This window comes from Pseudoalteromonas sp. A757 (assembly GCF_004103285.1).
Taxonomy (GTDB): domain Bacteria; phylum Pseudomonadota; class Gammaproteobacteria; order Enterobacterales; family Alteromonadaceae; genus Pseudoalteromonas; species Pseudoalteromonas galatheae.
Genome location: NZ_QNQN01000070.1, coordinates 1 through 115,343, shown reverse-complemented (window position 1 = coordinate 115,343; position 115,343 = coordinate 1). Strand labels below are relative to the sequence as shown.

At 42.7% G+C, this 115,343-nt stretch carries 104 protein-coding genes and 3 pseudogenes (1 of these 107 running past the window's edge); 49 read left to right on the top strand and 58 right to left on the bottom strand.

The annotated features are described in order from the left end of the window. From istA to DRB05_RS23015, 10 genes and pseudogenes are all read left to right on the top strand, one after another. Window positions 1-239, top strand: the 3' end of a protein-coding gene (gene istA / locus DRB05_RS13495) for an IS21 family transposase (protein WP_128727422.1). Its footprint begins 1,300 nt before the window's first position; 239 of the gene's 1,539 nt are visible here — the last part of the coding sequence; the start codon falls outside the window, past its left edge; the stop codon is at window positions 237-239. Next, complete coding sequence (locus tag DRB05_RS13490; RefSeq protein ID WP_128727421.1) at window positions 239-991, top strand: ATP-binding protein; 753 nt, start codon at window positions 239-241, stop codon at window positions 989-991. Before istA ends, DRB05_RS13490 begins: the two co-directional genes overlap by 1 nt. Further along, a complete protein-coding gene (locus DRB05_RS13485) occupies window positions 985-1,506 on the top strand; it encodes a hypothetical protein (RefSeq protein WP_128727420.1) in 522 nt (173 codons plus the stop codon). The genes DRB05_RS13490 and DRB05_RS13485 overlap by 7 nt, the downstream gene beginning before the upstream one ends. Further along, on the top strand, window positions 1,490-2,320 hold the full coding sequence (locus tag DRB05_RS13480; RefSeq protein ID WP_128727419.1) for a toprim domain-containing protein: 831 nt from the start codon (window positions 1,490-1,492) through the stop codon (window positions 2,318-2,320). The genes DRB05_RS13485 and DRB05_RS13480 overlap by 17 nt, the downstream gene beginning before the upstream one ends. Next, a complete protein-coding gene (locus DRB05_RS13475) occupies window positions 2,299-3,270 on the top strand; it encodes a tyrosine-type recombinase/integrase (RefSeq protein WP_128727418.1) in 972 nt (323 codons plus the stop codon). Before DRB05_RS13480 ends, DRB05_RS13475 begins: the two co-directional genes overlap by 22 nt. A 224-nt stretch (window positions 3,271-3,494) precedes the next feature. Then, window positions 3,495-4,295: a hypothetical protein gene (locus DRB05_RS13470; protein WP_128727417.1), complete on the top strand. Its 801-nt coding sequence runs from the start codon at window positions 3,495-3,497 to the stop codon at window positions 4,293-4,295. Between the two features lie 107 nt (window positions 4,296-4,402). After that, window positions 4,403-5,137: an RHS repeat-associated core domain-containing protein gene (locus tag DRB05_RS13465; protein WP_128727416.1), complete on the top strand. Its 735-nt coding sequence runs from the start codon at window positions 4,403-4,405 to the stop codon at window positions 5,135-5,137. Further along, entirely contained in the window at window positions 5,127-5,372 is a 246-nt protein-coding gene (locus DRB05_RS13460) for a hypothetical protein (protein WP_128727415.1), read from the top strand. Before DRB05_RS13465 ends, DRB05_RS13460 begins: the two co-directional genes overlap by 11 nt. Beyond that, window positions 5,372-5,746 carry a hypothetical protein gene (locus tag DRB05_RS13455; protein ID WP_128727414.1) on the top strand — a complete coding sequence of 125 codons (375 nt, stop codon included), beginning with the start codon at window positions 5,372-5,374 and terminating at the stop codon, window positions 5,744-5,746. The genes DRB05_RS13460 and DRB05_RS13455 overlap by 1 nt, the downstream gene beginning before the upstream one ends. 183 nt (window positions 5,747-5,929) lie before the next feature. Continuing rightward, window positions 5,930-6,086, top strand: a pseudogene (locus DRB05_RS23015) (transposase); the annotation flags it as partial. A 63-nt stretch (window positions 6,087-6,149) separates the two neighbouring features. Here the strand turns inward: DRB05_RS23015 and DRB05_RS23010 are convergent. After that, window positions 6,150-6,227 (bottom strand): annotated as a pseudogene (locus tag DRB05_RS23010) (DUF479 domain-containing protein); the annotation flags it as partial. Window positions 6,228-6,238: 11 nt separating this feature from the next. Then, complete coding sequence (locus DRB05_RS13440; RefSeq protein WP_128727413.1) at window positions 6,239-6,595, bottom strand: helix-turn-helix domain-containing protein; 357 nt, start codon at window positions 6,593-6,595, stop codon at window positions 6,239-6,241. A gap of 144 nt (window positions 6,596-6,739) precedes the next feature. Here DRB05_RS13440 and DRB05_RS13435 point away from each other — a divergent pair, with 144 nt between their 5' ends. Genes DRB05_RS13435 through DRB05_RS13425 form a run of 3 tightly spaced genes read left to right on the top strand, consistent with a single transcriptional unit; the run spans window position 6,740 to window position 8,090 of the window. Next, window positions 6,740-7,336 (top strand): NAD(P)H-dependent oxidoreductase, encoded by a 597-nt coding sequence (locus tag DRB05_RS13435; RefSeq protein WP_128727412.1) that lies wholly within the window; start codon window positions 6,740-6,742, stop codon window positions 7,334-7,336. A 9-nt stretch (window positions 7,337-7,345) separates the two neighbouring features. After that, entirely contained in the window at window positions 7,346-7,888 is a 543-nt protein-coding gene (locus DRB05_RS13430; protein ID WP_128727411.1) for a peroxiredoxin-like family protein, read from the top strand. 7 nt (window positions 7,889-7,895) lie between these two features. Beyond that, window positions 7,896-8,090 (top strand): hypothetical protein, encoded by a 195-nt coding sequence (locus DRB05_RS13425; RefSeq protein ID WP_240036247.1) that lies wholly within the window; start codon window positions 7,896-7,898, stop codon window positions 8,088-8,090. Window positions 8,091-8,191: 101 nt separating this feature from the next. Here the strand turns inward: DRB05_RS13425 and DRB05_RS13420 are convergent, their stop codons facing one another. The 8 genes from DRB05_RS13420 to DRB05_RS13385 all read right to left on the bottom strand — a co-directional run bounded on the left by DRB05_RS13420 (window position 8,192) and on the right by DRB05_RS13385 (window position 14,358). Then, window positions 8,192-10,162, bottom strand: coding sequence for a TonB-dependent receptor (locus tag DRB05_RS13420; protein WP_128727410.1), 1,971 nt, complete (start codon window positions 10,160-10,162; stop codon window positions 8,192-8,194). 276 nt (window positions 10,163-10,438) lie between these two features. After that, window positions 10,439-10,795, bottom strand: coding sequence for a hypothetical protein (locus DRB05_RS13415; protein ID WP_128727409.1), 357 nt, complete (start codon window positions 10,793-10,795; stop codon window positions 10,439-10,441). Window positions 10,796-11,030: 235 nt separating this feature from the next. After that, a complete protein-coding gene (locus tag DRB05_RS13410) occupies window positions 11,031-11,786 on the bottom strand; it encodes a hypothetical protein (protein ID WP_128727408.1) in 756 nt (251 codons plus the stop codon). A gap of 161 nt (window positions 11,787-11,947) precedes the next feature. Further along, the gene (locus DRB05_RS13405) at window positions 11,948-12,721 is read right to left on the bottom strand and encodes a M48 family metallopeptidase (protein ID WP_128727407.1); all 774 of its coding nucleotides are present in this window, start codon (window positions 12,719-12,721) and stop codon (window positions 11,948-11,950) included. Continuing rightward, a complete protein-coding gene (locus tag DRB05_RS13400; protein WP_128727406.1) occupies window positions 12,684-13,070 on the bottom strand; it encodes a TM2 domain-containing protein in 387 nt (128 codons plus the stop codon). Before DRB05_RS13400 ends, DRB05_RS13405 begins: the two co-directional genes overlap by 38 nt. A 19-nt stretch (window positions 13,071-13,089) precedes the next feature. Further along, window positions 13,090-13,314 carry a membrane protein insertion efficiency factor YidD gene (yidD, locus tag DRB05_RS13395; protein WP_128727405.1) on the bottom strand — a complete coding sequence of 75 codons (225 nt, stop codon included), beginning with the start codon at window positions 13,312-13,314 and terminating at the stop codon, window positions 13,090-13,092. Beyond that, window positions 13,307-13,531 carry a DUF4177 domain-containing protein gene (locus DRB05_RS13390; RefSeq protein ID WP_010369821.1) on the bottom strand — a complete coding sequence of 75 codons (225 nt, stop codon included), beginning with the start codon at window positions 13,529-13,531 and terminating at the stop codon, window positions 13,307-13,309. The genes yidD and DRB05_RS13390 overlap by 8 nt, the downstream gene beginning before the upstream one ends. A gap of 110 nt (window positions 13,532-13,641) precedes the next feature. Next, window positions 13,642-14,358 (bottom strand): aspartate/glutamate racemase family protein, encoded by a 717-nt coding sequence (locus tag DRB05_RS13385; protein WP_128727549.1) that lies wholly within the window; start codon window positions 14,356-14,358, stop codon window positions 13,642-13,644. A 359-nt stretch (window positions 14,359-14,717) separates the two neighbouring features. On the opposite strand from DRB05_RS13385, the gene DRB05_RS13380 reads away from it, so the two are divergent. Next, window positions 14,718-15,152 carry a hypothetical protein gene (locus DRB05_RS13380; RefSeq protein WP_128727404.1) on the top strand — a complete coding sequence of 145 codons (435 nt, stop codon included), beginning with the start codon at window positions 14,718-14,720 and terminating at the stop codon, window positions 15,150-15,152. Between the two features lie 70 nt (window positions 15,153-15,222). Here the strand turns inward: DRB05_RS13380 and DRB05_RS13375 are convergent, their stop codons facing one another. The 8 genes from DRB05_RS13375 to DRB05_RS13340 all read right to left on the bottom strand — a co-directional run bounded on the left by DRB05_RS13375 (window position 15,223) and on the right by DRB05_RS13340 (window position 24,611). Beyond that, entirely contained in the window at window positions 15,223-16,362 is a 1,140-nt protein-coding gene (locus DRB05_RS13375; protein ID WP_128727403.1) for a PepSY-associated TM helix domain-containing protein, read from the bottom strand. 148 nt (window positions 16,363-16,510) lie between these two features. Continuing rightward, window positions 16,511-18,616 (bottom strand): TonB-dependent siderophore receptor, encoded by a 2,106-nt coding sequence (locus tag DRB05_RS13370; protein ID WP_128727402.1) that lies wholly within the window; start codon window positions 18,614-18,616, stop codon window positions 16,511-16,513. Between the two features lie 64 nt (window positions 18,617-18,680). Beyond that, on the bottom strand, window positions 18,681-19,523 hold the full coding sequence (locus DRB05_RS13365) for a helix-turn-helix transcriptional regulator (RefSeq protein WP_128727401.1): 843 nt from the start codon (window positions 19,521-19,523) through the stop codon (window positions 18,681-18,683). Between the two features lie 94 nt (window positions 19,524-19,617). Continuing rightward, window positions 19,618-21,483, bottom strand: a complete 1,866-nt coding sequence (locus DRB05_RS13360) for a S8 family serine peptidase (protein ID WP_128727400.1) — start codon at window positions 21,481-21,483, stop codon at window positions 19,618-19,620. 529 nt (window positions 21,484-22,012) lie between these two features. Beyond that, window positions 22,013-22,438 (bottom strand): hypothetical protein, encoded by a 426-nt coding sequence (locus DRB05_RS13355; protein WP_239966494.1) that lies wholly within the window; start codon window positions 22,436-22,438, stop codon window positions 22,013-22,015. A gap of 29 nt (window positions 22,439-22,467) precedes the next feature. Then, the gene (locus DRB05_RS13350) at window positions 22,468-23,253 is read right to left on the bottom strand and encodes a DNA-binding domain-containing protein (RefSeq protein WP_128727399.1); all 786 of its coding nucleotides are present in this window, start codon (window positions 23,251-23,253) and stop codon (window positions 22,468-22,470) included. Beyond that, window positions 23,246-24,076: a DUF692 domain-containing protein gene (locus DRB05_RS13345; RefSeq protein WP_128727398.1), complete on the bottom strand. Its 831-nt coding sequence runs from the start codon at window positions 24,074-24,076 to the stop codon at window positions 23,246-23,248. The genes DRB05_RS13350 and DRB05_RS13345 overlap by 8 nt, the downstream gene beginning before the upstream one ends. A gap of 85 nt (window positions 24,077-24,161) precedes the next feature. Then, window positions 24,162-24,611, bottom strand: coding sequence for a hypothetical protein (locus DRB05_RS13340; RefSeq protein WP_128727397.1), 450 nt, complete (start codon window positions 24,609-24,611; stop codon window positions 24,162-24,164). A 159-nt stretch (window positions 24,612-24,770) separates the two neighbouring features. Here DRB05_RS13340 and DRB05_RS23005 point away from each other — a divergent pair. Continuing rightward, window positions 24,771-24,986 (top strand): annotated as a pseudogene (locus tag DRB05_RS23005) (hypothetical protein). Between the two features lie 21 nt (window positions 24,987-25,007). Here DRB05_RS23005 and DRB05_RS13330 read toward each other — a convergent pair. Beyond that, window positions 25,008-26,000 (bottom strand): helix-turn-helix domain-containing protein, encoded by a 993-nt coding sequence (locus DRB05_RS13330; protein ID WP_128727396.1) that lies wholly within the window; start codon window positions 25,998-26,000, stop codon window positions 25,008-25,010. Beyond that, complete coding sequence (locus tag DRB05_RS13325) at window positions 26,000-26,908, bottom strand: GGDEF domain-containing protein (RefSeq protein ID WP_128727395.1); 909 nt, start codon at window positions 26,906-26,908, stop codon at window positions 26,000-26,002. Before DRB05_RS13325 ends, DRB05_RS13330 begins: the two co-directional genes overlap by 1 nt. A 350-nt stretch (window positions 26,909-27,258) precedes the next feature. Between DRB05_RS13325 and DRB05_RS13320 the strand changes: the two genes are divergently transcribed. The 3 genes from DRB05_RS13320 (at window position 27,259) to DRB05_RS13310 (ending at window position 32,348) form a co-directional block, all read left to right on the top strand. Next, a complete protein-coding gene (locus DRB05_RS13320) occupies window positions 27,259-30,048 on the top strand; it encodes a TonB-dependent receptor (RefSeq protein ID WP_128727394.1) in 2,790 nt (929 codons plus the stop codon). 133 nt (window positions 30,049-30,181) lie between these two features. Further along, on the top strand, window positions 30,182-31,441 hold the full coding sequence (locus tag DRB05_RS13315; RefSeq protein WP_128727393.1) for a metallophosphoesterase: 1,260 nt from the start codon (window positions 30,182-30,184) through the stop codon (window positions 31,439-31,441). Between the two features lie 181 nt (window positions 31,442-31,622). After that, window positions 31,623-32,348: a hypothetical protein gene (locus tag DRB05_RS13310; RefSeq protein ID WP_128727392.1), complete on the top strand. Its 726-nt coding sequence runs from the start codon at window positions 31,623-31,625 to the stop codon at window positions 32,346-32,348. A gap of 147 nt (window positions 32,349-32,495) precedes the next feature. Here DRB05_RS13310 and DRB05_RS13305 read toward each other — a convergent pair whose 3' ends face one another. The 7 genes from DRB05_RS13305 to DRB05_RS13280 all read right to left on the bottom strand — a co-directional run bounded on the left by DRB05_RS13305 (window position 32,496) and on the right by DRB05_RS13280 (window position 40,445). Beyond that, window positions 32,496-32,927 (bottom strand): hypothetical protein, encoded by a 432-nt coding sequence (locus DRB05_RS13305; protein WP_240036246.1) that lies wholly within the window; start codon window positions 32,925-32,927, stop codon window positions 32,496-32,498. A 16-nt stretch (window positions 32,928-32,943) separates the two neighbouring features. Then, entirely contained in the window at window positions 32,944-33,096 is a 153-nt protein-coding gene (locus tag DRB05_RS23000; RefSeq protein ID WP_240036245.1) for a hypothetical protein, read from the bottom strand. 33 nt (window positions 33,097-33,129) lie between these two features. Beyond that, window positions 33,130-34,095, bottom strand: a complete 966-nt coding sequence (locus DRB05_RS13300) for a hypothetical protein (protein WP_128727391.1) — start codon at window positions 34,093-34,095, stop codon at window positions 33,130-33,132. A gap of 10 nt (window positions 34,096-34,105) precedes the next feature. Then, window positions 34,106-35,050: a hypothetical protein gene (locus DRB05_RS13295; RefSeq protein ID WP_128727390.1), complete on the bottom strand. Its 945-nt coding sequence runs from the start codon at window positions 35,048-35,050 to the stop codon at window positions 34,106-34,108. A gap of 13 nt (window positions 35,051-35,063) precedes the next feature. Further along, window positions 35,064-38,969, bottom strand: a complete 3,906-nt coding sequence (locus DRB05_RS13290; protein WP_128727389.1) for a hypothetical protein — start codon at window positions 38,967-38,969, stop codon at window positions 35,064-35,066. Continuing rightward, window positions 38,966-39,991 (bottom strand): DUF4150 domain-containing protein, encoded by a 1,026-nt coding sequence (locus DRB05_RS13285; protein WP_128727388.1) that lies wholly within the window; start codon window positions 39,989-39,991, stop codon window positions 38,966-38,968. Before DRB05_RS13285 ends, DRB05_RS13290 begins: the two co-directional genes overlap by 4 nt. 241 nt (window positions 39,992-40,232) lie before the next feature. After that, window positions 40,233-40,445, bottom strand: coding sequence for a heavy-metal-associated domain-containing protein (locus tag DRB05_RS13280; protein WP_128727547.1), 213 nt, complete (start codon window positions 40,443-40,445; stop codon window positions 40,233-40,235). Between the two features lie 174 nt (window positions 40,446-40,619). On the opposite strand from DRB05_RS13280, the gene DRB05_RS13275 reads away from it, so the two are divergent. Beyond that, window positions 40,620-42,998, top strand: a complete 2,379-nt coding sequence (locus DRB05_RS13275; RefSeq protein ID WP_128727387.1) for a heavy metal translocating P-type ATPase — start codon at window positions 40,620-40,622, stop codon at window positions 42,996-42,998. A gap of 5 nt (window positions 42,999-43,003) precedes the next feature. Then, window positions 43,004-43,414 carry a Cu(I)-responsive transcriptional regulator gene (gene cueR / locus DRB05_RS13270; protein ID WP_010369762.1) on the top strand — a complete coding sequence of 137 codons (411 nt, stop codon included), beginning with the start codon at window positions 43,004-43,006 and terminating at the stop codon, window positions 43,412-43,414. A gap of 78 nt (window positions 43,415-43,492) precedes the next feature. Here the strand turns inward: cueR and DRB05_RS13265 are convergent, their stop codons facing one another. From DRB05_RS13265 to DRB05_RS13255, 3 genes are read right to left on the bottom strand one after another with little or no spacing between them, the layout of a single operon-like run. Beyond that, window positions 43,493-44,788, bottom strand: coding sequence for a pyridoxal phosphate-dependent aminotransferase (locus tag DRB05_RS13265; protein ID WP_128727386.1), 1,296 nt, complete (start codon window positions 44,786-44,788; stop codon window positions 43,493-43,495). A gap of 49 nt (window positions 44,789-44,837) precedes the next feature. After that, window positions 44,838-46,046, bottom strand: coding sequence for a cysteine desulfurase family protein (locus DRB05_RS13260; protein WP_128727385.1), 1,209 nt, complete (start codon window positions 46,044-46,046; stop codon window positions 44,838-44,840). Window positions 46,047-46,104: 58 nt separating this feature from the next. Then, on the bottom strand, window positions 46,105-46,965 hold the full coding sequence (locus tag DRB05_RS13255; RefSeq protein WP_128727384.1) for a hypothetical protein: 861 nt from the start codon (window positions 46,963-46,965) through the stop codon (window positions 46,105-46,107). Between the two features lie 543 nt (window positions 46,966-47,508). On the opposite strand from DRB05_RS13255, the gene DRB05_RS13250 reads away from it, so the two are divergent. From DRB05_RS13250 to DRB05_RS13235, 4 genes are all read left to right on the top strand, one after another. Next, window positions 47,509-48,378 carry a hypothetical protein gene (locus DRB05_RS13250; RefSeq protein WP_128727383.1) on the top strand — a complete coding sequence of 290 codons (870 nt, stop codon included), beginning with the start codon at window positions 47,509-47,511 and terminating at the stop codon, window positions 48,376-48,378. Window positions 48,379-48,717: 339 nt separating this feature from the next. Next, a complete protein-coding gene (locus tag DRB05_RS13245) occupies window positions 48,718-50,592 on the top strand; it encodes an FAD-dependent oxidoreductase (RefSeq protein ID WP_128727382.1) in 1,875 nt (624 codons plus the stop codon). Further along, window positions 50,579-52,342: a thiamine pyrophosphate-binding protein gene (locus tag DRB05_RS13240; RefSeq protein WP_128727381.1), complete on the top strand. Its 1,764-nt coding sequence runs from the start codon at window positions 50,579-50,581 to the stop codon at window positions 52,340-52,342. Before DRB05_RS13245 ends, DRB05_RS13240 begins: the two co-directional genes overlap by 14 nt. Further along, window positions 52,335-54,110, top strand: a complete 1,776-nt coding sequence (locus DRB05_RS13235; protein ID WP_128727380.1) for an FAD-dependent oxidoreductase — start codon at window positions 52,335-52,337, stop codon at window positions 54,108-54,110. Before DRB05_RS13240 ends, DRB05_RS13235 begins: the two co-directional genes overlap by 8 nt. 779 nt (window positions 54,111-54,889) lie before the next feature. Here the strand turns inward: DRB05_RS13235 and DRB05_RS13225 are convergent. From DRB05_RS13225 to DRB05_RS13215, 3 genes are all read right to left on the bottom strand, one after another. Beyond that, a complete protein-coding gene (locus DRB05_RS13225; RefSeq protein WP_193554572.1) occupies window positions 54,890-55,903 on the bottom strand; it encodes a DUF5924 family protein in 1,014 nt (337 codons plus the stop codon). A 71-nt stretch (window positions 55,904-55,974) separates the two neighbouring features. Beyond that, complete coding sequence (locus tag DRB05_RS13220; protein ID WP_128727379.1) at window positions 55,975-56,556, bottom strand: FMN-binding negative transcriptional regulator; 582 nt, start codon at window positions 56,554-56,556, stop codon at window positions 55,975-55,977. Next, entirely contained in the window at window positions 56,553-57,128 is a 576-nt protein-coding gene (locus DRB05_RS13215; protein ID WP_128727378.1) for a GNAT family protein, read from the bottom strand. The genes DRB05_RS13220 and DRB05_RS13215 overlap by 4 nt, the downstream gene beginning before the upstream one ends. 96 nt (window positions 57,129-57,224) lie before the next feature. Here DRB05_RS13215 and DRB05_RS13210 point away from each other — a divergent pair, with 96 nt between their 5' ends. The 4 genes from DRB05_RS13210 to DRB05_RS13195 all read left to right on the top strand — a co-directional run bounded on the left by DRB05_RS13210 (window position 57,225) and on the right by DRB05_RS13195 (window position 61,822). Beyond that, window positions 57,225-58,682 carry a PLP-dependent aminotransferase family protein gene (locus DRB05_RS13210; protein ID WP_128727377.1) on the top strand — a complete coding sequence of 486 codons (1,458 nt, stop codon included), beginning with the start codon at window positions 57,225-57,227 and terminating at the stop codon, window positions 58,680-58,682. Beyond that, window positions 58,675-58,992 carry a hypothetical protein gene (locus DRB05_RS13205; protein ID WP_128727376.1) on the top strand — a complete coding sequence of 106 codons (318 nt, stop codon included), beginning with the start codon at window positions 58,675-58,677 and terminating at the stop codon, window positions 58,990-58,992. Before DRB05_RS13210 ends, DRB05_RS13205 begins: the two co-directional genes overlap by 8 nt. 17 nt (window positions 58,993-59,009) lie before the next feature. Then, window positions 59,010-59,414, top strand: a complete 405-nt coding sequence (locus DRB05_RS13200; RefSeq protein WP_128727375.1) for a lysozyme inhibitor LprI family protein — start codon at window positions 59,010-59,012, stop codon at window positions 59,412-59,414. Window positions 59,415-59,695: 281 nt separating this feature from the next. Next, window positions 59,696-61,822, top strand: a complete 2,127-nt coding sequence (locus tag DRB05_RS13195) for a multicopper oxidase domain-containing protein (protein WP_128727374.1) — start codon at window positions 59,696-59,698, stop codon at window positions 61,820-61,822. Between the two features lie 282 nt (window positions 61,823-62,104). On the opposite strand, the gene DRB05_RS13190 is transcribed toward DRB05_RS13195, so the two are convergent. Continuing rightward, window positions 62,105-63,094: a hypothetical protein gene (locus DRB05_RS13190; RefSeq protein WP_128727373.1), complete on the bottom strand. Its 990-nt coding sequence runs from the start codon at window positions 63,092-63,094 to the stop codon at window positions 62,105-62,107. Between the two features lie 83 nt (window positions 63,095-63,177). Next, window positions 63,178-63,636, bottom strand: a complete 459-nt coding sequence (locus DRB05_RS13185; RefSeq protein ID WP_128727372.1) for a DUF6326 family protein — start codon at window positions 63,634-63,636, stop codon at window positions 63,178-63,180. 206 nt (window positions 63,637-63,842) lie between these two features. Here DRB05_RS13185 and DRB05_RS13180 point away from each other — a divergent pair, with 206 nt between their 5' ends. Beyond that, window positions 63,843-65,036: a helix-turn-helix transcriptional regulator gene (locus DRB05_RS13180; protein ID WP_128727371.1), complete on the top strand. Its 1,194-nt coding sequence runs from the start codon at window positions 63,843-63,845 to the stop codon at window positions 65,034-65,036. 8 nt (window positions 65,037-65,044) lie between these two features. Here the strand turns inward: DRB05_RS13180 and DRB05_RS13175 are convergent, their stop codons facing one another. From DRB05_RS13175 to DRB05_RS13160, 4 genes are all read right to left on the bottom strand, one after another. Beyond that, window positions 65,045-65,728: a DUF4386 family protein gene (locus tag DRB05_RS13175; protein WP_128727370.1), complete on the bottom strand. Its 684-nt coding sequence runs from the start codon at window positions 65,726-65,728 to the stop codon at window positions 65,045-65,047. A 156-nt stretch (window positions 65,729-65,884) separates the two neighbouring features. After that, window positions 65,885-66,112, bottom strand: coding sequence for a hypothetical protein (locus DRB05_RS22995; RefSeq protein ID WP_239966243.1), 228 nt, complete (start codon window positions 66,110-66,112; stop codon window positions 65,885-65,887). Continuing rightward, window positions 66,087-68,372, bottom strand: coding sequence for an InlB B-repeat-containing protein (locus tag DRB05_RS13165; RefSeq protein ID WP_128727369.1), 2,286 nt, complete (start codon window positions 68,370-68,372; stop codon window positions 66,087-66,089). The genes DRB05_RS22995 and DRB05_RS13165 overlap by 26 nt, the downstream gene beginning before the upstream one ends. 155 nt (window positions 68,373-68,527) lie before the next feature. Beyond that, window positions 68,528-69,415: a LysR family transcriptional regulator gene (locus DRB05_RS13160; RefSeq protein ID WP_128727368.1), complete on the bottom strand. Its 888-nt coding sequence runs from the start codon at window positions 69,413-69,415 to the stop codon at window positions 68,528-68,530. 133 nt (window positions 69,416-69,548) lie between these two features. Here DRB05_RS13160 and DRB05_RS13155 point away from each other — a divergent pair, with 133 nt between their 5' ends. From DRB05_RS13155 to DRB05_RS13145, 3 genes are all read left to right on the top strand, one after another. Then, window positions 69,549-70,682: an MFS transporter gene (locus DRB05_RS13155; protein ID WP_209319226.1), complete on the top strand. Its 1,134-nt coding sequence runs from the start codon at window positions 69,549-69,551 to the stop codon at window positions 70,680-70,682. An 83-nt stretch (window positions 70,683-70,765) separates the two neighbouring features. After that, window positions 70,766-71,302, top strand: a complete 537-nt coding sequence (locus tag DRB05_RS13150) for a GNAT family N-acetyltransferase (protein ID WP_128727366.1) — start codon at window positions 70,766-70,768, stop codon at window positions 71,300-71,302. 72 nt (window positions 71,303-71,374) lie between these two features. Further along, window positions 71,375-71,839 carry a GNAT family N-acetyltransferase gene (locus DRB05_RS13145; protein WP_128727365.1) on the top strand — a complete coding sequence of 155 codons (465 nt, stop codon included), beginning with the start codon at window positions 71,375-71,377 and terminating at the stop codon, window positions 71,837-71,839. Between the two features lie 298 nt (window positions 71,840-72,137). Here the strand turns inward: DRB05_RS13145 and DRB05_RS13140 are convergent, their stop codons facing one another. Then, window positions 72,138-72,863: a hypothetical protein gene (locus tag DRB05_RS13140; protein WP_128727364.1), complete on the bottom strand. Its 726-nt coding sequence runs from the start codon at window positions 72,861-72,863 to the stop codon at window positions 72,138-72,140. A gap of 190 nt (window positions 72,864-73,053) precedes the next feature. Between DRB05_RS13140 and DRB05_RS13135 the strand changes: the two genes are divergently transcribed. Then, complete coding sequence (locus DRB05_RS13135) at window positions 73,054-74,097, top strand: IS110 family transposase (RefSeq protein ID WP_128727363.1); 1,044 nt, start codon at window positions 73,054-73,056, stop codon at window positions 74,095-74,097. Window positions 74,098-74,583: 486 nt separating this feature from the next. Here the strand turns inward: DRB05_RS13135 and DRB05_RS13130 are convergent, their stop codons facing one another. The 5 genes from DRB05_RS13130 to DRB05_RS13110 form a co-directional block, all read right to left on the bottom strand. After that, window positions 74,584-75,549 carry a DUF4062 domain-containing protein gene (locus tag DRB05_RS13130; RefSeq protein ID WP_128727362.1) on the bottom strand — a complete coding sequence of 322 codons (966 nt, stop codon included), beginning with the start codon at window positions 75,547-75,549 and terminating at the stop codon, window positions 74,584-74,586. A gap of 743 nt (window positions 75,550-76,292) precedes the next feature. Next, window positions 76,293-76,745, bottom strand: coding sequence for a hypothetical protein (locus DRB05_RS13125; protein ID WP_128727361.1), 453 nt, complete (start codon window positions 76,743-76,745; stop codon window positions 76,293-76,295). A gap of 389 nt (window positions 76,746-77,134) precedes the next feature. Next, window positions 77,135-77,764: a LysE family translocator gene (locus tag DRB05_RS13120; protein WP_128727360.1), complete on the bottom strand. Its 630-nt coding sequence runs from the start codon at window positions 77,762-77,764 to the stop codon at window positions 77,135-77,137. A 15-nt stretch (window positions 77,765-77,779) separates the two neighbouring features. After that, complete coding sequence (locus tag DRB05_RS13115; protein ID WP_128727359.1) at window positions 77,780-78,097, bottom strand: antibiotic biosynthesis monooxygenase; 318 nt, start codon at window positions 78,095-78,097, stop codon at window positions 77,780-77,782. Beyond that, window positions 78,085-78,435, bottom strand: coding sequence for an NIPSNAP family protein (locus tag DRB05_RS13110; protein WP_128727358.1), 351 nt, complete (start codon window positions 78,433-78,435; stop codon window positions 78,085-78,087). The genes DRB05_RS13115 and DRB05_RS13110 overlap by 13 nt, the downstream gene beginning before the upstream one ends. Window positions 78,436-78,523: 88 nt before the next feature. Here DRB05_RS13110 and DRB05_RS13105 point away from each other — a divergent pair, with 88 nt between their 5' ends. Then, the gene (locus DRB05_RS13105) at window positions 78,524-79,198 is read left to right on the top strand and encodes a helix-turn-helix domain-containing protein (RefSeq protein WP_128727357.1); all 675 of its coding nucleotides are present in this window, start codon (window positions 78,524-78,526) and stop codon (window positions 79,196-79,198) included. Window positions 79,199-79,480: 282 nt separating this feature from the next. On the opposite strand, the gene DRB05_RS13100 is transcribed toward DRB05_RS13105, so the two are convergent. Beyond that, window positions 79,481-79,966: a hypothetical protein gene (locus DRB05_RS13100; protein WP_205125734.1), complete on the bottom strand. Its 486-nt coding sequence runs from the start codon at window positions 79,964-79,966 to the stop codon at window positions 79,481-79,483. A 348-nt stretch (window positions 79,967-80,314) separates the two neighbouring features. Here DRB05_RS13100 and DRB05_RS13095 point away from each other — a divergent pair, with 348 nt between their 5' ends. Then, a complete protein-coding gene (locus DRB05_RS13095) occupies window positions 80,315-80,824 on the top strand; it encodes a GrpB family protein (protein ID WP_128727355.1) in 510 nt (169 codons plus the stop codon). 178 nt (window positions 80,825-81,002) lie between these two features. Here the strand turns inward: DRB05_RS13095 and DRB05_RS13090 are convergent, their stop codons facing one another. Next, on the bottom strand, window positions 81,003-83,609 hold the full coding sequence (locus DRB05_RS13090; protein WP_128727354.1) for an ExeM/NucH family extracellular endonuclease: 2,607 nt from the start codon (window positions 83,607-83,609) through the stop codon (window positions 81,003-81,005). Window positions 83,610-83,902: 293 nt separating this feature from the next. Between DRB05_RS13090 and DRB05_RS13085 the strand changes: the two genes are divergently transcribed. Then, window positions 83,903-84,640 carry a transporter substrate-binding domain-containing protein gene (locus tag DRB05_RS13085; protein ID WP_128727353.1) on the top strand — a complete coding sequence of 246 codons (738 nt, stop codon included), beginning with the start codon at window positions 83,903-83,905 and terminating at the stop codon, window positions 84,638-84,640. 114 nt (window positions 84,641-84,754) lie between these two features. Here the strand turns inward: DRB05_RS13085 and DRB05_RS13080 are convergent, their stop codons facing one another. Further along, a complete protein-coding gene (locus DRB05_RS13080; protein WP_128727352.1) occupies window positions 84,755-91,897 on the bottom strand; it encodes an Ig-like domain-containing protein in 7,143 nt (2,380 codons plus the stop codon). Window positions 91,898-92,402: 505 nt separating this feature from the next. Here DRB05_RS13080 and DRB05_RS13075 point away from each other — a divergent pair. From DRB05_RS13075 to DRB05_RS13045, 7 genes are all read left to right on the top strand, one after another. After that, a complete protein-coding gene (locus tag DRB05_RS13075; RefSeq protein ID WP_128727351.1) occupies window positions 92,403-94,403 on the top strand; it encodes an alpha-amylase family protein in 2,001 nt (666 codons plus the stop codon). A 707-nt stretch (window positions 94,404-95,110) separates the two neighbouring features. Continuing rightward, window positions 95,111-95,896, top strand: coding sequence for a hypothetical protein (locus tag DRB05_RS13070; protein WP_128727350.1), 786 nt, complete (start codon window positions 95,111-95,113; stop codon window positions 95,894-95,896). Window positions 95,897-96,145: 249 nt separating this feature from the next. Beyond that, on the top strand, window positions 96,146-96,700 hold the full coding sequence (locus tag DRB05_RS13065) for a type 1 glutamine amidotransferase domain-containing protein (RefSeq protein ID WP_128727349.1): 555 nt from the start codon (window positions 96,146-96,148) through the stop codon (window positions 96,698-96,700). A 62-nt stretch (window positions 96,701-96,762) separates the two neighbouring features. Then, window positions 96,763-97,227, top strand: a complete 465-nt coding sequence (locus DRB05_RS13060) for a pyridoxamine 5'-phosphate oxidase family protein (protein ID WP_128727348.1) — start codon at window positions 96,763-96,765, stop codon at window positions 97,225-97,227. Window positions 97,228-97,443: 216 nt separating this feature from the next. Next, entirely contained in the window at window positions 97,444-98,301 is an 858-nt protein-coding gene (locus DRB05_RS13055) for a mechanosensitive ion channel domain-containing protein (protein WP_128727347.1), read from the top strand. Window positions 98,302-98,310: 9 nt separating this feature from the next. Continuing rightward, complete coding sequence (locus DRB05_RS13050; protein ID WP_128727346.1) at window positions 98,311-99,132, top strand: CBS domain-containing protein; 822 nt, start codon at window positions 98,311-98,313, stop codon at window positions 99,130-99,132. Between the two features lie 3 nt (window positions 99,133-99,135). Next, window positions 99,136-100,470: a magnesium transporter gene (locus tag DRB05_RS13045; protein WP_128727345.1), complete on the top strand. Its 1,335-nt coding sequence runs from the start codon at window positions 99,136-99,138 to the stop codon at window positions 100,468-100,470. Window positions 100,471-100,527: 57 nt separating this feature from the next. On the opposite strand, the gene DRB05_RS13040 is transcribed toward DRB05_RS13045, so the two are convergent. The 4 genes from DRB05_RS13040 to DRB05_RS13025 form a co-directional block, all read right to left on the bottom strand. After that, a complete protein-coding gene (locus DRB05_RS13040; RefSeq protein WP_010369631.1) occupies window positions 100,528-100,740 on the bottom strand; it encodes a cold-shock protein in 213 nt (70 codons plus the stop codon). A gap of 416 nt (window positions 100,741-101,156) precedes the next feature. Next, window positions 101,157-101,738 (bottom strand): hypothetical protein, encoded by a 582-nt coding sequence (locus DRB05_RS13035; protein WP_128727344.1) that lies wholly within the window; start codon window positions 101,736-101,738, stop codon window positions 101,157-101,159. Window positions 101,739-101,847: 109 nt separating this feature from the next. Further along, entirely contained in the window at window positions 101,848-102,177 is a 330-nt protein-coding gene (locus DRB05_RS13030) for a hypothetical protein (RefSeq protein ID WP_128727343.1), read from the bottom strand. Window positions 102,178-102,298: 121 nt separating this feature from the next. Further along, window positions 102,299-103,096, bottom strand: a complete 798-nt coding sequence (locus DRB05_RS13025; protein ID WP_128727342.1) for a transporter substrate-binding domain-containing protein — start codon at window positions 103,094-103,096, stop codon at window positions 102,299-102,301. Between the two features lie 230 nt (window positions 103,097-103,326). Here DRB05_RS13025 and DRB05_RS13020 point away from each other — a divergent pair, with 230 nt between their 5' ends. Then, on the top strand, window positions 103,327-103,536 hold the full coding sequence (locus DRB05_RS13020) for a hypothetical protein (RefSeq protein ID WP_128727341.1): 210 nt from the start codon (window positions 103,327-103,329) through the stop codon (window positions 103,534-103,536). Between the two features lie 56 nt (window positions 103,537-103,592). Here DRB05_RS13020 and DRB05_RS13015 read toward each other — a convergent pair whose 3' ends face one another. From DRB05_RS13015 to DRB05_RS12995, 5 genes are all read right to left on the bottom strand, one after another. After that, entirely contained in the window at window positions 103,593-105,761 is a 2,169-nt protein-coding gene (locus tag DRB05_RS13015) for a S9 family peptidase (protein WP_128727340.1), read from the bottom strand. Window positions 105,762-105,878: 117 nt separating this feature from the next. Continuing rightward, complete coding sequence (locus DRB05_RS13010; RefSeq protein WP_128727339.1) at window positions 105,879-107,831, bottom strand: methyl-accepting chemotaxis protein; 1,953 nt, start codon at window positions 107,829-107,831, stop codon at window positions 105,879-105,881. A 183-nt stretch (window positions 107,832-108,014) separates the two neighbouring features. Next, window positions 108,015-109,343, bottom strand: coding sequence for a sigma-54 dependent transcriptional regulator (locus tag DRB05_RS13005; protein WP_128727338.1), 1,329 nt, complete (start codon window positions 109,341-109,343; stop codon window positions 108,015-108,017). Beyond that, on the bottom strand, window positions 109,340-109,876 hold the full coding sequence (locus tag DRB05_RS13000; RefSeq protein WP_128727337.1) for a hypothetical protein: 537 nt from the start codon (window positions 109,874-109,876) through the stop codon (window positions 109,340-109,342). Before DRB05_RS13000 ends, DRB05_RS13005 begins: the two co-directional genes overlap by 4 nt. Further along, the gene (locus DRB05_RS12995; protein WP_128727336.1) at window positions 109,873-111,243 is read right to left on the bottom strand and encodes a HAMP domain-containing sensor histidine kinase; all 1,371 of its coding nucleotides are present in this window, start codon (window positions 111,241-111,243) and stop codon (window positions 109,873-109,875) included. The genes DRB05_RS13000 and DRB05_RS12995 overlap by 4 nt, the downstream gene beginning before the upstream one ends. Window positions 111,244-111,612: 369 nt before the next feature. Between DRB05_RS12995 and DRB05_RS12990 the strand changes: the two genes are divergently transcribed. The 5 genes from DRB05_RS12990 (at window position 111,613) to DRB05_RS12970 (ending at window position 112,944) form a co-directional block, all read left to right on the top strand. Then, complete coding sequence (locus tag DRB05_RS12990; protein ID WP_128727335.1) at window positions 111,613-111,834, top strand: EF-hand domain-containing protein; 222 nt, start codon at window positions 111,613-111,615, stop codon at window positions 111,832-111,834. A 43-nt stretch (window positions 111,835-111,877) separates the two neighbouring features. Further along, window positions 111,878-112,099, top strand: a complete 222-nt coding sequence (locus tag DRB05_RS12985) for an EF-hand domain-containing protein (protein WP_128727334.1) — start codon at window positions 111,878-111,880, stop codon at window positions 112,097-112,099. Between the two features lie 64 nt (window positions 112,100-112,163). Beyond that, window positions 112,164-112,385, top strand: a complete 222-nt coding sequence (locus DRB05_RS12980) for an EF-hand domain-containing protein (protein ID WP_128727333.1) — start codon at window positions 112,164-112,166, stop codon at window positions 112,383-112,385. A 57-nt stretch (window positions 112,386-112,442) separates the two neighbouring features. Beyond that, a complete protein-coding gene (locus DRB05_RS12975; protein WP_128727332.1) occupies window positions 112,443-112,664 on the top strand; it encodes an EF-hand domain-containing protein in 222 nt (73 codons plus the stop codon). Between the two features lie 58 nt (window positions 112,665-112,722). Continuing rightward, window positions 112,723-112,944, top strand: coding sequence for an EF-hand domain-containing protein (locus tag DRB05_RS12970; protein ID WP_128727331.1), 222 nt, complete (start codon window positions 112,723-112,725; stop codon window positions 112,942-112,944). 685 nt (window positions 112,945-113,629) lie between these two features. Here the strand turns inward: DRB05_RS12970 and DRB05_RS12965 are convergent. Further along, the gene (locus DRB05_RS12965) at window positions 113,630-114,985 is read right to left on the bottom strand and encodes a hypothetical protein (RefSeq protein ID WP_128727330.1); all 1,356 of its coding nucleotides are present in this window, start codon (window positions 114,983-114,985) and stop codon (window positions 113,630-113,632) included. Window positions 114,986-115,343: the final 358 nt, after the last annotated feature.

Here is a 115,343-nt window from a genome sequence, read left to right as displayed (position 1 = left end):
GGGACATCGTCGCAAACAAAGCATGTAAGTCTGTTCAATCCTTAGCACGTAAATATGCCGCAGAAGAAATGGAATGTGCGGCCCGTTATTGCATCACTTACGATAAATGCTCTCCCACATCTTTGCGGCACACATTAGCATCTCGTCTCTATGAGGATGACGATTCAGGTATTCCACTCGTTGGTATGCATAAAAATGTGCATGGTGCGCAGCATTATCAAAGCATGGGGAGGCATTAATGGATATTCAACAAGTGATTCAAAAATTTGTAGATCTCAAATGGCTGGGTGCAGCACAGATGATTGAGGGGCTTCAAATACAAGAGCCTATTTCTACAGCAGATGTTTTAAATGTTCTAAATGATATCGCAGTCACTCAGGAAAATTATTTCGCCGTAAATCGACAGCTAAGGCTTAAAAAAGCGGCCAAACTACGTTGGCCTGATGCTCAGGTTGAGGACTATGACTATCGCTGTGAAACCAAGGAAGTTCAATACCTTATTGGAAAGGCATGCGAAACAAATTGGGTCAAGGAGCACTCCCATCAGGTGATTACTGGAAGTTCAGGTACTGGTAAAACGACGCTAGCATGCGGTATTGCCAATAAGCTCATAATGCAGGGCTATAGCGTTAAAATGTGGCGTTACAATGATCTGGTATTTGAACTTGCGTTGCATGAAAAGGAAGGCACGTACCCGCAGATGTTGAGAAAAATTTGTAAGTTTAATGTCCTAGTGATTGATGATTGGGCCTTGTTCCCACTTACGAATAAGCAGCGGCAAATGCTATATGAGGTAATTGAGCGTCGCGAGCAGGTTGGCTCACTAATCATTACCAGTCAATATGATTTTGATAAATGGCATCAAGCAATTGGTGAACAGACGATTGCCGATGCCGTGTTAGATCGTATCACCGCAATGTCTGACAACATCGCTCTTCTTGGAGATCCCAAACGTAAATCCCACCGCGCTAAAGGAGGTAAATCATGTTAAATGTAACTTACCCTCAATGTTATGGCTATGCAGGTTCGTCTGTAAGCCACTCTGTTGTTTCGCAGCCTAATGCGTTGATTGATATTAACCATCAGCTTCTGATTACAGGAGCTTTAAACAGTTCAAAGTCAGTTGCACTGCGTTGTGAAACCCCGTTAGATGCATTGGAGCTGGATAGCCATGGCTATCATAACGGATATTTTGAGTTTAATAATGAAGTGTCTGAAGCTAGCCTTGTTTTACTTAAGGCATTGGGCCTAAACGTTATTGCCTATTTTATTGGAGAAGAAGGCTCTCGCTTTGATTTGCAAAAAATGACCACCTATGCAGCTAAGCATAAAGTAATACTGTGTGAAGTTCGCTTACCGTTTCATCCGGCAAATTTTGCTATTTGGGATGAATGGCAATGGCGGGTATTCGAGTCCAAGCTATCGACGGCACTTGCGACAGTTCTTCGCTCGCCTTGCAAAAGTTACTTAATCGCTGGAGGTAAAAATTATGCAACAATCCACTAAGAACGATTGGTTAACATACAGCCCTTCTACACTTATTAGCCATGACAGTGAACTGTATTATGCAGATAAGCTCTTAACCTTTTACCAAAAGGCGCTATATGGAACACCCAGAGCACTCCAGTTCGTAACTCAAGACTTAGGATTTAGCGATGAAAGTTTACTTGCCAAGTTCTCTGTTGGCTTTTGTGACCGCAAGTTTCCAATAGAATTACCCTCAACTGATACGCTGGAAGGTGAAATGGCACGAGGATTCTATGAACGGCTAGGTATCATCAATGGATTGACAGGTCATGAAGCTTTTCGAGGCATGATATTCGTACCGCTGTTTGACCACAATGGAGAGCTAATTGGTGGTTATGGTCAGCGCATTGAAAAATACCCGCTATCACAGCGAGGCGACACGTTATGGAGTTTAGCGCATGGTGTTAATGGTTACTTCTTTAATCAGCAAATACTAGGGTCATATAACCAAATTGTGCTTTGTGAGTCACCGTTTGATGTACTGAGCTTTAATCTTGGTGGTGTTATTAACGCAATCAGTTTACTTGATTTCACTTATTTTGATGACGAGCATTTATGCCAGTTGCTGGAGCATGATGTGCGAGAAGTGACATTGGCATTTTCGCGCACACCACGAGGTGACCGTTATGTTGCGCATGTGCGCAGAAAGTTGCTGGAAGTAGATATCAAAGTCAAGAAACTGGAAATGGTGGTGGGCGAGAGTGTGAATAGTTTATGGGCACAGTCACAGCGCTTTGGGTTTGTGCTCAGTGAGTTAAATGGTCATCAACGATGCCACAAAAATTATCACTAATTGCAGCCCTGCAACAATACATAGAGCAGTGCCAACTTGATGAGCTGTCGCCTCGGACAATTGAAGGCAAGAAGTCGAATCTTCAATTGTTTGTGAAGTGGTATATCGTCAATGTTGGCCTGTTTGTTTCTGATTTGAGTGTGGAGGGTATTAAGCAGTTTATGAAATACCTCCACATCTATCATGACCCACAATCTAATAAATTGATTGGAAAAGCGACAAGACGAAATAAAGTCACAGCGGTCCGTATGTTTTGTCTATTTCTCTATCGCAATGAACTGATAGAAGTAAACCTTGCAGAAAAGGTGCAAACGCCTAAGGCAGGTAAAAACATCACACAAGCAGTCTTACAGCCTGATGAAGTTGCTGCCATTGCCACCCAAACCGCATATCGAGGTGAAAAAGGTGTTCGTGATGCTGCGATGTTAGCGGTGTTTTACTCGTGTGGCCTAAGACGAGGTGATGTTACTAACATTAAGCTCAATGGTATAAGTGTGGAGGCCAAGTTGTTGTTTATTCCTAATGGTAAAGGCGATAAAGACCGAGTTGTGCCCATAGCACAGGAGGCGCTTGATTTAGTGCTTCACTATAAAAAAGAATTTCGCCCAAAGCTGGTTAACTTTGAGTCAGGTGATTATTTGTTTTTGGACGATAAGGGCAAACAGTTGCGTGGTCATCAAGTCACCCGCTTGGTGAACCGATATAAACATCGAGCAGGCGTTTCAAAAAAAGGAGCCAGTAATCTTTATCGCCACACTACAGCGACAACTTTATTAGATAACGGTGCTGACTTGCTGACTGTTAAAAGCATACTGGGACATGCAAGTTTAAGTACAACGGAAGTTTATACCCACATAGCCGTTCGGAAAATGAGTGATGATTATCAGAAGTATCACCCTGCGGTTCAGAATCCGAATTTATATATCCCGTTTAATCATCCAAAAAGCTAACCTGTACTTCAAATTCAACGCATCTTCCGTTAAGTTTTTGCACTCACAAAGTAATAGCTTAACTACAGGGAAACAGTGTATTGAAGATTTTTCAGAATCAGAGTTTAAAAAATGAATTGCATAGTGCAGCTATAAATTCAGTGTGGTTTTCGCACCAAGATGCTTTCTTAGAAAGATCAAAACCTGACGAACCTCACCATGTGGCTGCTTTTATTATTAGAGGAATGAACGTTTTAGCTAAGCATTGGTCTGAGTCGCTCTCTAAAAGAGGGATAGAGCTAAATCTTACTAGCGTTTTTTGCCACGGTTTTCCAAGAGTATCGTTTGAACAAAATGGAAAGCAAAGTTCTGTCGAACTAGCGGACTTATTGGTGGTGAGAAGGCATTTCAACAGAGGCAAGTTAGAAAAAGAAACGGCTTGTCTAATTCAATCTAAAATGTCAGATGATTCAACGAACCGAGTTAGTCGTGATGATCCTCAGTTCTACTTGTTTAAAAATTGGCCTCAATTTAGTTTTAAACAGAAAGATTATGATACTAGACAACGTTCAATTGGTAATGTTCATGGACAAAGTTTATATAGCTTAATATTGAAGCAACAAGCGTATCCAGAACAAATTTTTGGATGGCCCGATACCTGCTGTTGGTCGATAGTCGAAGACCTTAAGCTCAACATGGAATCGGACGCTTCATTCGCTAGGTTTCTAGAAAAACTTGTTGCTTTTGAAACGGGCCGAGAGTTTTACTCTGACCCCAAAGTAGGTTGTGAATGGTCGCAATTGATCCAACAGTTACTTGAGGTGACCTTCAATAAAAAGCTCACGGCTGGACCTTACAAGGCTCCTAAGAGAGGTAACGGTTTTGATAGCATTAATTTTTTATCAAGTAGTTTACCTATTACACCATCGAGTGACGAGATAGACAATTTGCCACCAAATGTTGATGAGCAAGAGTTCGAAGAAAATAATCCACAGCGTGGCGCGAATACGATCATAATTGAAACCAATCAACTAGAGCGGTATTAACAACTAGATAATATTTTTACTACTCTTGCTATCCAAGCAGTTAGCTTATTGTTCTTATTAACTATCTTTGACTTCTGAGGTTATAGTCGTATTGGCTCTCCGTTCATATGAACGGTCGGGTGTACGATTATAACCTTGGTCGGTTTATGTCGGTAGACCCGGTGATACAAGCGCCTGGTAACAGTCAAAGCTTAAACCCATATAGCTACCTGATGAACAACCCGTTAGCGGGTACAGATCCAACGGGTTATGTAGGTTGCGAAGAAGGTGCCGATGAGTGTCAAGTGCGAGAAGAACGAGTTACTAAGCCAGGTAGTCGAATTCAGCGAAAGCAGGTATCGCAAATTACTCAGACTACAAGCAATTCAAACGGTGGCACGACAACGATAACCGCAAACTATAATCGTAGTGGTAAGTTGTCTGGGGTGACGGTCGAGACCGGGGATAATCGTACCAGTGGAGGATTGAGTAGCGACCAACTTAGTCAAATATACTCCGATACAGCCTCAACCATTGGTAATGGAGCCGCAGCAGCGGTCGGTAATTTGATTCCAGATATGGTCAATGGCATTGCTGACTGGACTGAGCGTTTTCTTCATCAAGATTCAGGTTCGCTAGGCAGGATAGACAAATGGGTAGATGTAGATAATGATATTGCCCAAGGCATTGCTAACGACTTTAGGAAAGTAGGTTCAGTTTTACTTGCAAATACCCCTCTACGTGCTAGTTCCTCTGCTTCAATGCGGTTACCTTCTGGTGGGCTATCTGGGAACATGGTTGCCCAACCCAAGTTATTATGGGGGCGAAATGCAGAACAAATAGCAGCTACTATTGACTGCTGAAGGTTATCAAGTCGCATTAAGGCAATCGACAAGGGGCTCTGGTAACGCAGCAATCATTAAAGTAGACGGACATAAGCAAGTTACACAAATCCAAGTTCATGCAGGTGGTGGCAGACATGGTGGCGCTTATTACAAAATATCGACCAGTACCAAAGGTAAAGTCTGGGTTGTTAACCCTGCAACATTTCGTGCCGACCTTAACCAAAAAGGCACAATAGTAAGTGGAGTTAATTAATGGTTAGCGAACAATTTGAATGGGCATTATTAGCATTAGCTCAACCTGCAAAAGTTCAACTTGGGTTGTTTCCTGATTTTGCTAACGCGGCAGATGAGCTAGCGTTAAGCTGGGAAGAAGCCCTAGAGGATACTGATTTGGATGAGCTTTCTGATAACGCAAGAAGCGCCATCAAAGAACTTGATGACTATATGTTATCTATTAGCGGTCAAGAGAATGCAGAGTTGTGGACCAATGAATCGGTATCAAGCAGTGTTCAATGGGCGAAGATGAGAAAAATGGCTAACAGTGTAATTAAAGAGTTTGGCTGGATAAAATCCTCTCCTCATAATCCATCATGGGCAATTTATGTTCATGATGACGAACCCACTTAACTGAGCCTAAAACAATGCTCAGGATCCCATCATCACAGCTTATATAGCTAATAATACGGCAGCAGCTTTGCAAGAAGCTCTTTAAGGTAAGTCAAGAAAAAATGATGGACACCCACCTCAACTTGCATGTTGGGGTGGCTTGTCTAAGGTTTTAGTTCTTTAAATTCTAAGTTCAAGGAGTGAATGGTGGGATTAGTGGGGAAGCGGCAAATCAGTTTGTCAGATACATCCTATTATTATTGTGTTTCGCGCTGTGTTCGCCGTGCTTTTGTGTGGTGAATACAAATTTACGGGTAAGCCATATGAGCATCGCCGAGGCTGGGTAGAAGAACTGCTGCTGTTTTTTAGCTCAGGTAAAAACTTTGAAAGACACCCACTGCTGTCCACGCTATGTCTTTGTTCTGCCAAAGTCGCCAAGCAGACTTCCAAAATGAGAATCTGCATTAGGCTGTGCTAAGTACAGGTATGCTAGATATTTCAAAGTGGTTACCGTTAAATTTGATGGGATTCTGACCAAATCCTAAGTTTATCTAAAATACTCAATGCGGTTTTGCCGAAATCGGTTAATTCATAAGTTACAGCAACTGGTCGGTCACTTATCACTTTTCTAAGTACCATTCCTTCACTTTCAAGTTCCTTTAGGCGTTGGTCGACCATTTTTTTGCTGGCACCGCCAAGCATACGAGTTAAGTCATTGAACCTTACTGGCTCATCTTTAAGGTGATAAATAATGGAACCTTTCCACTTTCCGCCAATTAAACGCATACCTTTTTCAATAGCGCAGGGTTCAGTGCATGCATTTAACACTTTTTTTCTACCTTTACTGTCTGTTTTTACGATACTTTCCATCAATCCTCCTAAAAAAACAACTAGGTTACTAAAAGTATACTAATTGCCAACTTAAATTAGGTAACTAAAATATACCACATATAGATTGAGTAGGAGAGTGTCTCTCTTACTTATTTTTGCTGAAATTTAGTTTGGAGTTGTTTTATGAGCACTACTGATCTTAAGAACGTATTAATTATTAATGGCCATCAATATTACCCATTCTCCGAAGGTAAGCTAAATGCAGCCTTAATTGATAAGGTAATAACTATGCTTGAAGATAAAGGTTATAACACGCGCGTAGTGACAATGAGTGATGGGTACGATGTGGAAGAACAATTAGCGCTTCATCAATGGGCAGACATTGTATTTTTGCAAACACCAATTAATTGGATGGGCGTGCCTTGGTCGTTTAAAAAGTATATGGATGAAGTATACACAGCAGGCATGGGGGGAGCTCTATGTGTTGGCGACGGTCGCACAGAAGCAGCACCAAAGAAAAACTATGGTATGGGTGGCACGTTGACCAACACCAAATATATGATGTCTCTCACCTTTAATGCGCCGGAAGAAGCCTTTAATGAACCAGATGAATTCTTCGACGGCAAGTCAGTCGACGATTTAATGTTCCCTATGCACATGAATTTCAAGTTCTTTGGTATGAAGCCAATGGAAACATTTGCGTGCTTTGATGTGATGAAAAATTCAGATGTTGAAAACGACTTCAAACGTTTTGAAGCGCACATTAACAAGCATTTTTAAGGAGCAGTCATGAGCGTTGAATATACTACTAAGTTGCACGCGGGAGCTGATTTTCCTGTAATTGAAGCAAAGCTATTAAATGGTGATATTAAAAAGTTGTCTACGCCTGAAAATGGTTTGGACTGGAAAATGGTTGTGGTTTACAGGGGGCAGCACTGCCCACTTTGTACACGCTACTTAAACCAATTAGAAAGTGTAAAAGACCTACTTGCTGAAACTGGCGTAGACTTGATTGCCGTTTCTGGCGATAGCAAAGAACAACTGGACAGTCATATGCAAAGACTTGATGCGACGTTTCCTATCGCCTACGGTCTTACTGTTGAACAAATGGAAGAGCTTGGGTTGTATATATCAGATCCAAGATCACCTGAAGAAACTGATCATCCATTTGCTGAGCCGGGGCTATTTGTAGTCAATAGTGAAGGAAAAGTTCACGTAGCAGACATTTCAAACAACCCGTTTATAAGACCTGAACTTCAGTCACTGCTCAGTGGCTTAGATTGGATACGCAATCCTGCTAACAACTACCCTATTCGTGGTATGCATAAATAGGGGGGCTATGAAAAACGCTGTATTGCCGAGTGTTATTTCAGCCCTTTTGCTTGGCAATGCGGTGGAAGAAGACGCAATAGCCGAATCTGCTCATATCGTATCTCCAAACCAATATGAATTTATGCTAGAGAACCGAGAAGTTACCGTGCGTAAGGCGACACTTAAACTGTTTACGTCAAAAAAGGTGGCAAGGCGACAATAACAACGAGTGAAAAAGACACCCATTTTTAAACTGTAACGATACAGTGGGTGTCTTTATATGCCAATATGAAACTGTATCGTTTCAGCAAAGCTCAGAAATAATTAATGACCAAACTTAATGCGGATCCCTGCATTGATCGTAAATCCGTCGTTACGAGACCAAATATCAGTTGTCCATCGTCCACTCGGAGCCTGTTGAGTTAGCAATATTGGCTCTTCTTTAGTTTGCCGAACATTGAGCAAGTTCTCAGCATTTAAGAAGTAACTTACGTTACCAAGAGTGATTTGACCAAGTAAGCCTAAGTGCCAGTATGCGTCGCTTCTATCACGGTAAGGGTTATTTTCGAGATGCTGTGTACCAGTATAATAAGCTTCAAAGCCTAGTAGGTGACTGCCATGCTGCTCCCACATAATTACCGCACCAGCAGAATGTGTTGGTGTTAGGGTTAATGGAGTTCGGCCAGTGCCTAATCCGCTCAGTTTTGTTGCGTCAGTATATAAGTAGCTTCCAGTTATTTTGATGTCATGCCAGCGGTATCGCAAAAGCAATTCTGCGCCACGAATTTCGGTCTGGCCTGAGTTATTCACTAATCGAACGTGGTTATTTGTATTCGGGCTTTGGGCTTCGATGACCTCAAGTTCAGTGACATTGTCGACATCCGAGGCAAACAGGGTGACACTTGTTTCAATGTCATCAAATACATAGCTGAGATCAATAGATGCTGTAGTCGCCAGTTCCTCCTCTAAGTTACTGAAAGGCTCAAGGCGAGATAGGCCACTGTCTTCAATATCTTCAATAAAAGGTGTCGGCGCAAAGAAGCCTTGACCGTAGGAGCCGCGAATTGTCCAGCTGTTTGGATTGTACAAAATGGATGCGCGTGGACTAAACTGAGTGCCGTATTCACTGTGCCAATCGGTTCTGGCGCTTAATGATATTGAAACGTCTTTTTCTGTGTCATAGTCTATCTGTGAAAATAACCCAGGTACTTGATAGTTATAGTTAAACTCTGAAAAGTCATCAGACTCAAAGCGGTCAGACTGATAAGCTACTCCAACAAGCCAAGCAATAGCTTCACGATAACCCGATACACTAGATTCAAATAAGTAACTTTCATGGTTATCTGTTTCTTGAGTCATCCCATAAACATGGTCATGCTCCTGATGCATCGCTGAACCACGAACACTGAGGTTTATTTCTTCACTAAGTGGTTGGTCGAAAATAAAACCGCTATCTAACCTTAATGAGTCTTGGTGTTGAGGAAATGATTCGCCAGTAGGTAATGTATCCGTTTGTTGCGTACCACCTTCACGATTTTCTTTCATCGCACCAAACGTCCAATAGAGGTTGGCACCGTCTTCATCTTCCCAATAAAAACGTGGGCGAACGGTCGCGCGCTCATAGCCTGCTATATCAAGCCAGCCATCCTCATCTAAATCTTGCTGAGCTTGATGATGAAGTCCCAGAGTAATTGACGCACGAGTACTTGAGTTCAGTGGGGTTGCAAAATAGGAGGTAATATCTTGACCACTTTTTGATGTTGCATTGAGTAGCACTTCACCTTCAAATTCATCCCCTGGTGTACGAGAGATAAGATTAATCACCCCGCCTAAGGCTGATCCACCATACAAAGAAGAAGCTGATCCTTTGATAATTTCAACATTGGCTAAGTCGGTTGGAGGGATTTGAAGCAACCCAATTGACGCAGTTTGTCCACCATATAATGGCAAACCATCACTAAGTAGCTGGGTATAGCGACCATACAGGCTTTGCAATCTTATGTTGGCACTGCCTAAAGCAGGAGAGGTATTTTGTACTCGTACACCGCCAGTTTCAGCAACTAGCATAGAAATATTTCCGGGCCGCATTAAGGCTTTTTCTTGGATTTCTTCATTATTGATAATTTCAGTTCTAGTTGCCGATTCGTTCACGATCCGACCAAGTCGTGACGCGGTTACTTGAATTCTCTCTATTTTATTCTGGTTATGTTCGTCATGATGTTGGTGTTCTCCTGCATAAGATACAGACGGGCCAAGTAAGATAGCCAGCGCCACCTTTGAATATTGATTAAGCATGTTTTACCTCAGGTAATGCAAAACACTGCGAAGTTTTTTATTAGTTTAATACCAGCTCAAATTGAGGAGAAAACCTGACGCGAGCTACGTTAAAGGCTTATTATTTAGAACGACTAAATAATATTTTCGCCTTGCCCACATGGGTGTAGATACCTTGGCGATAGCAGGGTGCGGTAGCTGTGTTATCGACAAGATTTTTTCGCCTCAAAATAAACCGCTTAATTAAGTCAATTGGTATAACTTTCGCAGCATATAAATTAAATTTTTAGTAAGAATTTAGTTTGGCTGTAGCCTAAGCGGTAAAATAGGAGGCCGATAGAATGAGGTCGCAATACTATGAATATCTGGAGTCGGAGTCGATCGTACAGGACCACCAAAACGAATGAGTTCTGAGGAAATAGGGTTTATAGGAATGTATGCAAAGGTTGCACAGGTGTTTTCTGGGCAAATGCAATCGTTTTCGCAGCAATCTGTGTCACAACAATCATCTGCACCTTGCTGGTATTCGTTTTGAGATTCAAATGTGATTGATTGCGTGATAATAATGTCATCATCAGGTACAAAAAAGGGAGATGCTAATGCTTGCCCAACAAAGGCAACCAAGATTGTCATCATAATAAGTAGTTTTGACATTCCCTTACACATAATAATCTCAACTCGAAACTGCTGCACATTGTAGGGAATAATTTTATATAAGTGAAGCGTATCGGAGACGATAAATGAGCGCTGATTATAAAAGCCTGTGGCGTAGCGATACTAAAAAGTTAAGAAAGGCTGTTTATTATCCAATATGAACTCAGGTTTTGGGTCAAGGTGGAGTTATTCCACCTTTTTTGAAATACGTATAGCGACTTAAAAATTATGTAAATTAGAAAGTAAATTTCAGATCTCTAATAACTCTTGATTGGATACCTCTAATCAAGCTATTTTCTTTAAGTTCACCGTTAAAATGACCTGTTCTAACTCTCTGAATTTCCATGTCAAATTCACATGGTTTTGAAGTTGTAATCTGTTCTAGATCTATGAGGCCAGCGCTTTTTGCATTGAATGTATTGTTGGTCGAGTTTCCAAACTGTGTTGAGAAAGAGCCAGTCACTAACCCGCCCGTATTATTTGAACATGCATAGTTAACGATAAGGGATGCGTCACTAGCTGAGTCTATTCCATCAATATGAATTTCAATATTTTCATCATATCGAAAAGTTTTCTTTGCTTCGGGGGTAAGTACCAAAAAGCCCAAAGGAAGCTCAACAGACGCTGAAGCATTTGCTTCTTTCTTGCGATCTAACTGGATCGTATATAGGCTGTTACCAGTTACAACTGAGGATCTGCCCTCGTAATCAATATCTAGAATGTCAGTATCTTTAGTCAATTGGATTGTCTGACCATTTACGATCGCTCTTAGTGTATCGCCTTCGCTTAAGTTTACATTAGAGCCGAACGAGTCCCCGACGTTTAGCTCAGCCACAATTCGGGCTCTCTCTCCATTTGAAGTTATTGATATATCGGCACTAATTGCATTTGTTTTCAGCAGATCAGATTCTGTCTCAGATGTACAAGCCGTAAGCAATGTGCTGATACTGGCTGCGGTTATAAGTAACAGAGAAGATTTGGTTGATTTCATTTTTTACCCGTGATTCATTTAAAGGCAGATTTTCCAACTTAGAAACAGCGATGGCAAGTTAAAAAATGTAATAGGGTTGTACGGTAAAAGGAAATAATCACTGTTGTTTGCAGGGGGATTTAACAATTTTTTGGTATCTCAGTGCTATTTTCGTTTACGGGTCACGGGGTTTGTTTGAGCTGCTCGATGCGTTGCTCAAAGCTTGGGTGTGTGCTTAACCAACTATGCTGTTCGTCGCTTTCTTTTGCGAGTTTTTCGAATATAGAGATCATCGCATTACTATTACCATACAGCGCAATTAGCTTTTCTTGTGCGTACAAATCAGCCTCGAGCTCAGCTTGTTGAGAGTAATTTTGGTTGATACCTAACATTGCGCCTTGCATCATAAGATCTGATAGCGCAGAGATGTCACCCAATACGACACTCAAACTGACAAATACGATAGACGAGCTTACAAGTGATTCCATTACGTGATTATGCTCCACATGACCAATCTCGTGGAGTAACACAGCACTAAGCTCTTGCTGAGTTGTTGCCAGTTCGACCATGTTGTCTGTGATCACAATGGTACCATTGGCCAGAGCCATGGCGTTGGCTTTATCTTTCCACTGCCTAAGTTCAAGTTTAAACTCACGTTCACTCGATGCATTGGCGCCAAGCAATGAGACAAATAGGGCTCGGGTCTCTTGCTGTTTGATTTCACTTAATTTTGATTCAGAGAATTCCGAATTATCCAGCTCGTTTAGGCTACCTTCGTCGATGACTTGGTAGATTGGTTTGGGCAATGAGGCTGAGATTTCTTCAGCGAAGTAAGGCACACCTTTGGTATAAAACTGATAACCACTAAATAAAACGACCACAACCGTGGCCGCTATAATCCAAAGCCAATGAGTTTGCTTAGACTGTTTGATTCTGCTGTGTATCTTTGAGCTCATCTAGTACTTCTCGCATCACATCGATGTTGTATTTTCTCACTATTTTTTGGCTATTAAATAACTGAGGTAGCTCAATTAAACACACTAAAATTAGTAGTATCCAGCCATAAAAGAGAATAAACACAAGCCCTAATAGCATTAAAGTGAGGTTAATTGCACCTCGTGCTGTTTTTCCTAGATAAAAGTGATGTAAACCTGCGGCAAAAAAGTAATTGAGTACCGCGTAGGTATCAGGATCTTTTACTAGCTGTTCTTCCAGTTGGTAGTACTGCTTGCGCGCTTCAGGACTTAGCTGAGCAACTTGGTCTCTCAACGCCTCTTCTTGTTCTCTTAATGCTATTTCGTCCATGCAAACTCCTAGGATTAGGTTACGGTAGGGGATCTGACTTTACTTCAATACAATCTGGGTCATTGCAGCGCCTAATCCGACAAAAGCCGATACGCACGCCTTTAAAGAAGCCGTACTTTTCGATTGCTTGATAAGTATATTCAGAACATGACGGCGTAAAGTTACAACTTATATTGAAGTGGGTTTTTGCTCCACCATTCGCTTGATAGCGGCGAATGGCAGACAGAGCAAAGTGTTTAAGCACGCTTACGGCCCAGTGTTAAAATCACGGCTTCGCGGCTCCAAAATAACATAAAACGTTTGTTTTCGATAACTTGGAAAACAAGTTGCCAGCCATCTTGCGCTTCCATATTTAAAGTTGCTTCAAGCTTTTTTAACGGTAATCCACTTGAGCCAAGTAACAGTGTGCCGCAGCCACCTTCAACTACATGGATAACTTTATATTCGTCGTATTGGGTCATAATACATCCCTGATTTAATTAGAATAAGTGAGATTTAATTCTATAGTAGCCAAGTAATCGCGACAATAGCGATTTCGTTGTTATTTTTTTAATTACAACAAAGTTTGATATTACTCATGAATAAAGCAAGATGTTGCCCCAAGTGACCACTCTACAACGGCTTCAGCATGAAGTTTAGTCGTGTCATAAAGAGGGATTTGAGTATGCCCTTGCTGAACGAGCAAACCTATTTCTGTGCAGCCTAAAATAATCCCTTCAGCCCCTTGTTGATAGAGTGCGTCGATGATGTCTAGATAAGTTTGCCTTGAGCTTGCGTTGACTTCACCGCGACATAATTCGTCATAAATGATGTTGTGAACTAAAGCTTGTTGGTCCCCATCAGGTGTTATGACCTCAATGCCGTGAAGGTCTTGTAATCGTGCTTTATAAAAGTCTTGCTGCATCGTAAATCTCGTACCTAACAGCGCGATGCGTTTTACGCCGTCATCTTTAAGTCGCTTCGCGGTTGCGTCGGCAATATGCAGTACAGGCAATCCTGACGCTGCGCTAATTTCACCTGAAATTTTATGCATAGTATTGGTACAGATCACAATGGCATCAGAGCCTGCAAGCTTCAACGAAGTAGCCGCACCTGCCAAAATGGTGGTCATTTTCTGCCAATCACCAGCTGCTTGAAGCTTGGCAATTTCGGCAAAGTCGACGCTATACAAGCAAAGCTTGGCACTGTGTAGCCCGCCAAGCTCTGCTTTAACGGTTTGGTTGATAAGCTGGTAGTAGCTTTGTGTTGACTCCCAACTCATACCGCCAATTAGCCCAAGTTGTTTCATCATATTGACTCCCCTATTAGCCGTAAGACTAATATAGCGCATCTGATATTAATAGAATTACCGCTATAATTAATTTAATGGGTGAAAGAGCGTATCAGGTTCGTTAGAAGTTTTTCACTTAGAAGGGCTGAATAGTAAAGTGTTTGGCTTGACTATAGAAATGAAAGTACCTTGAGAGCTCAGAATGCGAGAGCGGAACGAAGAAAGTTATTTCCTGCTTCAAAGAGCACGTATTATTAATATAACTTGCCCATTTGCAAACTTGCTCAGACAAAGTGAAATTGTCACATTGTTAAAGTTGACAAAGTCATATTGGGTTATTAATGTTTCCTTTTTGAAAACAAAAAGGGAAAGTAAGAATGTTGGTTAAACTTTTCGCTACATTGGTGGCAAGCATAACGCTTCTATGTTCGGCTTCTGCAAACGCAGAAATTGCAGTGGGTGGCGGTTATCAATATGGTGGCGTACTTGGGCTAAAACTCTCGAAAACAACGGGTGACCATGTCATGTTTGCCTCAATAGGTTTAGTTGGAGGTGCCTTGGGTTATCAATACGTGCTTACTGCAGACCGTAAACACACGATAGGTTTAGTGTTAGGAAGTGAGGCAATAACAAGTGAAAAAGGCTTTGCTGCACTAACGTATAACTATTTTACTCAGGGGGCAGATAAACCAGGTTGGACTTGGGGTGGCAGCGCGGGTGTTAGGCGAGAGGATGAAGGCGGATCTTTTGCAAATATCGGCGACACTGATACAAAAGCGTTGGTTGGTCTTCATTTAGGCTATCGCTTCTAAGAAGATAAAGGGAGCTTTATATTGCTCCCTGTTACTTCAAGTTCGGTTGTGACTCCTGACGGCAAATGTGTTAACTCATTAGAGGTGTTACCTTCCGGTTTTTCTTACTCTTGTGTCTTTTGCGCTTTCTTTGCCACCATAAATATAGCCCGGTAAAACCAAGTAATACGGGGGCGAGTCCCATAATGCACCAAATTATTTTACTGGTAAGCCCTGCAAAGTGGCCAAAGTGGAGTTTTCTAAAACTGTCAATTACCCTGTCTAAAGTAGACGCCGTTCGAATATCGTAGGCAAAGGTTTGTTTACCAGATTGCGCATCAAAGCTAACCGTTGCTGCATAGTTACTAATGAACGGGTTGGCATCGGCCACGCTGCCAAAAATGGTAATGTTGGTTTGCTCTGGCTCAAATGGAAATAGCCAGTAGGTCGGTTTAAGTCCGTCAACCGCACGATGGCTTTGGGCCATCATGGCATCAAAATCTAATGCGTGGTTAAACATTGTGTGAGTGACAATATGGTGCTCATCTTCTTGATGCTCAAAAGCCTCGTGGTAATACTCCACTGCATTAAAGTAAACGCCAGTAATGCCAAGCGCGAGTAATACCGGCGCACTCCAAATACCAATTACCTTATGCAGGTCGCTCATAATGACGAGTCGAGGAGCTTGTCGTCTAAAGCTAAAGAATCGCCGCCAAAAGCGCCGATATATCACTAAGCCGGACACACCAAGCAAAGTAAAAAGTATGGCAACAACTAAACCGATAACGACACCCATGTGTGGAAAGGTTTTGCTCACATCATCAAGTAGTAAGGTGTAATGTAGGTGGAGAATAAAATCAGTAAAGTCGCTGTGAATACCCACAGGCTCGCTTAGCATTTTGCCTGCGTACGGATCTAGATACGTTTTAAACCACGTGTCTGTGCCATGCTTTAATAAATAGACTCGATCAGCTTCGTAGCCGTCATCGAATATTTCCCAGCTACCAATTTCATAATTTGGGTGGGTGTCTGCGACATAGTTAACGAGCGCCTTCATGGGCTGACGTTGGACGTCTTGATCCTGGTAAGTCAATGTCGCTTGTGTTGGAAGTAATAGGCTATCTATCTCGAATTTAAACACCAACATGCTACCCGTGACTGACATAACGGCGAGCGGTAGTATCGCGATTAATGCCATTGCACTGTGCCATTTAAATAGTGTTTTACGCATTGTTTTCCTTTGATTTAAAGCTAAATAAGAATGAACAAAGAGATGAATTAACAGGGACACCCACCTTAATGCTTGCAGGCGCATTAAGGTGGGTGTCCGTTTAAATCTTTCAGTCTATGTCCTTCCGTAAACTCTCCTATATGAGTGACTAAAAGCGGTAGTGAAGACCAACATCGGCTTTACGCTCAGCACCCATCCAGCAATTGCTTTCGTCATAGCATGCACCAACGTATCGCTTGTCACTGAGGTTACTAACGCTAAAGGTGATCCTGGCTTGCTCGCTGAGTTCATAATCAAAGGCGATGTCGAATAAGGTATAGGATGGCACGGTATCTGAGTTGTATTTGCCAACATAACTCTCGCCAACATACCGAGTACCAACACTCACTTTTAGTGCGTCTAGCAGGCTTGGATAATAGTTTATCCAAAGCGAAGCGGTGTTATCTGCAACCCACACCAAGCGTTTACCTACCAAATCTTGGTCTAATTCATTTTTAGTGACTTTCTGGTCTAGATGCGTGGCATTGAACTGCACATCAACCTGTTCGTTAAAGGTGTGAGAAGCCTCGAGCTCAATACCTTTTGACTGGATTTCACCAGCTTGGGTTTTCGTGACAAAGTCTTTGCTGTTAATTATTTCGTTCTGCTTAGTGAGATCAAATACCGCAAATGTTAGCTGCGTATCGCGAGATTGATATTTAACGCCAAGTTCCCATTGTTCTGCTTCAGTTGGCTTGAAGGCTTGTTGAGTTGCGCTATCTTCTCCTGCAATTGGCTCAAATGACTGACTATAGCTTACGTAAGGTCGCCAACCAGAATCCAGCTGATAAAGTGCGGCAATTCTTCCGGTGAGTTGGGTGTCATCAATAGTTGATTCCGTTTGCCACTCGGTGCCTGCGTAGTTTTTGTCAGCAATAACATCACTGGTGAAACTGTCGTATCTAAGACCAGCCAATAGAGTTAGCGCTGATATTGTCACTTCGTCTTGGACGTAAAGCGCGCGGTTACTTTGTTCAATATCGTGCGCTTCGGTATAAAAGTTAAGTGGTAAAGCGCTTATATCAAACGCTGCATAATTGGGCGCTGCTAGATTAATACTTGGTGTGCCTGTCCCGAGTGTATCCCAGTATCCAACGGTTGAGCTTAAGGTTTTGTATTCAAAACCCAAGAGCAAGTGGTGTGATGAATTGCCAACGGTAAAGTGAGTAGACAATTGGTTGTCTAAAACATAGCCATGTTGCGTTTCATCGGTTTTATATGCTGCACGGGCAAGTATGGTATCGCTATCTGCTATTAAATTTTGGTTGTAGGTATTTTGCTGCAGGCCTTCTGCATCGGTGTAACGCCAGTTGGCAAACAAAGACCAATTGTCAGACAAACTGTGTTCCAGCTTTAGCCCTGCCATTAGCGTTGTCCTATCAAAATTAGCCCAATTGATATCGCCTGCAAATGCATCGGCATCTAGATAACCGTAACTTGCACGCGTGAGCGTACCAACACTATGTAAGGGAGTAGAAGGTATGGCTTTGGGATCGTCTTGGTAATAAAGCTGTGCAGTTAACGCCGTATCATGGTTCGGTTGCCAGCGCAGTGAGGGTGCAAATACAGTGCGTTCTTCTTCCGTTGTTTTTTGCTGGCCATCACTTGTTCTTGATAGCGCAATGGCACGATAGCTCAATTCATCAGAGATAACACCGCCATGGTCAACGCCGATTTCTTTGAGCGCTCTGCTACCTACTCTCAGACGAACCTGTGTTTGCTCAGTGCCGTTAGCAAGCTTTGCGATTTGGTTCACCATGCCACCTGGCGGTGCTGAGCCATAAAGCACTGATGCTGGGCCTTTTAGCACCTCAATGGTTTCGGTGGCAAAGGCATCAACTTGAGGGTATAAATTCCAAAGGTTATTGGATTGCAGTTCTAGGCCATCGTAATAATTTCGATAAGATTCAAAACCGCGAATAGTGTATTGGTCAAAAATGGTGACTGTACTGCGGCTTTCTGGTGTGATACCTGAAACATAGCGTAACGCAGCATTGACCGAGTCAGCTTGACGTAGCTGCAGGGTATCTTGATCTATATGAGAAATAGAAAAGGGCGCGTTGATTGGTGCTAAAGACGACTTTGTTCCGGTACTTTTATATTGGCTACCTTGAACTTCTATCCTTTCTAACTCATCTTTTTGGCCTTCATTGGCGCTGGTGGTTTGAGAAAGCAGTGAGAGGCACACTGCAGCATAGAGCGTGTTAATTTTCATTGTTCTACTACTATGGATAATGAGAGTGATTCTTATTATATATATTTGCACGGTTCAGTTTTGTCTAAGAGTGCACTCGTTGTGAAATTTGCTTGGGTGAAAGAGAAAATAATTGCTTAAAACGACGGCTGAAGTGCGCCTGATTTTTAAATCCGCTATCAATAGCGATTTGATTTAATGATGCAGAGCTATTAAGTAACTCAAAATAAGCATGAGTGAGCCTAGTGCGGATAAGATATTCACTGGCACTCAGATCAGACGCGGCAAATAGTTTGTGAATATAACGTTTTGACCAGCCTGAATGGTCACATAGCATGTCGATACAAAATGCTTCATCATTTGCATGTGTAGAGATGAGCTGTTTTAACTCCGCTAGCGGCGACCTTGGTAATTGGGTCGGCTGGCAAGCACTTAGATGCAATACAATTTCATCTTCTAGCCATTTTGCCGCTGTTAAATTTAACGTTGTGGCGGTTAAGGCGCTTTTGAATAATGTTGCTAGGCCAAAGGGAATGGTCAGCGCTTGACCATGCTGAAGTCGTTTGCCGGTTCGAGAGGCTAGCCAATTGATTGGAAAGTTGAAGCTAACAGCGAGGTATTGTGTAGGAAGGTGAAACACATGTTTTTGATTTGCTTCAAGATAGATTAGCTGCGTTAGATCAGCACGCTGTAAAGACTGTTCAGTCAACCACCAACCACTTCCTTCAGTGATAAGGATCAAACTACCATAGTTTTCAGGCATCATCGCCGCAGTTTGCGCAGAGCGATGGTAAATAATACCATCGAGTTTTACTTGCGAGATGCTACTACAGGTGAGTGGTACTTCGTTGTGTAGCTCACCGTCAGATACATGGTCATAAAACCCTTGATGTAATAATTGGCTGTAAAGATCTAATACAATACTCATTAAAAACAAAAATGGCGGCTCAAACGAGCCACCACTGTACTTGTTTTTTCAATAAACCCCAAACGAAATGAGATTTATTTGTAACTAATTTAGTTTAGTGGCTCGCAACAAGTGTTACGCCAGAGAAGCTAGAGTAGCCACGCAATTTGATGTAATAGGTTGCGCCTTGGCCTGAACTTAAACTACAAGACTCGTTATTACCATTTAAGAACGGACGACAGTCATAGGTTGATGTTGTAGGCGCTGCACCTTTACGAACATACAAATCTGCATCGCCAGAGCCGCCAGAACTTGCTACTGTTAATGTTACATTGGCCGGGACGTCAATGGTGTATAGCAACTCTTGGCCAGATGAACCAGCCAAACCACTTACTGGAATGCCATTTTCTAAGCAGTTGCTACCACAGCCGCCAGGATCTGATGAATAAGTGCCTGTGAGCGTTGCATTTGCATACGCAGAGTAACCATTTAGCATCACGTACCAATCACCAGCAGTCGGATTAGTGAAATCGCATGATTCATTGTTACCGTTTTTATAAGGGCGGCAAGCGTAACTATTCAGCGTTGGTTGTGTGCCTTGCTGTACATACAGGTCGGCATCACCAGTACCACCAGCAAGTGAGAAGTTCAGTGCGCTTGCGCCTGCTGGAACAACCAACTTATAGAAGGTTTGCTGACCAGATGCACCAGATGTACTGACGCCTTGGCCGTTAACTAACTCTGTGATTGGATCAGGATCTGGGTCCGGATCCGTACCACCTGCGAGCGTGTATAGTAGTTCATTAGGCGAACCGCTTTGTGGATTAGAGACTTTACCTTTTGATGAGCGTTGGCTCAGCAAGCTATCAATTTGTGATGGGCTTAGACTTGGGTTTTCATCCAAATATAGCGCAACAGCACCCGCAACGTGCGGCGCGGCCATCGAAGTACCACTGATGGTATTGGTTGATGTATCTGAGTTATACCAAGCTGAAGTAATACTTGAACCCGGCGCATAAATATCTAGACAGTTCCCATAGTTTGAGAAGCTTGAGCGGGCATCGCTGCTGGTGGTTGAACCCACAGTGATTGCATCAGCTGCACGTGCAGGTGAGTAATTACAGGCATTGCTATTGTCATTACCCGCCGCAACAACAAAGCTAACGCCTGAGGCAACTGCGTTATTTACTGCGTCATCAACCGCTTGAGAAACACCACCACCCAAACTCATGTTAGCAACGGATGGGCCTGATGCATTGTTTTTAACCCAATCGATACCAGAGATAACGCCTGAATATGAACCCGAGCCGTTACAACCCAATACTCTTACGCCAACGATATTGACGTTTTTCGCTACCCCATATTCACCGCCACCGATTGTGCCAGCAACATGGGTACCATGACCGTTACAGTCTGTTGCATCATTGTCATTATCAACAAAATCATAACCATGTGATGCACGGTTACCAAATTCATTGTGGCTAATGCGAACACCTGTATCGATAACATAGGCCGTTACGCCAGTACCATCAAAATCATAATGGTAGTTTGAGTTTAGTGGTAGATTACGTTGATCTACGCGATCTAAACCCCAAGTTGGATTAGCTTGGTCGCCGCTTGCTGTGATAGCGGGGGTCACTGTAACCATTTGGTCTTGTTCGATATAGTCAATATTAGGGTTATTAAGAAGCCCTTTTAGTTGTTTTGCAGATGCATTAATGACCACACCATTTAGTACACCACCAAATTCTTTTGTAATGCTTACGTTATGTTTGTTTTCTAACGCTTTTGCCTGCTTATTAGCGAAGGCCGCAATTGCTTTGCTGTTTTGAACGTTAAGGACTGAAGGGGTGCTAAATACAACGATGTATTGATCTTTAATTGCTTTGTTTGATTCTACGTTAAGTATTTTAGCGGCTTGTGCGTTGACTGAAGTCAAACCCGCTAATACTGCAAAACTAATAGCACTTAATTTACGCATTTTGTTGTTCCTTGCATGTTGTTTTGTTTAATTGTGTTTACCAATCTCAAGGTTATGAACTTATCTAGCTGCTGTAGACGCGTTATTCACCAAAGTTCAACGCTTGGTTGCGTTTGTTTTAAGTTAATGAACAACACCAGCTAAATGAAAATTGCACATAATTTCGACTGGTTACACTAGGATAGAAGTAAAGCTTAAAAAATAAACAAAAAATACAAAAAAAATTTACAATACATTTCTTAGTGCATAAATTAGCTTCTAAATTGAATGAGATATTTATTTATTTCTTTGCATATTATCAATAAATACAGGTGGTTAGTTTCTATTTTGGAAAGAAGGTAAGACTGCGAAAAAGGTGAAATAAATAGGTATGAAAAATTCAAACAAGCATGATGAATATGAATTTTGTTAATTTATCTTTACATTTTAGGTTGTGGTGTGGCTCCCCTATGAAGAGGTGGTTCGAGCAAATATAGAGCTAGATAAGCTCCCCCTCTAGAAAAGGTATTAGGGCGAGTAGAGCGCGGCGCTAGTCTAAATCGCTCAACAGTATTTTGATTTCTCCTCTCACTTCGTCGATGTTTTGGACTAACAATGTTACTGATTGAGGCTCTGTCTGAATTGATTGCCAGTTTTCACTCCATGTCATACTCAGCGTGGATGCTTCTAGTTTTATAGCGTCATTAGTCAGGTAGCTAAAGTCATTGAGCAAACCGACTTTAATCCACCCTTTGCGCGGATTACCATTGATCATGTCTTTATCGTAATGAGAAAGATAAATCAGCTGCTCGAGCTCGGCGAGCTCTTTCAGCATTTCGAAGCAAGCGGTACGGATATTATTGTTTCGCTCAGTCTCTTCTAAGCGCCAGATATTGTAAGAAAAGCCAACCAAGGCGAAAGCCATGCTCACTATTAAACTTAACTGATACAGCTTTAACTTTTCTTTGATCTTCATTTTCTGCGCCGATTTGTTGAATATCTTGGTTATATGGCAACTTTAAAGCCACTAAACCATCCCAAGTTAAGCCCTTTTTGTAGCAACTGCATCACCATAGCCGTGCCTTGTGCTAGATCATCACTTTGCTCGGCCGCGTATTCACAGACAAAGCTAAAAGGCAGCGCATTGTTCATGCTTTGTAGACAAGCAAATTCTGCTTCCGTTAACGAGTGATACCCAGTGCGCATATCGCGCTCTCTGGCGAGTATCCAGTAGTTTGGCTTTATCGACACTTCAGGAACTGGTGTACTGTTCTTTAACGCTTGCCAGCTGTCGACCGCATTATGTGTAAATCCCAATAAGTGAACGCTGGGGTGCAGGGTAAACTGCAAGTTTGGAAATTGTGCAGCTGCAATTTTTTGTAGGTGCACCAGTCCCAATTGAGGCGCATCTTCTGCGTCAAAAGCACTGAGTAATGTACGCTCAAATTGTGCAATTTCAGTGAGAATAGGGTAGCGTTTAAATGGCTCAAATTGACTTAAATATTCAGGAAGCGCATCGCCAAACTGGCGCAATGAAGTCGAACGCGAAGGAAAGTGCTCTAGATAGCCCGAAAACATCTCATCAAACAGTGCATCACCTAAATAAAAGCCAAGCATTTCATGATCTTGTTCTAGCACTTTTTTTAATCTGATGTGGTAAGCGTTAGTGTATATTTGCGCACGTTGCGCGACATTTAGGCCGTTTTGATATTCAATTTCAGCCATTAACTGGCTGTCATCGCCTTTTAGCATCGCAATAAAGGCGTGTTGCAGCGCGACGAGATCAGCCATATGTTCTCCAACTGCTAGGGGCTATTCCTTTGGCCAAGTTCAGCTCTTGTAACAATCCAGCGAGTTCAGGAAAATTATCATCACGCTCAATCATGGTGTTAATGGGGGATCTATTTTGGGTGTATTGTCGATATAAACTCCACACCTCTTCACAAATGGGTTGGTCATGAGTATCAACAATATGCGTCCCAAAATCACTATGGCCAGCCAAGTGGATTTGAGCAACCGCTTGTGTTGGTATGGCGTTTAGGTAAGTCATTGGGTCAAATTGATGATTGCGCGAGCTTACATATACATTGTTTATGTCGAGCAATAACTGACATCCGGTACGCTGGTGCAATTCGCTCAAAAACGCCCACTCTGTCAGCTCAGATTGTTTGTAGTTTAAATAACTTGAGACATTCTCGAAGATCATTGGACGCTCAAGGTAGTCTTGTACTTGATTGATTCTTGCGGTGAGATGTATCAGCGCTTCTTCGGTGTAGGGAAGTGGCAATAAATCATGGCTATTAAATTCGCCTAAGCTGCTAAAGCAGAGGTGATCTGACACCCATTCGGGTTCAACCCGTGCGATGGTGCGTTTAAGTTGGGCAAGGTAATTCATATCTAGGGGCGAAGTACTGCCTATCGACATCGATACCCCGTGCATCACAATGGGGTATTGCTCTTTAATCTGCGAGAGGTAATACCAAGGCTTGCCGCCGTCGACAAAGTAATTTTCAGAGATAATCTCAAACCAGTCCACTTGTGGTCGGGTATCGATAATAGAGTCAAAATAACACGTGCGTAGGCCAAGACCAAAGCCCAAAAAGGGTACTGACATAATTGCGCTCTTTTAATGCATAGTGCGCGTTTATCTATCGCAACCAGAATCTTGATAGATAAACACGCGCCGAGGTTAACGCTTATTAGCTTTTCACTTTGCCGCCAATATCAGCACAAGCTTTTGCTGGCATGCTGACAAATCCAGTCCCTTTGCAAGAAGCGTGTCCCGCACAAGCATTACTTGCGGTTTTACAATCGTTATGGCCTCCGCAAACGTTGACATCGTGACAGTGCACAAGGTCGGCCTTTGCGACACTGCCAACCCAGGCGTCTTTTTGATTGCCACCGACATCACTACATGCTTTACTCGGCATCGCAACAAAGCCGGTGCCTTTGCAAGAAGCTTGTCCTGAGCAGGCATTACTCGCTGTTTTACAATCATTATGCCCACCACAAACATTGACATCATAACAATGCACTAAATCTGTTTCAGCTGTCGCAGCTTGTGCACTCGTGGAATTATTCTCTGTACTATTACAACCCACTAAACCCGCAACCATCATCGCCATTGCAGCGCCCGTTAATGCTTTCATGTTTTTAATCCTCTTTGTTATCAATTAACGTGCTTAGCTTCGGCCAAGGGGCTGCTTATCTTTCAAGTTTGTTTTTGCAGCAGTTTGATTGCCATTTATACAAGGCAGAGCCAGCGTAGCATAGTTGTTCTATGTAAGTCTGGCGATAACACAGTAGAAATGGCAATCAAGCGCTGCCCTTCGGGTTCAACTGAGTGTGCTTCGTTCTTTGTTGCTCAACTTTAGCTTAGCCCACTATGCGGCAAGTCGAGCGCCGCGATCAAAACTCACTCAGGAGAACAAAAATCAAACAGCAAAGGTAAGCAGCCCCTGGGATTATCGAAACGCAGTCACGTTATAAAAGACCTAGTAACCGCAAGATCCATTTCAGTGTAGAAGAAAAAATGGGGGATAAAGTTAAACTTTACGAAAATAAGAAGGCGTTAATCCCGTCCAGCGCTTAAAGGCACGGCGAAAATTAGTGATGTCGCTAAACTGTAAAGCGGTTGCAATTTGTTCATTGGAATAGCCTTGCTCAGTCACATAAAACATGGCTTGTTGACGATGCAGTCTGTCTTTTTCGTTAATAAAAGTAGTCTGATGCAGCTTGAGTTTGCGTTTAAAAGTTGCAGCGCTCATGCCCATCATTTCGGCGATTTGCTCACTATGATATTTAGGATATTTTAATTGCAAGCGGTGCAGCTGGGCGAGAAACCCACGCTGTGGTGAGGGTAAGGCCTTTAACTGCCGAGCCACTAAATAAGGAAAAGTGCCAATTTGTTGCTGAGCTAAAGCTTGGTTACTCATTACAACGGCAAAATCACTGTGATCAAAGCTGTAAGTTAGATGTATATGGCTTAAGTATTGCGCGACTTGTTTTGGTTTTGTATACGGAAACTGCAATGTCAAGGTGGTTTCTGGGCTGCGCCACTTAAGGTAGCCACAACAAAGGCTTGCCATGGTTTCGCATAAAAATCGCGTGACCGCAGGCTTACCTTCTGCAATGGCGGGTGAAAACAGTAAATGGCAGCTTGTTTCTGTCTGGAGTTTTCTAACGTGGTAAAAAGGCAGTATATCCAAACCTTTAAGCAGAAGTACTTTGAGTAATTGCTGTATGTTGTGGCAATTAAATAGCAGCTCGGCATGGTGACTGATTAGCGTATTAAGTAGGTATTGGCCGTAAATAAAACTGACTTCCTGACAGCTCGCCTGACTGATAAGGTTGCTTACTATTGTTTCAAACTGCTCATAACTAATGAAGGTTGGGTTAGCGTGCAGATCGGTATAAAACAACTTACTGCCTTTCAAAATAATGTCTGCATGTACACCGCGCTGAGAAGCCAGCTCCACTAAGGGGAGTGCAAAATAGCGACTCGCAAGTTGTTTTGTTTGGCACTCAAAATAGGACATTAAGCCGCAGCTACCTTGGTCTGATTCAGCTCGTTCACAAGCGCTGCTATCAGAGGTTCAAATTCACAGTGTTTGTCATCAACTTCGATACAGCTCCATCTCACAGCACTATATTGCGGCTGGTTTTCACCGTCATCATAGTTGGCATGGCGGGCGATAAATTCTGCCGCACGGTTGGCAAAAGCTTGGGCTTGAACATGATTGGTTTGTGGGTGAACGACCACAAATTTATCCGCTGCAAAACGACACAGCAGATCACTCTCACGCATGCTCAAAGAGAGCATATCGGCTATATCGCGCAGTAACTGATTACTTTTTTGCATACCATGCTGGCGAGAATAAGCGGCAAAATTACAAATGTCGAATAGCGTTAAGCAAAATGGGCTAGTGTCATTGGCAAGGCGAGATTGTTCGTGGCGAACTTGATTTTGCATATACTCTACGCTGTAGAGGCCGGTGACAAAGTCGGTCATGCTGTGGTCACGATAAAAACGCTCTTTTTTCATTAGGGTTTGATTGAATATGCTTTGTTCTTTGTACCAGTAATAGGCTGAAATACTCATCAGTACCATGCCAAAGCAAGCAGGGATCGCTTCAAAACTGGTTAAATAATGGGGCGTGAACACCACCATCTCATCTAAAAAATCCCACAACATAGAAACATACATGGCACTCAACCCTGCAAACAGTAGGTTAGTGACGAGCCCTTTTGGTCGAGTGAGCAAGGTCACCGCAATCCAAATCAGTGTCATCAGCGTGAGGCCGCCTTCACCAAGGCTATCGAGCCAATTGACGTCCGACAGCGGTCGCAGTACTGAGGTATAGGCCGTGATGGTAATGGCAACTAGTGTGAGTAGCACTAGTAGCAACCACCGCGATTGATGAAGTAAAAAAGGCTGAAGTTTCATGTTTATTGTCTAGTCAAAATGTAGAGCGATATAGTAAAAATTTGCGCTTGGTGCTTATAGGGTCAATTTAGCTCAGTAAAGGCGATGTTTTTATGACAAAAACCGCAACATTTTTGCATAACAGCAGCTAGCAAACCGATTGATATACATAGCTCAGGTTAAGCACCGTTGACAAAACCCTAAAGGCTTGGGGGTCATATCGGCTCAAATTCACACGTTCGGCCGTCATAAACGCCCTGTTATAGGCTGCAGCGCACTCAAGTGAAATAAAAGCGTCACGTTTTCGCATTAGGGTAGCCGCGACGTTTTAGCGGGGCGCTAAAATTCTACTCAACCTGTGCGAGCAAATAATGAAAAAAAACCTACCGACAAGCTTTACGCTTTCTGCTGTTGCTATGATCTGCGCTGGACTGACGTTAAGCTCAGCTGCAAATGCTAACACCCTAACAGGGCAAGTTAGCTCCGTATCGCAAAAGAGCCACTTTCAAGGGGCAAAAGTGGTGATCAAAGAATTAGACCGAACCCTTATCTCTGAGCGAGACGGGCGCTTTACCGCAACCAATCTCCCTGCGGGTAATTATACGCTTGAGATAAGTTATCTTGGGGCTGAAACAGTGACTAAAAGCATCACGATTACTGATAACCAAGTCACTAATGTTCAAGTACAGCTTGGTTCTCAATCGGGCCAAATGGACGATATTATTGTTGTGGGGCAAAGAGCCGGACAAGCAGGAGCACTAAACCGACAAAAAAATGCTCTCTCACTTAAGTCGATCGTCAGCGCGGATTCCATCGGTCAATTGCCGGATCAAAACGCAGCAGAAGCACTGCAACGGCTGCCTGGACTTTCCATTCAACGAGATCAAGGTGAAGGCCGTTTTGTGGCAATCCGTGGGATCGACCCAAATCTCAATAACGTGACCATCAATGGAGCCAACGTGCCTTCTCCTGAAGCGGGCGTGCGCTCAGTGGCGATGGATGTCATCCCAAGTGAGTTAGTGCAAAGCCTAGAGGTGAGCAAAACGGTCACACCAGATATGGATGCATCGGCGGTGGGTGGTAGCATCGAAGTAAAAAGCCTCAGTGCTTTTGACCGAGAAGGGCAGAGCTACAGTGTAACGTTACAAGCTTCACACAATGAGCAGGTGAGCGAAACTAGCCCAAAAGCGTCGTTTAGTTTCACCGATGTTTATGCCGCAGGCAAAGAGTTGGAAGTTGGGCTTGCAACGGCGGTATCTTGGTTTGAGCGTGAGTTTGGTTCTCATAATATGGAAACTGACGGCGGCTGGATGGAACTAGAAATGGACGATGTGAGCTCAGGAGAAGAAGTGGGCTTCTTTGGTGCTGAGGAAATGGAGCAGCGCCACTATCGTATTACGCGAGAGCGTTTAGGGGCGGCACTGAATCTTGATGTGCATCACAAAGGGTTTAACAAATACTACTTACGCACGCTCTACAGCAAGTTTTCTGACGATGAATTTCGTCAACGCAATGAGTACAAGTTTGACAAAGGCGATGTATTTGCCGATGAGCTAAGCCAAAATGCGGCCTATTTCTCAGGTGCAGAAATGGATAGAGATACCAAAGACAGATATGAAGAGCAAAGCATTTTATCTGTGGTTTTGGGCGGCGAAAACTTAGTGCAGGATTGGTTTATTGAATACAGCATTGGCTACTCGAAATCAGATGAAAGCGAGCCAAATCGCTTGGATACCTCATTTGCTGGAGAAGACTTTGCGCTAGGGTATGTACTGGATGGTAAGACTCCTACGCTTGCAGCGGATGAAGCTTCCCAGCAGCTTAGCAATTTTGAAATCGATGAAATTGTCTGGGAGAACAACCTAAGTGAAGATGAAAATACCAGCTTTAGACTGGATTTAACTAAAGACTTCACTTTACTTGGTCACAATGCGCAAATTAAATTTGGTGGTAAATATGCCGACCGTGAAAAGTTTAACCGCGTTGATGCCAAGCTATATGACGGCGGCTTTGATGACCTAACGGCGAAAGACTTTGCCGCCTATGAGCCTGAGTATGAGCTTGGGGCCTTTGGTCCGGGTTTAAGTCGCGGCCAGATCCGCGACTACTTCTACGGTAATCGCAGTGCCCTTGAGCTAAACTCGCTTGAAACTGACATTGAAACACAAGGTCGCTCATATACCAGTGAAGAAACCGTCACCGCACTCTATGCCATGTTGACGGTCGACATTGATAAACTCAATGTTATTGCAGGTTTTAGATACGAAGACACAGATTATGCAACAAGTGGTAATCGTGTTGAACTCATTAATGATGAAGTGAATGACGTTGAACGCGTCGAGATCAATCAATGGCAAGTTGAAGATAGCTACGACCATTTATTACCAAACTTAACATTACGCTATGAAATCAGCGATAAGCTGATCACCCGTTTTGCCTATACACAAACTCTTGCGCGTCCAAGCTTTGAAGATGCAGCAGCATTTCAAATCATAGAAACAGAGACCACAGAAGATGACGGCGAAATTGAAATTGAGCGTAAAGCCGAAGTCGGAAACCCAGACTTAGACCCATACAAGTCAACAAACTATGACGTTTCGGTAGAATATTACCCCGGTGCGATTGGCGTGTTATCTGCGGGTGTTTTTCACAAAAACATCGATAATTTTATTACCAAAGCCGAGGTGCAAGATAACGGTCAGTGGCAAGGCTATAAAGAAGTTATTCAAAGCGTTAATGGCGGCGCGGCTAAACTGACAGGGGTGGAGCTTGCGTACACGAAGAACTTTCAAAACGGTTTGATGTTCTCAGCTAATGGTACATTTATTGACGCAGATGACAATCTACCAAACCAATCCGACACCGTGGGCAATCTGATGTTTGGTTATGAAAATAGCCAAATAAGCGCAAGGTTAAGTGCGTCATACAAGAGCAAAAGCTTTTTGTTTGAAGAGAACAAGCAGCGCGTTTTCCAAGACGACCACCTACAACTCGATTTAAGTATGAAGTACTTTTATACCGAGCAAACTCAGCTTTATTTCAACGCGATCAATTTAACCGACGAGCCGATGAGTATTTATCAAGGCGATACTCGTTACAACTACCAATACGAAACCTATGGCCGTTCATTTGAGCTTGGAGTAACGGTAACGTCTTTCTAAGAGAGAAGTAGAGGTGGGTGTCCTTGTAAAAGCACCCATCGTATCGAGCTTTGGTATTAACAGAAGGGTATTAGCAGGACACCCATCTTATTTATATGCAGGAGGATGCAGTGGTAACATTGTGTCAGTAACAATGAAAATAACATCAGTAGCTTTACTATTCGCGCTCAGTAGCGCAGCGCAAGCCGCGGAAAATATTAACTTTCTGGCCTTTGGTGATGGCGGCTATCACCCAGATTATCCAAAAACAAAGCACATTAAATCACCTAAAAATAAGGCTGAGTTTATTGCTGCTGAAAAGGCGGATTGGTTAGAAGAACATCGCCCGCTCGAAGAGTTCAACCATGCGCCTATCTATGTCTATCCGGGAACCGAAACCGCAACGGAGGAAACCGGTGCGTTGGTGGTTGGACAGGCAATGGCCTCTTTGTGTGAGAAAAAACCATGCGACTTTGCTATTCAGCTTGGTGATAATATCTATCCTGATGGTGCGGCGGCTAACGATGGCAAAGACGACCAAAAGCGTATGGATGACTTGATTCTAGGGCCGCTAAAGCCGCTACTTATTCAAAACCCAGAGTTGGTTGTGTATTCAGCGTTAGGCAACCACGATTGGAAGACGTCTCGTCGCGGCGTGAAATTACAGACCGAATGGATGGCTAAGCAAGCTAATTTTCATATGGATGGCAAAGGTTATTACAGCTATACCTTTGGTGAAAAAGGCAATGACGTAGAATTTTTTGTACTCGATACCAATATGTTGCTCTCTGGTCAGCATTATTATGAAATTCCACTAAAACCGGACGGTAGTGAACAGGGATTGGCAAGTGCACTGGCAAGTGGTCAAGCCGAAGTTGAAGACATTGAAAAGCACGAGCAACCTGTCAATGGGGAAGATCACAGACAATTAGCCTGGCTTGCAAATGGACTTAAAAGCTCAACCGCAAAATGGAAGATTGTATATGGACACCATGTAATTTGGTCGATTGGTGGCACTAAATATGACGAAGCACATGTATTACGCCGCTTGATCTTACCCGAACTATGTGAGTACGCAGATGCATATATTGCAGGCCATGAGCATGATCTGGAACTGTTAACGGACGACTGCTCGCGTGTACTTCCCGGAAACACAAAGCCTAAGTTACCACTTATTATCAGTGGCGCCGCATCAAAAATGCGCGGTACGCATACACCGCTTGCTAACTATCAAGAAAAGCGTTACCCAGAGTACGACCTAGTCTGGAATAAAGCTTTTACTTGGGGCTTTGCACATATCGAACTAGACAACCAAAAAGACATGCTCAATGTGTCGTTTTACTCAACACCAAACGATTTAAGCGGTCAGCTGGTGCCAGAGCAAAGCTTTAGTTTTGCTCACCGCAGTGAGTGAGGAAGATATACCTGATTTTAGATAATAAGTGTAAATATTAGTGTGTTTTAACTTAATAACTGCTCATTGAGCCTATTGGTTACATGAGTAGTTACCTGTCATTTATAACAGTTATATGGACATCCCGTTTTAGGTACATTGTTGTCATCAACTTCATAAATAGCCAACTAAAGGATAAGTAATGAAATTAGCAACAATCGTAGGCTTTACTGCACTTTCAATGTCATATAATGCTCTGGCTTGCACGCCCTCAGGCTCATGGAGCTTTAATGGGCCTCGGCTTGCCCAAGCAGAAAAGAATTATGAGTACACGGTTAAGGTTCCTGCCGCAGATTTTTTTCAACGCGAAAAAATTGAAATTTATGTGAACAAGCAACTTCATGCAACCGAAAAGACCATTCCTATTAAGCAAACTCGTGACTTTACGCTGAACTTCCCATATGAGGGACGTAGCACAATTGAAGTCTACAAAGTTTCTGATTTTAACTGTGGTTCAATCAACGTAGACGTCAGACCTAACGTTAAACAGAATGTAAAAATCAAGAAAACTAAGCTGGGATCAGAAACTTACCCCAACGGTGTATCTGTAACTCGTTGGCGGTTTGATGCGTCTAAGCTGGGGGCGTATGGATACCAGCCAGGGACTGTAGAAATGAAATGGTTTACCCCTGTGCAGACTTTCAGAGATGGTCGCACCGAGGTGACGTATCGATATGCAGGTTCAGGGCCTAAACTAGATTTCACTGCTGAAAAGCTAAGAGATAACGAAAGTAACTGGGTGAGGCTTGAGTTCGTGTATAAAGAAAATAATGAACGTATCGCAGAAACTCTAGTTAGTTCATACTATGTTGAAAGTGATGTTTGGTGTGATCCTCATGGTGTTGAATTCTGTCAGATAACACCGTAGTAAGCGAGTTTTATCGTAGCTATTCTTAAATGAGTGCAAAAAAGTCGGCAAATCAGATTTTCTGAAGGCGCTCAGGCTCAATGTAGTAAGCCACCGATTTTAGTGGTGGCTTATTTTCCGCAGTTGTTTTAATTACGCTAATTGGTGTTACTGCACTTTTTTGTTTTTAGGCTCATATAACATAAAGAATAGTCGGCCCATTAAAAAGATATTTATCAAAGCGATAGAAAGAGCGATTCTATCGTCCTCATCGCCTCTAAAGTTGGACAGCAATTCAACGAGGATTAACAGACAAAACAATGTACTAATCAAGTTTATGCCCCAACCAGCGAATTTAGTGGTTTTGACAAGTTGCGTGTAATGGCTAAGTCTACCCATTATTGAGTGATATCCGAAAGTTATGCCTATCGCCATCATCATTAACCCCATTGCCGCCGGATCTCCTCTTCGATTTACGCTATACGCTTCAATGCACAATAACCCTACCGCAGTGATGATAGACAAAATGACAACAGTTCTAATTAAAAACTCAGCAACGGGATTTGGTTCTTTTTTGCTTGAAACTTGAGATCTTGTCATCGTAACTTGCTGTCCGTTACGTGTCACTTTCTGTGCATGTTGCTGTTGATAGACTTGGCCCATACTTGGGAGGCTGGTTTTGTACGTGAGCATCACTGAGTGCGCGAACAGGTGCCCCTTCGTCTAGAATGTGATCAACGCACTTATTAACTAATTTTTTTATTGTCACAAAAACTCCTTGTTATAGCGATTAATTCGCGTATTACCAAAATACTTTATCTAGTGGACGGTTATTTTTTAGGTCATAAAAAGGCGCTTGTTTTACTAAATCTTCACCTAATATTTGAATATGGTCTTGATGGTCAAGATAGGGGCTTTCTATCGTTTCTTGCCAGCCTTTGTAAAATGAACTTGGTATGGGCTGAGTGGTATCCATAAAACGGTGGATTTCACTCCACAGCTGTACGCTGCTATCCATATCCTTTGGCTCCCAATCGGTTGAATAAAGTGTCTGGCGCTTAAGTGTTTTTGGGTATCGCAGCGGGGCTAAAAACGCCAAGTTATGCTTCACACCTTTACCCGAGGAGACCTTTACAATATACAGTTCAACTTCATCAAGTGTTAACGAGAAACTCCCTTCGTTATTGCCAATGGGAAAAGTGACAAGACCGGTATTTCGAAAGAAGTCGACCCGTAGCACTTCAGAAGTATAGTGCTTAATTCTATGAACTCGATAAAAAACGAAGCTTGCAAACACCACTAACCCAATCATAAGATAAAGAATATGAGGCTCAGACTCTTTTAGGTATACGGGGAGACAAACAAGCGCAAATATTGAGGCCATATAAGCAAAAACGATATTCGCAAGTTTCCCTGCTCGCGCAAAGTCAGCTCCGCCTAATGCGATACGTTGGTTCGATGAGAGCACGTTATTATCTTGCAAGACAAAGTCTGCTTTACTATTTACAGCCACTTTTTGCATGCCTTTACTAATGTTAAAGTCTCGTGGTATCGAGTCCTCTATTTTTAGCAGCGGTGTTTCTTCTATTGGCCGATCATGCACTACCTTATCTACCGGAGCCGGAGGAGTTAACGTTTGCGTCTCCTTTTTGCCCTCAGTTTCCATAACCTTACTTACAATTTTTTGAAAACCTAAAGCGAGTAACGCCACCACTTTTTTCCGGATGCGGTTATGGGGAGGGCTGACTTCCTTGTGGTGTGCTTTCATCGTTTTACTGCTACCAAAATACTTTATCTAGTGGACGGTTATTTTTTAGGTCATAAAAAGGCGCTTGTTTTACTAAATCTTCACCTAATATTTGAATATGGTCTTGGTGGTCAAGGTAGGGACTTTCTATCGTTTCTTGCCAACCTTTATAAAACGAACTTGGTATGGGTTGAGTGGTATCCATAAAACGGTGGATTTCACTCCATAGCTGCACACTGCTGTCCATATCCTTTGGCTCCCAATCGGTTGAATAAAGTGTCTGGTGCTTGAGTGTTTTTGGGTATCGTAGTGGGGCTAAAAACGCCAAGTTATGCCTCACACCTTTACCCGAGGACACCTTTACAATATAAAGTTCAACTTCATCAAGTGTTAACGAGAAACTCCCTTCGTTATTGCCAGTGGGAAAAGTGACAAGGCCGGTATTTCGAAAGAAGTCGACCCGTAGCACTTCAGAAGTATAGTGTTTAACACGGTAAACATAGACAAACAGGGACAAAGCAAATGCCAGTAATCCTGTGGTGAGCCATAAATAAAAACTATCACCACTACCGAAATAAAAAATAATTGAAAGTAGCGCGATGATGGATGCCATATAGGCAAATACAATGTTTGCTAATTTACCAGCTCGTGAAAAATCGACACCACCAAGCGCTACTCGCTTATCAGAAGAAAAGAGGTTATTTTGTTGGACTGGTTGAGTCTGAGTAGATACCGCAGGACTCACCTTCAACATCCCTTTACTAATGTTAAAGTCTCGTGGTGTCGAGTCCTCTATTTTTAGCAGGGGTGTTTCTTCTATTGGCCGATCATGCACTACCTTATCTACAGGTGCCGAAGGAGTTAACGTTTGCGTCTCCTTTTTACCCTCAGTTTCCATCACCTTTTCAACAATTTTTTTTACCAAAATTGCTATAAAAGCAAGAACTGATTGATTGGATTTTAACTTGTCTCTCATGGGTAGCCTTCAGTTAATTTAGGAGTCGCTGCAACACGCCAGCAGGGCTCATGCCATAATCTTCGATTTCGACGTTAATGACTTGCTCAGCCCAAAAGTCTGGCTTTTCTATCTTTCCTTCTTCGTCTCTTTCTGACGCAGGTAACCTTAACTCTTGAGATGAACCTGAGTATATTGTTGCTCCTTTGCCTCTAGGATATTTTCGACAACGCATTCTGATTTGAATTTTAGAATGATTGAATTTATCAAAATAGGGATAAAGAGCACTTTCTTCAAATTCAATAATGAAACCCGTTAAACTAGGATTAACGATGATATTGGTATTTTGCCAAAAGTAATCCAATGCTGTTTGAGCTTGTCCCGTGGGTGCAACAGCAATTAACGAGCTCCAAGGTTTTCCAGCTAATAGTGGGCGAATGTCTAGCTGAATGTCTAAGTAACCAAGTTCTGATTCTGGAATATGACCTGGAATTTGCACATTAAACTTTGCAACTTGGAACTTGCCTTTGGAGGTTACCTTGTCATATATCCGAGAGGGAGTGTGTAATTGTACAACAGATACGTCACTAAATATTTTTGGAGAAAATAACTGATCATAGAGACTATGAAGTGCATATTCGGGGTTTGTTTTCCAGCAGTAATAGGGGTTGTCACCAAACCAATCACGCTCGCCACCACCATATGCGTCACTGCCCCAAGGGCACGCTTTAATCCAAGCTTCTAGTGGTTCATCGCGTAATAGATAATAAATACCATATCCAAGTAATACTAGAATGAGTCCTACATAGCCCAGTTTACTCATGGGGTTTAAAATAACGCCTCTGGTGATCGTGGCAAGTATGGTGGGCGCGGTTTCAACCGCCAGCGCGACGAAGCCTGCAGTTGCAATACTAAGGCCAGCAGCGCCACCAGAATCGCCGCGCTTAAACGCGTAATAGGCATCAAAGCCTGACAATCCGGCACTGTATGCAGATGCTAGGAGGTTTAATCTAGCTGTCCATGTAATGATGTTTGCTTTTTTCGCAAACTCAGGGCCAAACTTACGAACGGCACCGAGATTTCCTTTAGCCATTTTGTACTGTTGAAATTCCTGATATTGGCGCAGGCTAGGTAACCCAGCTTTCATCTCTGTGACCATAGAGAGAGCTGAGAAATGAATAGCCGCTAAGTCGAATATTGCGCCAGTAATATCAGCAAACTTTCTTTGTGAGAATTCGAAATTCAAAAAGGCTTGTCGAAAGTTAGCGACTTCAAAGATATATACAATACCGAGTATACCCGCCATTCCTCCCTTTAATGACTGCCCAGATACAGACTCCGTAACAGCCGCATTTTGCCATTTTTGTAAGTTTGCGAGCCTATCAGACAACTTCTTAAGTGTTGCATGTTGATTATCTAACTCTGTTGCATACTGTTTTGCCTCTTCTACAGCCGTATCATATATTGCTTGGGCTGTTGATTCTGCTGACTTGGCTGAGACATCAGCACCAGTAATTTTTATCAAGTATGCGATGGTTTTGTTTTTGCTTTCTATCGTTGTGATGGTTTCCGCTTGATTGAGAGACTGGGTTAGAAACTCAAGTCGTTTGTTTAAATTAAGTACGTCTTCTAACGATAGTTTGAGCTTAGAGCCTTTATATCCAACGTCTATTTTGCGTTTATTACTGCCGCGAATAATTTGGTTGAGTTCTTTAATTTGCTTTTCTGCAGCCAATTTTCGAGACTGAGGATCAAGTGGCATATACCCTTCAGGAAAATTCCCGTTGAGGTAATCTTGTACTCTCATTTCCACTTCAACTAGGTACCCAGGTGCTGAGATATCGACCAAGCGCATCAAAGGTTGCAACACGTCCGCTTTTGCATCAATGAGCTTTGCGAACGGATACTTCTTCCAAGCACTGTTTACCTTCACAAAAGAGCTAACCTGTTTTCTAGAACGACTGACGGCAACTTTTGCTTTAGCAAATTTAGCCTCTAACTCTCGTAGACGCGCACGTTCCTGTTCTAATTGTTGATCAAGCTGCGCTCTGCTCATTCCATATTCTTGCTCTGTTAAGTTTTCAAGTACACTCTTCTTATACTCATATTCAGCATGCTTTTCTTGTAACTCTTTAAATGCTTTTGCTTTTTCTCTTTCAGCGTTGATAAGGGCTTGTTCTGACTGCGTTATCTCATGTTGTGTTGCATCCATTGCCTCACGAGTTTGGGCCTTTTGTTCCCCAAGCGTCCCCGGATGTGTAGAGAGGTTATAAGCGGCCTCTGGAATTTCGAATAAACTGCCTGCTAAACCCATAATCACTTGGGAGAGGCGGCGCCCCATTTGCTCACTCTCTTCTTGTGGCAAAACGGCTTCTTGATCATGGATCTTTTGTATTTTGGCGCTAGTTAAAGGCAATGCAAAGCGATCATATTCCGCCTTTTCGTAGTCATGTAGTTTGTCGCCTGTGGGCTTTGGAAACAAAAATTGGGTGATTTGCTTAGCTGGTTTTGCTGGGTGTTGACCCAGACATTGCAGGATAAAGTCTTGCCCCTGATAGCCTGAACTTAACTCATGCCAAAACTCTTTGTCTGTATTAAGGTGTGCAAGCGGTGCGGCTGGGTTAGGCTTTAACGCGAGAAATACATCGGTGACCAAGTCGTATGCTTCAAAGAACCTCAGATCTGATTGGTAGGCATAGTCTTTGAAGCATTCAGTAAAACCTGCACTAAGAGATTCTTGGTTTAAGAACTCGACTAGTTCGTCAGAGATTTCTGCAATGCGGCGAGCAAGTTTTTGGAAGGCCTTTTCTTCCAAAAACTTAAAGAATTTATCTTCCTCTAAATGAGAAGTGCGCCAGTCTTTTAATTTATTGGCAAAGTCGACTGCGTCTTCATCTGACTCTACAAGCTTCTCTCCACTGCTTTGAATTTCAATGTCTTTATCTAAAATCGAATCGGCTTGATGGTAAAAAACCTGCACCATAAAGCTGGCGAGCTCATATTTAGCTTGTTGTTGCAGATCAATTTCACCGGTTGCACTATCTAACCCTGATAACTTATTGAGTAAGTGCTGAATATCCGTGGTGAGATCTTGAATTTGTGAAATGAAATATCGAGCCACATGGATCCCGTCAAAAATCGGCACTTGGGCGATTTTATCGCGCTCTGGAAGGTGCAGTTTTTGATGAAGTGTCGGGGTGTTAACTACTTTGCCTTGGTCGTTATAGCCTGTGGCAAACTGCCCTAAGTTATCCAGTTTAGTCATGCGCTGTGCTCTGAGCGCTGCTGCATCTCCTGGGGCGGGGCAATGTCTTTCTTCGTCAGCGAGTGGCGTGCCGGTATTTAAACGCGGATCCTGCTCATTAAAACCGCCAAACAACAAGATCTGCTCCCATGACCACTGCACTTCAGACCATGCGATTTCTACGCTTACTTCGTTGCCATTTAGTTTATGCGGGACGAGAATGCTGCTGGTTGGCTTACAGGTTGCTGCACGTGTGCCTTGCGGTCGTGAGTTAGGCTTATTGGCCGACTTTTTCCAACTTAAAAAACCTTTTTGCCAATACAAATTCACATCTGAGAATAGCGCCGGGGCATCAAAGTCTTCAGGCTCGATAACTTGTAGTTCACGCCATAAATAGCCATCGACATAAATATAGATAAATCCGCTGGTTGCTGGAGAGGCTGATTGTAGTTGCTGCTCTGGCGTGTCGTATAAAAATGGATAAATGTGCACCAGCTCAATGTCGGCATCGCTGCTTTGTTGGTCTACTGTGTTTGAAGTGTAAAGGGGGACCTTATAATAGCCTTCTTTCGTGCCATCAACCGAGGTGTCTTTGAGCATCAAAGAGACCACTTCTTTGTCGCTTGCATAGCCCTCAAAAACAAGTTCTCTAAAATTATTGTTAGCATTGGTTTTGGTTGGTAAAGTGTGGCTCATCCTATCTTCACCTCTTCATCGCTAGGTTTGCTACTGCCCGACACTTTTATATTGATCTTATTCGTACCATCTTGGCTTAGTGGCTCTGCGCCAAGCACTACATCAAGGCCTGCAGGAGTGGCACCACCGGGCTGGTTCAATGGTGCGGGGGGCGTGTTTTTATTATTAGATACCATTAAATCTCCCTGCCTAACCGCCGGTTTTCCCTCGATGTAAACATCAAAGCTGCCTTGCAGAAACTCCGCTTTTTTACCCAATGTTCGACTAGCGATACCTTTTTTATTACCGGGTTGGTCTCCCGTACTTTTTGAAAAGTTAGACTTGATATTGGCCGCACCGTTACCTTGAATTTTTACTGAACTGGCAACGCTTGCGGCGTCTGATGAGCGGGCGATGTTGCCATAAGGAATAGGCACAACCACTTTGCCTATCTTAGTCAAACAAACGTCTACTGTGCTTAACACACCGCCGCTGCCGCTATGCACAGCGGTTCTACCGTTAATGAGAACGTTCGCGTTTGACACGATAGACGCTTGTCTGGCTTCGGCTTCAAAATCTCTGGCAACATCGCTCTCTGTTCCTACTTGCCAACCCAGCTTAAGGGTTACCAAATCTAAGAATGCTTGTGGGTCACTAATTGGCAGATTAACATCCATTCCCGTTATTGGCTCAATATGCGGTAGAACAGCCGTTTGGTTTTGTTCATCCCATTGTGGTGGGTCGATGATGTAGTCAGGAATAAACGCATTGACCATTTGGCCTAAGGTAAAATCGCCGTATTTGGCTCTTTCGATTTCTTCTAAAAAAGCTTGCTCTCCTGCAGCACGGTCGGGAAATATGGCAATATGATAGGCTTGTCCAAGCGCTTGATTTCGCTTTGCACTAATATTCAATGGCAGTAAGGCTGGATTGTTGTGTCGCCAAGAAGCTGAACCTGAGGTTCGTAATTTGGCAGTTTGCGCGTCGACATTGTATTGCACGCTCTGGGCTTCGTTGCCTGCACCGGCGCCGATAAAGCTCATTGTGTTGTCCTTAAATTATTCCTTTAGTCGCAGTTTTATTGATTTTACCTAATACAAACGGCGTAATTTTTCCGCATTGTCTGCGCTTTGTCAAAGTGGGCATTATTGTGAGCGTTTATTAACGTGAGCTGTATAAAACAATTGCGAGTGGCAATGAAGGAGGAAGTGAGCGGATAAACCACCTTACCAATGCAAAGTGGTTTGGGTCGACTTGGATTGATAACTTCTGGGAGATAGTCAGCTAGGCAAAGCTTTCGTTGATGAGTTCTGCGCTATAGCCAGCATTGCCAATAATAGCGATAATCTCGTCTTCTCCTTTGGTGCTTGAAATTTCAACGATTTTATCATCTAGGCGGACATCTACTTGCGCTTGGCTATCAGCTGCTTGCATTGCTTCTGTGATTGCTTTTACACAGTGACCACAGACCATTTTTTCTACTCTTAGTCTCAACATCATTATTTCCTTTGTGGATTAAAGAGTTTGCACTGTGAAGCTTCCCTTGATGGTAAGGTCAACTAATATTTAACAACAAGCTTCTGTTAGATGAATGAACAATTTTGTTTGACCTTACCATGAGGGTAAGGGTTAGTGTCCAAAATGAGAATGAACGCGTTTGCGGAGATAGAAATGGACAAGGTAATAAAATTTAATGTATCGGGCATGACATGCGCCTCGTGCGTTGGCCGAGTTGAGAAAGCCCTAGAGAAAGTGTCTGGTGTTGTCAGTGCCAGTGTTAACCTAGCTTTGGAAGCGGTGTCTGTTGAAGGCAGTGCGGATGTATCGGCGTTGGTGAGTGCGGTAAAAGATGCAGGCTACAAGGTTAATACCAGTGAAGTGCAATATCAAGTTAAAGGCATGACTTGCGCGTCTTGTGTGAGCCGAGTGGAAAAGGCAGCGCAAGCATTACCGCAGGTAATTAAAGCCGAGGTCAATTTAGCGACTGAAAAGCTAACCTTAACTTTAGTGGCAGAGTTACCGTTCGCTGAAATAGAAGCCAAGCTTAACGACGCCGGTTACACTGTGGTACAGCCACAAGCAGCCCCTGATGAGTTAAACGAACAAGTTGCAGCAACTCCCTTTTATCGCGCTGACTGGTTCCCGGCAGTGGCGTCACTGACGCTCACCTTACCTATGGTGTTACCCATGTTTGCCATGCTGTTTAACCAAAACTGGATGCTCCCGGCATGGATGCAATGGGCACTGGCAACACCTGTTCAGTTTTATTTTGGTGCGCGTTTTTATCGTGCCGGATGGGGAGCAATAAAAGCGGGGACGGGGAATATGGATTTGCTGGTGGCCATCGGCACCAGTGCAGCGTATGGCCTGTCGCTGTATTTGTGGTGGACATTCAGCGGTGAGCATGGCGCTCCGCATTTATACTTCGAAAGCAGCAGTGCCGTGCTGAGTTTGGTGCTGTTGGGCAAGTATCTTGAACACCGAGCCAAGCGACGTACAACCAGCGCTCTTAAAGCGCTTGAAAGCTTAAGGCCAACATCGGCTATGGTCTGGCGTGATAACAATTGGCAAGAAGTCCCAGCTGCGGCAGTAAAAAGTGGCGAACGACTATTGATCAAACCTGGTGAGCGTATACCGGTTGACGGCGTTGTAGTTGAAGGTCACTCACAGGTAGATGAAGCGCTTATCAGCGGTGAAAGCGTGCCTGTTTATAAAGCACAAACAGACAAAGTGACTGGTGGTTCGGTGAATCTTGATGGCGTGCTTGAAGTGGATGCAACCAGTGTTGGTGCGGAATCAACTTTGGCAAAAATTATTCGTTTGGTAGAACAAGCACAAGGCGCGAAAGCACCTGTGCAAGCGTTGGTGGATAAAGTGAGTGCGGTATTTGTACCTGCGGTATTGGTGATTGCGCTCATTACATTTTTTGCATGGGGGTTCAGCACAGGAGATTGGCCAACGGGTATTCTTAATGCGGTGGCGGTTCTTGTTATTGCTTGCCCGTGTGCGCTTGGTTTAGCAACACCTGCCGCGATTATGGCAGGTACTGGCACTGCCGCGCGCTATGGGATCTTAGTAAAAGATGCTGGTGCATTGGAGCAAGCAACGGCCATCGATATGGTAATTTTTGATAAAACGGGCACGCTTACGGTGGGCAAACCAGAGCTTAGCAATATGCACACTTTTACGTATCATCAAGACGATGTGTTACAGCTGGCGGCATCGTTACAGCAATACAGCGAACACCCGCTTGCCAAGGCTGTGGTCAATAAAGCACAAGAAAAGCAATTGTCATTACTCCCTGTAAGCGACTTTAAAGTGGTAGCGGGTAGAGGCGTTAAAGCACAATACCAAGATAAAACAGTCTATTTGGGGAGCGGTTTTTGGATGCAAGAGTTAGGCTTAACTTTGCCTGCGTTACCAGAAGAAATACCGGGCGCTTCTTTATCTTGGTTAGTGAGCCAAAATAGTGAACTGAGCTGCGAGTTTTTGGCGTTATTCTACTTTACTGACGAGCTTAAAGCTCATGCTTATACCGCGGTCAAACAGCTTAAGCAGCAAGGGATCAAAGTTGCAATGTTGACTGGAGACAGCCAAAGTAGTGCACAGTACAATGCTAAATTGCTGGAACTGGACGATTATAAAGCGCAAGTTCTGCCAGAGCACAAAGCTGAGTATATTGCTAATGCCCAACAGCAAGGTTACTGTGTGGCAATGGTCGGCGACGGGATCAATGATGCCCCAGCGCTGGCACAGGCTGATCTGGGTATCGCAATGGCAACAGGTACGGAAGTGGCGGTAAGCGCGTCGGCAATGACGTTGATGCGGGGCGAGCCAAGCTTGGTGGCATCTGCTTTAGCGATGGCAAAATTAACCTATCGCAAAATCAAGCAAAATCTATTTTGGGCATTTATCTTTAATGTCATTGGCATTCCATTGGCAGCACTGGGTTACCTTAACCCTATTTTTGCAGGTGCGGCGATGGCGGCCAGTAGTTTGCTAGTCATTAGCAATGCGTTGTTATTGCAACGTTGGCAACCAAAGGAGTAAACGTCATGGAAAAACTGATCACAATCGGCGAAGCCGCGCAGCGTACTGGGCTCTCTGCAAAGATGATCCGCCATTATGAAGCAAGCGGGCTACTAAAGTGCAGCAAACGAAGTGAAGCGGGTTACCGGCTGTACGACTCGCAACAATTACAATTGCTAGGTGTGATAAAGCAAGCACGCAAATTGGGGTTTCCTATTGCGCAGATCCAATCTTTACTCGATTTGTTACAAAATCCAGACCGTACTAGCCGTGAAGTCAAATCGATTGCGCAGCATCATTTGAATGAGATTGAACATAAAATCAATGAACTTCAGCAAATGCGTGAAACCTTAAAGCAGCTGTCGGATAACTGTAGTGGTGACGAAAATGCAAACTGTCCAATTTTAGATGGGCTTTGCCAAAATAGCCTAAAGTAGCCGAAGGTTAGAATAGCCAAACGTTAAAAAGCCAGTCTTCAATGATGAAGACTGGCTTTTTTGTTGTGCAGAATAGCGCTAAGCTTCGAGTAATTGTCTTGACTGAGTAAGTGCGAGCAGTGCAGTTTGTAATCTTGGCAGCGCCGCTTCAATTTCACTCGGTGAAATAGTACAAACGGCAGCGCGATACCAAAGCTGTGACGCTTTAGAACGACAGCCGAAACTGGCGAATGGCACCAGTGCTAATCCCGCGCTATCAATTAAATACCGACTGACTTGATCTGCATTTTCGAGTACGTTTCCATCGGGGGTTTCCATATTGATGGCGTCGATCTTCAAGGTCATATAAATGCCGGCATTTGGTATAAATGAATCGATTGCTATGCCTGCGCCTTTCATATCCTGAACACCCTGATGCAGTACCGCCATTGAGGCTAGTATTTTTTCTTTAAAGCCGGCTAAATAGCTTTGTAGATAGGCTTCATTTTGAAATAACACCGCGGTGGCAAGTTGCTCTGCCGTCGGGGCCATTGCACCTATATGTTCTTGGATCACCTGCATTTTTGCTATCACTTCGTGTGGGCCTGTCGCCCACCCAACTCGAATGCCTGTTGCGGCAAAAGCTTTGGTGCCAGCATCAACCACAATTAAGTAAGGCTTGATATCTGGGCAAAGCGACGCCGGATGATAATGCTCAACCTCTTGCATTGTCAGCATCCAGTACACTTGGTCGTAGATAACGTAGAGCGGTTTGGCGTTTATCGCTCTGCGGCGCGCGTTTTCTGCGACAACCATGTCGCAGATTTCACCGAGCTGTTGCTTTGAAAACATGGAGCCATTAGGGTTTTGCGGTGAGCATAAGGTGATAAGGCGCGCGTCAGATATGTGTGCTTGAAGCTGTTCCGCTGTAGGTAAAAACTGATTTGCTTCGCTGGTTTCAATTGGCACATGCTTGCCACCACACATGGTGGTGTAAAACATGTTATTCCAAGAAGGCACAGGGTAGATCACCTTGTCTTCTGCGCTCACCGTAGCGAGCATCGCAGAATACAGCAAAGGCCTTGCACCGCCAGAGATCAACATCTCCGTATCTGGGTTATAGCTGACGTTAAAGTGCTTTTTAGTTTGTTTTGCTACCTCATCGCGAAGTGATAACACCCCCTCAAGCGGAGGGTAATCGTTTTGCTTGTTCTCGTAAGCTTGCTGGATCTGTGCGGTAAGGTAGTCGGGCATCGGAAATTGTTGCGTGTCAAAATCTCCAATGATCAAATCACAAATTTCTTTCCCCTTTGCAAGCTGCTCCTGCACGTAAAACTCAAGGTGAATAATGTCCGAGTAATCGAGTGCATTGGCTAAATTTGATAGGTTTTCCATTGTTATATTTTTCTCCTTAAGTATCTATTCTAGAATAATTTAGTTTTATTTAGACACGCAAAGTTAGCGCTGCGACTTCTCTAACTTTGTTGAGTGCGAAGTCAATTTCGGCTTCTGTAGTATGCCTGCCTAAGCTAAAACGTATGGTTGCCTGTGCCAGTTCATCCGATAGCCCAAGTGCGGTTAATACGTGGCTCGGCGATAGGTTGCTTGACGAACAAGCTGAGCCGGTACTGACTGAGATGCTTTTCTTTAATAAGCTCAGCATTTTTTTACCGTCGGTGTCATGAAAAGAGACGTTACAAACATGAGGGAGTCTTTCTTCGCTCATGCCATTGACCTGCACCTGTTGTAGCTCCAATAAACCATCTTCTAGCTTGTCTCTTAACTGCTCAACTTTGTCAATTGCGCCATTGCTCAGTTCTCGTTGTGCAAGTTCCACAGCCTTGGCAAAACCAACAATGCCAGGCACATTTAACGTGCCACCACGTAGTCCTTGCTCGCTTCCACCACCGGTGATCTGCGGTCTAATATCAACCACTCTATTGCCATGCTGATGTCTTAAATACAGGCCGCCAACCCCTTTAGGGCCATAAATTTTGTGTGCCGAGCAAGTTAAAATATCAATCGGGCAAGTGGTTAGATTGATATCGACCTTGCCTAGCGCTTGTGTGGCGTCAGACATAAATAGAATGCCATGTTGCTTTGCAATAAAGGCAATGTCGTCGATTGGATTAATGGTGCCAATTTCGTTATTTGCGTACATCACGGTGATTAAAATCGTTTCTGGCGTGATTTCGGCCTTCATTGCGTCAATATCAAAGCTGCCATCTGGTAACGGCGCAAGATAAGAAACGCGAGCGCCTTCCTGTTCTAGATCTCTAAGAGTTGCAAGCGTTGCAGGGTGCTCAATCGACGAGGTAATAATGTGCTTGCCTTTGTGATTACAAGCACGAAATACGCCGCGGATCCCTAAGTTGTTGCTTTCAGTCGCGCCAGAAGTAAAGATAAAATTTTCAGGTTGTGCGCCAAGGGCACCTGCAATTTTTTCACGGGCTTGTTCGACCGCTTTATGGGCGTTCCAGCCATGTAAACCATACATGCTCGCAGCATTACCAAAGTCGTTACAAAAGTAAGGTAACATGGCTTGTAACACTGCTTCGTCGCACGGTGTTGTGGCGTTATGATCTAAATAGATAGGAAAGCGTAGCGACGCTTCCGTGGTGGACTTACTCTCTAGTGCTGTAATGAGTGACATAAAAAATCTCCGTATAAAATTGGGGCAACAGTCAAATTGATGCGGATAAATGCGTGCGTTACGCGTCGCAAGCTTCGGCTAGGGTGCTGGTTTGGGTGTTAATGGAATAATCTTCCATATCAAAGTCAGACAAGAAGATATTGGAGATCTTAACGATATTATCGCCAAGGCTTTCGTCTTGTAGGAAAAGTCCTAACGCTACTTCAGTACCGTTCACGACTTTGTGAAAGTCATCCATTTCAGAGAAGTCCATAATGTGGAATACCCCTGCCTGAGGGTTCATTTTCAGTGCTTTTTGGTATGTATCTTTATAGTGCTGCGCCATAATAAGCGGGCATTTTGCAGTCCATATATCCTTATCTTTTGATTCAGCTAAAACGATGTTTACTCCCTTACTGTTTTCGAATAGAACTTTAGTTACACCGCTGCTCGTTGCGAGTGACAATTGTGGGAAACTTGCTAAATCTTGCGCAATGATTTTACGTAAAGATTGGATCCCACGGTTTTTACAATTGCGCTCACCCTGAAGCACTAAGCGGTCGCGTTTTACAATGCTGTAATCACTTAATACGGCTTCTAGCTCGTCAGGTAATGGCGCAAGCCCTTGGCTGTCGCTGGTCATTGCTGGGGATGCAGAAATATCACAAGACTCACTACCACACTGTAAGCCCAGATCGTCTATCAACACGCCAAGCACCACTTTGAGTTTTTTCTTGTGCTCTAGAATCGCGTTATTTGCGACATTTAACACCTTTACCATTGAATCTATCGAGAATTCGGTTGCGGAATAACGCGGATCAAAATGTCCACCTTCTAGATAAAAGGCGGAGACTGTCGGGTAGTGTTCAGCGACATCCATGCGTATCATATCTAGGAGTTTTTGCTCTACTTTTCCAACCATTTTTTCTTTTAATTTCATTTCGTTAGTCTCTATTTTTTGTTGAGTTAAATGTGTTCACTATCCTTGGCTGCCGCGCCTAATTAACTCCAATAAAAGGACATCAAACGGAAATTAATTTCCGTACTCCATGAGTTCAGTAGTGTTAATCAAGGTGAAGTCATGCTTAAGGTTTGGTTAAATTGGTTAAGTAACTGTAAAGATTGACACGGTGGTAAGGTCAACGTTTGTTTGCATAAAAATTGAGTTTTTTGAAAGTTTTTGTGTGAAATTTTCATTTCAATTGTTCGGCTCGTTACACCACCAATTAGCAGATACCAAGTTATCTCTATGATCTAAGGAGGAGTAATGTGACTCACCCTTTTTGATCGTGGCAACAATTTGCCCTTTTTGGGGAACTCAGTTCTCCAGTTAGAAGCAATAAATATCAAGTAGAACTGTAATTGCTATATGTGAATGAGTTTTCCTACTTTCATGTGGTTGAATAAAGCTTGGCTTATTTATTGCTGTATGAGGCAGGCTAAAAATAAATAAAGTTACTATCTGAAAGCAAGGAGTGGACTCATGCACGTTAATTCGACGAATAGCATAAATATGAACGTTTACACCCAAAGAGGGAGAGCTGAACAGTCAAATCTGCATAGCCAAGAGAACCCTAAGGACCTAGTGGGGAAAACCAACCTAATGTACATGGTTGATGAAGAAAAGGTCACTCGGGTATCACATGAACAAATGACTCATTTAAGTCAGGTATTCGAGCTCAGTGAAGTCTCTCCAGAGGCGGCCCAGCGGCAATACTTGCATCATGGGCAAGCGCGGGAGGTGCAATTAGGTATAGTGGTCGATGGCAAATTGATGGCCTATCAAAATGACAAAGGACACATTACAGGTAAAGGTGGAGTCGAAGCTTTGATAGAGCAAGCCAATGGTGATATTAATCAGCTTAAAGCGTTAGTTCAGCAACAGTACTCCAGTTCCGGCAAAGTTGAAGTTTATGGCGAAAATAATCGTCCAACCAATGCTGAAGTTTTTGAACGTTTTAATGGCCGTTCGTATAAAAGTTTTGTTCACGATGAAATGAATACGCGCAGGCAAGCTAACCATCAAGAACAACTAGCGAGAGATGAATTTTTGCGAAGTAAACTGATGTTTGATCAAGCGCCTCAAGTTGCGGTATTCAAAGTGAAAGGCGAAGTTGTTGGCAGTATGGATGGCAATGGTTTTGCTGATATGGGTAGTAAGCTACTTCAACTTGCAAAGCAAAAAGGCATAGAAAAAGAAGCGCTAAAGCCGCTTTACACGCTCGATCCCGAGCGCACTTCAGAGCAATTTTCAGACTTACTTACACAAGTATTTGGAAATGATGTTGAAGTTGAGCATTTTCATGTCTCAAACGCGCCCACCAGAAACGAGATAAGGCTGTTGAGTAATTAAGCCAAAGATGAGTACAAAACAGGGTAAAGCTTTACGGTTTTGGATTTGTCAACATTCATAACGGTTCGGCGGGTGAACCGCCTTATACAAGCATGTTTTCATTACGGAGTAGGGCTGTGTTACACAGCAACCTTTTGTTTTTGTGAAACTTAATTTTAACTTTTTAAATATAATGGTGCTTTTTGCTGAGCAAGAAACCAGTCAGGTGATGCTAGTTTATTAAAGACGATGTTTATACTAGCCATAATTGCACTGTAACCCCTTGTAACCTGATGTAATAGATAAAATCACTACCCTTAAATATGCTTTTAGAGTAATAGCCTAAAGGAGCATATTAAAATGAGTAAAGAACTAGATATTGCCATTGTGGGTGGCGGTGTATCGGGTGTCTATAGTGCATGGCGTCTTCAACAAGAGCTTGGTGATACACATCGCATAGGCTTATTTGAGTATAGTGATCGTATTGGTGGTCGTTTGTATAGTCGCACACTTCCGGGGTTGCCTAACGTTGTGGCTGAGCTTGGTGGAATGCGCTTTATTCCTGACGATCATGTGATGGTGAGTACGCTGGTGGATGAGCTAAAACTCCAAACCAAAGACTTCCCGATGGGCTCAAAGCTGCCGTTATACCCTTCAAATGCAGAAAGCTCCCCTGAAGCAGGTAGTGAAAACAACCTCTTTTACCTGCGAGGGCAATATTTTAGATATCGTGATTTCGCAGAATGCCCAGACAAAATCCCATACAAGCTTGAAGAAACAGAGCGAGGCTATGGACCGGAAGATCTTCAAGTTAAAGTCATGAACCTCATCTGCCCGGGATTTGCCGATATGTCTCTCGCAGAGCAGATGAAAGTCAAAGTGTTTGGCAAGGAAATCTGGCGCTTTGGCTTTTGGAACTTGCTTGAGCATGTGTTGAGTAACGAAGCATACCTTTTTATGAAAGAAGCGGGGGGCTACGATGCTAATGTGGCGAATGCCAGCGCGGTTACTCAGTTGCCTGCCACTGAATATAGCGATGATACAGTATTTAAGACCCTCAAAGATGGTTTTCAGGCGTTACCGCTGAAGTTATGTGAAGAGTTTGCAGCGGCACCGGGCTGCCTTGACCGCTGTAAGCGCGTTAATATGTTGCATCGACTTGCAAAAATTGAGCTGCATCATTGTGGCGAGTATCGTTATGAACTCACCTTTCAACCAACACAAGTGAACAGCAGTGGGAAAGTGGTTGATAAAGATGCTCCAGCGTACAGCGTTAAAGTGAAGCGGCTTATTTTGGCTATGCCAAGGCGCTCGCTTGAGCTGATTGAATCGCCGTTCTTTGACGACCCTTGGTTAAAAGAAAACATTCCGTCTGTGCTTATCCAAAAAGCGATTAAGATGTTTATGGCTTACGAGCAACCTTGGTGGCGCAGTTTGGGCCTTGTTGCTGGTCGCTCTGTGACTGACTTACCAATCCGTCAAACTTATTACATGGGCACGGAATGCGACCAAAAAGAATGCCTTGAATACGAGACTAACGAAAAAGGCGAACAAGTATGTAAAGTGGAGCATACCTATGGTGAGCCCAATACCAACTCGCTGCTAATGGCTTCATACAATGATATTGGCACTATTCCTTATTGGAAAGGCTTAGAAAAGGGCGAGCATTACCAAGGCTTTATGCCAGCCTATGGTGCAGAAGGTTATACCGAAAATGAGATAGTACCTAAAAATCAGTATCAAATTACCACCGGGATGGTTGAAGCGGCACATCGCCAAATTCAAGCGTTACATAATCAAAAAGCACTCCCAATGCCATATTCTGCAATCTATCAAGAGTGGGGGGATGACCCTTATGGCGGTGGCTGGCATGAATGGAAAGCCAATTATCGTCTCGATGAGATCATGTGCAGAATGCGCCACCCTGTTGCAAGCGAAGAAATCTATATTGTTGGCGAAGCGTACTCCTATGAACAAGGCTGGGTTGAAGGAGCGTTAAATACGGCTGAATCAACATTGGCTGAGTTCTTTGCTTTACCAACACCGAAGTGGTTATCTAAAGACAAAGCACAGTATGAACAGTGGCTTGAGTCACACCACAACTACTTACCAGTAGATTGCCGTAAAGGTGGCTGCTCGTGTCAGCATTCAGCGCAGCAGCCAAATGCCAGTTCGGACACGCTGGACGAAGTCACTGAATTCGCTTATCGAGGTATTAATCATGAGTACCGCTAATTTTACGGTTGCTGACCATTTACTGTGGCGGTTAAGGCAGTTGGGCCTTGATAAGGTGTTTCAAGTGCCTGGTGACTATGTGCAAGAATTTATGACCGCACTGGACAACTTTCCAGGTATTGACGCTGTAGGCGATGTAACCGAACTAGGGGCAGGCTACGCGGCGGATGGATATGCAAGATACAGAGGTATTGGCGCGGTGTCGGTGCAATACGGCGTTGGCACGTTCAGCGTATTAAACGCGATAGCCGGCGCTTATGTCGAGCGTAATCCTGTTGTCGTTATATCGGCAAGTCCGTCGGCTGAAAACCGTGTAGATATTGAAGAAACAGGCGTGTTATTTCATCACTCTACCGGCGACTATAGCGCAGATAAAAAGGTGTTTGAAAATGTCACTGTCGCCAGTGAAATTCTTTCGGATCCCGCTTCTGCTCCTGACATTATTGACAATGCGTTACGCCTTGCCATGAGTGAAAAGCGGCCTATTTATCTAGAAGCATGGCAAAACGTGTGGGGCGCAGCTTGTGATAAACCAGATGGCCATTTAGTGATCCCAAGACCTGCATCTAATCCTACGATGATGGCAAATTTACTCGATAAAGTAATCAACCGACTCAAAGAAGCTGAGAAGCCGTTGGTATTATTAGGCATAGAGATCACGCGACTTGGCATACAAAGGGAAGTCGAAAACTTGCTCTGTAATCTCAATATTCCGTATACCACGACCACGCTAGCCAAATCAGTATTAAGTGAGGCGCAAGGGCTCGGGAAGGAGCTGTTTGTTGGCACCTATGCGGGTGAAGCGTCATGGCCTGAAACGTTTGACTTTGTTAGCAAACGAGATTGCATTTTAGCGTTGGGGGCAATATTCACTGATGACTACCTGACCATGTTAAAAACGCAAGACAACGAATTGATCCGCGTGAATATGGGCGAAGCAAGAATTGGTAACTGCGAGCGTTTTGGTGGTATCGATTTAGCACAGTTTATTGATGATTTAACGGTGTATATTGAGCATTATCCCATGCAGCATCGTACGCTTTGCTCGTTGCCGGAAAACCCCTATTTGAACAGTCCCGTGCATGATTGCGATGCCATCACCTACGAAAACTTCTTTTGCACATACCAGAAGCAGCTAGCCCGATGCCAGAAGGTGCGTGACTTCAACCTTATTTTAGGTGAAAGCTCTTCGCTTTATATGGCGGCTCGTTTAACTGGTATTGAAGAAAGTCGCTTTATTAGTGACGCAGCTTGGGGATCGTTAGGTCATGAAACCGGTTGTTCACTTGGCACAGCCTTGGCTGACAATCGACGTAGTATTGTGGTTGCGGGCGACGGTGGATTCATGATGATGTGCCAAACACTGTCTACCATTAGCCATAATAAACTCAATACGGCAGTGTTTGTAATGAGTAATCAAGTGTATGCAATTGAGCAGTCGTTTGTTGATATCTGTGCGTTTACTCCTGCGGGCGCATTTGCACCATTTGATGATTTACACCGTTGGGACTATAAATCATTAGCGAGCGCGTATTTTGTCGAATATTTACATGTAGAGACCGTCGCGGATCTAAATGGGGTTTTTGCTACGCTTCATGAAAATCCATGTAAGCCGTACCTCATTAAAGTAAATCTTGATAAAAAAGACCTCGCACCGGCGATACAGGATCTCGCCGAAGCCATTACGGGTAAAAAAGTGGACGACTGTCCATGTGGAAAGAACACAGCACAAGGAAACAATAATGCCTAAGCAAATCAGCAAACCTATCCCAGAATATCAGTTAGACGAAGCACAAAAGCGTATTGACCGCTACTGGCGCGCGACACAAGGTTTTATACTTGCGTTAGAAAGCAAACATGGCTTTTCTGCAAAGCAGTTACTTACTTTATTGCCAACGGGTGATACTTCGATGGAGCGCTTCAGAGAATATCAAGCTAAAGCGCTTATCTTTAACACACGATTTCAGTTTTCGCCCTCGGTGATTGTAATGTGTAACAATACTGATGATGTGATGCGTGCCTATCAAGAAGCGATAGAGTTTAACTTACCCATTCGGGTGCGCTCAGGTGGCCATGATCATGAAGGGGAGTGCAGCGGCACAGATGTGGTGTTGCTGGATTTAAGCGGTTTAAAAGACTTCTCCATCGAGAAAAAAGGCGACGATTATATTGCCCATATTGGTTCGGGCTATCGCTTTTATCAATTAGTCCCAAAGCTTGCAGAATCTGGTTACAAGGATATTCCACCGTTAACCATTCCACATGGCACTTGCGCCACGGTTGGGTTAGCTGGGTATATTCAAGGCGGTGGTTGGGGCCCATGGACGCGAGCAAAAGGAATGTGCTGTGAGTCACTCGTTGGTGCAACTGTTATTTTGCAAGATGGCTCAAGAGTTGAGGTATCTGAAACTGAAAATGAAGATCTATTATGGGCGCTACGCGGAGGCGGAGCGTTAAGCTATGGAATAGTGACGGAGTTTAGAGTCAAAGCTTTTGAGCTACCTGAAGAAATCCACCGCTTTGAAATTAACTGGAATAATGAGGCAGTTGGCTCTACAGACTTAGCAACTTGGCAGTTGCTCAGCCAGTGGGAAAATGCCATTAACGACACGGGAAAGGATACCGAGAACTTAGTTGGTACTAACCTAAAAATCAACGCGGTCCCAGATGTTAGCGAGTGTGAAAAGTCATCTGGCTACGAAAAGACCTTAAAGCACCCAAGTACCATGTATGGTTATTGGCAAGGCTCCGAAAAAGCGCTGATTCAGTTTGCTAAGCAATATTTTCCTGCTGCTAAAGTGCAGGTGACAGGCACGGACACCAAGCAGAACTATAGCGAAGCATTGATGTCTGACTGGTCACGAAACTCTGTGGCTAACCTCAAAAAGCTGGGATTAAAGGGGACGCTTGCCGCAAGCCTTGATGGTGAACCATTTACACCAGACTTCGACGCCCCAGCGCCACACAAAATCACCTCAAAGCTCGTGCGTGAGTCTGGCCTTACCGAACAAGGCAAGTTGGCGCTATTGCGTTCACTCACATCGCCTTTATTGTTTGCACAAAATGCCCCACTTGGACTATTTAGTTATGTCACTCTAGGTGCCATTTCGGGTAAGTTTTATGCCAATGATACATGTGATGATGCTAAGAAACGTGTTGCCTTCCCGTATACAACGGCGCAGTACACCATTCAATACCAAACTTGGTGGAATACTGAGTTAAAGTACGACGGCAGTTACGACAGCAAACGCCTTGGTCAAGCAAATCCAGTCTACCGCTATGTAAACCGTGCACTTGATTGGATTGAGGTTAGCCGCGACACCACCATAGAAGGGGCATACGGCGCGTTTATCAGCTTTAAAGACGCATCCATTCCGACGAAAACCTACTTCCAAGAGAATTACGAAAAACTCATTGAAATCAAAGAGGAGTATTCGGGTTTCACTGTTAAATTAGACTGTGGTAAAGAGGTTTACGTCAATTTCAATCGCCTAAGAACCCGTAAGACAATTATTTAATAGTGTTAAATGCGAAGAGCAAAAAGCCAGTATCGGCTTTTTGCTTGGTTTCATCTTGAGGTAGGCGCAGTTTTACACAGCGATCTTATTGTTTTTATGTCGGGCTTTGGGCTTAGGTTAGAGGGATAAATTCTTCAACGAGTATTTGTCGAAACACATAAACTGCTCGGCGAGTGAATCGCCTCCTACAAGCATGACTTCACTACCGAGTAGGAGCTGTTTTACACAGCGATCTTGTTGTTTTTATATTGAATTTTTGGCTGGTGAGAGCTGGTTTTTTTCATCAAAGATTCGTTGAAAACTTAAACTGCTCGGCGAGTGAATCGCCTCCTACAAGCATGACTTCACTACCGGGTAGGCGCTGTTTTACACAGCGATCTTGCTGTTTTTATATTGAATTTTTGGTGGGTGAGATGAGTGGGGGGTCTTCATCAAAAATTCGTTGGGAAACATAAACTGCTCGGCGAGTGAATCGCCTCCTACAAGCATGACTCACTACTGGGTAGGAGCTGTTTTACACAGCGATCTTGTTGTTTTTATTAATCGCCAAAGCGACTAATAAGCGGTCTTTGAGTAACCGAGTGCGCCTAAACGGGGGGTAAACCGTTTTCAACCTTTTTATTGAGCACAGCAACAAATCGCTTTGAGTTTTCGTCCGGTAAAATGGAAAAATCAGTCATAGACTTCCTTGAGTTAGAAAAGAGGCGCTTAACCATATCATAATAAAATTATCACCGCGCCTCGGCTTCAGTAGTTGGTTGTAATATCTTAAAGATCTCCTAAGGAGAAACAGTAAATTTTTTTAGGCCAATCAATTGTCCTGAACTGGTGACAACGTGCACCTCCCACTTACCGGTTGAGTCGGCCGGAAAGTTGTTCTTATGGCTCCAAGCTCGATAACCTTCCTCGCGTCCACCGCTAATATTTAAGGGAATTCGGTCAACCACTTGTTTGTTGTGTACCCACACGTGAAAGATTTTTTCGTTTAGTCCCCGCGGTGCTTTTACTGCGCTCCAGCTGTACAAGCCTTGTTCGTGAAGCGAATGGCTATCGAGATGTTGAATGCTGTTCACCGGCTTTCGTTGCTGCCTATCAACCTCATAAGCCAGCGCAATGTCGTTGAGCCGTAAGGCCGCAGGGGGAACCCAGCTACGTAACTGCCACAAACCAGCGCTAAGTGCACTTAGTAGCAGAGCCAATAAGGGAAAACGCCACCATCTTGCGTTTGGCATGACATTGCCAAGGCTCGGTAGGGTAAGCACAATGGCGGTCACTAGCGCTATTTGTATACTTTGGTCAGTTGTCAGGTGAAGCAAAATAGGTAGCGCAACTGAAATCACAACAAACAAAGCAAAATTGTGGAAAACCATAAACAGCACATTATGGCGAGCTAGCTTTTTGTAATATATCGGGTCCACAACGGAGATAAACGCGCAGAGTGCAATTAAGCAGGTAAACGCGGCCTGTGGATGATTCCATGTTGTGGCAGCCAAGAAAAAAGGCAGTGCAAAGAACAGGCTTTCCTGTTGCACCATTTGCAGAGCAAAGCGCATAAAGTTGGGTGACAACACAATACCAAAGCGTTGTTCAACTTGGTCGCGTAGCCAGTTGTCAATAATAAGCCACAGCCAACTGGTGAGTAAAAGCAGAGCGATGATCTGTGAAAACGACTCTTTACGTTCAACTAAAATAAAGCTCGCTATACCACTGCAAAAAGCCAACAACGCCATTAGGCCCGGCCACTTCTGCATCATCAAAATAAATTTTGTTATTAGGTTTTTGAAATAACGCATTGAGATAGAAATTGCTTGCTGGTCTTTAAGATTCAAACACTTCAACCATGAATGCAGTATGAGTTTAGTAATTAACACACATAACTTGCTAATATTGGTTTGGATGGCGTTAAGTGTGTTTTGATTAATGCGCGAATGTCACTCGACTGGTTTTGGCTTAACTTAAAAGCGCCATGCATCGAATTGATTTTAATCTTGAAAAAGTTAATGGCGTTAAACAGCGACTGACGCTGATTGGCAGGCACGTTATCAAGCTGCCAATCACTATTTGAAAACTGCTCAAAATGCGTTATTTGCGCTTGCATTGACGCGTATTTTTCAACATCAGTAGCAATAAGTGCGAGCTCACCTTCCACTATCACATTTGCGTACAACCATGTGGGGAGCTTAATGTCAGAGATAACAGCGGGTGAGAGGTAATGATCTTCACAGTGAAAGATTGCTTGGATAATACCGCCTGTGTGAAAAATCGGGTTGTCTTTTGTTGCGTGTCCAAGTAAATAAGCATGGTCATCACTTAATGTTAGCGGTACAAAAACCGTCTTTAACTTGCCTTTTTGTATCACTGTCAGCGTGGCCAGCGGGTGTTTTGTGATCACAGAGCTGAGTATGTTTGAATTGCTTTCAACGTAATAGTTTCTTGGGTAGCTCATAACTTTTCCTCCAACCTTGCTTTCACTTCAGGCCACATCTCGTCGGTGATGGCAAATCGTGCCGTATTACGATAACTTCCATCGGGCAGGCGCCTATCTTTTAATGACAGTCCTTCAAAATGGGCACCGAGACGTGAGATGGCATTACGAGACTTATGGTTAAATTCATGAGTTTGAAATTGCACACGCACCAATCCAATCGCTTCAAAGGCATATTTAAGCAGCAGGTATTTGGCGTGGGTATTAACATGCGTGCGTTGAAATTCAGTGCCGATAAAAGTATGGCCAATCTCGGCACTTAGGTTGAGTTTATCAAGTCTAAACAAGCGGCTATTACCAGCCAGTTTACCTGAGTCTTTATCTATGATTGCAACAACCAGTTGCTCGCTTTCATCAAACTGTGCAGAGCCGTAAAACCACTGCTCTATGGTTTTTTGATCGCGACAATAATTGTTAAATACCCACTTCCAGATCTCGGCTTTTTTGCCTCGAGCCAATAACTCAGGTAAATGCGTAGCCTCAAGTGGGGTGAGCTTGACGCGATTGGATTCTAGTGTTTGTTTTGAAAGCATCAATATTCCATTCATTCTGTGTTTTTAATTCTTGCATATTGCGCTGATTTTGGTTGATATAAAACAACCAGATTTAATAATTTAATTAGACCACTTTTGATTTCTATTAGCCCAAAAACACAGTCTCACGATGTTAAACATAAACGCTTAGCAGATGTTTTGCGCAGCGCCATTACTGAAGGTAAGCTCACTCCCGGTGACAAACTTCCTTCAGCCCGAAAGCTGGCTGAGTTACATGGTATGAATCGTCACACGGTGATGAATGCCCTACAAAACTTGGTAGCTGAAGGCTGGCTAGTGGTTAAAGAGCGCAGCGGCTATCGAGTCAATACTGAACTGCCTATTTTCAGTAGCCAACAGATAGACACTAAAGTGGCTTCTACACCACGAATCGTGCCGCAATTTGCTAAAACACTAACACCAGTAAGCAGCACTAAGCGTTCGGCCTACCGCTATAGTTTTGCAGGGGGCTTACCAGATCTTCATGCCTTTCCCTATGATGAGTTTAAGCGGTTTTTGGTAAAGGCATGTCGCAAAACCAATGTCAGTCATTTTCACTATTCAGACATTGCGGGGTGCGCGTTACTGAAATCCCAAATTCAGGCATATTTGCGCAGAGCGAGGGGGTTGGTATGTGATGACTTACTGATTTGCAATGGCTCCCAAGAAGCCCTCTCATTGGTGGCAAATGCATTTATAAACCCAGGTGATGGTGTTGCCATCGAAATGCTTGGTTATCCTCCTGCGCGGCATACTTTTACCAATGCAGGTGCTGAAATTTTTGCTTTAGCACAAGACGCAGAAGGCATTAAAGTGGAGGCCTTGGCGCGCTGCCTTGAACAAAATAAGGTGAAGTTGCTGTATTTAACGCCACTGCATCAATATCCTACAACGGTCACATTGTCTGTACCGAGGCGCATGGCGATTTATCAGCTGTGCCAGCAGTATGGCGTATTTATTATTGAAGACGATTACGACCATGAGTTTCATTATCTCTGCCCACCGTTACAGCCTATGGCGGCAAGCGATCCAAGTGGTATTGTGATTTATATTTCTACCTTTTCAAAAATCATGTTTGCTGGTGCTCGTGTGGGTTATATGAGTGCGCGGGCAGATGTGCTTGCGCAATTGGTGGCACGTAAGCAGCTACTTAATCACAAAAATGATGCGCTTACCCAGTTGGCTGTGGCTTACTGGATGGAAGAGGGCGGGTTTGAGCGTCATTTACGCCGCATGACCAAAGCCTATCAAGGACGACATCAGGCGATGGCGCAGCACCTAAGCGAGCTTAAAGCTAAGTTAGATATTGATTTTGAAGTGCCACAAGGCGGTATGGCGTATTGGGTAAACAGCAAACGCGATGTCTCGAGATTATCTGAAAAAGCACGTGAAAAAGGGATTTACGTACAATGTGAACCTGAATTTACCCTCGATAAGGCTAGTAGTTTAAGTCATATTCGCTTAGGCTTTGCGGCGCAAGAAGTCGAGCATCAGCAAGCTGGGCTGGGTGAGTTATTTGCCTTGGTCGCAGAGCTGGAGAAAAATCATGAATAAGCAACAAGCACTGGTCGAATTTGTTACATTCGGCCCACACAAAGCGCAGGCGTTAAATATACTACTGAGCGACAACAGCGCAGTATCGCTTATTATTAGCAAGGCGATGTTAAGAGTGGTATTGGCAAAGTATCTCAGTGGTGAAATCGACGAAGATGAACTTGAAAATTGGGCTGGGTTTGTTGAGCTGCGTGACGAGGTTGACTGCACCTTGATAGATGATTACCTCTATGCGTTGAATAATCCGGAGCTGATGGGTGGAATTAACTTCGATTCCATCGGTAATATGTTGAAACTCATTAAAGGTTAAACACAAAAGGAAATACCATGAGACTAATCGCGGCCGCATTGTTTTTATTAAATTATCAAATCGCGTTGGCGGGAGGAGATGTGTGTGAAAACCCTATCTCAACCATAGACATCAATGAGTGTGCAATGAGCGAACTTAACGCGCGAACTGAAACACTTGAACGTTACTACCAAAAAAGCCTTGAACATAATGCCTTTGATGAGCAACTGGTGGAAGCGATTAAGGCCTCGCAGTTGGCGTGGCAAAGCTATCTCGATGCCCACTGCGGTGCGGTATATACCCAATGGCGAGAAGGCACTATTCGCGGTGTGATGGCGCTCGAATGTCGTAAGGAATTAGTTAAAACCAGAACTCACACTCTTTGGGCTAACTTTTTGACTTATATGGATAGTACGCCACCAGTGCTACCTGAGCCACAATAGGCTCCCGACACTCCGACTGCTCCTCAATCTAAAGCTGCCTTGTCTATATGCAAGTCGGTACGTTGGTTACCGCTAGGTGTGGGGCGGGCGACTAATACTACTTTTCTGTTTTAAAGTAGTGCGTCACTTAATATCATTAGCATATTACCTCAACCCAAAAGGTAGGCGATCCGTAACTATGAATGCTTTTCAGTAATGTAATGTAGTGTAATGTTTGCGCTGTAATATTGATACTATTATATATTCTTAACACAATATTAATAAATGTTAGGGAGCAGCGTATGAGAAATCCAATGTTACTGATTTTGAGTGCTATCTTGTCCTCTTCATGTGCTGTTGTTGAGGATGCCAAACGCGAGCACATCGGTCACTCAAATCATTCAACTCAATCAAGTCAGTCAAACCACTCAGGCTATACACCGGTTTACTTTGATGTTGAACACTATAATCCAATTGGTGTCGTCCCCAGCGATGTGTTGTCAAAGCAAAATGATTGTAAATATGAGTATATTGAACCTGAGCTTAAATCGTTGACTGCGCCTGATGTGCTTAAGTCAGAAAATGGAGCGCTAGACTTTACGCTGGCAGTACAGTATCAACAAAACAAAATAGCCAAATGTAATACTTGGTTAAGAAATTATGCTTACAAGCAAGGCGATCAAAAAGAATTTAAGAGTGCGCTCGTTGGGCCAACACTTAAACTGGCACCTGGAGATATTTTAAGATTTCGCCTAGAGAATCGCTTACCAACTTGCGAGAGTTATACTGGTAAAAAAGATCAAAATTATTTATGTGCAAGCTCCGAACACGCAGGACATCACTCCGATATAAAGATGTCTAAAGAGGATGCAGAGGAGATGAACACGCCGCATAATTTTAATGTGACTAACTTCCACACTCATGGCCTGTGGGTGTCACCTAGCAAGCAAAGTGACAACGTACTATTGGAAGTTAAACCCGGGAAAGGGTTTCAATATGAAGTAAGAATACCAAAATCTCATCCTCAGGGGACTTTTTGGTACCATGCGCATGTACATGGTTCAACTGCACTTCAAGTATCTAGCGGGATGGCCGGGGCCATTATTATCGAAGGTGGAGATCCCAAAAAGGATATTCAAAACCAACCTCAGATAAAAGGCAAGAAAGAGCAAGTTATTGTGCTTCAACAGATTGCTTACGACTGTCATGGGCAAATCGAATATTACGATGCTAAAAATCGACCAGCTGGTGTTCCAGTTTGCCAGATAGACGGCAAAGACTTTGACATCTTTGGTCCCGGCGAATGGCAACAAACTAAGCGGAGAACCTTAATCAATGGTCAGGTTGTACCCAAAGTAATTATGCGGCCCAATGAAATTCAGCGTTGGCGCTTTATCCATGCTGGTGTACGTGAAACAATTAAGCTTTCTGTTGTTCGTAAACCTAATTGGGAACAGGATATCAACCCTAAGCCATTAGGCTACTTGAATCAGATCTCTGTTGATGGTTTAAACACAGGCCGTTTGGACAAATGGGATCTTAGCAGTGCAGTATCCTCAACTGAGCCGTTACAGCCAGGATATCGAGCAGATTATCTTTATCAAGCTCCGAGCAAAGAAGGGGTTTACTGGCTAGTGGATTTGGATTCTGTGCCACAAAAATCACTTCAAGGTGTGCCAGAAGATACTGCAGAACTGATGCAAATTGTGGTAACCGGAGAACCCGTTTCTAAGGCCGAAGCCGTATTACCAACTAGCGCTGGGCTAGCGCAATATCGAGCCCATGAAGCACCAACTCAAGCTGAAATAAAAGCCATGGACAAGAGTACGGATAAAGAAAGTATGATGTTTTACTTGGGCTCACGTGTTGCCGTGGATAGAGCGATAAAAAGCGCACAGAGCAAAAAAGTAGATTTCAGCTGTGAGAATATAGGGAATAAAGACGTTAATAATGGTGTGCTTCCTGATGATAATAAGCTTTCAGACGAAGAAAAATCCAAAGACCTTATTTTCTCTGTTGACGGCAAGCCTTATGGTGAGATTAGTACTCGAGAATTAACTCTTGGTACATGGCAAAGATGGGATTTGTGTACCCGAGGCCTTGCTCCAATGCATCCTTTCCACATTCATGTGAATCCATTTTACGCGTCAAGAATAGGTCCTGACGGTGAGCAGCAATGGGTATGGCGGGATACATTGGCGATAGAAAAAGATAACGACTCGCCTGACGATAAACGCAAAGGTGAGAAGCAATCTAAAACTGCACCACATACAGTGATTTACAGTAAATATCGTTATCCAACATCACTCCCTGGATTTACTGGCGATGTAAAAAAACAGTACACAGGAGAGTTTGTATTGCATTGCCATATTCTAGATCATGAAGATCAGGGCATGATGCAAAAAGTAAAATTAGTTGAGAGTAACTAGCTTAAACGCTAGTAACGCACGCATCTTTAGCTGCAAGCTTTTCGCTAACAGGGGCGTATGTACTTCTAATCGCTCGCTATTTGGTAAGTAAATTCGTCAGTCTCTAAGCTCTATTACCCAGATGGTAGTAGAACTTAGAGCGAGATAGGGGCAAGATTTGTCTGTCAAATAAGCGCAAAGTTTGCCCATGTTTGTATAAATTAGATTCACCGCAATATGAAACCTGCACAAAGCCTGATTTACAACAGCTGTGACAAAAAAGTTACCCAGTTAGATCTATTGCTAACTTGCTAACTTGCCAAGTGCTGATTGCGCTTTTTTCTTAAGTGCTTTACTTAGTGCTTCGGCTATCACTTCTTGTAATAGTTGTTGTGCAGTTGCCACTTGGTTTTGGGCTTTGGCGATCGTCGCTAGCTGAAACTTGATTTGGCTTTTGTCCGGCATATCGTAGCTCGGGGTAGCTTCTTCAAGGTATTGACGCAAGGCGGCTGCCCCCTCGTTATGGTGGCGTGCTAGCTGTTGACTGATTGTTCCAATAAGTACAAGTGAGCGGTACTTGGCTTTTTTCTGCTCTGGCGTCGTTGCTTCCATTCGAGCTGCCTTACGAAGTTGATGTAAAGCAGGCTCAAGCTCTTTTTGTTCTTGATACACGATACCTAAGGTGTAATAGAGTTCGGGTTCCGTGCCAAAATCTTTTGATACCGTTTCGAGTGAGTGAGCAAAGGCGGCTTTATCATCTAACTTCGCATAAAGGTGTAATCGTGCTAGGTGTGCGGCGAAGGGATCTATTTTTTCTAACTGCTTGATATGTTTGATAGCCTCTTGTTCATCACCGCCAAACATAGCGGGCGCATTGAGGTAAAACTTGATCAAAGCGCTACGATAATTGGCATTATCTGGTGCGAGCTCCACGGCCCTAAGGAACGAACGTTTGAGTTTTTTGATGTAGCCAGAGATCTTAAAAATGCTAGCTTTTTCGGCAAGTACCGCGACGACTTCAGCATGACAGAAATAAAGTTCAGCGTTTTTAGGCTCACTTTGGATAGCGTTTTCTATGTGTTGCAGTGCTACGTCTGGTTGATCGCTTTTCAGCGCAATACGAGCCAACATTAAAGGCTTACGAACATCACTGCTCTTGGTTTCTTGTAGTATGGACTGTGCTAGGCGGTAATTGCCGTTATCGAACTCAGTCTGGCCTTGCTCTAGGCTGGTGGCGTTGGTCAGGGCGCTAAACATTAGCATAGCCAGTGGTATTAAGTGACTCGTTTTCATTGTGGATACTCCTTTGAATGTCATTGTTTGGTTGTGGCGTTTGTTTTGAACGTGGTTTGAGAGCGGTAATAAGTATGTTTTGATTACTCATTTATAGCGTTGTATTGATTGGAGCCGTGCGGCATTCGCCACCTAATCACTGTCCAAGCGATCGTCAGAAGTAAACTGAGCTGAATAGCCACAAGAAATAGATAGAATGGATCTGTTTCAACACCACCGAGTATAAACAAAAAGGTCAATACGACGGCGACTAAATTGCAGGCTCGGTTTAGGTGATAGTTAAGATACTGAGACAGAAAAATCATTGCAATTGGGATCTCGATAAGAATGGCAGAGATCAGTAGTAGCGGTTGTGATAATTTGACCGAGCCGGAATAGCCCGTCATCAACGTTTCTATTACTCCAGGAGTTATAAATGCGGAGACAAAGGCCAAAATATCGGCATAAATCATATTTAACATGACCAATAACCACAGTGTGGCGACCTTTTTATGTGTATTGGCGCTGTGAGTTGACTGACCAGTTGCTGCTGCAGTTGTCATACTTGTTTCCTTAAGTCATATTGGCTTATCTATTCAGATGTTAGAGCTCTTCCCTCATCTTTATCTAAGGGATGGAGTAAGACTAACTATCACTGGCTGAGCTGTCGTCCTTGCGTAAAGGCGCGGACATGATTTAAGGTTCTTTAAATTTAAAAGTATGAAAAACAAAGTATTACGGATAGGTTTGTTTCAAGTTTCAGGAGTGAATGGTGGTTGATCCTATCGTTATGGTGCTCACTGCAATGCTCATTGGGCAAACTGTACTCAGCGTGCCAATGCTAATGATAAACAAAAAGACGCGTGTTTATCGCCTGCCGTTGATGTTGTTTCTTACAGCCTGCGGAGTACTTGCCCTCAATGTCATCGTGCCCCATTTGTTTCCCAGTTGGTATCAAGCGTACACCGTTATTGGCTTTCCGATGCTATTTGTACTTTGTCCTACACTAAGGTTGTACATTGCTGGGCTGACAGAGCAAAGGCAAGAGGCGTTCAGTAAAGCAGATCTTAACGCGTTTATTTTACTGTGGCCTGCGATGGCAGTATCTGTCGCGATAGGTGCTTTACCTCCTGAGCAGCACAGTGCGCTCTTTGTTAGTGATGAGGATCCGAGCGGATTATATTCATCAATACTTGCAGGCATTATGCTGGTCCTTATGTGCCTTTGGCTAATAGAATGTAGCGTCACACTTGCGGTAATAATGAAGCGTTTGCTGGCTTTCAAAAGGCAGTTAAAAAATCATTACTCTAACCTTGACGACCGCCGGCTCTACACTACCAGAAGGCTGGTTTTTGCAGCGATATGTATATGGATATTTGCGCTATTCTCTGTTTCTATATCCAATTTGCTTGGCCAAGCGCTACTGACACTGAGAGCGGAAGTATTCACGGCGCTAATACTTATTTGGTGTGTCACCTTTTTTGCAATGCAACATACACCGATGTTGCCAGTAGGTTTGGCGAGGGAGAAAATTGAGCATGCGGTTGAAGGTCTGGACGCTACAAAGCATAAAACTACACCAGACAAATACAGAAAATCAGCACTTAGTGGCGAGCAGTCAGCGCGAATTGTCGATAAAATTACTCGAGTGATGCGAGATAAAAAGCTCTATATGGATGCTAATTTAACTCTTAAAAAACTGGCGGATGCCAGTGGCGTTTCACCCAATTATCTTTCTCAAACATTAAATGAAACGCTGAGGGTAAATTTTTTCGACTTTGTAAACCAATGGCGAATAGAAGCGTCAAAATCGGAACTATTGACTAGCGCAGATTCCGTGCTAAAGATTGCTCTAGACGTTGGTTTTAACGCCCGCTCTTCATTCTATAAGGCGTTTAAGAAAGAGACAGGGGTTACGCCGGGCGAGTTTAGGAAACAACACGCTCGGCAAACTTGTGAATAGGTTGCGGGTTATCGCGGCGAAGTCGTTGAACTTTCTTTGAGTAGTAGGACGCCAAGCCCTATAAACCATAGGATTTGTCCGAGACCAAATATAGCTGTGGTAACTTCAAAAAATGGGTTTTTGGCAAGGAAAGATAAACCTGAAAATAATGTTAAAACCCCAGCCAAACTTACAAGCAAACCCCAATAATGGAGCAGTGGGCTAAATATTTTATGTTTGAGACCGATGCAACTGATTGCTAACACCCAAATCGCACCAACTAATTCAATGCCACCGCCAAGTGCATCTACCACTATCGAAATGGTGCGATTGATCGTTAACGCAAGTGTCGGATCCATTTCATGAAATTTTGCAATCGCTTCAATGCTAGTTAAAAAAATCATGGTACTGGCAAGGACAATCGCCGCCCAAATATAGCCTACAATGCTAGCAAACTTCATGCAGTCAGGTGACATTGTGCTAAAGCGTTGATGAATTGCTTGCACCAACACAATCAGGGCAAAGCTGAAGATAATCCCAATCACGATATAACCAAGAAAAAAGGTATCGCGATTTTGCACAAAGAAATCTAGATAAAGCGCTGGTGTATTGTGCTCACTTGAGTCTAATACCCCAAAAAATAAAACAAAACCAAACAAATAAGTCGCGGCTTCTGTGAGTGCCGCGACACCTCCCCATTTTTGTAATGACATAGTACACCTGTAAAACTCGTTTATTATTGTTGTACTCAGTTTAGCAACATATTAAGTATCAGCTCCAGAGTAGGGTGTGTTTATTTGTAACAATAGTTTATTGAGCAGGGAATTCGGGAGAGGAGAAGAGCACCTTCAGGTGCTCTCTAAGCCATATTAAAGATGAACGATGCTATCTACATTGCCATCAGGATCGTTTGGTGTTTTACCATCTGTACTTGGGTTACCATTTCGCATCATGATCACTGCACAGGCAGCAGGTGAATCCATCGAAGTGGCTGATATGGTTATCATGCGATTTGGTGAAGGTAAACAGCATAGCGACGCTTCGCTATGCTGTTGAAGTGAGGTTTGCAGGTTATGCAGATATTCTGCGTCTGCCAAAAGCCAACAGTGTGCTTAGCATCGCCAGTAAAAAGCCAAATGCACCTCCCGAACTGCCTTTATCTTCCTTATCGGTCGTTGTTGGAGTTGTGTTTGCTTTGTACTGTGCCTTTACAACTAACTCACTGGTGACCTTGTCAAAAGCTATATCCCACCCAGTAAAAGCATAACCATTTCGCTGTGGCTCTGCAGGTGGCGTTGCTGCTTGCCCATGAACGACTTCTGCTGCTTTGATGACTGTGTCATCCCAATCCACAAACTTCACTTGATACTTATTAATCTCAAATTGTGCCGTAATGGTAAGGTTTTGATTAACATCATTAAAGTCGTTATTCCAGCCTGTAAATGTATAACCTTCCCTGGGCGGAACTTGAGGAGCCGTAGCAGCACTATTTTCTTCAATAGTTTGCGTAGAAAGCACGCTTCCATCCCAGTTCTTAAACACGACATTAAACTGCTTTAGGTCAAAGCTTGTCACCTGAAATGTGGCTTTATTATTTGAGTAGTCTAATTCAGGAGCTACTGATGAGAACCGGATAGTTGGTGCAAACTCGCCAGCTTCACTTGGCGCAACCTTAAACGAGACTTGAACTGACTCAACATCAGGACCATTGCTAAAGCGGCATGAACGACGATTATTTAGATCTTCACAGCTGACCATATATTCTTGATCTATTGAGTGAAAATCAAACTTTAATGCGGCCTCTGAGTCTAGATAGAGATCAAATAGACGCGGCAAACTGGATAGTGTATTTTCAGTTATTTCCAGTGTGACAAGAGTGCTTGTCCCTGCTTTTAGCTGCTTTGCTCCCGTTATATTCTTAACTGAAACTTCACTTATTTGCGCTTCGTCAACAAAGATGTAGGGTGTAGCGCCTAACGTTGTTAATTCTCGCGCATAAGCACCTTGGCTATATATGCCTGCGGAGTCTATTTGAATATTTGCATCCAGTTGCCAAACCCCTTTACCCTTTTGCAAGTCGTCGTTACTAAAGCTCACACTGGTAGTGCCGACAAACTCATCTTGGTCATTGCCTTGCTGCCATTGCTCTATAGTAAAGAGTTTATCTTTCGCTTCAGCTCCCTCTGGTGCTCTAAGAGCATAGTAACCTTTGGTCATGCCTGATACATCTGACATTGTGACGGTTAGGGTAACATCTTGATCGCCATTCGTTGAAGTGAGTTGGTTTGACGAAAAAGCGACGTTGTCGATACTCGGAGGAGCAATATCTAGTTCAGTTTGATTTTTAACCGTAACAACAGACGGTAGACCGAGCTGATTAAAGTGACCTCGATTGTAAGCACCAATATTTCCATTGCTATCAGTGAGCATCGCAGAGGCAACAAACCACTCACCTGGCAACGCTTTATCTGTAAAGGTAAATGAATAATTTGAACGATATACCCCTTCGACGTCCGTTTCTTGCCAATCAGATGACTCAGCATATTTTATGGCAAGAGATTTATATTGGCTAGGCGGTGAGACTCTAATTACACCTTTTGACATTGTTGAATGGTCATAAGCTTCTATGGCTATATTAACCGTTTTATCTCCTGTATTTACATCAACTTCAGTGTCAGAAATCGTAATAGATTTTATTTCAGGGTTAATGCCTTCAGTGACTTTATCATTCGTGACAACGATATATGGGTTAAAGCCTGCAGCTTGAATTTCATTCTCACGTAGCCAAAAACGAACGGCATTGTTTACGTCAACTAAGTGGCTTAGGGTTAAAAACCACTTCCCATTAACATCTGCATCGGTGAAAGTGAAACTCACTTTACTCTCATAAACTCCCGGCTCGTCTGTTTTCTGCCAATTAGAAGCTACTGCTGATTTATTGCTCCCCCAACTAAACCCTGTCGGTGGGGATAAATAAACGCGCGCACCTTTTACACCGCTTTCATCGTAAAATCTTAATGTAATATCGACGGTTTTTTCTCCATCGTTTACATTAACAGAGTTCGTGGTTAAGAGGATTGACCTTATCTCTGGTGGGGTCCGGTCAGTTTCATTTGTAGTTTTTTGCTCTTGGTAGCAGTGGGTGTTGAGTACATCTAGCATAGACTCGGCAGGTAATAAACTGTCACTTTCGCCATTCGCAGCGTTCGCCATTAATAATTCAATTTTTGTATCACAATCTATTTTTGGGTTAGTGATGGTATCTAAACTAAGCGATAGGCTTGCTTGTGCATTCATTGCTGCTAGCCCAGAGACTAGCGTTGCCAGTGTGGTTTTTTTAAAAAGATTAAAGCTCATTGTTAGTCCTTTAAATTATTATGTGTAGCACTATGCAGCGAAATACTTGGTTAGTACTACAAAATTGAGTAAACACCCTAAATTACCATATGGATCCGGATCTTTAGAGGATTTTTTGTACTAAAATTGTGAACAAATGTGAAAGCCTAGTTTTTCTAATCTGTTGAGTTCAGGTGCTTTTTAAGGTGTTCGATAAAAAGTTGGGTTTTATAGGGTGTGTAGTTTGTCTTGGGATAATACGCCCATAATTGTTTTGCTTCAGATTTTACTTCAGGCAATACAGGTATGAGCAAACCTTGGTCGAGCTCCCTTTTCACATAGCTAGGCGCAATAAATACCAGTCCTAAACCTTGTACCGCTGCTGTCAGCATAGCGTCGAGTTGATCAGAGACAAAGTTATAGTTGTCAAACTGGAAGACATCGCCATTTTCTAAAATAATCCCACCTAGCTTGTGGTAGTAGCTGCTTAACAGCATTTTATGTTGGCGCAGATCATCAAGGGACTTGATAGGCTTATGCTGTTTGAGATAGTGAGGAGCACCAAAGATCTGCATTTGATAATCAATGAGTCGGCTACCTTTATGAGAGGCTGAGTCAAAAGCTTCATAGTAGCGTGTGATCACTAAATCGTGAGTAAGGTCTGGGTGCGCGCCAGGGGCGATGACATTAAGATGAATTTTTAATTTGGGATATTCGGCTAAAAATGAGGCGATATTTGGCATTAAAATGGTGCTGCCTACTGCGAGTGTTGAAGCGATTTTTAAGCTACCAGATGGTGCTTGATTCAGTGCTTGTCCGTGATCAGTTAAACATTCAAACTGCGCTAGCCATTGAGAAGCCTTCGGTAAAAAGTGCTCCCCAGCCTCAGTGAGGTTGACTTGACGAGTGGTACGAATAAATAGCGTTAAGCCAAGCTGCTGTTCTAACCAGTCAATTCGCTTGCTCACTGCAGATGCTGAAACACCTTCTTCATCTGCGGCACGAGTAAAACTGCCAAACTCTACAACTTTGCTAAAGCTCCGCACTCCGGTTAGCCAATCCATTAATTATTTCCTAGCAAGAATAAGTGTTTTTATTATTACCTTGTTTTTTGGATATTAAAAGCTCGATAGAATCATCCTCAGTAGATTCAAGGGGATTGACGTGTTTCAAGTTGTGTTTTTAGCTGTTTTGCTGATGTCTTGCTCTCAAATCGCAAGCCAAATCTACATCCCTGTTTTACCTAATATCACGGATTTCTTACAGCTTACGCCTAGTCAAGGACAAGCGGCAGTAATTAGCTATTTCACTACACTAGGAGCTGCGCAACTACTGGTTGGGCCGCTACGAGATAAGTTTGGTGATAGGCCGTTATTTTTGAGTGGGCTGGGTATTTTACTGCTAGGCACAGTTTTTTGTTCAATTGCATCTAGCGCTGAGGTATTTTTTATCGGTCGAGTGTTGCAAGGCATTGGTGCTGCGTCGCCGGTGTTAATTGGTCGAACGCTTCTTGCTGCAAGATTATCGGGTAGTGAACTTAAAAGCGCGATGGCGACGCTATCAATGTCGGTGAGTGTTACTGCTATTTGCAGCCCTTTTTTAGCTGGCGTTTTATCTGGCTGGGTAGGGTGGCAGGGGATGTCATGGTTTGCGTTCGCTTACTATATTTTGATACTGATTTATGGTTATAAAACTATGCAGCAGAGCAGTAAAATTACTATGTCGCTGAGGCCAAAAGCGCTCTTTAATGAATATCAAAATCTATTGTTAAACCGCTCGTTTATTTCCCTCGCGTCGCTCAAATGGTTGCCTACTTTTTTGTATCTCACCATTCAACTGTATCTGCCGTTTTTATTGGCACGGCAGTTTGGCTTGGAAGCCAACGCAATAGGTCAGGCGATGATGATCCCCATGTTTGGCTTACTCATAGGGTCAATTTTAACTAAGGTATTGCAGCGTAAGCGCGCTTATTTAGATATCGTCATTTGGACTTGGCCAGCGCTTGTTGTCAGCGTGTTATTGCTGCTATTTGCAAGTGGTAGTGCGCTTGCTGTTTTGCTTGCTTATGCTGCGATTATGTTTGTATTTGGCGCTTATTTTCCAAGTTATATGCATCTTATTGGCGTTTTACATCCCGAGAAAGCAGGAACAGCAAATGCGCTAGTCGGCGCGGTTGAACTGTTATTTTTCTCTTGCGTGGCTTGGTTGGTCAACAGGTGGTTACTGAGTGGCGTAGAGTCACTCGCGGCACTCGTTTTTGGTTGTGCGCTGTTACTGTTTATAACCTGGCGGCATTTACGCACTGTCCTTATGCCGGTTTGTAAAGAGTAATAGAATGCAGAGCTTCTGCGACATAGCGTTTATCTATGAGATTGGTGGCTATGTATGTGATCTTAGGATAGGGAAAAATAACAATGCAGTTTGAAACAGAGCGTTTATCCATAAGGCGAATGACAATGGATGACTTAGATGCGGTTTACAGCCATCGGAAAAATCCAAATACGTCAAAATATATCGGTGCGCCTGCCACACTCGAGTCGGCAAAAGAGAGGCTAATTCAAGCTTGCCAACCTTGGAAAAGTGCGGTCGATGAGCGTTTGATCTTGGCTTTAGTGAATAAACAAAAAGAAAAACTGATTGGCGAGCTAGTTTTTAAATATGTCGACGAAGAGAAAAAGGTTGGTGAAATTGGATTTCGATTAGCGGAGGGTGAAATTGGTTGCGGCTACGGTTATGAGGCTGCAGCAGCGCTGATAAAGGAGGCTTTTCAAAGTCTCTCTGTAGATACCATTCAGGCAATATGCGCTGTAGGCAATCGACAATCGCAACGGTTGATGCTCAAGTTAGGGATGAAACGCAAAAACCGTCTAAAAGCCTTTTTGGATATAGGCGGTGAAAAGCATGATATCTATGTCTATCAATTAACCAAAGCTCATTATCTGGAATTGTAATGGGAACGGAATGTGGTTACTGTAAGAGAGTGATAATCCTTTGTCAGTATTATGTTTATTTGAGGAATTAAAATGGAATTTAAACTTTTAGCGCAGCACAAAGCGCTGATACCAACTATTGCCAAGTGGTACTTTGACGAGTGGGGAGGCATTGTTGAAGAGGCTTCTGTAGAGCGGTTTGAGCAAAAGCTTTTAGACTACCTTAACGACTCTAGTATTCCTTGTGTAATCGTCGCGCTGGATGGCGATACAGTCGCAGGAGTCGTGCAGCTTAAATTTCATGAAATGAGTATCTACACAGATAAAGAGCACTGGATTGGTGGCGTTTATGTGGACAAGCCCTATCGTGGAAAGCAGTTGGCCTCACGCTTAGTCAAAGAAGCAGAGCGACTAGCCATTAAACTCGGTGTTAAAACGTTATATTTACAAACGGAACACCCAGAAGGTGGACTCTACCGGAAACTCGGCTGGCAACCGCTCGAAAACGTCAATTACCGAGGCGTTGATGTGGTAGTGATGAGCAAAACAGTAGTTTAGTTAAACAAGCTAGATTTTAAGCTCGGGTAAAAGGCTTAATAAAATCCCACAGTTTTATATGTTCCAAACTAGGCCGTTCAACAGCAACTTATTACCTTAAATCCAATTGCGATCACGGACGCTTATCCAACTTATATTTGGACAAAAACGCGTTGGGTGAACGTCCGTACTAGGTGAATTTCGCATAAAAATTTCTATGGGCTAGCGCCCGCCTAACAGGCGTAAAATTAGGAACGAAGTGACGCAAGCCAAGCTTTTTAGGTCCTTGGTTGAGGCGCTCGTTATACGTAACTTGCGCTTACTGAATTTCTTGTTGCCAGTTAACCTTTTGATAAACTGATTTTTGATTAAAGTTAGTATTACCAGTCGTAGGACCTACATAGTAATACATGCCACCAGAGAAACCTGCAACACCAACTGAAGTAAGTTGTTTTGGCAAAGCAGCTACCGCGTCTTTAGCATTTAAAAATACGTTATTTTCAGGGTAGGCGTCTTGAAGAGTAGGCTCGGACAATAATTGTATGGACTGGTTAATAATGCGACTTGAAATTGCTTTGTGAGTTTGTCCTTTCGCCCAACCTAAAGATTTACCAGTAAAGATATTTAGTTCATCGCTATGACCAGCATAAAACACCTCATCTCGAATAATTTGACCATTTACTTCTAAACACCAATCAACAATAACAAAGCTTGCGTAACTTGCATTTGTAATTATTTGTGAGTAGCGATGGATTTTAGCGTGTACTTTAGCTTTTTTTGATACGTTTGAAGTATTTTTGTTAAGGGTATTCAAGATTGATTGTTGAATATTATTTTTGTCTGCTTCATCAAAGCTACCCCAATTAAAAGCCCCATATGATTCATTGTCAGCTGTATTTTTATCAACTATGAGTGAAACTGAGTTTACGTTGGCGCTAAATGCAGGAGCGTTTGTTAATAAAGGGAATTCTGTTTTACTTGCTGTCCCAGTAACACCACAACCCACTAAGATTAGAGATAAAGATAAAACTATTAGATGTTTCACACGCACTCCTTATTTACGTATAACGCCATAATAAACGACACAAAATAGCAGGCTTAAACTGGCGACGAAGGAGCACAAGCCTGCTGTTTTGTGTCCCTGGTTTAACGGCCTTGATACTTATTGAACCTTCTCCCCGAAGTTTAGCGAACAGCTAAACTTCAGGGCGACGAAACCCAAAGGAGAAAGCTCAATGAAATTCTATACTACTTTTCATAAATATTATTGTGGAATTGACCTTCATGCACGCATTTTATACGTTTGCATTATTGATGAGCGAGGTAATAAAGTTGTTCATCAGAAAATAAAAGCTGATAAACATGAATTACTTAGACTGATTTCGCCCTATCTCGAAGATATCGTTATCGGTGTTGAATGCATGCATTGTTGGTATTGGGTGAGTGATTTATGTGCTGAACATGATATTGATTTTGTGCTTGGTCATGCGCTTTATATGAAAGCTATTCACGGTGGTAAAGCCAAAAACGATAAGATTGACTCTTATAAAATCGCTAGTCTATTGCGTGGTGGCAACTTCCCGCTGGCTCACAATTATCCTGCTAATATGCGTTCAACACGCGATTTACTTCGCAGACGAACACGGCTGGTTCAGCATGGCGCACAACTGAAAGCGCATATAGTTAACACAAATAGTCAGTACAACTACCCGCCACTCGAGTTACATATGAAGAACAAATGTGTTCGACAAGAATTCCAAACGCGTTTTGATGACCAAGCCGTCCAACGCAATGTTAACTTTGATCTAGCCATCCTCGATGCCTACGCAGAAGAGCTTAAAAAACTTGAATATTATTTAGAGAGCAAAACTAAAAAGCATCAACCAAACTATTACGCACAACTGCGTACCATACCAGGTATTGGTCTTATTCTAGCCATGACTATTTTGTATGAAATTGGTGATATTAACCGCTTCGAGTCTGTACAAAAATTTGCATCTTATTGTCGACCAGTTAAGTGCAAAGCAGAATCTGCTGGCAAAACCTATGGCACCAGCGGCAATAAAATTGGAAATGGACACTTGAAATGGGCGTTCAGTGAAGCCGCTGTACTTTATTTACGTGGAAATGACAAAGCTCGGTGCTACTTAAACAAATTACAAAAACGCATGAGCAAAGCCAAAGCACTTTCAGTGCTCGCCCATAAGCTCGGTCGTTGTGTTTATTTTATGCTTAAGAACAAAACGGTATTCGACGATGAACGTTTTTTAAAAGGCTAAGTCGCACAATGGGGTGAGCTCAACACCTAACTAGATAAGCACGAACAACCATGCATTATTTGTGTTTGTGTCAGTAATAGCTGAATTTTACAGGTAAGTATTGTCGAAGTAATAAGCTATTTGGCCTTGATTAGACACCCCATTGGTGCGCATTTATTTAAGCAATGAATTGAATCGTTTACACCTTAGCTGAGCCTTTAACTAACTGGACGAATGAGCCATCCCCTTGAGTAGTGCAAGATTAAGGTTAACCGATGAATGTCTAGTGGCCCTAAACGATAAGTTGTATCGACCGATTTAGGCAGCGATGAGATCGCAATAAGAGATTACGGCGTAACGCCCCTATATGTGTTTGCCGTAAACGATTTAACGGTTAACCGACATAACGAAGTTGAACAGGTTTAAGCGTTGCCAATACAAATTAGCTGCTTAAAAGCAGCTAAAAAGAATCGTTATGCTTAATTGACCGGATAAGGTTCATATGTGTTATACATCGTCCCGCAAAACTTCTAGTATTTTTTGTTGAGTAATACCTTCATTCGCTAGTAATTCACTGATATTTGCTTTTAATCGAGAATACTCCTCTTCCATCATCTCGTAGTGCATTTCATCTATTTCACCAGCTGAAGTTGTCACGTAATTTTCTCCAGTAGTTATAATCAACTCCCCCCCTGATGACAGAGAGCATTCTTTCAATGATGTTGAAGTCAAGATATCAATAAGGGTAGGTTTGTGACCAGTAGATAAAAGGGTTTTAATCGCTTCGCTATCTAACATTAAATCATGTAGTTTAACTAGAACTTTGGATTCATTTGAGCCAACAGACTTCAACACTTGAGTGGATAGAAACTCAATTTTATCGCTTACACCAACTAAATGAGACATCATATCTGAAACTCTATTCTCTTCATTTTGGTTGCTTAAAAACGAGAACATCATTCCAGCCCATTGCTGCCTTAAATATGATTCGATATCTGAAAAATCTCGAAATGGAACAATTGCATTGTTAATTGAATTTGAACGAACCTGGTCAATAAACCCAAAGATCTTCGTATTGTCTGCAGAAGGGTAAACTATTTCATTATGATTGAGATTTTTATTGTTTTTATTCTTTGTGTACAAGAAGTGATCAGAGTAAACAGACTGTTCTACCAGTGCGAACACGGGGATTTTGCTTTTGATTGCCTCTTTATATTCTTCATTTGTTATCGAGTTGTCCCCCTCTCGAAATAACCCTCCATAACGGCCTCCTATTATCAAAACAAACATTTGGCAATTCGGTACTTCTGACAAACAAGAATCATGGGTATGCATTGTTGGGTTATAAAATACTGCGCCTTCCTCACTCAAAACAGGCTCATAACCAATAGTTCTAACAAAATATTTAAGGTTTTCTCGAATATGCTTCAAATCGTAGCAAGTAGAACTAATGAAAACACGAGGTATTGCCATTTTCTTCCCTAGTAAAATTAGATGTATAATATTTTAGTATTTATGCGACACGAAGTTTGTGTTGCATAATCGCTTGTTGGACTGAGCCGCTACACGCTCGATGTCTCAGAGTTGGTGTTATTTATGCTATGGGAATTTGCTTTTTAGAGACATTAGCCAAATCATTTGGTTTGAACAGCTAGTCTATTATTAATTAAGCTTTCCCTGCATTGCTCAGCGCTTATTATGTATTCATTACACCTAAATTTATCTTAATAAGCAATTATGTTTTTTTAGCGTACAGAGGCCGCTAGCCTGAGCAATTAAGTAGGTTAACCAGTTGATTTTGCTCAGCTATCGAGCTGCTAACTCGTTCGCTCTACTTTGGTCGGTGTTGCATCTAACTTGAATACGCCAATTAGCCGCAAGATACCTACCTTACAATGCTGACAAGGCCAATTCGGTATTAATGTCACGTTTTCTCCTGTCTTTGGCCTCTTTGCTCTGCATGTGCATGACGCCCACGACTTTATCAGCGCTAACTTTCGCTTGCGACATGCATTGGCTAAAAAGCCGTAATGCTGAATACGCATGAATCCTTTAGACAATGTATCTATACTCATGTTTTACAGCAAGACGCAAACTGTGCTGTTAGCCCTTTGAGCAAAATTTTCTAGCTTATTTTGGGGCAAAGGTGGGTTATATTAATAACCCGCCATGGACAAAAACAATTCAGCACCGAAGAAGCATAGTTAATTGACGTGTTAACTGATTCTTGGCACACGACTAGACTCGAAGACCTGCTTATTTAGCTGTTTTAGTTTGCTTAGCGCTATTTGGAATTGCCCATTTTTTGGAATTTTTTTACCTGAAAACTGTGCCCAAACTAGATTTCCTGGGCCATTGTAAATTTCTTCAAAAGTGCCGTTGGGCAATATTTTGATAATGATAGTGTGTTCTGGCTCGCTACGAAAGGAAACAATTTTTGACTGTGTAGCCTTTATTTCAACTTGCTTGCCATTATGCGTTTTTGCATCGAAACCCTTGTTAGATGCAGTTTCTAGATTTAATCCATACGCTTCAGCTACGAGGCATTCTCCAATACTACCAACCATGTGACCATCTGGCGTGAAATGCCTTCCTGGGAACATGACTTCAAGCTCATCAACAGTCGAATATAATTGCCGTATTAATTTCTGAAATTTATCGTGATCCATGTTTTCGCTTAACAATCGTAACCTACGAGCGATTCGGTCGTTTTTCTGCCGTGAATCGTCTCGATATTCTACTTACGGATTTTTTATCACAATGGCTAACTTATTGCCAGAAATAGCTTTCTAAGTAGTGGAACTCCAAACCTAGTCACATAGTTAGAGTTCTAAGCATGAAGAAAAGTAAGTCAAATAAGGCTTTGTTGAAAGCGCTTTTAATCGCTATTTTGAAGGGTTCGCCAAAACACGGTTTGGGCAAAAATGTGTCAGCCCAGATCCGACTAACTCGAAGCTAGACAAAAACGTTTTAGAGCCGAATGTCAGCTCTATGCTGTAAGTTCAATTAGTGGGTGTAATGCTATCCTTTTAATTATTTAGGAAAGGCTAACAGGCATTTAAGTAATGGAACCAGATAGCCCTAAAACTATACCAAATATTAAAAATGTTACGCCACTCACTTTATTGAATCGGCCTCGACCTTTTTCGCCTACTAGCAGCTTTACCTTTTCAGCAAGTGCTGCATAACCAAAATAAATTGTGAAATGAATCAATGCACTGATAATACACAGCATCACAACTTGTGGCATTAATGAAACGGTTGGATTAATAAATTGAGGTAGTAATGCCGATACAAAAATTAATGCTTTTGGATTCAAAGATGTAACCAAAAGTGCTTGCTTAAAAATCAGCCATGGTTGATAGTGTAAAGAGGACTGAAAGCTGTCAGTATCAAGCTGAGGCACTGACGAACTATATACCTTAATACCTAAATAGCATAAATAACCAGCACCAATTACTTTTATAAAAGTTAATAGTTCACTAAATGTTAGAATGACAGCTCCCAGACTTGTCGCACTCAGAATCAACAAGAGCTGAAATGCAGCGACATTGCCTAAAACGCCAAGCGCAGCTAGCTTCTTCCCATGGTTCAACCCATTATTAATAGAAAGTAACACAGAGGGTCCTGGTGACACCAAAAGTACCGTAATTATCACAGTATACGTAACGTATTGTTCTATATTCATTTTAATTCCTGACAATTACTTAGTTACTTGGTTTTCACTGCCGTAATCGCGAATAACATAGCCCACTCTTATTCTGAAGTGGCTAAAAAGCTCTTCCTTTCCTTTTTTCTGAGCGACTTGGTGTTCAAAATGCTCTTTCCACTGTTTGAGCGCCGTTTCGTTTTGCCAAAATGATAAGGATAAAAATTTATCCTGATTAGAAAGGCTTTGAAAACGCTCAACAGAGATAAAGCCATCAACCTCGTTGAGTGTACTTTTCAACGCCTGCGCTATTTCAAAATAGAGCGCTTTTCCCTGCTCTTTCGGAGTTACTTCAAAAATCACTGCGAGCATGTATTTTCTCCTTCAAGATCTCGCTTGTAAGTTGAGCGTACAACCTGCAAAAACGTACGTTTCTCATTAACAATAAACTTTTCCCTTTGGGCAAAGCGAAAGTTGCTTTTACCAAGTTCTGACAGGCGTAACTTGCTTCTATAGCGTTCATAATCAGCCAAAGAATCAAAACTGATTAAGCCGTAAGCTTTATTATTTGAACCCTCATGAGGTAAAAAATACCCTAATAACTCTCCTCCACATACGGGAATGATTTTGCTCCAGTTTTCAGCGTATTGTTCAAACATATCCAATTTGAAGGGATCAAGTTGGTATTCAATACAACAGGTAATTTTCAAAGTGGTTGTCTCCGTTTTCGTTTTTTGGCAGTCTACTCGTCATTAAATTTTGATACTTCGATGGCGATCGAACTGTGAAGGAAAAAGAGTGGAACCTAATATTGCCTATATTGGAAATTTAATCGGAGATACAGCTCGTTCTAAAATGCTTACAGCCTTGATGAGTGGTAAAGCGCTAACGGCAACAGAGCTATCACTTGAAGCAGATATTACCCCTCAAACAGCGAGCAGCCATTTAATGAAATTAGTTGAAGGCGAGCTTTTAGTCGTCAGGAAGCAAGGCCGCCATAAGTATTTTCAGCTAAGAAATATCCAAGTCGCTGAACTTATTGAGCAAATGCTTAATATTAGCGTATCTGTATCAAGTCCAAAGATATCAACTGGGCCTAGAAACGAGAGATTGAGAAAATCCCGTATTTGCTACGACCACCTAGCAGGAGAGTTAGGCGTAAAGTTATTCGATGCTTTGGTGGACAACGGCTGGCTAATTGAAAACTCTACCGAGATTATATTGACGAAAACAGGGCAAAAGTTTTTTAGCAGCATAGGCGTTGATTTTAGCTCATTTAAAAACCGAAGCAGACCAATATGTAAAGCATGTTTAGATTGGAGCGAAAGACGAAGCCACTTGGCTGGCAGTCTAGGTAAGTGGGTACTAGACGATGCTATGAATCGCAACTGGGCAACACAAGATTTGGATTCAAGAGTAATTCAGTTTACTCCTCAAGGACTTAGTGCCTTTACGAAAAGGTATGGTATTTAAGTGTTAATACATATTGTTGATGTATGCCGTTCAATGTTAACTCCTCGCTTAAAGGCGGTCTTAATGCCAACTCGCTAAAGGTAATAAATAGAGCCAATGCGTTGCCCAGAGGCTCTATTAAAGTTACTACGTTAACAAGCTTTAGGGCAGGAATGAGTTGGCTGAACGACCGCTAGGTATGTACAAATAGTGCAAATAGCAGACACCCACCATAACATAAATGCAAATTATGGTGGGTGTCAGTGTTAGCCTAATCTTGCTGGTGTCAGTGTTAACCTAGCATTATTCAACTTGCTCACATGAAAATGGGCCAACCACGTCGCTTTTGATGGCAAATTTGGTATCAATTTCCGGATGCCGTGTTTTTATCTCCTCAAGCGCTTGCTCGAAGTTCTCTTTAACCTGCACCCTCCAAGGATGCGATGAAAATAAAATATAGTTATCGTAGTCATTCACATGAAAATGGATATCCCCGATATAGTTGAGGCTATTTTCTGCTATATCAAAAGTGCCAAGGCAGTTTAAGTCGGGATCAACTAATTTGGATCCTTGCATATATAACACCTGGTCAATTTCGTGCGTCCCCACTGGCAGTGGCAGAACAATCAACTTTTCCCGGGTGTCTTTTAGAACAAAGCTGTAGTTGTCTAGCATTTTTTGTGTATTTCGGGTAATGAATTGAGCATTACCAATATCGCCAGAGGTACTAAAACGGGCTAAAGCTAAGCCATGTCCTTCAGGCAAAGGCTTTTTAGCATCATATGCCAATTGCGCACAACCAGACAGAAAAAGAGAACAAACAACAACCATAGTTCTAAACGTATTTACTTCTCACTACATAAAGGTGCGGCATTACAAGCACCTGTCAAATTCTAATTGCAAACATTAAACCCAAAAAAAGCAAACATTACAACTACAAGAAATACACGAACAATCAAGACTTTAGATTGCAAATAGCAGACACCCACCATAACATAAATGCAAATTATGGTAGGTGTCAGTGTTAGCCCTACTTCAATAGTGCATCTATCGCGGCGTTTATGTGGTAGTGATGATTAGCTTTAGCTGTATACTGTTCCAAACCAAACTGAAAGCAATTACAGGACCTTCCTTCCAATGGCAGACCAAGCTATTTCACTGTCTAAATATAATCAAGATTGGCCACGGATGTTCCAAGATGAAAAGCTAAGGTTAGCGCCTTTGCTATGTCCTTGGATTGAAGGTGATATTGAACATGTGGGTAGTACAGCGGTGGTTGGTATGGTTGCTAAGCCGGTGATAGATATTATGGTGGGTGTTAAGTCACTAGAAGCGTCAAAAGAAGCTATCCAAGTGCTCACTCAACACGGTTATTGTTATTACCCCTATAAAGCTGACGTAATGCACTGGTTTTGCAAACCAACGCCTGAGTTTACAACCCATCACTTACACCTTGTTCCCTTCGATAGTGCACTTTGGCAAGAGCGCATTTCTTTTAGGGATAAATTAAGAGCATCATCAGATTTAAGCGCTGAGTACTGTGCGTTAAAGCAAAGATTAGCGCAACAATACAAAGATGATCGTGAGCAATATACTCAACAAAAATGGCCGTTTATTCAGAAAGTGTTGGCGTCATTTTATAGCTGATATTAATCCAGCCTGTCGTGGCAACACGAAACGGCGATAATCGGACATTTTATAGTTTTTAACTCAGAGAATAAGTGCCCTTTCTGAAAGTATGGTTGATTGGTGGCAATTAAAGTAAGTTAAAAGGCCAAGAAAAACCCAAGAGCCTTGGCTCTTGGGTTTTACGTTAAAGCAGCGATTAATTCGCTTTTGTTGCTTTGTATTTGATAGTTACGTTGTAGTAAGGGAATAGACCGCGTAGGCGGAAATTCCATTTACCTTCTGCAGGTTCGTCAAATACACAGCTTTCTTCACTCCCCCAAAGGTATGGGCGACAGTCGTACTTAAAGAAGTTTGGCATTCTCTGATGGCGCACATACAGGTCTGCTTCGCCTTGACCCGTGATAGATACTTCTAGTTTATCAAAGCCTGCTGGTAGCTCGATTGAGCGATGTTGCCACCAGAACCAACCTGCAAGGCCTGTAAACTCGCCTTCAATAATCGTCGGCTCTTTAGCAAGGTTAAGGTCGATTACCACGGGGTCATGATCCGATGCGCGATAAGCGTGTGTTGCGTAAAGACTTGCTTTGTGAGTATCTGACTTGTACTCAGTGTTGTAGTCTAGCGCGACGGGTTCGTCAGCATTGATATGCCAATCTGTTACCGACTTTACTTTTTCCATCATCGTGTTTGAAGCAAAGGCGTGATCTAGGCTACCGATACGTCCTTGATACACGTATGAATAATCTAAGCTACTACCATGAAGCGTTTGCTTGATGTTGGCATAACCATTCTCTACATAGGTGTTGATTGGATCTTCCTGAGCGTACGCGTTCATGTCACCTAGAATAATCACATCATCTTCTGCAACTCCTGTCGGATTTGTGCCAAGCCAAGTCGCTAGGGTATTAACCGCAGTGACTCGAGTTTGGTTCCAACAACCTTGACCGTCATTTTGGTCTTGATCTAAGCCCTCAGCTTTTGAACAACTGCCTTTAGAGCGTAAGTGAGCCATTACCACAGTGAAGATTTCTTCGCCGTTTGCCTCTTTGAAAGTTTGTACGACAGGAGGACGGTTACCGTAATCAAATGGTACGGCTTCGGTAAATGCAGGCGTGCCTACTTCAGCTACTTTGTTACTACGATAAATGATACCGGATGTAATTGCATCCCCACCCACTTGGTCAACATTTAGGTTTACAAATGCGTAAGTGTTAGCAGAGTCTGTCGCATTTAAAGCGTTAACGAGGTCGGCAATCGCACTAAACTCACCAAAGCCATCATTTTCTACTTCAAGTAGACCGATGATATCGGCATCGAGCGCTGAAATTGCAGCAACCGTTTTTGCTTTTTGGCGTTCAAACTCTTCTAGATTGTCAGCTCCTCGTGAAGTTGGGAAACCTGCACCTTGACCGTCACCATTGAAGTAGTTTAATACGTTGAAGCTTGCAATACGTAAATCTCCACGCTCTTCTATCTGAGGTGCTTCTGTACGTAGATTAGTATGGACAAAGTTTGGTGTTGTTGTTGGGTGAATACGGTATTGGCTATAACCATATCCCAGTACACCCTCAAGGCCCGTCACAGAATCGCCCAGTCGTAAAGTGTTATAGGCATCTAGCGTGGGTGATGGGTAAGGAATAACGTCAGGGTTTTGTACTGATGAACCATCATCAAGTAAAATTTCTTTGCGCTTGTTTTCAGCTTCTAGCTGGTTTGCTGCGTCACCAGGAGTTGCAACTTGAGTGCTTTGGTACAAACGTTCAGTACCTAAGCGTACTTCGCCGTAACGTGCAAGTCCGTATGTATCGTTAACGACCAACTCATTTGAAATCGAAACCAACATGCCTTCGTAGGCTTCAAGACCATTCTCTGCAGGTAAAGTAACGGTAGTCGCTGAAGCCGTTGCAGAACCGCATAGCTCGACTGCGTCGACGTTAATAAGTTGAGTTTGACCATACTTCTCTTCAACTTTACCACGTAATTTAACCACATCTCCTGCGCTTACTGGAGTTGCGGTATATACGACAAAAATACCTTCGGAAGTATTATTATCAGCATCATAGTCAGTGCTTTCTTCTTGAAGGAAGAAGCCGCCAAGCCCTGCATCTGATTGTAGGCTTGCAGTGACAACAGCTTGCACTTCAACCGTTTCTCCCGCTAATGGGCTTGCATCGCCAGCGCCCTGAATGGCACTGATCAAGGTATTATTTTCGCCACAAATAACTGGCTCTGGCTCAGGTACGTCACCGCCATTAATGTGGATACCTAGGTTGCTAAAATCATTCTTCGCAAGTGCAAGCCATTGTCCAGTGCCAACAAATGCAGAAGTTGCATCGGTGCGGCCAGTTGTTATTGCAGGATCTCTGACAAGCGTTTTATCTTTTGTTCTAATATCGCCATCAACCCATTCACTACCTGGGTCGACACCAACCTGGCCTAGGCTATCAACAACTGCACCATTGAGCGTAAGCGTAACGGCATCATCACCATTAAACCAGCTACTTGTGTTTGTTAACTGTGCTTTTGCGATGATCTCTGCTGCTGAGTCAGCATGAGCAATAACATAAGTTGATTTAGCCGCAAGTTCACCACTTAGCTCTATGTTCGTGCGAGCTTCTGTTGCACCATTAAAGAAGAAGTTGACGGAGTAACCTGTTAGACTAACAGCTTCATCACTACCATTGTAGAGCTCAATGGCTTTGTTATAACTACTACCTTCAACGTATTCAGAGATAATCACTTCTGCTTGTGCATTTAGGCAAGCTAATGCAATAGCTGAAGCTAGAATAGATTTTTTAATCATTTTTTATTTTCCCGTGTATTATAATTATTCGAATTTTTATTCGAACGCAGCATTTTAAGCGCTATTGATGACAATTCAATTAAACTTCACGGTCTATTTACATTGGTTTACACTAAATTTTGTGTTGAAGGACAAAAGTCGTTGAATTTCATGTCATATATAGAGCGCTAGAGTGAAGTGTTTTATGGATTGTCGTCTAATTAGTGGCGTGATAGTTGCGCTATACTCAATTGGTATTAAAGAGAAACACATTGCTAGCGGCTTGTTTAAAATAAATACAGGAGAACATGAATATGGCGATAAAAAGTTTAAGACAGTCATGCCTCCTGTTTCTTGCTGTATCGTTCATAACACCTGTGAATGCAAGTAGTATTGTCGGTGCTCACAATATCTGGCCGCCGTATATTATCGATGAACGCTCTGGCTTTAGTGTGGATCTCGTACGCGCGGCATTTGAAGCTGAGAATCAAGATTTTGAAATGCTTACTATGCCGTTTAGTCGAGCCATGCGAATGGTGGAAAACGGGCAGGTTGATATTATTCCCGCTTTATGGCGTTCTAACAGTCGAGATAAGCGTTTTGTTTTTAGTGAGCCGTACTACAGCAATCGCCTTGTGCTTATTTCGCACGCGGAGTCTGATATCGACTTTGAAAGCTTGGAAGATCTAAAAGGGTTGAGCGTATGCGCTATTCGGGGTTTCCGTTCTGAAATTGCGCTCGCTCAGATCTCACAAGTTCGCTTAGAAAAGCTCACCAACCTGAGTTCCTGTCTATCGCTCCTGAATAAGCAGCGAGTAGAAGCCGTAGTAAGTGACGAGCTTGCCTTTGCCTATTTGCGGGCTCAATACGATGAATTTCATAGCCTTAAAGTACATCAATCGACCATTGCACAGTGGCCACTTCATATTGGGATTAGCAAATCCAATCCAAAAGCAGCAGAAGTTATTGAATTGTTTAATAAGGGTCTTTTACAACTTAAGGTGAATGGAATTTATAAGGCGACTTTAAAAAAATACCGTTTGGATGAGTGAGCAATTAATCGTACTCGCTTCTTTCGACACATTGGTTTATCGTAATAAAGAAAGGGGTAATGAAGTGATACTTCATTACCCCTTTATCATATGGTTTTTGACTTGTTAAGACCCTTAACGCGCTACAGCCTGCCAACGGCGAACTACCACCAACGCGAGGCTGAACCAAATCAACCATAACGGCATACTACCACTATCACTCTTGTTAGTGATGGTATCAGTAGGCGCTTTGTTGACAGTAATATTTACCTCACCTTGCGCACTTGCTTCGCCATCTGAAACCGTATAAGTGATGATATCGCTGCCAACAAACCCAGCATTCGATTGGTAGGTCAGACTATAGTCAGCATTAATAGCGACACTACCGTGCTGTGCTGTCGCTTCAGTGACTTGCAGGGCGTCGCCATCACCATCACTGTCGTTTGCTAGAACATTAATGGTTACAGGCTTACCGGTTGTAACTGTTGCCATGTCAGATTCTGCCAAAGGAGCTGTATTAGCAATGACAGTAACAGCTACAGTTGCGCCTGCGGTTCCACCGTTCCCGTCAGTTATTGCGTAATTTATCGTATCAATTCCGACATAGCCTGTGTTTGGTGTGTAGTACAGGGTGTTATCTGAATTGATCTGAACCTCGCCAAAGCTGGCTGAAGCATTTGCTATGCTGAGCATATCTCCATCAGCATCAGTGTCATTCGCTAAAACGTCAATAGTAATATTAGTGTTCCACTTCATGCTAATTGCATCGTCTAGCGCTACAGGCATCTGATTATTTGAGAGCAGTACACCGACACCTCCCGGGTCCACAATACTACCGTTTGCTTCACCATCGTCATCATTAAGGCCACCATCTTCTATCTGAAGCTGCACACACCAATGTCCTTCAGTCAAACCCACAGACCAACTTTCATCTCCTGGAGGCGGACAAATACCTGGCTCACCTTCGCTACTAAACACAAGGTTGTTTGCGTCTTCCACAAAGTTAACCCAACTGCCTGATGACGCTTTAAATTTACGGTAAACGGCATCTCTTGGGATAGGTAGACGCTGTGGCATAACTAGCTGATATACTTGACCTGCTTTAGGGAGCCCATAAGCAATAAAGTCAAATAAGCCGCCGGTGATTTGCACATCATCATCGCTGCCCAGTTGTGAGTTACCCTCATCATCTGTCATGAGTAGGCCACCAGTTTCACCGCTTGCGGTAAACTCGCCTTTACGTAAACAGACCCCAGGGTTACCTTCAACTAAGAAACCATCCTGCGTAATCACTTCTTGAGGCATAACATTACACTCGGTGATCGCGTCTTGGAAATCGGGGATCCCGTCTCCGTCGTCATCGGCGTAACCCTCTTGACTATCAGGAATGAGATCGCCATCGGTATCTTCCGTATCAGACAATTGTTGTAGTGACTGGGTCACTTGGATAAATACGCTATCACTATCCTGTGCACTACTTAAGTCGGTAGCAGTATGTGTTACTTTATACGTGCCCGGTTGTAGAGCTGAAGGGTCAAAGCTAAGTTGTAGCGAATCCTCCGTATATTGATCGGAAGTCATACCTGTAACTCTCCATGCGCTCGTCACAGTATCGTCAACATTTGGATCGGTTACCGTTGCAACGACAGATACAGTTCCTTCATCTTGGCTAACGGTTAATCGGTTTTGATCATTCTGAGTCACCATTAGCGAGACATCTGGCGCGATATTTTGTTCGCTCACAGTAATAGTAGTTTCCCGTTTTGAACCAAGGTTAGCACCACTATTCAAGCTGACTGTGATCGTCTCATCGCCCTCAAACTCACTATCTGCAACAGTTTGAATTGAAATATTGGCCTTTGTACCTGAGCTTATCGTTACCGAGCCACTATTCAAGTCATGATCCACTCCAGATGTTGCGCTGCCTGTCACCGTGTAGTCGACTGTGACAGGATACTGCGGGGCAGGGCCATTTAGCAGCACTTGAATATTTACCTTGGTGCCTTCAGCAATGGTTTTGTCTTTACTCAACGACACTATTGGATTCACTCTCAGCAGCTGTTGATCTGTTCCTAAGTTACCGTTTGCATCTGTGGCTTGCCAGTAAACATTATGCTCTCCGGGTGCAAATACGGTTTTACCTTCAGTAAGGGTCACAGGTAAAGGCTCGCCACTGCTATTGAGTGCTGTCGCAATACCCAAATTTACCTTGGTAAATAGTCCCGTCGCATTAACTTCTAAATCTGCTGGGGCGGTGACAACAGGAGGTTCACCATCGACTGCACCACTTATTTCTAACAGCGCACTCGCTTTAGCTCGACCACCATGACCATCACGTATAGCGTAATTCAGAGTAACAGAGCCTGCGAAGTTACTTGGAGCGGTGTACTGTAGTGCATTGTCGATTACGCTGGCGCTACCTAAACTTGCCTTGACGCCTTCAATAATGAGGGTATCTCCATCAACATCGGTATCATTGGCTAACACATTCAGGGTGAACGTATTATTGGCGCTCCCATCAAGCTGGAAGTTATCGTTATTTGCAATGGGTAAGTCATTTACAGCAGTGATAGTTAATGTAACCGTATAGCTATCACTTTGCAGCTCCCCATCGCTTACTGAATAGGTAAAGCTATCGTCACCATTGAAGTCAGCTCCTGGTTGATATACCCAGCCTGTACCACTGCTGGTTAATGACCCATTTGCTGGCTGATTACCAATTGTCAGCGTTAAGGTGTCATCTTCAGCATCTTGTAATGTCGGCAGAATAGTCAATGAAGTATCTTCTTTAACGCTGAGCGTGAGGTTTTCACCCGTTGGCGCTGTATTTTCGGCAACTACTTCAAGGCTAAATGACGGTAAACTCGCATTGTCAGTGCCGTCACTAACGCTGATTTGAATACCGTTAGTCGTACCAATATCCGTCTCTGATGGTGTACCAGAAAGCTCACCAGTTGATACTGAGAATATTGCCCAACTTGGCTTATTAGTGACAGTAAAGCTTAGCGTGTCCTCATCTTCATCTGTTGCTGCAGGTATAAAACTATAGTTTTCTCCCACAGTGACTTTCACGCCAGGTGTACCACTGATAGTTGGCAAGCGATTGATGTTGACCACGCTTAGTGTGAAGTTAAGGTTTGCGCTTTCACTACCATCACTAACACTGATTGTGATGTTATATTGCTCACCACCATCATTAAAGGTAGGAGTACCAGATAGTGTACCCGTTGTACTACTGAATGTTGACCAATCAGGCGCGTTGGTAATGCTAAAGGTAAGATTATCATTATCCTCATCGGAAGCACTTGGGGTAAAGCTATAAGTTACTCCTTCATTTACCGAAGATGCAGGTGCTCCACTGATGGTGGGAGCTCGATTCACATCGTTTACGGTGATAGAAAATGTTAGGTTTTGAGTGGTACTACCATCACTTACCGTGATCACTATACCACTATAAATACCTGCCTGCTCGAAGTTAGGAGTTCCAGTTAGCGATCCTGTCGTTGAGCTAAATGATGCCCAGCTCGGCTTATTAGCAATAGAGAAGCTTAGGTTGTCATTATCAGGGTCACTTGCGGTTGGTATGAAATTATAAACACCACCCTCAAGTACCGAAGTAGGCGGAGTACCACTGATAGATGGCGCCCGATTCACATTTACAACACTAATATTAAAGCTTAGCGTTTGTGTTGCGCTACCATCGCTGGCCGTTATTACAATACCGTTGTAGTCGCCAGCATCAGTAAAACTTGGCGTGCCGCTCAAGGCTCCTGTGCTGGTACTGAAGGTAGCCCAACTTGGTTTATTGGTAATACTGAAAGTAAGTGTATCTCCATCAGGATCAGAGGTGGTTGGAGTAAAGCTATAACCGCTATTCTCATTAACGCTGGTCGCTGGTGTTCCACTAATGCTAGGTGTACGGTTCACGTTGACGACAGTAATATCAAAATTTAAGGTATCGCTGGCTGTTCCATCACTCACCGTAATAATAATACCATTGTATGCACCTGCATCGGTATAACTAGGTGTTCCCGTTAAACTACCAGTTGAGGTGCTAAAGGTTGCCCAGCTCGGTTTATTGGTGATACTAAATGTTAAGGTGTCGTTATCTTCGTCAGTTGCGGTAGGCGTAAAACTATATGCAACATTTTCGTTGATGGTCGCCGCTGGAGTACCACTAATAACTGGTGCTTTATTTAGTTCAACAACAAAGCTAAATGTTTGATTGGTAATAGCGCTAACACCGTCTTCCAAGCCATCTTCTAGTGAAAAGACAAAACTGTCACTCGCATTTTGAGAGTCGTCGTGGGTATAAAAAAGATTACCGCTCTCAATATCAGCTTGTGTGAATGTACCATTGCTGCCGAGTGTTTCCCCACTGTCTAAGCTGCCATTACTATTTGCATCTACAAAGAGACTTCCGTGACTTGGCAAGGTAGTTACTGTATACGTTAAACCTGTACCACTATCATCCACATCGCTCGCAGACAAAGCTGAACTCGTGATGTTTACTGTTGTACCACCATTTAAGGTTAAACCCGTATTCGTTGCGACAACGGGGGCGTCATTGACGTTTGTAACCGTGATGGTGAAGCACTGCTCGCTGGTCTCAGTACCATCTGAAACAACTAAACAAATATAGTGATCGCCAACATCGTCATTGGTAGGTGTACCTGTTAAGGTTGTTTCGGCCGGCGATATCTTTCGAATTCGATGGTTACCGGTATCTGCAACATATACGATGCCATTGCTGTCTACTGCAATACCAAAGGGTTGGCTGAAGCGTGCCACACTCGCTAAACCATCGGTGTTTCCTGATGTTCCAGCACTTCCTGCAAAAGTAGTTACTTCGCCTGCGGTCGTGATTTTTCGAATTGTATGCCCCGTTTGCTCGGATACATAAAGGTTATTAGCGCTATCTAGTGCTACATCATAAGGTTTATTAAAGCTCGCTTGCGTGCCTGTGCCATCCGCTGAACCTGCTGAACCCGTTCCGGCAAACGTAGTCACAACACCTGCTGAGGTGACTTTACGAATAGCGTGATTATTGCGGTCAGCAATGAATAGGTCGTTATTGCTACTACTACCGCCATTATAGGGGAAGTTGAATTTTGCCGATGTGCCAGTCGCATCGGTAAACCCAGAAGAGCCTTTGCTGCCAGCAAATGTAGTTACAACACCTGCAGGGGTTATTTTACGAACGATATGAGGGTTCGTTTCTACGACATATAAATTTCCGTTGCTGTCAATCGTGATACCCGTTGGCGCGGCAAAAGTGGCTGCTGTGCCAGTTCCGTCCGTACTGCCAGGAGAACCGCTGCCTGCAAAGGTGGTCACGACTCCTGCTGGGGTGATCTTACGGATTTTATTATTTGAGGAATCGGCAACATAAACGTTGCCAGAGGCGTCAACCGTTACGGCTTTGGGAAAGTTAAATGAAGCAGCACTACCAGTGCCTTCATCAGAACCTGCGGTTCCAGAGCCCGCTAGAGTAGTTACAACGCCCTCAGGTGTAATTTTACGGATCACATGGTTACTGTAATCGGCGACATAGACATTGTTATTACTGTCAGTTGCAACATCATAAGGTGATTTGAATGAGGCGGCAGTCCCGGTTCCATCAATATAACCGGAGCTTTGACCTGCAAATGTAGACACCGTTGCTTCTGTGCTGGTGTTCAAGCTTAGCCAACTTGGAAGCGGAGTACTAGCTGAGACAGAAACGGTGACGGCATCTTTGTCAGGGTCGCTGGTTGTGACTGAATACTTGTATACTGAGTCCTCAGTTGAAGCAGTGACCGCAGTGGAAGTAAACGTAGGCTTATCGTTAACAGCCGTGACGTTCACGGTACTGGTCGCGGCATCACCATCAACGGTACCATCATTCGGCGTAACCGTGAGCGTCATTGCCGTTGTGTTGTCTGTTGCAGTAGTAATGTTGAGTTTAGTCGTTACATCGAGGTAGCTATTAAGCGCAGTCGTTGACCCACTTAATGTCATACTTGATGTTCCGCTTCCCGCCACTGTGACGCTACTCACTGTTCCATTGCCGTCGGTGCTTGCGATGGTGCCGCTGTCCAGTGCCAAGGTAACCGTTAAGTTGTCATCTTCGTTATCAGCTAAAACGACTGCAGATAGATCAACTGTTGTTGCGACATCTTCTGTCACCGTAAAGCTTGCTGGTAAGTTACTAATTGTAGGTGCGGTATTGGAGATATTGGCATCTAAATAGGCTGATTCATGCCATGCGACACATATTAAATTTAGTGCGTTGTTACAGGGAACACTGCCTATTAGGGTATACCAACTGCCATTTTGGTTGGCAACACCTTTGACGGTATTCGAAGGTGAGGTTCCGCCCGAACAGTTGTTTGCGGCATTAAATGTCCCTCCTGAATCAGAGAAACTCCAAAAATACTTAACGTTGCCCGAATTTTCTAACATGTCGGATGCGTTACTGTTGAGGGCGCTGAGTGTACCGTTGACAAAGTCATCCCAATTGGTGTCAGCAAGCTTAGTGCCTCCGCTATTATAAACATTGAGACTGGGTAGACTGTAATTCGTGTCAAGACTGGCTATATCATCGGATGCAGAGAATGAAATTACTGCACGGGCTCTAACCGGGCCATTACTCACTGCTGTTGAAGCAGAACTATCAATAATATTGTTTAGGCGGTTGTGCTTGCGTAGAAATTTACTTTTGCATAAAGCATCTGCTGTAGTTCTTGCTTCTGCAGCAGTTGTTCCAAAATAACCATTGCCCAGCTCACTAGTTTGATCTGCGTAGTCATATACAATGAGCTTATCAGAGGCTGGGAGTTCTGTGCCGTTACTAACGTAGTAGGCTTCGAACACTTCAGGTCGTATTGAGTTGCTCGACGGCAATAAAGCAACGACACCGTTGTAGCTGGCAAGGTCACCTCCAGAGAGCGTAACATGGTAAATTGAGCTGTTACCTGAGTCGACGGTGATTTGGGTGATTGATGCAGTTGTTTTACTACCTGTATCAATAGTTGTGTCGTTATTGGTGTCTTTCTCATCGCCTAGAATCGTAAAGTCACTGGCAGTTGGCGCAACGGAATGTGCGTTAACAAACGTGACTTTAAAAACTAATTCATCAGCATTTGTTGTTTCGTCAGTTGGTGTGAGCCTTTCGACTTTTTGCCAATTTTCGAGTGCAAATGCGGATGAGGTTAAGGCGAAAAATATACTGCCAGCTATGCAGCTGTTAGAGACAATCTTACGAACACGGCTTAACAGTGAGCGCTGTGTAATCATAATGACCCCTGAGTGGTTCAGTTACTAGGTTGATAATATTTATAGAACTGCTTCGGATGACAACTTTGTGGTTTTTTTATACAAAGATGTCATTTGAGTGTAGTTGATGTTTTGCAGCTTGGGATGACTCTCATAAAAAATTCGTAACCTAAAACAGAAACTTAGGGAAATTTTAATTCTTATTGTTGCGATATTTTTAAGTTTTTTAATTTAAAAATAAGAAAAAACGATGGATTAATGTTGGTTTTTTAGATCTTAATTGCGTGTTTAAGTAATAGTTTAATAAATATTAATTTGTTAATTGCAATTTAATTGTTGTCGCACATGGTGTGCATGGCTTCAGTTGCTTGAGATGCTCATTCACTGCTGAAATTTAAATACTACTCGGTGTTTATGCTGACTCTTAGCACAGCTACTTGTTAGTAAAACCAATGCATACGTATTCAATAGATTGTTTAGCTAGGAATTCTATATTGTTAATCTTGTGTGAATAAGAGGCGCAATAATGAAAAATATAAAACTAAACCAAATTGCAGCGGTAGTGTTGTTAGTATCCAGTTGCGTTACACCTGCACATGCCGTTGACGGCGACCCAACAACATTCGTTCATTTATTCGAATGGTCTTGGGCTGATGTTGCTACGGAGTGTGAAACGTTTTTGGGGCCAAATGGCTACGCTGCAGTGCAAGTATCACCACCCAATGAGCATATTACAGGGGATCAATGGTGGACTCGTTATCAGCCAGTCAGTTATGAGATTGCGAGTCGTAGTGGTAGTCGAGCCGAATTTGCCGATATGGTCGCGAGATGTAAATCTGCCGGAGTAGATATCTATGTTGATGCCGTTATAAACCACATGGCCCATGGCAACGGCACCGGAGTTGCGGGTAACACCTTTGGCAACAAACAATATTCTATCTATAGTCCACAAGATTTTCATGAGACCTGCGCAATAAACCCTGAAGACTACGGTAATAATGCATGGCGAGTGCAGCACTGTGAACTCGTAGGACTTCATGATTTAGACACCGATGCGAGCTACGTACAAAATACCCTCGCGGGCTTTTTGAGCGATTTACAGTCTCTGGGCGTGGCGGGGTTTAGGCTGGATGCAAGCAAGCACATGCCTGCAAGTGATATTGGCGATGTGTTGGCCAAGCTAAATCAACCAGCGGTCATTTTCCAAGAGGTGATTGATCAAGGAGGTGAGGCGGTTTCTGCTTCTGAATATCATCAAAATGGCTTAGTCACCGAGTTTAAGTACAGCATTAAACTGAGCGAGACATTTAAACAAGGCAAACTGGCTTGGTTAAAAAGCTTTGGCGAAGCTTGGGGCATGATGCCAAGTTATAAAGCCGTAGTATTTACAGACAACCATGATAACCAGCGTGGGCATGGTGGTGCGGGATCTATCGTTACCTTTCATGATGGTAAACTATACGATTTAGCGAATGTATTCATGCTGGCGTATCCTTATGGTTATCCTAAAGTGATGTCTAGTTATGAATTTAATGGTGACACTGATGCTGGTGGCCCTTCGGTGCCTGTTCATCAAAATGGTAACTTCAATTGTACTAGTCAATTATGGCAGTGTGAGCATCGTCGCCCAATGATTGCAGGTGCAATGCAGTTTAGAAATCATACTAATGGCAATTGGACTGTGGCAAATTGGTGGGACAATGGTAATAACCAAATTGCTTTTTCTCGCGGTAATTTAGGCTTTGTCGCCATTAACCGGGAATCTTCTAGTATGGTTCAAAGCCTGCAAACAGGGCTCCCTGCCGGAACCTATTGTGATGTGCTAAGTGGAGGTATCGGTCAAGAAAACTGCGCAGGTAAAAGCATCGAAGTTGATACCAACGGTTACGCACAAATTAATTTAGCAGCTATGGATGCCGTAGCCATTCATCATCAAAGTAAGTTGACAACCCCACCGCAGACTGGTGATTGGCAACGTACATTAGTTTTTATTAAAGCTGAAACTCAATCGGGTCAGGATATGTTCGTCCGAGGTGGTCTTGATCATGCCGCAGCATTGCAGCGAGGGATTGATTGCGGCGCCGATCCTACTCTTTGCTCTTTACCTATCAAGCATTTGAACATGCGAAACATGACAACTTCGGCTTGGAAAGTGGCTGATAACAGGTTGGATTGGCTAGCGGCTGAAATTGGGCAGTCTAGTGGTGCCCAAGGGAGTCCGCTGGATTGGACAACCAATATTTGGCCTGCTAGCTGGGGCGCGGAAAAACGTTACGACAGCGATGGTTTTGGCGTCATGTCACTCAACCAATGGGGAGCACATTACTGGTTGCTGGAAGTAGAAATGGATTGTAGCAAAGCATTCAACGGTTGGTTTGAAGTAAAAGCATTCGTTAAAAATGGTCAAGGTTGGGAGGGGGATATTAACCAACAAGGCACACCATATGCGAGCAATAATCATTTTGCTCAATGCGGAAAGTTGAATGTGTTTGAGTTTGGCACAAACTCTGTTCTCATTTTACCCTAATGTTTTTAAAAAATGCTCGCTTATCATCTAGGAGAAAAGGGCTAAATCAGCTTAATTGCGTTTAGGTTTTCGTATATGTGTAGCGAGCTAGAGTTCCAAGGTCGTGATCTGTTGATATCGTAGAGTGCCTAAACTAACTCACCTACACGGCCTCAATTAAGTGGTACAGTATCGCGTTATCCTCTTCCTTGTTTGTGGTGGATCTAAATATTCAGTTTTTGCGGTTGATGACGAACGGCTTGATAGCGCGAGCTGAGCAGTTGCTATTATGTTTCACTTTTTGTCGTCGAGTTCGCGGAACGAGTTTCATCATTGCCTTAGTGTGTGATCAATGACCTCACCCATTTCGATTTTAGTACTACCTTTTGCGCTGATTTATCTAACCGAGTTTTAAACTGCGACGATAATGTTGTGCTTCAGTGCCCAATCAATTTTATATACTTAAACTCGGCCTATTAGATATGAAAGGGCTATCCATCAATAATGATAAATACAAAACTTTACGAGGTTAAATTATGTCCAGTTTAAACTGTTTTTTAACAAGTAAAACATTGAAAAACAATAACTTGATTTAGATCATTAAACGGAGTTATAAAACAATTGTCAGCGCTGTCATTGATAACTATTATCAACTTGCTGTTTGCGAATGGGCCCAATTACATATCAGCAACTAGGCTTTCTATAAGATTAAATAAGGAAAATTTATAATGAAGAAGTTAGGTTTCGCTCTATCCTTTGCCGCCATGCTTGTGTCAGCAAGTAGTGTTGCCTTATCCAATCAAGCGCATGATATTGATGGCTTTGAACGTGTCACAGAGTACGCTAACGGTCCTATAGCAACCGCCGTACTAGCAAGTGAATTTGCACATAACCTTAAGGTTGATTTATATCCAAGAGGCGAGGGAGATTTTTGCAGCTACGCGAATGTATATCACCATACATCGGGCGAGCAAATTGCGCATGCAGATGTCCAACTACTGTCTAGCAATACTTCTGTTCTACAAGCTGTAGCCGACATTCCAGAGCAATACTTGACTGATAATAAACGAGTTGAGGTTGCGTGCACTAGCGCTGCTGGTGAGCAGTATGATGTTTATGTTAACGTTCCTGGAGCACCGCTTGTACAGTGGGATATTAGTGCACAGCCTGCTGGGGAGTTTGTTCATCGTCCAAATACATATGGTTATCATAGTGCCTATCGGGTCAAGAGTCATTTAAATGTCGACAGTCAGAGCAACGGTGGGCGCTGTAGCACATTATCCAATCGCGGTGTAGAGCTCGGTTTGTTCCATGGGGAAAATGGCAAAGGGCCTTTCCATTCAGATATATTTACAACAGATATTACCGTGGATAATTCTCAAGCTGGAAAACAAGTACTGTATCAAATCATTGAATGTGAGAATGCAGCTGGTAAAACCTTAGCAGTCAAAGTGTTGTCATTAACAAATCCAACCGGTATTTATATAGTTCATGAAGAGTTAGTAGTGAAGTAATACCACGTGTCGTACGAGCGTGGCCATCGCCACGCTCACTAAAACGATTTTCTCCACCTTTATGACCTTTGTGCGACTTCAGGACCAAATATATTCCATCTAATTTAGTCCAGATTTACATTCCTCAGCTCTGTAAAGATTACATCCAAACGATGCTTAAACTTTAATGTTTATATATTTCATGAAGTTATATGGTGGTATCAATTCTGCATCTATCTCAACATCATTAGCGTATTGAAGGAGAGAAGGATGAAGAGCTCAGATAATATTTCAGTTGCAATCTTGGCTACTGACGGATTTGAACAAAGTGAGCTGATTAAACCTAAGCAGGCACTTGAAAACGCAGGATTTAATGTTGATATCATTTCTTTAAAAAAGGGCGATATTACTGCTTGGAATGAAGACAATTGGGGTGAGAAAGTCGCCGTTGATTTAACTTTGGACGAAGCCATCCCCAGTAAGTATGCTGGGCTTGTTTTACCTGGCGGATTATTCAACCCCGATAAATTAAGGCAAGAAAAATCTGCGGTTAAATTTATTCAGGCCTTTTCACAGTTTGGTAATAAACGCCCAATCGCGGCGATATGCCATGGCCCTTGGCTGCTAATCGAAGCGCAGCTAGTGGAGGGAAAAACGCTTACCTCTTTCCCAAGTATCAAAACCGATCTTAAAAATGCCGGTGCAGACTGGGTTGACCTTAAGGTTGCGGTTGACGACAACTTGATCACAAGTCGCAATCCAAATGATCTTGACGCTTTTAATAAAGCAATCATCGAGGCTTTGCAGCAAGATACTATCAATTAATCGAAAGAGTGGGTTTGTGCCGTTTCAAGCAGACGCTAATAGGTATAAATAAGGAGAAGATAATGTCAGACATAAAGAAAACCTTCTGGGAAGCGCTAGACAGCAGCCCCAACGTGATGATTGGTTTGAGTGATGACAATAATCACCATGAGCCAATGCGAGCACAGTTGGATAAAGACGCCAACGGCGAGTTTTGGTTTTTTACCAGTAAAACAAATCGTATTGCTAAGTGTGGTAAAGCAACAGCACAATTTTCCAGTAAAGGGCACAATGTATTTGCATGTATTCGCGGACATTTAATTGAAGAAACACGACAAGACGTACTTGATGCCCATTGGTCAAGGCAGACCGAGAGCTGGTTTGAAAAGGGTAAAGATGACCCCGAGCTTATCATGCTCCGTTTTGAACTGGACGATGCTGAGATTTGGCATGTTAGCCCCGACTTGAGCGGCTTATTGAAACTAGCGGTTGGGAAAAATGTAGAACCAGAAGAAATGGGTGAGCGAGAAACGGTTCGCTTTAGGTAGCTATAATACCCAATGTAAATAAGTAACCAAGGCGTAAAGACGGTTTTTGTTTTTGCGCCTTAAGTGCTTCCACTCATACGAAAATACTCCAAAATGTATTGTTAGTAGTTTAAATATTTAGGACTTCGGGGAATTCTCTGGACAACGGCTAACACTGTGATAACAATGAATGTATTGATTTAAAAGTAAGCAGTTTCAGCGAATTCAGGAGTTTACATGGCCACCGAGGATACCTTTGATAATTGGCAACACGCCTTATCTGCCAGTTACGAGCAATTAATCAATCAGCTTGTTACTTATACACCCCAACTGCTGGGCGCGGCACTCATGCTGCTTGTCGGTTGGGTAGTGGCTTGGCTATTGAGCAAGCTGACTATTTCGTTATTTAAGCTGTGTAATCGTGCGTTGGTAGGCTTAAGCCAACGAGTGCAAACCGAACAAACGCTTCAGCTAAATCTAAAACATGCTCGATTAATAGGGAAAACCGTGTTTTGGGTCACGATGATGTTTTTTATCGCTGCAGCTACATCCAGCCTTGGTTTAAACTTTTTCAGTGATTGGATCTCCTCGCTACTTAGCTACTTACCAAATCTCCTCGCTGGGATATTTATTATCGTTGGTGGTTATCTGCTTGGCAATTTAGCTAGTGCCATGGCAAGAGCCGGTGCGCAGTCCGTTGGGTTTGCGCGAGTCGAAGTCGCGGGTAACGTAGCCAAGCTCGCGATCTTATTTACTGCAACGGTAATAGGTATTGAGCAACTAGGGATCAATATTCAATTTGTGACCAATATGGTAGTGGTGCTGACAGGCGTACTATGTGCAGGAGTTGCATTGGCCTTTGGTCTTGGGAGTCGAGAGCTAATCGCAAACACCGTTGCAGCAAAACAAGCGCTGCGTCACTGTCGAATTAACGATCAAATTGAAATTGCGGGCGTTTCAGGCACGCTGACCGAAATTACAGCAACGATGTTAGTGATTGAAACCCAAAAAGGGAGAACTCTAATACCGGCTAGGCAATTTTTACAGGACTCGGCACATATTACCGCGACACACAGTCATTCAAGTAAGCAGTAGGGAGGCTCTATGTCAGCGTTAAACCTCAAAATTGCGCAACACTTTTTACAAGAAGAGCCAGCAGGCGCCGCGCGTTTACTTTCTTTGCAAACGCCAGATGTAGCTGCTGAGTTACTAAAAACGTTACCAAATGAAGTTGCTTTAAACGTACTTAAAGTCATGCAGCCTCGCAGTGCAGCGGAAATTCTGATAACGCAAACGGATGTGGATATTGCTAGGTGGCTAGGTAAAATGAAGTTGGCTGATATTGCTGCTATCTTAAGGCATTTACAGGACGAAGAACTTGCACGTTTTCTTAATCTCATTTCAGTAAGACGACAAACACTCTGTAAGATGTTAATTAACTACCCAGATTATACCGTGGGAGCATGGGTTGAAACAGATGTATTAATTCTTGAAGAAACTATGACAGTTGAGGAGTCACTGCTGCGCTTAAAAAAACGTGACTATATCGGGTTTGCGCTAGTTTATGTGGTAAATCAGCATCGCCATGTGGTGGGTCAGTTGTCACTAACACATTTACTTCGGAAAGCGGCGCAACAGAAAATTGCAGATTTGATGGACACTCACGTCGTTTCTCTAAGTGGTTATACAGAGTTGCATAGTGCATTGAAATCGCCCGTTTGGGCACAACAAGATCAAGTTGCAGTTGCCAGTCGAAGTGGTGATTTTATTGGGGTATTGCCACATTACAGAGTGAGAAGTGCACTTGGCCGAATGGATGAAACACAAGACAAGCAAAGCGAATCTTTAGATTTGTTAGATGCCTACACCAGTTCGTTTGCCAGCATGTTAGATACATTGGTGCCAGTTAAGGTCAAGGGGAAATAAGCGATGAGCGCAGCAAAAGATACACTAGATTCAGCGGTAGAGCAGCTCAGTGAGGAGTTTTTAAGTAAGTTTCCGCTTAAAAGTGCGCAGCTCCTCGGCACTTTACCTCCAGAAGAAGCCGCTGAATTATTACAACAGCAGGCACGACATATCATTTATCGTCTATGGAAATATTTGCCACCAGGAGCCGCTGAGCAGATTTTTACGCAATTCCCGGTAGATTATCAAGCGCAGTTTATAGCGAGCCTAGATAGCCATATTGCGGTTGGACTATTGAACAAACAATCGCAGGAAGCGCAGCAGGCGTTACTTGTCAAATTAACGGAGCAGCATTCAACCATAGCAGATGAACTTAGTGAGCTGCTGGTTTTTCCTGAAAATACTGCAGCGAGAATGATGAACAAAAAGGTTCAAGCGTTTTACTCAGATACCACACTACGTGAAGTGCTCTCGCAGCTGAAGCGATTAGACGGTAAAGTGCCAGATGTCATCTATGTGCTAAACGAACAGCAGGATTTGGTGGGCGAAACAACACTCAATGTTTTAGTGGGAAGCTCCTCAAGTAAAACTCTGATGCAGGTTGCGACACCGATCCGAGTCACGTTAAATGTGATGGATCATAAAGATCAGGTTGTGGAAGCGTTTGAAGGGCACAAAGTGCGAGCAATTCCAGTACTTGATGCGCAGCAACAGCTAGTTGGGCAGATCCGATTCTTTGATGCCTATCAATCAACCAAAGAAGATTTAGCGAGTGATATGCAGACCATGGTAGGTGCAAGTAAAGACGAGAAAGCCTTATCAAGTAGTTGGTTTGCAGTAAAGAAACGGCTTCCATGGTTACAGATTAACTTATTAACCGCATTTGCGGCTGCTGCAGTCGTGGGGGCATTTGAGGGGCTGATTGCTCAAGTTACCGCTTTAGCTATTTTACTACCAGTGGCAGCTGGGCAGTCGGGTAACGCAGGAGCTCAAGCTTTGGCCGTAACGATGCGAGGCTTAACGCTACGAGAAATTTCGACGCGGCACTGGTATCAAGTGATGCTAAAAGAGATGATGGTTGGGCTGTTAAATGGGGTAGCAATAGCGGTTACGTGTGGTATTGGTGTATATCTGTGGAGTCAATCACTCGGTCTTGCACTTGTTATTGCGCTGGCGATGATATCGTCTCTTGTCATTGCGGGAAGCTCAGGCGCTATTGTACCAATAGCATTGAAAAAGTTTGGACTCGATCCAGCGCAATCTTCATCAATTGTACTGACGACAATTACAGATATAGCAGGTTTTATGTCATTTTTAGGGATTGCGTTGTTGTTGTCTGATATGTTGCCGAAAGGCTAAGAGAGGAATGGGGTAATTCGTAGAGCTAGTGCAGGCACTAGCTCTGAGCAATACGTATTAGTTAACTACTACGTTGCTTGCTTGAGGACCTTTCTGGCCTTCTTCAACTGTGAAAGACACTGATTGGCCTTCAGTTAAAGTTTTGAAACCGTCAGAAACGATAGCACGGAAGTGTACGAATACATCTTTACCGCCGTTTTCTTGAGTGATGAAACCAAAACCTTTCTCTTCGTTGAACCACTTAACTGTGCCATTTACTGTGTTAGACATAATTGAAACCTTTTTCAAAAAATTAATTGTGTGGTGAAAATCACCGATAAAGCGATAGATAAAACTTAGCTAGTAACGCATTGGTATATCTATAAACGACTTTTTAAAAAAAAGAGTATCAAGAAAAAACAGTGCAGCAGTAGTAAGTGCTCTAAGTATCTAAAGCCAGCATATAGTATAGCGTTCTTATGGCGCTGTCCAATGAAGTTTGCAACTTTTTTGTTTAAAAAGTGAGCTATGATGAGTTTTGAGCGGATTTATTGGTGGAACTTTGATTGTGATGAACGAATTTGAAACGTGTGTTTTCTAGCCTTGCGTGCTTAAAATTTACTGTTGTACAAGGCTTGGCTTAGAGGTATTTCAACGAATACCTATTTGCTTGGAAGCGCTGAGAGATAACACTTCCAAACTTTTAACTATTTGTATCTGTTGATTTCAACCTGGATCACCCCATCTTCAGGCGTTGAATTAAAGTAGAAGGGATGATCTTGCCAGCGTTCATCGCTCCCAAATATTTTACCAATAGCCGTTGCGGTTTCGATTGGCTCGTCTTTATTAATATATATATCTACTCGACAGGCCGTTTCACGGCAGTCAATATTAGTTACGCGTAGCTTGTTTAGAATACCGTTTTCCATGAAAAAGTAATGAATCTGATCGGAAAATTCGTATGCCCAAGTTTCGTCTACAGATTGTTCGTTAAAGTCTTTATCATTCGAAGGTATGATTACTCTTTCTTCACTTTCTTTGGGTTTTTTGATTTCAGTATATTGATTAGTTGTATTCTCATTCGCGAACTTGCCATTAGGCTTTGGCTTGCTGATAGCTATTTCTTCGAGGTGTGGTTTTAAATTGCCTGAAGCCTGAATGTTGTTGGAGAGAGCCGCGATACGTTCCTCCAAGTTATCTCGCTCAAACTCCAAGTCTGAGATTACCGCATTCAGATAGATAGAGTAAGCAGCTAATAGAAAAATTCCTGTTGCTGTGAGGTATCGCATAGTAAATCCTTGTCTATTTGGTAATTATTATATCTTTAATACCAATTTGCTCCTTCAAATTGAACAAGAATTAAGACTAATTGGCATAATAGTCTTTTATATCATTCAGTCATGGTAAACGGAACTGAGCTAAGAGTGTTTTAGCTTCAAAACTATCAAATTGCCCACCAATATGCAGTAAGTGTTGGCTATCTTTGTTAAAGATAAAAAGCTCATCAAAGCTACGAGTGTAGTTGGTCAGCGATACGGCCAGCCAATCACCAGTGTTAAATATGCCAATGTCGTTAGGTGATATAAGCTCATGGACTTGATAGGCAATGTTGTAATCAATGGCTGGATTATCTTTGTTTTTTAATGCGATAAAATAAGACGCAAAATCCAGTTCATACTTGCTATGTAGACCGCCGGTAATATTCTCAGCCGACTTCTCTTTGTTCATTTTACGTCCTTATAAAGGATACATTTTAGGAAAGAGGAGCATATGGTGCATGAATAACTGCTTAATTAAATTTGAATTGTGAATGTTCCTTTTTAACCTGAATTCCCTTTTTACGATTGGCTTACTCCTCTGCCACTGCTGCGTTGTCTATTACCTGCCTCAATGCTGCATCCATCTTTAGGATAAAGTCTTGTTTAAATGGATATTTTTCTTCAAACCCTTTTAAGTACCCAATGTGGGCAGTGCGACGCATTACTATTTTATCTTCAACAATATTACTGGTGTTTAAACTTGGTGTTATCTGCGACATTTTATTAATACCAAGTAACGTGGAAAGGCGATCATTGACGTAACAATCAACGCGCCCACGAGCGAGCTTTTCGATATTTGAACGTGTGCTTTTGTTTTCCCAAAGTTGAATAAGCCCTTGTTTTTGCGCTTCCATTAGGCTTTCATCTAAGATGATATAGCCAGCATTAATGCCAATATTAAGTACTCTTTCTGGTTTAACATGAGGCAAGTTTTTTAGCGTGATCCCTTGATTGCAAAAGGCAACAACTACTTCTTCTTGAAGGGGAATTGAATACGGCCAGATATAGGGGCGTTTTTTGATATGAATATAAGGAGGCATTAACGCCATTGCTTCACCGGATGCCATCGAGGAAACGCCTCGTTTCCAAGGTACCGCTTGCAAATTAACTTGATATTCATGACTCAGCAACCGCGCAGCTTGCTTCACTATATCGACATAGATACCATAAAGCTCGCCGTTAATTTGATAACTATAAGGCGGGTAAGCATCGTCGACCAATATGGTGACTTTGATAGGTGCCGAGTATTCAGGTTTATGTGGAGCGGCGCTAGATAAAAGCGGCAGAGAGATACAGTAGCAAATAAAAACAAAGCGAAATAAATTCATTTTTCACTTATGTACGTAGTAGTCATTTTTTAAATATAGCTAACAAATAGCTAGTTTGTTAGGTTGGGGTACTCAACTTGTGTTATGGAGAGCTTAGGCTATATATTCCCAATATGAACGTATTTGATATGCTTCATTATTGCCTGATTGAAGCACTTAGGTATTGACACTGCTAATGTCTATTTAGAAACTTTTTTAGAGCAGATGTCTACTAATGAAAGGGATAACAGATGAATATACACGTTGATTTTGCCGCTCAAGTCTATTTTTTTCTGGTGGTAGTTTCAGCTGGGATCAGCATACTTTTGGTCAAAAAAGCAAAAATGGGAAAGCTTGAAATGTTTATCGGTTTATTTATGAGTTTACTGCCACTGTTTTCTCTTTTGTTTATTCTCGTCATGCTTTGTATCGCGAACTCGAACAAAAAGTTAGCTGAATAGTTGAGCAAGAAGCAAACAAAGGAGGCTAAAGCCTCCTTTGTTTATGTGACCGTTGACTACAGTTTATTTTCAGCGAGTGCGATAAAGAAACTATAGCTTAATGCAACATCGTGAATACGCTTAAAGCGACCAGATGCACCACCGTGGCCGGCTTCCATATCGGTTTTTAGCAGCAGTAAATTATCGTCGGTTTTATATTCGCGTAGCTTAGCAACCCATTTTGCAGGCTCAAAGTATTGCACTTGAGAATCATGCAAACCCGTGGTTACAAGCAGGTTTGGATATGCTTGGGCTTTAACTTGATCATAAGGTGAGTAAGACAGCATGTAGTCAAAATATGTCTTCTCATTTGGATTACCCCATTCATCGTATTCATTTGTGGTCAGCGGTAGTGTTTCGTCTAGCATGGTATTGATCACGTCAACAAATGGTACAGCTGCATGTACACCATCGTACAACTCCGGCGCTTGGTTAATGACTGCACCCATTAATAGGCCACCCGCGCTGCCACCTCTGGCATAAATACGTGAAGCATCACCATATTTTTGCTCAACGAGTGCTTTTGTAACGTCAACAAAGTCGTTAAAGGTGTTCTTTTTATTTAACTTTTTGCCGTCATCATACCAAGGACGGCCAAGCGTTTCTGAACCACGAATATGGGCAATCGCATAGACAAAACCACGGTCTAAAAGGCTTAAGCGGCTTATAGAGAAAGTTGGCTCAACATTAGAACCGTATGAACCATAACCGTATTGTAGTAACGGGTTAGAACCATCTTGCTTGAACTTATCTTTACGATAAACAATTGAAACTGGTACTTTTATGCCGTCACGTGCGGTAATAAAAATACGTTCAGATTGGTAGTCTTCAGGTTTAAAGTCGCCCAATACTTTATCTTGCTTTAGCAGTGTTTTGTCTAAACTAGCAAGGTCGACATCATACACAGAAGCTGGGGTTGTCATACTCTGATAACCAATTCTTACCGCATTTGCGTCTAGGTTTTCGTTACCCGTTAAATAAACGGCGTAAGCCGGATCGTTAAAGGTCAATCGCTTGCTTTCGTTATTGTTTAAATTTAACACGGTGATTTGGCTAAGGCCATTTTCACGCGTTTCGTAAACGAGGTGCTGATTAAATAGCTCAAAGCTATCTAGTTTTGCACCGGCATTGTGTGGCACGACGGTTTGCCATTTTGAAATATCACTTGCATCGCCTGCTTTAACGCGCATCAGTTTAAAGTTTACCGCGCCTTTGTTGGTGTGGATGTAATACCAGTCGCCAAGTTTAGCAATGCTATATTCGTGACCACTTTCTCTTGGAATAAAGCGCTCTGGAGTTGCCTTAGCATTATCTGCGTCTAGTAAAGAAACACCAGACGCTTCGGTACTTGAGTGGTGAATGTATATTTTGCTCTTGTCTTTGCTCTTTGAGATATAGGTGTAATAGCTGTTATCTTTTTCTTCGTAAATCAGTTCATCTGAGCTTTGGGCTGTGCCTAGAGTATGACGGAATACTTGATAACCGAGTAAAGTAACCGGATCTTTTTTGATGTAATAGATGGTCTTGTTATCGTTAGCCCAAACAATAGGACCTGAAGCGCCTTCAATTGTATCGTCCAATAACTTGCCTGTCGTTAAGTCTTTGATTCTAATCGTATAGATTCGACGACTTAACGTATCTTCAGCAAAGGCTAGTAGGTTTTCGTTGGTTGAAATGGAAAGACCGCCGACACCGTAATAGTTTTGACCTTCAGCACGGATATTCGCATCAAAGATAGCTTCTGCATTTTTGCCATCTTTGTGTTCGCTGCGGTAATAAGTGAAATATTCTTTGTCACCTTCAGTGGCACTAAAATAATAGTAACTGCCGTTTAGTACCGGCACACTGCGATCATCTTTGACCACTTTGTTTTTGATTTCTTCAAATAAGGTTTGTTGGAGTTGCTCTGTGTTTACAAGCTTACTGTCGGTATAGGTATTTTCTTTGGTTAAGTGTGAAAGCACCTTTTCATCGCTTCTGGTATCGTCACGCAGCCAATGATAATTATCGATAAGTTCTTGACCGTGAATGGTCGTTTTGTGTGGAACTTTTTCTGCAATTGGTGCCATAACAGTGGCTACCTGCTCAGCTTCTACTTTAGGTGATGTATGTTGTGACGGAGCCTCTTGGCAACCAAGTACTGCAAGCAAAGATGCAGCCACTACTGTAAATTTAAATTTCTTCATTTGTTGTTCTTGTATAATAAATCAATCGCCCCAGTCTAAACTAGTTCTCATTATGAGGACAACTAATTGAGACGATATTTTGTAACAATCGTGGAAAATAAGATGTTAGTTTTTCAACTAGTCAATATCAAAACGTCCAACTAAACGCTCTAGATCTTTTGCTAAATCAACTAATTGGTCTGCGCCTGCGTTTAATGCCGCAGTCTCTTCACCGACTTGCCTTACAGAAACATCAACCGAGTCGATTAACCGTCTTGTATGACCCGCATTCTCCCCCTGCAATGAGGCTTGTGACGCTATATTCGAAACAGATGCTTTAATTCTTGACACTGCCTGCGCGATATCAGCAAACGCTTGTTGAGCGCTTTGTGATTGTTTGATAGTTGTCTCAGATTCGCTTACGCTTGACGTCATTTGGGCTGATACCGCCCTAGTTTGCGCAATGAGGTTGGTTAACACTTGCTCTATTTCTTGCGTAGCATCATGCGAGCGCTGTGCAAGCGTTCTTACTTCATCAGCAACCACTGCAAAGCCTCGGCCTTGTTCACCAGCACGAGCAGCTTCGATCGCTGCATTTAATGCCAAAAGGTTAGTCTGCTCTGCGATAGAACGGATCACGCCTAAAATGTTCGTGATATCTTGGCTTTCGCTTTCGAGTTGGTTCATGGCGTTGGCGGACTCAGCCAACGAATGATTGAGCCTCGCAACCTGCGATACCGTGCTTTCGATCGTGCTATTACCACGCTGGGCGTGATCGTCTGCAGTGACAACATCCTCCAAAGTATGACCGCAGCTTTCACTGATCTGTGCAGCAAGTTGCTCCACAGTTTCAGTGGTCGTGGTAGCACTGGCGGAGTCTTCAGCCTGCGCATGGCATTGATTACGGATATCATTGATACTCTTTTGTGACCCTAATGCAGCATCATTCAACGTTGAGGCATTACTTTGAATATCTTTCACGAGCGCATTAATTGAGTCCAAGAATTTATTGAACCATGCGGCCAACTCTCCAATTTCATCGTTGGTGACTACTTTTAAACGTTTGGAAAGATTGCCTTCACCTTGTGCTATTTCTTTCAAACCTTCAGACACCATTTCGATAGGCTCAACTATCTTGTTGGCAAGCGTTATTGCGATAATAATAAACAAAATTACCATGATGACCGCGATAATAGTGATACTAATCGTCATATCTAAAGCTGAAGCTAAGATTTCATCTTCATCGATCACTGCGATAAATTGCCAGCCGAGTGTGTCAGAGCGATAAATCTTAGCATTATAAGTCTTATTGTCTGTTTCGATAGTGAGATAGGGTTCATTTGTGGCGCTGCGAATGGCTTTGTAAAGTGGGCTGGTGAGATCTTTAATGTGTTTAAAGTTATTATTTTTATTTTTTGGATCGGCAAGTACAGTGCCTTCGGCATCAAGAAGAATTAAATACCCAGACTCCCCAAGACGAATATTGCTAACGATATCGGTCAGTGTAGCAAGCGTTACATCTAATGATTGCACGCCAATTACTTTGCCGTCACGTTTTATACCTGTGGCAACAGAAACCATAGCTTGTCCTGTTACTCCTTGGTAAGGCTCAGTAAGAATAACCTTGCTAGGATCTTTAGAGGCATTTTGATACCAAGGCCGTTTTCTTGGATCGTAATTGCCAAGGGGTTCCGCAGGATACTGAATAAAACCTCCGGATCCAGTGCCAAGATATACAAACAATAATTCTTCGTGGGTTTGTCCAAATGCACGGTAAAGCTCAAAAATATTGCTTTCGGTTTGACCATTTTGTAGCGGAGTCATCGGTTTTTCAGCACCAAAATAAGTGGTGGTATCTTGACCCACCTGTTGCACGGCCTTGGACTCGGCGAGGAAGCGCGCATTTTTCTTCATCTGTTCAAAAAACAGTACAAAAGACTGTTCGGCTTGTCTTATCTCATTGCCAGAAGCATCAAGGAATTTATCAAGAGAGTCTCTTTTGGTCTGAGAAATGCTGACCACAGAAATCGCTAAAATAGGAATGATCACAGTGAGAACAAAGCTAATAATGAGCTTTTTGCGCATTTTCATACAGACAACCCTTAAATATCCGAGTGTTTTTATTATGCTCCTAGAGGGAGCGTATATTCTCAGGGTAAAATCTGAGCCACGGGCGTGGCTCGTTAAAGTCTGTATTATAAGCACGTTGCAGTGGCAGATTTCACCAGTCAAGGCGCTTCAGAAATTAAAACTAATGTTACCCCTCTAATAGGTTTAGCATTGGATCTCATGTTTTTTAAGTAATTTATAAAAATCAGAGCGATTACGTTGTGCAAGTTTTGCAGCTTCCGACACATTCCCTTCGCAAAGTGCCAGTACTTTTTGGATGTAGTCATACTCAAACTGACGTTTCGCTTCATTTAATCCTGTAAACGCATTCTGCTCTTTATCTTTAGGCAGGGCTTTTTGTACGATATCTTCAGTGATCATTTTACCAGGCGTAATAGCAACACAATGCTCCACGATATTATGGAGCTGACGGATGTTGCCCGGCCAATGGTAATTCAACAAGTGCGTAATACTTTGTTGGTTAAATTGCTTTTCGCCATCGCTAAGTGTACTTAAGAAGCGTGATGCAAGTAGTGGAATATCTTCCAATCGCTCTCTTAAGCTTGGGATTTCAACAGACACCACGTTTAAGCGATAGTATAAATCTTCACGAAACTGCTTTTCCGCAACGGCGCTTTGAATGTTCTTATGGCTTGCAGAGACAAAACGAACATTGACCTTATGCTCGGTTTGGCCGCCCACCGGACGAACGGTTCGTTCTTGTAAAACACGCAGTAGTTTAACTTGCAAATCAAGCGGCATATCACCAATTTCATCGAGGAATAGGGTGCCGCCATCTGCCGCTTGTACTAAACCCTCTTTGTCGCCCACCGCGCCGGTAAACGCCCCTTTTTTATGGCCGAAGAGCTCAGACTCCAATAGGTGAGCGGGCATTGCGCCACAGTTAATCGCAATAAATGGGCCTTGCGCCTGATTACTGGCTAAATGGATTGCTTTTGCTGTCACTTCTTTACCGGTACCGCTCTCGCCTTGAATAAGAATATTTGCGTTACTGCTGGCAAGCGCTTGAATTTGCTGCACCAATTGACGCATTGCGGCACTTTGGAATAACAACCCATGGAAGTTATTTGGATCCGAAGTTTGTGCAGTTCTTACTTTTCCTGCAAGCGCTTCATTGATGACATCGAGCATTTGCTGAGAGTCAATGGGTTTGGTTAAAAAGCTCACAAAGCCCTGTTGCATGGCATCTACAGCGTCTGGAATTGAGCCGTGAGCAGTCATCATTACAACGGGCATGCCTGTGTAATACTTCTTTATTTGCTCATTAAGTTCAAAGCCATTCATGTGCGCCATTTTCAAATCGGTGATGACCAAGTCGATAGGCATTTGCTTGAGGATATTTAACGCTTGCGTACCGCGATGCGCAACTTCAACTTCGTAGCCATGGCTTTCTAAACGCATTGCCAATAGCTCAGTTAAAGACGTATCGTCATCCACTAAAAGTAACTTTGCGCCCAGTGGTGTCTGACTCATAGTGAATCCTCCTCAAGTGATGGGGTTTCAGAAAGATCGGTTTCTAAACGTTGTTTTTCTATGTCGGCAAGCTTTTGCTTTAGTTCGGCAAGCTGCTTTTGTGTTTGTAACAATTGCTCTTGGTGCTGTTGCGCCTTGTTGTCAGCGTAATAATTACTGATTTTTTGCTCACGAAGACTTTGAGTATGCCAAGCTAATGATTCAAACCAAATGTTGTAATCTTCTGGCCAATAATCTTGTAGTTTTACTTCTTCAATGGCTTTAAGTTGCTTGGTGGTTGAGTCTGTACCGCAATAGGTGTGAATAAAGCCTTGTAAGTGCAGCGCGCCTTTGTAGTAATCGTTAAATGTCACGTTATGTTTTTTAGCGCATTGGCTGACTAAGGCTTTGATCAACTCAGTTAAAGGCACAAACTTTGCGCTGGTTTCTGTTTTTACAGGACCAATAAATTGCTTCGTTTGCTCGACGTTTTGCTCCGTTGTGGCACAACCACCGAGCAAAAATAGCGTGATACTTAATGCGATGTATTTCATTTTGGATCCCTTTTTGGAAAGGCGACTTGAATACTGGCTCCAGACTCTACTGATAACCATTTCACATAGCCTTTTAATTGCTTCACACACTCAGAGACAATGGCTAAACCTAAGCCACTGCCATTATTATTTTTATTTTTCTCACCACGAACAAATGGCTGGAATAGTGAGTCGGCTTCATTGATGTCGATGCCATCACCGTCGTCACGGACTATCAACAATACTTCGCCATTTTGTTCTTCAATTGAAATAGTGACATTGCTTTTAGCGTGATCAATGGCATTGCTCACTAACTGAGTTAACACTAATTTGCATGGAAGATACGGCACTTTTAGGTCATCATGATTTTGCCAGTTCACTATCACATCAGTCTTTCCTAGCTTATCGCTAAGATGCTTAGAGACTTCTGCTTGGATAAGATTCATTTCGGCGTCGTGATGTAGGCTATCAGGGTGACTGGCCGCGCTATAGCTGAGCAAATCATCGATCAATGATCCAAGCTTTGCAACAGAGTTTTCCATAATGATGAGAATACGCTGTTGTTTTGGATTAACATCTCCAAGCAATCCACTATTTAATAAGCTGCTTCCTTCGTTAAGCGATGCCAAAGGAGTTTTAAGTTCATGAGTAACATGGCGCAAGAAAGTTTCTTTTTGTTGTTGAATACGTTTAAGTTCGAGCCTTAACCAATTTAACCTGTCGCCCAATTGCTGCAATTCATGGCTGCCAGAGAGTTCTACCGACTTATCAAAATTACCTTTACCTACCTCAGATACCGCAGATTCTACCTGATTAAGCTGCTGACAAATCCGGTTGATCAAAAAGATGCTGATCACGACAAGGGTGGGTAGCAAGACAACGAGACCAAACATAAACCATGTTTGCAGCTGCACGAAATGGGCTTCTTGATCAGATAAGCGCTTATTAAGTGTTTGCTGAAAGCTTTCCTCGAATTGATTAAGTACCTTAACCAATTGCTGAAACTCTTCAGCTTTTGAAGTGGCATCGATCTCATCTGGAGCGAACTGTCGCCATTTAGCAACAAACAGCGAATCGGGCAGGTTTATTTTCAATAATTGAATACGTTTTTTGGTGTTTTGCCACTTCTGCTCGATGCTTTCTTGCAGCGTTTCACTTTGCAGCAGCTGATTATTTTGCAGCGCTTTTTCAAGCGCACTGATATCTGCTTTTACAAAATTGTACTCAAGAATAAGTTTTTGATTTTTATTATAAATATCCTGCGTTTTTTGTTGGTTTTTGGACAGTGCTTGGGCGTACCACAAAGTCAGTGTGAGTATTGGAAGCACACCAATAAACATGGCAATAAGTGCCTGTTTTTGTAATGACTGAGAAAAAATTTTTTTCACGATGCTAAATCCTTTAAAAGGTTGCACAAGTTTCAATCAAATGGTGTTGCGAGATTTGCAAAATTTTCTACCCAAAAATTTTCCTGTTGCAAAGCTGCGACAATCTAACATCAAGAAAAATAAAGATTTTTTATTTTTCGCTTTTTTAACTGTTGCCATTTAGCAACAGCCAGCCTTAATCCAACCTTAATCTTTTCAAGTGGTTTTTCTTAACTTGTTGATAAACCGTGTTTTTTCAATTTTGGCATCAAAGTTGGAATAGTTATCTCGAAAGCGAAAAACGAAACGCAGAAACAAATGCAAAATCAGTTTTTAGCTTTAATAGCAAAACGTTTAACACAGAATTTTTAATCTTATGAGGAAAGCACGATGAAAAATCTAGCAATCGCAGTATCAGCAGCAGTAATGACTTTGGCATCAGTAGGTGCACATGCAAACACTGGTTTCGACAAACTAGACATGAATGGTGATAGTTATATCTCTATTGAAGAAGCAAAAGCAGATGAAGGCCTTCTTGCTCAATTTAACGAGCTAGACGCAGACCAAGACGGTCAACTAAGCCAAGCAGAATTTGATAACTACGAAGGTTAATTTACCGAGTTATCACATTATTTTAATCGTTAAGGAGAAGATCATGAAAAATTTACTAGCAGCACTATCAATCACAGGTATGACATTGGTTTCAGCATCGGCTATGGCGATGGACGACTTTGAAAAGTACGACACTGATGGCAGCGGCACAATCAGCATGGCTGAAGCACAGGTTAATCCTAAGTTAGCTGAGCAATTCAAGACACTTGATGTTGACGGTAACGGCGAGCTGAGTGAATCAGAGTACGAGCACTTTGAAGGCTAATTTGAAAGTTTGGTATCGGTGAGTCTTCGGACTCTCCGCCAAGACGGAATTTAAGGAGAATATGATGAAAAATTTACTAGTAGCAGTATCCCTTGCTGGCCTATCAATGGCGTCGGTTAACGCGATGGCCGGTGACGACTTTGCCAAATACGATGCCGATGGCAGCGGCACAATTAGCATGAGCGAAGCAAAAGTAAATCTAAATCTTATTGAGCAATTCACTCAGCTAGACGGGAACGCTGACGGCGAGTTAAGTGAATCAGAATTCGCAAATTTTAAAGGCTAAGTAATAGTCCTCCAACTTCATGAAACGAACAGTATTTAAATCTTTGAGGAATAAATGATGAAAAACGTACTAATTGCACTATCAATCACTGGTTTATCTTTCGCGTCTGTTAATGCTATGGCGGGTGAAGACTTCGCAGCGCTAGATACAGATCAAAGCGGCACAATCAGCATGAGTGAAGCACAAGCACACACGGCACTTGCAGAGCAATTTAAAGAATTAGACGCTGATGCGAATGGCGAGCTAAGCGAAACAGAACTCGCAAATTTTAGAGGCTAATCAATAGCCCTCCAATTTCACGAAACGAACCGTATTTACATTTTTTGAGGAATAAATGATGAAAAACGTACTAATTGCACTATCAATCTCAGGTTTATCTTTTGCTTCTGTTAATGCTATGGCGAGTGAAGACTTCGCTGCGCTAGATACAGATCAAAGCGGCACAATCAGCATGAGTGAAGCACAAGCACACACTGCACTTGCAGAGCGATTTAAAGAGCTAGACGTTGATGCAAACGGCGAGCTAAGCGAAACAGAATTCGCAAACTTCAAAGGCTAATTAGAGTTCGAGAAGTAGATTTACCTGCGCAAGGGAGTGACAGAGGAAAAGGAACTGATGTCAGGGACAGGGAATAGAGTTCAAAGATTATGATGATTGTTGAGTTATTTGGCAACATTACTGATTTGTTCAACTAAGCGCCTTCTTTCGGGCTAGTTTAAACAAACGGTTATAAAGGAATACTTACAGCGAAGCATCGCTATCAGAATCTTTGAGCTCCAAATTGAGAGTTTGGATGTCATTAGGGAAGTTGACTGAAGGATCAGAGTCGGTAAGAGTAAGGCGGTTATTCGCACCGCACCCAAAGCTTGGCTTAACAGCCAAGCTTTTTTTGTTTTGAGTGTATTGATTTTTGTAAGGTGTTAAATGTAACTCTGTGGGTAGCACTTAAAGTTGATATTTTTTCAATCATTGGCTGTGGTGGCGCTAGAATACAGTAACCCATATCCGATCTGATTAAAGTTCAGATAAAATATGATAGGTGGTATAAGGCAAGGAACGGTTGTTAAGACTTTAGAATTTTGACCGCCTATTGCTTTGTAACTTTCCCTGAAAGCAAAATTCTCTTCCAATACATAGCAAAATAAGTGACATGTTGACGAATCCCTAGTTTTTTCTTAATGATATTTTTGTTTTCATCAGTCTCGGTTAGCTTCTCTCGATAGCTTTTGATTTAATTACTTTTTTAGAAAAAAGTATGGCTTCTATTTTTCATAATTAGCATGGTTAGTTTTGTGGACAGCCCAACACACAACAGAATTATCGCAATATTAACAAAAAGAGCTGGCGAGTATTGCAATTCTGTATTTTGAAGCGTTAAGTTAACAGCTACGGCTGTAGGGTATATTATACTAACGAAATAAAATAAGACGATGGCATCTGCCCTGTCATGCAGGTAAATCCAAGGTATGGTCATGTTCAACTTTTTGGTAGTATCAAAATAGGAGTGGAAAAAACGCAGATAAAAAAAGAAATAGAGCATTAGTAGAAATATAGCAACAGCTCCAAATTTACTAAGTATTTCAAAAGGTAACGACAATCCAAAAGCATTAACAGTTCCACTAGTTCTTGCTAGTTCATTTTTTAATATGGTCTGTATTTTAGATATCTCGATATCCTGAAATCCTTCAGTCAATTCCTCTAATTCGGAGAAATTTAAGGAGAAGCTTCCTGACTTCCAACCAAACTTTTCGGGTACTTCTGCAACAAGCATTTCCATGGGTGTAAATGGTTGTTCTTGGGTTTTTACTGGGATGAGTAAACGATTCGAAAATACACTTGCCTCTGTTGGCGTTCCTCCATCGAAATTAAATGGATTGACTCCAAGTATCCTACCCCCAAACAATAAATATCGTGAAGGTCTTTCCGCAGAAAGCAAAGAACGATAAGTATTTTCTTTTAACGATGGAAACTGCTGTAAATGTGTAAATTGACTTTCAAACCATTCCTCATCAAAAATATCTACTAATGACAAATTTTCTGAAGGTGTTGTGAATTGTGAGCCGTCTTCGTATATCGATGTTTGAATATAGCCTAATTTATTTTCATTGCTATCAAAACGGAATTCAATCGGTAATATTTTATTGACATATATGATACGCCTTACTGAGTAAAGCCCGTTCCAGAACTTTTTTATGTTAGCTAACGATAGTGGTTTTTCACCTCTTGTATCCACTGGTGAAAAACTTAAAGCTGGGTATAACCTTAGTGCGTTTTCAATCAAATAGCCCGTATAGTTAACCTTAATCCTATTGGTCTCAGATTTATCTCTATCAACGTAAAATTCTGCAAAGGTTATATTGTTTTCAGAAATTATTTTTTCGGCCTTTTGTGTAAGCCACTCGTTACCAAAACGTGATATGGGTTTCGCAGTGTGAATTTCTTTAAATGCAGTTTTTAAGTTTGTTACGTCATCAATAGCCGTTTCTATCTTTGATTTTTCAGCAAGAAGTGACATTACGACCAATATTGTAGTCAGTATAAGGAGCGTAAAGTTGATTTGTTTTAGATGCGAGATTGTGTTGTTATAAAGTTCGTCCATTGAGACATTCCATATATTTCAATGAAAATAAAAGCAATCTAACCCAAGGTTAAATCAATTTTAGTCTTTTCACAAACTTTATAATAGGGATCTAGAGTGCATCGTAGCATATGCAATTTACAGAATATAAAATTTTATTATGCAGGGCTGCGTTTTTTCTCAAAAAGCACATTTCGAAAAAGAAGTTTTAACGCCCTCCCGCGTACACAACAGGCTGGCAGGATTGGTTCTGCTTTGCATTCGAAAATGTCAGATCAAGTTGCGTCTAATTTAGCTAATTTTGTTAACACCAAGCGATTTTGTCGTACTTTAATTACCACGCGACTTTGTCGTAGTCGCTAATTACCAAGGGAAATTG

What these genes read in the sequence shown, in the direction of transcription:
- DRB05_RS13490 (WP_128727421.1), top strand. Translation starts at nt 239, where the DNA reads ATGGATATTCAACAAGTGATTCAAAAATTTGTAGATCTCAAATGGCTG.
- DRB05_RS13485 (WP_128727420.1), top strand. Translation starts at nt 985, where the DNA reads ATGTTAAATGTAACTTACCCTCAATGTTATGGCTATGCAGGTTCGTCT.
- DRB05_RS13480 (WP_128727419.1), top strand. Translation starts at nt 1,490, where the DNA reads ATGCAACAATCCACTAAGAACGATTGGTTAACATACAGCCCTTCTACA.
- DRB05_RS13475 (WP_128727418.1), top strand. Translation starts at nt 2,299, where the DNA reads ATGCCACAAAAATTATCACTAATTGCAGCCCTGCAACAATACATAGAG.
- DRB05_RS13470 (WP_128727417.1), top strand. Translation starts at nt 3,495, where the DNA reads ATGAACGTTTTAGCTAAGCATTGGTCTGAGTCGCTCTCTAAAAGAGGG.
- DRB05_RS13465 (WP_128727416.1), top strand. Translation starts at nt 4,403, where the DNA reads ATGAACGGTCGGGTGTACGATTATAACCTTGGTCGGTTTATGTCGGTA.
- DRB05_RS13455 (WP_128727414.1), top strand. Translation starts at nt 5,372, where the DNA reads ATGGTTAGCGAACAATTTGAATGGGCATTATTAGCATTAGCTCAACCT.
- DRB05_RS13440 (WP_128727413.1), bottom strand. Translation starts at nt 6,595, where the DNA reads ATGGAAAGTATCGTAAAAACAGACAGTAAAGGTAGAAAAAAAGTGTTA.
- DRB05_RS13435 (WP_128727412.1), top strand. Translation starts at nt 6,740, where the DNA reads ATGAGCACTACTGATCTTAAGAACGTATTAATTATTAATGGCCATCAA.
- DRB05_RS13430 (WP_128727411.1), top strand. Translation starts at nt 7,346, where the DNA reads ATGAGCGTTGAATATACTACTAAGTTGCACGCGGGAGCTGATTTTCCT.
- DRB05_RS13425 (WP_240036247.1), top strand. Translation starts at nt 7,896, where the DNA reads ATGAAAAACGCTGTATTGCCGAGTGTTATTTCAGCCCTTTTGCTTGGC.
- DRB05_RS13420 (WP_128727410.1), bottom strand. Translation starts at nt 10,162, where the DNA reads ATGCTTAATCAATATTCAAAGGTGGCGCTGGCTATCTTACTTGGCCCG.
- DRB05_RS13415 (WP_128727409.1), bottom strand. Translation starts at nt 10,795, where the DNA reads ATGTCAAAACTACTTATTATGATGACAATCTTGGTTGCCTTTGTTGGG.
- DRB05_RS13410 (WP_128727408.1), bottom strand. Translation starts at nt 11,786, where the DNA reads ATGAAATCAACCAAATCTTCTCTGTTACTTATAACCGCAGCCAGTATC.
- DRB05_RS13405 (WP_128727407.1), bottom strand. Translation starts at nt 12,721, where the DNA reads ATGAGCTCAAAGATACACAGCAGAATCAAACAGTCTAAGCAAACTCAT.
- DRB05_RS13400 (WP_128727406.1), bottom strand. Translation starts at nt 13,070, where the DNA reads ATGGACGAAATAGCATTAAGAGAACAAGAAGAGGCGTTGAGAGACCAA.
- DRB05_RS13390 (WP_010369821.1), bottom strand. Translation starts at nt 13,531, where the DNA reads ATGACCCAATACGACGAATATAAAGTTATCCATGTAGTTGAAGGTGGC.
- DRB05_RS13385 (WP_128727549.1), bottom strand. Translation starts at nt 14,358, where the DNA reads ATGAAACAACTTGGGCTAATTGGCGGTATGAGTTGGGAGTCAACACAA.
- DRB05_RS13380 (WP_128727404.1), top strand. Translation starts at nt 14,718, where the DNA reads ATGTTGGTTAAACTTTTCGCTACATTGGTGGCAAGCATAACGCTTCTA.
- DRB05_RS13375 (WP_128727403.1), bottom strand. Translation starts at nt 16,362, where the DNA reads ATGCGTAAAACACTATTTAAATGGCACAGTGCAATGGCATTAATCGCG.
- DRB05_RS13370 (WP_128727402.1), bottom strand. Translation starts at nt 18,616, where the DNA reads ATGAAAATTAACACGCTCTATGCTGCAGTGTGCCTCTCACTGCTTTCT.
- DRB05_RS13365 (WP_128727401.1), bottom strand. Translation starts at nt 19,523, where the DNA reads ATGAGTATTGTATTAGATCTTTACAGCCAATTATTACATCAAGGGTTT.
- DRB05_RS13360 (WP_128727400.1), bottom strand. Translation starts at nt 21,483, where the DNA reads ATGCGTAAATTAAGTGCTATTAGTTTTGCAGTATTAGCGGGTTTGACT.
- DRB05_RS13355 (WP_239966494.1), bottom strand. Translation starts at nt 22,438, where the DNA reads ATGAAGATCAAAGAAAAGTTAAAGCTGTATCAGTTAAGTTTAATAGTG.
- DRB05_RS13350 (WP_128727399.1), bottom strand. Translation starts at nt 23,253, where the DNA reads ATGGCTGATCTCGTCGCGCTGCAACACGCCTTTATTGCGATGCTAAAA.
- DRB05_RS13345 (WP_128727398.1), bottom strand. Translation starts at nt 24,076, where the DNA reads ATGTCAGTACCCTTTTTGGGCTTTGGTCTTGGCCTACGCACGTGTTAT.
- DRB05_RS13340 (WP_128727397.1), bottom strand. Translation starts at nt 24,611, where the DNA reads ATGAAAGCATTAACGGGCGCTGCAATGGCGATGATGGTTGCGGGTTTA.
- DRB05_RS13330 (WP_128727396.1), bottom strand. Translation starts at nt 26,000, where the DNA reads ATGTCCTATTTTGAGTGCCAAACAAAACAACTTGCGAGTCGCTATTTT.
- DRB05_RS13325 (WP_128727395.1), bottom strand. Translation starts at nt 26,908, where the DNA reads ATGAAACTTCAGCCTTTTTTACTTCATCAATCGCGGTGGTTGCTACTA.
- DRB05_RS13320 (WP_128727394.1), top strand. Translation starts at nt 27,259, where the DNA reads ATGAAAAAAAACCTACCGACAAGCTTTACGCTTTCTGCTGTTGCTATG.
- DRB05_RS13315 (WP_128727393.1), top strand. Translation starts at nt 30,182, where the DNA reads ATGAAAATAACATCAGTAGCTTTACTATTCGCGCTCAGTAGCGCAGCG.
- DRB05_RS13310 (WP_128727392.1), top strand. Translation starts at nt 31,623, where the DNA reads ATGAAATTAGCAACAATCGTAGGCTTTACTGCACTTTCAATGTCATAT.
- DRB05_RS13305 (WP_240036246.1), bottom strand. Translation starts at nt 32,927, where the DNA reads ATGACAAGATCTCAAGTTTCAAGCAAAAAAGAACCAAATCCCGTTGCT.
- DRB05_RS13300 (WP_128727391.1), bottom strand. Translation starts at nt 34,095, where the DNA reads ATGAAAGCACACCACAAGGAAGTCAGCCCTCCCCATAACCGCATCCGG.
- DRB05_RS13295 (WP_128727390.1), bottom strand. Translation starts at nt 35,050, where the DNA reads ATGAGAGACAAGTTAAAATCCAATCAATCAGTTCTTGCTTTTATAGCA.
- DRB05_RS13290 (WP_128727389.1), bottom strand. Translation starts at nt 38,969, where the DNA reads ATGAGCCACACTTTACCAACCAAAACCAATGCTAACAATAATTTTAGA.
- DRB05_RS13285 (WP_128727388.1), bottom strand. Translation starts at nt 39,991, where the DNA reads ATGAGCTTTATCGGCGCCGGTGCAGGCAACGAAGCCCAGAGCGTGCAA.
- DRB05_RS13280 (WP_128727547.1), bottom strand. Translation starts at nt 40,445, where the DNA reads ATGTTGAGACTAAGAGTAGAAAAAATGGTCTGTGGTCACTGTGTAAAA.
- DRB05_RS13275 (WP_128727387.1), top strand. Translation starts at nt 40,620, where the DNA reads ATGGACAAGGTAATAAAATTTAATGTATCGGGCATGACATGCGCCTCG.
- cueR (WP_010369762.1), top strand. Translation starts at nt 43,004, where the DNA reads ATGGAAAAACTGATCACAATCGGCGAAGCCGCGCAGCGTACTGGGCTC.
- DRB05_RS13265 (WP_128727386.1), bottom strand. Translation starts at nt 44,788, where the DNA reads ATGGAAAACCTATCAAATTTAGCCAATGCACTCGATTACTCGGACATT.
- DRB05_RS13260 (WP_128727385.1), bottom strand. Translation starts at nt 46,046, where the DNA reads ATGTCACTCATTACAGCACTAGAGAGTAAGTCCACCACGGAAGCGTCG.
- DRB05_RS13255 (WP_128727384.1), bottom strand. Translation starts at nt 46,965, where the DNA reads ATGAAATTAAAAGAAAAAATGGTTGGAAAAGTAGAGCAAAAACTCCTA.
- DRB05_RS13250 (WP_128727383.1), top strand. Translation starts at nt 47,509, where the DNA reads ATGCACGTTAATTCGACGAATAGCATAAATATGAACGTTTACACCCAA.
- DRB05_RS13245 (WP_128727382.1), top strand. Translation starts at nt 48,718, where the DNA reads ATGAGTAAAGAACTAGATATTGCCATTGTGGGTGGCGGTGTATCGGGT.
- DRB05_RS13240 (WP_128727381.1), top strand. Translation starts at nt 50,579, where the DNA reads ATGAGTACCGCTAATTTTACGGTTGCTGACCATTTACTGTGGCGGTTA.
- DRB05_RS13235 (WP_128727380.1), top strand. Translation starts at nt 52,335, where the DNA reads ATGCCTAAGCAAATCAGCAAACCTATCCCAGAATATCAGTTAGACGAA.
- DRB05_RS13225 (WP_193554572.1), bottom strand. Translation starts at nt 55,903, where the DNA reads ATGCGTTATTTCAAAAACCTAATAACAAAATTTATTTTGATGATGCAG.
- DRB05_RS13220 (WP_128727379.1), bottom strand. Translation starts at nt 56,556, where the DNA reads ATGAGCTACCCAAGAAACTATTACGTTGAAAGCAATTCAAACATACTC.
- DRB05_RS13215 (WP_128727378.1), bottom strand. Translation starts at nt 57,128, where the DNA reads ATGCTTTCAAAACAAACACTAGAATCCAATCGCGTCAAGCTCACCCCA.
- DRB05_RS13205 (WP_128727376.1), top strand. Translation starts at nt 58,675, where the DNA reads ATGAATAAGCAACAAGCACTGGTCGAATTTGTTACATTCGGCCCACAC.
- DRB05_RS13200 (WP_128727375.1), top strand. Translation starts at nt 59,010, where the DNA reads ATGAGACTAATCGCGGCCGCATTGTTTTTATTAAATTATCAAATCGCG.
- DRB05_RS13195 (WP_128727374.1), top strand. Translation starts at nt 59,696, where the DNA reads ATGAGAAATCCAATGTTACTGATTTTGAGTGCTATCTTGTCCTCTTCA.
- DRB05_RS13190 (WP_128727373.1), bottom strand. Translation starts at nt 63,094, where the DNA reads ATGAAAACGAGTCACTTAATACCACTGGCTATGCTAATGTTTAGCGCC.
- DRB05_RS13185 (WP_128727372.1), bottom strand. Translation starts at nt 63,636, where the DNA reads ATGACAACTGCAGCAGCAACTGGTCAGTCAACTCACAGCGCCAATACA.
- DRB05_RS13180 (WP_128727371.1), top strand. Translation starts at nt 63,843, where the DNA reads ATGGTGGTTGATCCTATCGTTATGGTGCTCACTGCAATGCTCATTGGG.
- DRB05_RS13175 (WP_128727370.1), bottom strand. Translation starts at nt 65,728, where the DNA reads ATGTCATTACAAAAATGGGGAGGTGTCGCGGCACTCACAGAAGCCGCG.
- DRB05_RS13165 (WP_128727369.1), bottom strand. Translation starts at nt 68,372, where the DNA reads ATGAGCTTTAATCTTTTTAAAAAAACCACACTGGCAACGCTAGTCTCT.
- DRB05_RS13160 (WP_128727368.1), bottom strand. Translation starts at nt 69,415, where the DNA reads ATGGATTGGCTAACCGGAGTGCGGAGCTTTAGCAAAGTTGTAGAGTTT.
- DRB05_RS13155 (WP_209319226.1), top strand. Translation starts at nt 69,549, where the DNA reads ATGTCTTGCTCTCAAATCGCAAGCCAAATCTACATCCCTGTTTTACCT.
- DRB05_RS13150 (WP_128727366.1), top strand. Translation starts at nt 70,766, where the DNA reads ATGCAGTTTGAAACAGAGCGTTTATCCATAAGGCGAATGACAATGGAT.
- DRB05_RS13145 (WP_128727365.1), top strand. Translation starts at nt 71,375, where the DNA reads ATGGAATTTAAACTTTTAGCGCAGCACAAAGCGCTGATACCAACTATT.
- DRB05_RS13135 (WP_128727363.1), top strand. Translation starts at nt 73,054, where the DNA reads ATGAAATTCTATACTACTTTTCATAAATATTATTGTGGAATTGACCTT.
- DRB05_RS13130 (WP_128727362.1), bottom strand. Translation starts at nt 75,549, where the DNA reads ATGGCAATACCTCGTGTTTTCATTAGTTCTACTTGCTACGATTTGAAG.
- DRB05_RS13125 (WP_128727361.1), bottom strand. Translation starts at nt 76,745, where the DNA reads ATGGATCACGATAAATTTCAGAAATTAATACGGCAATTATATTCGACT.
- DRB05_RS13120 (WP_128727360.1), bottom strand. Translation starts at nt 77,764, where the DNA reads ATGAATATAGAACAATACGTTACGTATACTGTGATAATTACGGTACTT.
- DRB05_RS13115 (WP_128727359.1), bottom strand. Translation starts at nt 78,097, where the DNA reads ATGCTCGCAGTGATTTTTGAAGTAACTCCGAAAGAGCAGGGAAAAGCG.
- DRB05_RS13095 (WP_128727355.1), top strand. Translation starts at nt 80,315, where the DNA reads ATGGCAGACCAAGCTATTTCACTGTCTAAATATAATCAAGATTGGCCA.
- DRB05_RS13090 (WP_128727354.1), bottom strand. Translation starts at nt 83,609, where the DNA reads ATGATTAAAAAATCTATTCTAGCTTCAGCTATTGCATTAGCTTGCCTA.
- DRB05_RS13085 (WP_128727353.1), top strand. Translation starts at nt 83,903, where the DNA reads ATGGCGATAAAAAGTTTAAGACAGTCATGCCTCCTGTTTCTTGCTGTA.
- DRB05_RS13080 (WP_128727352.1), bottom strand. Translation starts at nt 91,897, where the DNA reads ATGATTACACAGCGCTCACTGTTAAGCCGTGTTCGTAAGATTGTCTCT.
- DRB05_RS13075 (WP_128727351.1), top strand. Translation starts at nt 92,403, where the DNA reads ATGAAAAATATAAAACTAAACCAAATTGCAGCGGTAGTGTTGTTAGTA.
- DRB05_RS13070 (WP_128727350.1), top strand. Translation starts at nt 95,111, where the DNA reads ATGAAGAAGTTAGGTTTCGCTCTATCCTTTGCCGCCATGCTTGTGTCA.
- DRB05_RS13065 (WP_128727349.1), top strand. Translation starts at nt 96,146, where the DNA reads ATGAAGAGCTCAGATAATATTTCAGTTGCAATCTTGGCTACTGACGGA.
- DRB05_RS13060 (WP_128727348.1), top strand. Translation starts at nt 96,763, where the DNA reads ATGTCAGACATAAAGAAAACCTTCTGGGAAGCGCTAGACAGCAGCCCC.
- DRB05_RS13055 (WP_128727347.1), top strand. Translation starts at nt 97,444, where the DNA reads ATGGCCACCGAGGATACCTTTGATAATTGGCAACACGCCTTATCTGCC.
- DRB05_RS13050 (WP_128727346.1), top strand. Translation starts at nt 98,311, where the DNA reads ATGTCAGCGTTAAACCTCAAAATTGCGCAACACTTTTTACAAGAAGAG.
- DRB05_RS13045 (WP_128727345.1), top strand. Translation starts at nt 99,136, where the DNA reads ATGAGCGCAGCAAAAGATACACTAGATTCAGCGGTAGAGCAGCTCAGT.
- DRB05_RS13040 (WP_010369631.1), bottom strand. Translation starts at nt 100,740, where the DNA reads ATGTCTAACACAGTAAATGGCACAGTTAAGTGGTTCAACGAAGAGAAA.
- DRB05_RS13035 (WP_128727344.1), bottom strand. Translation starts at nt 101,738, where the DNA reads ATGCGATACCTCACAGCAACAGGAATTTTTCTATTAGCTGCTTACTCT.
- DRB05_RS13030 (WP_128727343.1), bottom strand. Translation starts at nt 102,177, where the DNA reads ATGAACAAAGAGAAGTCGGCTGAGAATATTACCGGCGGTCTACATAGC.
- DRB05_RS13025 (WP_128727342.1), bottom strand. Translation starts at nt 103,096, where the DNA reads ATGAATTTATTTCGCTTTGTTTTTATTTGCTACTGTATCTCTCTGCCG.
- DRB05_RS13020 (WP_128727341.1), top strand. Translation starts at nt 103,327, where the DNA reads ATGAATATACACGTTGATTTTGCCGCTCAAGTCTATTTTTTTCTGGTG.
- DRB05_RS13015 (WP_128727340.1), bottom strand. Translation starts at nt 105,761, where the DNA reads ATGAAGAAATTTAAATTTACAGTAGTGGCTGCATCTTTGCTTGCAGTA.
- DRB05_RS13010 (WP_128727339.1), bottom strand. Translation starts at nt 107,831, where the DNA reads ATGAAAATGCGCAAAAAGCTCATTATTAGCTTTGTTCTCACTGTGATC.
- DRB05_RS13005 (WP_128727338.1), bottom strand. Translation starts at nt 109,343, where the DNA reads ATGAGTCAGACACCACTGGGCGCAAAGTTACTTTTAGTGGATGACGAT.
- DRB05_RS13000 (WP_128727337.1), bottom strand. Translation starts at nt 109,876, where the DNA reads ATGAAATACATCGCATTAAGTATCACGCTATTTTTGCTCGGTGGTTGT.
- DRB05_RS12990 (WP_128727335.1), top strand. Translation starts at nt 111,613, where the DNA reads ATGAAAAATCTAGCAATCGCAGTATCAGCAGCAGTAATGACTTTGGCA.
- DRB05_RS12985 (WP_128727334.1), top strand. Translation starts at nt 111,878, where the DNA reads ATGAAAAATTTACTAGCAGCACTATCAATCACAGGTATGACATTGGTT.
- DRB05_RS12980 (WP_128727333.1), top strand. Translation starts at nt 112,164, where the DNA reads ATGAAAAATTTACTAGTAGCAGTATCCCTTGCTGGCCTATCAATGGCG.
- DRB05_RS12975 (WP_128727332.1), top strand. Translation starts at nt 112,443, where the DNA reads ATGAAAAACGTACTAATTGCACTATCAATCACTGGTTTATCTTTCGCG.
- DRB05_RS12970 (WP_128727331.1), top strand. Translation starts at nt 112,723, where the DNA reads ATGAAAAACGTACTAATTGCACTATCAATCTCAGGTTTATCTTTTGCT.
- DRB05_RS12965 (WP_128727330.1), bottom strand. Translation starts at nt 114,985, where the DNA reads ATGGACGAACTTTATAACAACACAATCTCGCATCTAAAACAAATCAAC.